Consider the following 115,343-nt stretch of genomic DNA (forward strand, 5'->3'; position numbering starts at 1 on the left):
CTTGTCGAAGGCGGGGCCGTGCGGATTGACGACAAGCAAATCACAGACCCGGAACATCACATCCTTAATTACGCGTTTGATGATTGGGCGTTATTGCAGCTTTCCGTTGGCAAGAAACGCCATGCCGCGATCAAGCGCGTTGGATAACGGGGATGCGATGAACGTGCGATATATCACGGGCAGGTGTCAGAACAGCGACATCTGCCCGTCTGCGCTGGGGCGTTTGAACCCACTGCAATCAAGGTCCAGTGACCGGCCGGTAAGTCCATATTTCTTGCGGGCCAGGGCAAATCGATGGGCAATCAGATCCGCGACCGGGCCGGTGCCGCGCATGCGATTGCCAAATTCCGACTGATATCGTTCGCCGCCGCGCATCTGGCGGATCAGTGACATAACCTTGTCCTTGCGGTTCGGGTAATGGGCACTCAGCCATTCTTCAAACAGATCGGCGATTTCAAGCGGCAGGCGCAGGACGATATGGCTGATTGATGATGCCCCGGCATCGGCACAGGCCGCGGCGATTTTTTCGATTTCCATGTCATTAAGCCCGGGAATGATCGGGGCGGCCAGCACGGTGACGGGGATGCCAGCATCCGAAAGCTTTCGAATGGCTTCAAGCCGGCGATGCGGCGCCGATGCGCGCGGTTCCAGCAAATTGGACAGGCGGTGATCAAGGCTTGTGACCGATACCGCGACCGACGCACGGTTCAGGGCCGCCATCGGTGCAATCAGATCAATGTCGCGCGTCACCAGTGCGCTTTTGGTGATCAGCGAAAAAGGATGCTGGCAATCGGCCAATACGCGGATGATATCGCGGGTCAGTTTCTTGTCGCGATCAACCGGCTGATAGGGATCGGTACTGGTGCCGATCACAATCGGTTCGGGGTGATAGCTTTTTGAAGACAGTTGCTTTCGGAGCAAGCTGGCGGCTTCTGGCTTCCAGAACAGCTTGGTTTCAAAGTCCAGCCCCGGCGACAGGCCAAGATAGGCGTGTGTTGGTCGGGCAAAGCAATAGATACAGCCATGTTCACAGCCGCGATAAGGGTTGATCGACCGATCAAATGGCACATCCGGGCTTTGGTTCTTTGTAATGACAGACCGCGCACCATCGATACCAAGGGTGGTTTTGGTACGTGGGGCGTCCTGATCTTCCATCAATGTGCCCAGCCATCCATCATCAATGGCCTGATGGGTATGGCGTTCAAATCGCCCGTCAATATTGGAAACCGCACCGCGTCCCTTTTGTCCGCGGGCAGGCAAGATGTTCAGATCACATTGCGCGTTTGACCATCCATCATCAAAAATGACAGCGGGGCTGTGAGCATGGGGTTGGCTGATGTTGTTCTTCATATATCTACAATAAAGAACAAAAGAAGAACATTCAAGCCAAAGCCTATATGTCCAGGGTTATACAGTCTCAAGTTATGGACAGGCGCTGCCGTTTACCGCGGTGCCGTCTACCGTGACTGAGCCCTGAACGGTGGGAAGGGTTCCGCCGCCGTCACCACATGGGTTGATATTGTTGGTGGTGTTACCTGTCCCTGACAGGTTGTTTATGGTTGATGAGTTGGCGAAGAACACAAATCGCTTGTTGAAGCCTGATCCTGTTACGGAAAGCTCGTTGTCATCAATGCTGATGTTGGAATTGTTGCCGATAATCGCCAGGAACCGGGCACCATTTCCATCGGAGGTAACGGATGAAACATTATTCTTGATGGTTACATCCTGGCTGTCTCTGATTATGATAGCGCCTGCGGTTGAGTTGTCGTTCTGCGCTGTCAGGTTGTTGTTCCGAATAGTAACATTCTGCTTTCCTTCGATGTGGACGATGTATGCTGACCCGGTTGTGTTAACGTTCGCGGTTACACCAATCAGGCTGCTGTTATCGGCCATGTTAAAGAAACGTGCTCCACCACCGGCGCCGCCATTGCTGCCGCTGCCTGAGATTGATGCATCCGGAATGGTGACCGTAACCGATCGTCCTGTCGGGGTTTTGATGTCGAGTGCGCCACCCCCGACAATTGTTTGTCCACTCTGAACCGTTGTGACGGAATTGATTGCGGTGTAATTGCCGCTCAGGATCACGGTTGAATTGGCACCTGCATTGGCAATGTCAGTGGCAAAGTTCGCCGCCGATGTCGAGTTGCTGTTCAGAACTGTGATCGTTTCTCCGTCCGCAGTCTCGGTGATTTCACTTGCTTCTGAAAACTGTCCGGCCTGACTGACCACATCAATATCGCGAATGATGGGATCGCTCATGCGCCGTTCCATCGCGGTCAGGCGGGGTTTCGGCGTATCGCCGAAGCCATGCAACGGGATACGAAGGCGGAAGCTGGCAAAGCCCTGCGTACCCCGCGGGCTATCATGCTGAATTTCCGCCCCGAACGAGAAGCGCGAGCCTTCCCACAAAAAGGGGACTTCATCAAAGGTCAGGTCCAGTCGCCCACGCGGACCCTGCACCGTATCAACACCGTCTTCCGTAAAACGATAACCACCGGCATAGGCCCGGAGTTGCTGTCCGGCATTAGCCTTAAATAACGGAATGCGCCAGCCAATTTCCCCGTCAAAGCCACGTAATGCACGTTCTTCACCTTGGTTGTACATCAAGGTGGTGCCACTCACATCAACAGTGCTCAGACTGTCTTCCATATATTGCTTGGTGCCGATCGGGATATAAGCATTGGCGCGAAAATCCCAATCAAGTGACAGGGCCTCAGCGCCGAAGGTCAATTGGTTGAATTTGTTGCCATATGGGCTGTGGCGGCGGTCAAAATAGCCATAACCGCCAATGTTCCAGCCAGTATCAAGCATCTGACGGATGCCAAGACCAAAGTTTCCTTCGTGACTGTTATTGTCATCCATGCGGGCACGAATGCTGGTGAAGGTCAGGGTGTCATCGTCCTGCCAAAGCGGAATGAACAGGTCTGTTTCACCAAGATTGCGGTCGGTGCCTGCCTTGCCTTCAAGGTCGATGTGACCACCCCACTTGTCGGCCGTTTGTAACGCATCGGCATGGGCAACGGAGGATGCAATGAAGGTTGCAGCGAACAGGAATGCGGGGCGAATGATGTGGCTGGTGTGCATGTTCAATCTGGTCAGCAGGGCTCAGTGTGCTACAGCGGTTTGCTGATGCACTGATGAGGCGTTGGGGTCTGTCAGCTCGTGGGGAAATTTGTGCCCCAGCGTGTATGGCTTTCTGCCAAATCACTTTTTGTTCGGAAAACCGTAATGCTGCCAGCAGGGCGGAGCCAGTTTTATTCTTTATCATTTTTCCAAAAGTTATCATCTTCCCTGAACGGCAATGGGGCTGGTGTCAGGGAAAATGTCATGGTCACAATCATTTTCTTGCCGGAACACGGGGCGGAGCTATAGTCGAGATGCGCAAGCCACCCCGCGCAACCGCGACGCAAGGAGCCATCCCATGGATTGGACGCATATTTTAAGTTTTGCACTTGTTACATCTTTGCTTGTGATGTCACCCGGGCCCAACGGGGTGCTGGTCGCCAAAACGGTTCCGACATCGGGGCGTGCTGCCGGATTTGCCAATGTCGCCGGATTTGTCACGGCGTTTTACATTCACGGTACCTTATCGATATTGGGGATTTCGGTCATTCTGGTGCAATCGGCACAGGCTTTCATGATCGTCAAACTGCTTGGGGCGGCCTATCTGTGCTGGGTCGGGTTCAAGGCGCTGCGCGAAGCCTGGCGCGGGGTGAAAACGGTGCGGCCTGTCACGCCGGCAAAACGCAAGCGGACCCTGATCATGGCGTTTGGTGAAGGGTTCCTGACCAATGCGCTGAACCCGAAAGTGTCGATTTTCTATCTTGCGGCATTTCCGCAATTCATTCCGACCGGTGAAGGGGCGGTTTCAGCAGCCTTCATGCTGGTCTGTGTCCATGCGGCGATCAATGCCGTCTGGTTCGGGGCGATTATTCTTCTTCTGGCCAAACTGACCCGTTTTGCCGGCAGTGGCCGTTTTCAGCGGGTACTCAAGGCAACCACGGGGGCGGTATTCATCGCGTTTGGGGTGAAGCTGGCGACATTCCGCCCATAAGAACGGATGCCGTTGTCATTCTGACCCGCCGGTTTTCAATCGGCGGGTTTGTTATTTGCGCACAATGATCAGGGCCATGACCGCGCAGAACAGGGCAAACAGGATATCGCTGGCAGCGATGCTGCCAATAACCATTGCCTCGAAGCTGGCAACCGGAAGAATGATTGATGCCAGAACCAGAAAGACCGGGTTAAACAGTTTCTGTTTCATGTCACGCGCCCCCGTTCATGGTGGTAATCAGCAATATTCCAAGCGCCATAAACCCGCAAAGCGCGGTCAGGATTACCCCGGTTTTAAGGACAACCGACAACACCGGGCCTTCCTTGCCAGATAGGCCGACGGTTGAGCAGCCGACAAGAATTTTGGAAGGTGCCAGCATACTGCCAAGCGACGCCCCGGTGGCCTGGGCGGCAAGGATCAGGGCCGTGGAAAGCCCCGAAAGTTCGGCAGTGTGACGCTGGAACATGCCAAACACCACGTTGGAATTGTTGGTGCTGCCGGTCATGAAGGCACCAAGCGCGCCGATTGCCGGTGAAATCACCGGATAGGCGACGGCAAAGGCACCGGAAAAGATTGCGGCACCACCTTCGGCCAGGGCATAGGTCATGCCCGCATGATCCATGATGATGGCAAGTCCGATGACCGGCACCATGCCAATACTGGTTGGAAGGCCGCTTTTGAGCGTGCGTTGCCAGATCCGCTTGCCAATCCCGTCATCATAGCGACCGCGCAATTTGAAAAAGGCAAAGCTGATGGCCGCGGTATAAAGCAGAAGCGCACCCGGATGGCCGAAAATGGCAATCGCCTTGGCACTTTCCGCACCAATGACCCAGCCAAGCGAAGTCGATGTTTCCGGGAAATCAAGGGTGAAGCGGACTTTGCCCAGGAAGTCTTCAACCCCCGGCGCAAAGGTCGCCACGGTCACCAGCACGATAAAGACCAGATAAGGTGTCAATGCCTCGATCAATGGCATGTGGGCATGATCATCATGGACCTGTTCGGCGACATCATCGGGATGGGATTTCCAGAACCGGGTGACGATGATCGATGTGACAAGCCCCGCAATTCCGCCGGTCAATCCACCAAGCGTCCAGACACCGTAATTGGCCATGCAATATTGCACGACGCCCATCACGCCCGAAATCAGTACCAGCGGGACAATCCGCCGGCGAATGGTGCGAAAACCGCCATCAAGCCACAAGACGGCCGCCCCACAAGTAAAGCCGGACAGGCCAAGCAGAATGGCCGAATAGTGCGTCAGTTCGGTGCCCGGAATACCGGTCACACCAATCAATGCTTCAAACGATGTTGCCATATTGCCAAACAGCACCGACCAGCTATGACCGATCATGGGGGCAGCAACCGCCAGTACCGGCGAAAAGCCCATGCCCAAAAGCAGTGGGGCAACCACGGCAATCGGAACGCCGAACCCGGCCACCCCTTGCAGGAAGCTTGCAAAAACATAGCCGAGAATAAGCAGTTGAAGCGGTCGATCATCGGTCAGTGACCGGATGGCACGCCCGATGGTTTTGATCGCACCGGCTTCTTCGGCCGCGAAGTAAAGGATCAGGGCCGCCCAGACGATATAAAGGATATAAAGTGCCAGCATCACGCCCTTGGCCTGGGCGATGACAAGCATGTCGGTTGGTGCGCCAAAGAAAAACACGGCGATGACGGCGGTGACAAACCACGCAGCCGCGCCGGCACGCGCAGCCCCCCAGTTCATCTTGATCATCAGAAACAGGATGGTTGCGATCGGCAACGCGGCCAACAAAAAGTCGCTCATGGGTGGCGCACCATAACCTTTTGAAAAAATGGGGCTGCCGTCGATGACGTCGACGGGATGCGCATATTGTCCGAGCTATGATGCAAGCGCAAGTAGTGGAAATCTGGTATTTCGTATGATGAAATCAAAACGCCGGGTTCGGAAGGAGCCCGGCGTTTTGATGTGCTCGATCGCATTGCGTAAATTCGTGATCAGGCGCAGTCTTTGTTGTCGCCCTGTGCGTTCATTTCACCAAACAGTTCGGCGGCAATGGCAAAGGATTTCTGACGCGCGGCCTGATCATAGATGTTGGCGGTAACCATGATTTCATCGGCCTTGGTCATGTAGGCAAATTCGCGCAATTTCTTGCGAACCGTGTCACGCCCGCCAATTGCGGCATAACGCATGGCGTGATCAACACCTGCCTTTTCAATCCGGTTCCAGATTTCGCTCATATCCTTGACCGGTTTGGGTAACTGGCCCGGCGTGCCACGCCGCAGGTTCAGGAACTGCTGCTGCATCGAGGTCGCCAGATATTCGCCTTCCTCGTCGGTGTCAGCTGCAAAGAATCCCATGGCGGCAATCGCATAGGGCTTATCAAGCTGTTCGCTTGGCTCGAACCGGTGGCGATAAAGCGACAGCGCATCCATCAGCATGTCAGGCGCAAAATGCGATGCAAAGGCAAAGGGCAGGCCAAGGCGCGCAGCAAGATCAGCCGAAAACAGGCTGCTTCCCAAAAGCCACATCGGGACTTGCGATCCATAACCCGGTACGGCGCGGATTGGCGGATTGCCTTCGAGCGGGGCCAGGAATGCCTGAACCTGCAATACATCCTGGATAAAGCGTTCTTCGGACCCGTGCATGTCACGGCGAAGGGCGGCGGCGGTACGCTGGTCGGTACCCGGTGCGCGACCGATGCCCAGATCAATCCGCCCGGGATGCAGCGCATCAAGGGTTCCGAACTGTTCGGCAATCACCAGCGGCGCATGGTTGGGCAACATCACGCCCCCCGAACCGACACGGATGGTTTTGGTGCCCGCCGCCACATGGGCCATCACGACCGATGTCGCGGCACTGGCAATGCCGGGCATGTTATGATGTTCGGCCAGCCAATAGCGATGATAGCCAAGCTTTTCGGCATTTTGGGCAAGATCAAGTGTATTGCGAAGCGCATCAGAGGGATGTTCGCCCGCATTCACCGGGCAAAGATCAAGAAGGGAATATCGTAGCATCAGCCAGACTTTCGGTTTGGCGCCGACATCGCATTTGCGGGGCGCCTGATTTCACAGTTGGCATTAATCTAGCCCGAAATCATCGTCTTGCCAGTCCTGTTATGGCTCAATCCTCGTCGGGTTCGGAAAATGACCGGTGGGCGGCCAGGGTGCGGCTGACGAAATTGCGAAGGGCAATGGAAATGTCGTTGCTGCGATAGGCCAGCGACAATTCGGCAATCGGGACTTCACCATCAATTTCGCGATAGACAACACCATTGGCCTGAAGCTGTGTCATGGGTTTGGGCACCAGTGAAAAACCAAGTTCTGCCGCCACAAAGTTGATGACTGATCCGAGCTGCGGGGCGATCTGGCCCATTTGGGGTTCGAACCCGGCATTGCGGCATGCACTGACCACCTTGTCATAATGTGTCGGGCCGACATCGCGCGGGGTGAGGATCAGGGCATCATCGCGCAATTGAGAAAGTGAGACTTTATCATGTTTTGCCGCCGGATGCCCGGCAGGCAACACCACAACCATCGGACCGGACGAAATCACATGCAGACGAATGCCGTCATCGGCAATCGCGTCCTGACGCAGGAAGACGGCATCAAGCTGTTCTTCCTTAAGCCGGGTGACAAGCTGGGCCGAATTGCTTTCTTCCAGCGTCATCTCAACAGCCGGAAAGGCACGCCTGAAATCGCGAAAGACACCGGGAACCGACGGGCTGAAGGCCGCCGATGCGGTAAAGCCAACCCGGATGGTTCCGGTTTCACCGCGCCCGGCGCGACGGGCAGCACGAATGGCCCGTTCTGCCAGATCGGGGAATTGCGCGACCACGTCATGGAATGCTGCCCCGGCCTCGGTCAGTTCGGCACCATGGGGCACACGATGAAAAAGGGCGGTGCCGATTTCGGTTTCAAGATCGCGGATCTGTTGACTAAGCGGGGGCTGACCGATGCCGATCCGCGCAGCCGCACGGGTAAAATTGCCTTCACGGGCAACAGCCAGAAAGTAACGGATATGGCGCAGTTCCATCGGTGGTATATCCAAAATATATCAAAAATGACTGTTTCATATATTGGACGGATGGCGCGTGGAATGCAATCATAAGCACACCCCACGAACCCTTCCAAAAGAGGTCGCAAATGTCTGTTTCTCGGGATCAAAAACCTGAGCCACATTCAAACGTCGCTGCTGATACGGCGGATAATGACAGCACGTCCCCCCAATGTGCTGAAAGCCCGCTCGCGTCCACCAATGCGCAAATGTCATCCGAACCGGTCTGGATCAGTCCGGGGTCGGCGGCATTCCGCCGTATCAGTGTTGCCCTTTTCCTTGCAGGCTATGCGACCTTTTCCCTGATTTATTGCGTGCAGCCGCTTTTGCCGGAACTGGCCAATCATTTTGGTGTCGGACCTGCGGAAAGTTCATTGGCATTGTCACTGACGACCGGTTTTCTGGCCTTTGCCATTTTGCTGGCCGGTGCGGTATCAGAAGCCGCCGGGCGCAAACAATTGATGCTGGTGTCAATGTGTGTGGCATCGATCCTGAACCTGATTGCGCCGTTTTTGTCAGACTGGCATGCCTTTCTGGTATTGCGCGCGCTTGAGGGGCTTATTCTTGGTGGTGTGCCCGCGGTTGCCATGGCCTATCTGGCCGAAGAAATTGACCCCAAGGGGCTGGGCATGGCGATGGGCATCTATATCAGCGGGACCGCGATCGGGGGCTTGAGTGGCCGCGTTGTGATCGGTTTTCTGACTGACATGTTTGGCTGGCATACGGCCCTTGGTGCGATGGGGGCGTTCGGTTTGCTTGCGGCCCTTGGTTTTGCTGTTTTGTTGCCGGCATCGCGCAACTTTGTCCGGCGCCCGGGATTTCAGGTGCGCTATCACCTGCGGGCCTGGGGCGGGCATCTTAAACATGCGGGCCTGCCTTATGTGTTTCTGATTGGCGCTTTTGCCATGGGGTGTTTTGTCACGGTATTTAACTATGTCGGGTTCCGGCTTTCTGATGAACCCTATAGCCTGAGCCAAAGTCAGATCGGCCTGATCTTTGTTGTCTATCTGTGCGGGTCGGTGATGTCGTCTATTGCCGGGGCACTTTCCGACCGGCTGGGCCGCGGGCCGGTGCTGGTGGTTGGTGTGCTGCTGGCCGGGCTTGGTGTTGTTCTGACCATGCTTGACAGTCTGGGCGGGATCATTGGCGGCATTGTGGTTTTGACCAGCGGCTTTTTCGTTGCCCATTCGATTGCCAGTGGCTGGGTCGGTCGTCTTGCCGAAACGTCAAAGGGCCATGCATCGTCGCTGTATCTTCTGGCCTATTATCTGGGGTCAAGCATCATGGGATCGGTTGGCGGATGGTTCTGGGATCACGGAGGATGGAACGCGGTGGCGGGATTTGCCGTGGCGTTGCTGTTCTGTGCATTACTATGCGGTATTCATCTGTGGCGGCTGGCCGCCAAGGCATCGGGTGATCGCGGTCAGGGTGCCGGTGGAAATGCCGTAAAGGGTGAACTGGTCGATGCGACCTGATGGCGGAAAAATTCGCGCACTTATAACAAAACCCCGCCAGATATTCTGGTGGGGTTTTGCGTTTCAGACATCAAATGGTCCTAGAGCCAGTCGGGGCTCGGCAAACCTTTTTCCTTAAGGAAGGTCGGGTTCCAGAGTTTGCTCTGATACCGGGTGCCAAGATCACACAGAACAGTGACGATGGTTTTGCCCGGGCCGAGTTCGCGGGCAAGGCGCACCGCACCGGCAATGTTGATCCCGGTCGAACCGCCCATGCACAGGCCTTCTTCCTTAAGCAGGTCAAAGACGATCGGCAGCATTTCCTCGTCGGAAATCTGGAACGGGTGGTCAATCTCGATGCCTTCAAGGTTCGCAGTGATGCGGCCCTGGCCGATCCCTTCGGAGATTGAGCTGCCTTCGGATTTCAGTTCGCCAAATTTATAGTGGCTGTAAAGAGCTGCACCCATCGGATCAGCAAGGCCGATCTGGATGTTCTTGTTGCGCTCTTTCAGGCCCATCGACACACCGGCAAGCGTGCCGCCCGTACCTACCGCACAGATAAAGCCATCAATCTTGCCGTCGGTCTGTTCCCAGATTTCGGGGGCCGTGGTGTCGATATGACCCTGACGGTTGGCGACGTTGTCAAACTGGTTGGCCCAGATTGCGCCATTGGGTTCGGTTTTTGCCAGTTCTTCGGCCAGACGGCGCGATACGTGAACATAGTTGTTCTGATCGCGATAGGGGACAGCCGGAACTTCGCGCAGATCCGCACCCAGAAGACGCAGAAGATCTTTCTTTTCCTGGCTCTGGGTTTCTGGAATGACGATAACGGTGCGATAGCCAAGGGCGTTGCCGACAACAGCAAGGCCGATACCGGTATTGCCGGCCGTACCTTCGACGATAACGCCGCCCGGTTTCAAAAGGCCGCGGGCCTCTGCGTCGCGGATGATGGCAAGAGCCGCACGGTCTTTGACAGAGCCGCCCGGGTTTGCGTATTCCGCCTTGCCAAGAATGGTGCAACCCGTCAGCTCGGAAACCTTTTTCAGTTTCACAAGCGGGGTGCGGCCAATGGCTTCGATGGTGCCATTGCGAATGTCCATGACAGACTCCAAACGTGGTGAGTTCAAAATTTGATTAGTTGTTGATTGGGGCTTTATTACACAAAAGTCAAGATGGTTTGAAAATTACAACGCAAAGTTTGTGTGAAATATATCATATCTCCGAATATCCGGAAAATCCCCTAGACGCCAGCTTCTCTGCGGATGCGGTCGCGATGAAGCATAAGCCATTGTACTGCAATCGTCGCTGTTGCATTGCAGAGTTGTCCATTCTGCAACATGGCAAAGCATTCATCGGCACTGACGGTAAAGACGCGAATGTCTTCGCCTTCTTCTGCAAGACCGTGAATGCCACCGGCTTTGGATGTATCGACCCGCCCGTAATACATGGTCACTGTCTCGCTTGAGCAGCCCGGCGTGACATAATATCGCGAAATCAGTTCAAGCGGGCCGATGATTTCACAACCGGCTTCTTCGATCGTTTCGCGGCGCGCGACATCTTCTGCGCTTTCGCCGTCTTCGATAATGCCGGCAACAATTTCAGTCAGCCAGACCGGCATGTCCCGATAATGGTTTTGGACTGACAGGGTGCCGGGGCGAAACTGTTCAATCAGGACTACCTCGTCGCGCACCGGGTCATAGGGCAGAAGTGCGACGGCATGACCGCGTTCAAGAACTTCGCGTTCAAGGACCGCGCTTTTGCCGCCATCGAATTTGTCATGTTGCAGCCGATAGACATCAAGTTTGAAATATCCATCCCAGCCGCGTTTTTGGTCAAGAATGTGAAATTGTCGTGGGCGTGCGTGTTTTTGTTCGGTCATTGTCCGTATATCAGGCTAAAGGGTTTACAATGCAAAAGGAGAGTGATCTAAGACAATCTAAACTCATGGTAATATTTTTTTATTCTTATGTATGTATTTGGTGAATCTCAAGGTGGTGGGCGGCCTGAACCTGCTGTTTGCGGGGTGTTCGTAGGGATAGGTAGGGCATCCCTCGGTTTTAATTATACCTGAACTGTTGTAGTATTTAAGGCACCAATCAAGCTGCATGGTGGCATATCGTGTGGTTTTGGATTTCAGGGTTTCGGGGGAAACAAGACGTTGATGCGGTTCGAGCCAACAGAAATCGCACGTCTGTATGGACGATCACGCGTAGGAGTTGTCGTACACAAGGACTTGCAGGCTGTGTATGTCAATGATGCCTATGCGAAGATGTTGGGGCGCCGTGATGTCCAGGATTTCATGAGCGAACCTGACATGCGTCAGTATATCCCGCCGAGTTTCCACCACGAAGCTGAAAAGCTGGCCGAAGGGTTCCAGGAAAGCAACGGATTTCACGGCTGGAAGAAGGTCTATAACATCCGTACCGACGGCACCCCGGTCTGGATGGAAATCAGCGACGAAACCGTGGAATGGGATCAGGGCAATGCAGTCCTGACCACAGCGCAAATGATCGACAATGGCACAACCGCCATGCAGGTTGATCACATGCTGGGGCGGTCCTTTATCGGGGTCATGGTTCATCGCAACATGACGGCATTATACGTCAATGATGCGTTCGCCCATCTGATGGGGGCGGAAAATGCCAGCAAATTCATGGAAAATCCCAATGTTTTGCGGTTTATCCCCGAACAAAACCGCCCGCGCGCCCTTAAACATGTTGCCGGTATCCTGAGCGGGGAGCGTCACGGCGATCGCCACCGGGTGCGCGACATTCTAGATGATGGCAGTTCCGTCTGGCGGGATCTGACGGACGAGCGCATTCTGTGGCACGATGGCAAGCCTGCTGTTTTGACCACCGCACATGATGTGCGCGACGAAGTCGAAATGAATGACGAACTTGTGCGTGCAAAGGCAAGTCTTGAACATGCCGTGACCGAGGTGATCCGGCTTGTGCCATCGGCGGTGGCGATGCTTGACGAAGATTTGCATGTCATCAATCACAACTATGAATTTGCCAGGATGTTCGGTGTGCCCAATACCGATGGCGATGCACCGGCATTTGATATATCGGCACTTTATGAATGCTGTGCGCGGATGAAGCTGAACGGGCATGGTCATTCGACACTTGATGAAATGCAAACCCCGTCCGGGCGTTTGGCCGACATTCGCATGAATATGATGGATGGTGGCGGGATCATGGTGTCGGCGACCGATATCACCGATCACAAGCGCAAGGAGCAGATGCTTGATACTCTTGCATCAACCGATCCGCTGACACGTGCGCTTAACCGGCGCGGCTTTGAAATTGCGGTCAGCCGCCTGCGCGAAATTCGCCACCTTAAGGATAAAAGCTGGGTCTTTGGTTTGATCATTCTTGATCTGGATTATTTCAAGGACATCAACGACACATATGGACATGCGATTGGTGACCGGGTGCTTGAAAAGGTGGCCGAAACCCTGCGTCAGGCCCTGCGCGACGATGATCTTGTTGTGCGTCTCGGGGGTGAAGAATTTGCCGTTCTTCTGCCATCTGCAACAGCCGCGGTGACGAAACGGATCGGTGAACGTCTGTCAAATATGATCCGCGCGATTGAAGTCCCGGTATCCAAGGACAGCAAGGAACTCGTCAAGGTGACGGCAAGTTTCGGGGCCACCGTTGGCGGTGAAGGCCGGCATAAATCTGTTGATCTGGCCGATGCGATGGCACTGGCCGATGAAGCAATGTATGAGGCCAAGGATGCCGGCCGCGATCGTATGATTTTCAAAACCTTTGAACGTGATCCTGAAAACTAGGGGCTGTTTCGCGCAACCACCTTTGACGGCGGACTTGATTACATGCGCGATTGATGCTTTTTCTTTTCCAGCGACAGGTTGTTGCGATTTGCCCCGTCCTTTGGTGCCACACCATTGACGATCAGGAGAGCGAAGCATGATTGTCCGTGCCATGACCCCGCAAGACGGGGCATCTGTGATCGAGATTTATGGGCGCGGGATCCGCACCGGAAACGCAACGTTTCAGGATCATCCCGGGACGTGGGATGATTGGGATAGCGGACATTTGAATGAATGCCGTCTGGTTGCCTGCGATCAAACGGACCGGGTTGTTGGCTGGGCCGGATTGTCCGGGGTTTCAAGTCGCTGTGTTTATCGCGGTGTTGCCGAAATATCGGTCTATGTCGATCCCGACGCCCAGGGAAAGGGGATCGGAACCGCATTGCTTGGTGCCCTGATTGCAGCAAGCGAGGCCCAAGGTATCTGGTCGCTTGAGGCCGGTATTTTTCCGGAAAATATCGCAAGTATCGCACTTCATAAACGGCACGGATTTTCCGAAGTCGGTTTGCGTCGCGGACTCGGCCGTATGGGATACGGTCCGATGGCCGGGCAGTGGCGCGATGTCATGCTGTTGCAACGGCGCAGCACGACCGTTGGTGTCGATTAGCACAGCAGCAATTTGCGCCAAACGCCGGGTTTGAGCCGTTTTCTGCGATGGGCCAAGGTCTTTTGCCGGTTTGCTTGCGCGTTGCGTAAAAACACGTAGATGCCCTTTAAATTCGGCCGGTGATAGGGTAATCAACAGTCAGAACCCGCGAAACCGCATAACCGACAATATTCAGTTCAAACACACTGAACAGATCAAACAGGAGAGCGCCACCGTGAACGAGATCAGCAAACTTGCGCCGGTCGCAATCTGGGAAAATTTCCAGAAACTTTGTGATACGCCACGCCCGTCAACCAAGGAAGAAGCAGTGCTTCAGCTGCTTGAAAAAATGGCGGATGACAAGGGGCTTTCGCATTTTCGTGACAGTGGCCAGAACCTTGTGATCAGTGTTCCGGCAACACCGGGTTACGAAGATCGCAAAATGACGATCCTTCAGGCGCATGTGGATATGGTCACCCAGGCCAATTCCGGTTCGACTCATAATTTTGACACCGACCCGATCCGGATGCAGATGGACGGGGAATGGATCACGGCCGACAACACCACGCTTGGTGCCGATAACGGTATTGGTGCTGCTGCCATGATGGGCTTCATGACCGAAGACGGGCTTGAGCACGGACCGCTTGAATTGCTGTTTACGGTCGACGAGGAGCGCGGCCTGACCGGTGCGATGAATCTGGAGCCGGGGCGTCTTAAGGGTGAAATCCTTCTGAACCTTGATACCGAAGATGAATATGAACTGTGTGTCGGGTGTGCCGGTGGGGGTGATCTTGTTGCGACCTTCAATTACAGCCCCGAAGCAATCGGTGCCGGATATGTGGCCCGCGACATTGCGCTGACCGGGCTTAAGGGTGGTCATTCAGGCATCGATATCATTCTTGGTCTGGGCAATGCCAACAAGCTGATGGCACGTTTCCTGCGCACGGCCATTCGCGATTTTGATGCCCGGATCGTTGCGATCAATGCGGGTACGGCGCGAAATGCCATCCCGCGTGAATCCTTTGCCACCATTGTTCTGCCCGAAAGCAAGATTGGCGGATTTGATACCGCGCTTAAGGCATTTGCCGGCGATGTCCGTGATGAAATTGGCACGATCGAACCGAATTTCGCGATTGCATCGAAAGATGCCGATTTGCCGGAAACGGCAATGAGCGCAGCCGATTCAAAGAAATTCAACAATGCCTGTGTCGGTGCGCCCAATGGTGTCCAGGCCATGAGCACATCGGTTGAAGGGGTGGTTGAGACCTCGATCAACCTGGCGATTGTCAAGCTGGCGGACGGCACGGCCAAGGTGACCTTGTCTGCGCGCAGTTCGATCAATTCGGCCCGTGATGCCATTCGCGAAGCGGCAACTGCGGTGTTTGAGCTGATCGGGGCGAGTGTTGCGTGGGGGGATGCCTATCCGGGCTGGAAACCCAATGCCAATAGCGAAGTTGTCGAAATGATGAAGTCGGTACATCGCGACATGTTTGGCAAGGATCCGGAAATTCGCGTGATCCATGCCGGTCTTGAATGCGGTGTTCTTGGTGCGAAATACCCGCATTGGGACATGGTTTCGTTTGGCCCGACCATCAAGCGCGCACACAGCCCGGATGAATGCGTCCATGTGCCCAGTGTCGCACGTTTCTGGGATTATCTGCTTGCAGCCTTGAAAGCGATCCCGACCAAGGGATAAATGCCCGTCCGGGCGCAAACGGGACCTACAGATTAGAAGTCTGTTGTGCGACTGACCGGAATGTTTCGGTCAGTCGCATTTGTTTGTAGCACACCAGTTATCGCGCGCAGTCGATCCGTTGCCCGGAACCAGCGCATCAAGGTTCACAAAGCCGTTTTCGCCAATCGTGGTTTCAACCTCAATCCAGAAACCCTGACTGTCACCGGCAATATAAACCGTTTCAAAACGCGTCAGGCGGCGGATGATTTTGTTATTCACACTTGGCCCGTCACGCATATTGAGAAGTTCGCGATCAACATAATAGGGATCGCGATCCTCACCGATCAGTTGTTTGACCTGCTTGGTGATCTGGCTGCCCTGTTTTGCCACCAGTTCGGGGATCTCGCGGGTGACAAATCCCTGACCCGGGCCAAATGCCAGAAGGCCTGCAAAAATCAGAACAAATAACGGGCTCAGATGCAAAAGTGCATCAAGCATCCCTGCGCGTTTCCATTCATCGCGGACACGCCGGGTTGGGCTGCCATCTTCAAGACGTCGCAAGCTGGCACGGATTTGTTCGGCAAGAACCGATCTGTTGGTGCCGATGAAATCAAGCGCCTGCATCAATACTGCGCGGGCAAGCGGCTTGTTGCCGGCGCGTTCAAAGGCATTGGCATGGGCAAACAGCATTTTGGCATTGCCTTCGGGCGGGAAGGTGCCGCCGCGCATGTTGCCAAGAATGGCTTTCCATGCCGGGACGATGCTGCGCCATCCCCAGAATCCGCGAAGCCATGTAATGAAACTTGCCTTAAGCGCCATTCGCTTTGCCCCCTTGGGGGCCAGATTGGCGGTAAGCGTTTCGGTTTTGCAGGAATTCAGGAAACCGCGAACGATCTTGAATTCGACCTGCCTTGGCTGGGCCGAAACCACACCGGTTGCCGCACAGGCAATGAAACCCTGGGCGTTGCTATCGGCTTTTTTGCGGTTATGGCGCCGGGCGCCGGGATGGATGTTGCTTTTGCGCGTGCCGGTTTTGGCCTGCTGTTCGCGATAGGCCTGATTGGCGCGGGCGGTTTTTTCGTCCGTACCGGTCTTGGCCTTTTCCTGTTTCCGTCCGGTTCCGGCAAAGCCTTGTCTGGTGCGGTTCGCATTTTGCGCACCGGCTGCATTCGGGCCATAGCCGGATGCGGTTGGCTTTTCAGACGCGGCTGTTTTGCCCTTTGTGCCGTCATTTGGCCGACTGGTGTTGTTGCCCGATGGCTGTGCAGGGGGCTTGCGTTCACCAATCAGGATTTCATAGGCTTCGGTGATGTCTTTGAATTTTTCTTCGGCATCAAGATCGGTATTGCGGTCCGGATGATATTCAAATGCCAGTTTGCGATAGGCGAGCTTGATTTCCTTTGCGCTCGCGCCTGGCGCAATGTTCAGCATGCTGTAATAGATGCCAAGACGATCCTTGTTCATGTCTTATGTAGATTCCTGTCCTGACAAACGTTCCGGTGCGCGCGATCAGCCAGCATGGATTTTACTGCCGACGGTGACGGGTGCAATCATATGATTGAAATCTTAACACGTTGTCACTTTTGCCTATTTGTCATATTTTGCAAGAATCACGTAAGCACGCATTTCGAATAAGCAGGTAGCCGTCTTGAAACTCAAATTTTGGCAACGCAAAGCCGACGATGACGGCGAACTGTCCGAAGATGGCGGGCAGGGGACTGCGTCCGAGTTCGAGATGCCACCCGGGCATCATCTTGGCCTTGGGACCCGTTTGCGTGCCAAGTGGGAAGGCTATGACGACCCGATTGAATATTATCTGCTTCAGCTTGAAATAGACGCCTATGCCGACTGGTTGCGCAAAATGCGTGTTTGGCTGGCGCGTCCGGTTGAACCGGAACTGGGCGAACTTGACCTTGATGATGAAATCGGGCGGTGGCCGCCCGAGCGAATCAGGCTGTATGACAAGCTGTTTGATCACGGGATCATGATCCCGGGCGGGCATGATTACGCCCTTGAACTCGCAAAGCCGCTTGCGCTGGATGAAACGCTCAGCTGTCTTGAAATCGGGGCAAAGCTTGGCGGGGTTGCGCGTGTTCTGGCGGACCGGCTTGGCGTTTGGGTAACCGCCTATGAGCAGGATGGGGAACTGGCACTGTTGGGGATGGAGCGATCCGTTCATGCCGGTGTCCAGAAAAAGGTCCCCGTTCAGAAATTCGATCCCGAAAAGCCCGAACTGCGCAAAGGCTATTTCAACGTCGTCTATTCGTTCGGGGAACTTTACAAGGTGCCGGGCAAAGAGACGTTTCTGGGCGAACTGGCCGGGACGTTGCGCGAACAGGGCCAGATTCTTTTGACCGACTATGTCCTGACCCGCGATCTTGACGAGGACGGGCTTGCGCAATGGGCCAAGCTCGAAGGGGATGATCTTTTCCCCTGGACCGCACAGGAATACAAATCCCGTCTTGGGCAGCTCAAATTTGATATCCGCATCGCCAAGGATGAGTCGGAAACCCATCTTGTGCATATCAAACAGGCCTGGATGACCATGCTGTCGGATATTCAGAAAAGCGGTTTGGACCCCGATGTGATGGATTATCTGCTTCCAGAGATGGAAATGTGGATGAATCGCGTAAAAATGCTTGAAAATGGCTCGCTGGCCTTTTATCGGTTCTACGCAACGATCAACTGATCGCTCAGGTTTCAGACTGCTGCAGGCGACTTTGACGGGATTTGTTCCAATTTCTGTCGCCGCAACCTGTTTTTAGTGTTGACAGGGGCATGTCGTACTTCTATTTTCCGGCTTCCTCGAAGGGGCCAAGTTTCTAAGGTTTAAGATTATGAAGATCCGGAACTCATTGAAATCCGCGAAGCTGCGGGAAAAAGGCTGCCGTATCGTGCGCCGCCGTGGCCGCGTATACGTGATCAATAAAAAGAACCCGCGTTTCAAGGCACGCCAGGGTTAATTCCCGGTACCTTGTTCTCAAAGGTTTTACAAAACGCCGCATCGGTTCATCCAATGCGGCGTTTTGTTTTTCATGTTTGTCACGATGGCAAAATCAAAGGCGACCGCAGTTTCAATATTGCGGTCGCCTTTTTTATCGATGGTGTGTGGGGGCTGCTTACCCGTTTGTGGTGAACAGTTCGGTTTTGCTGTGACGGCCCCGCAACAGAACATCACCGGCCTTGATGACGCGGTTCGGATCGGTCAGCAGGTTGCGTGTGCTGTCTGAAATCAGAATGCGCGTGCCCAGCACCTTGTTTTCCTGTTCAAGACGCGATGCGGTATTGACCGCATCCCCATGCACGGTAAAGGACAGGCGTGCCTTGGCCCCGACATTCCCGGCCACCATTGTTCCGGTATTCACCCCGCAGCGCACCTGAATGTTCAATCCTTCAAAGGTGCGGTTCGAGACTTCGTTTTGCAGGGCGATTGCGCTGTCGAGCGCGGCATCGGCGTGATGTTCAAGATCATCAAACACGTTATAGACCGCAAGGATCGCATCCCCCTGAAACTGGGTGATGATGCCGCCATGTGATTCGATAATCTGCGTTGCGCAATCAAAGTAATCATTGAGCATTGCAATGATCTGGTTCGGATGCAGGCTTTCACACATGGATGTGAAATGGGCAATGTCGATGAACAGAACCGTTGCTTCGGATTGTTGCGGCGGCAGGACCCCGGAATCATTTCCCGATGCCAGAAGCTTTTTGGCAATCGATTGGGGCACGAATTTACCAAACAGGCTTGTGATGCGTTCGCGGTCGTGAACCGCCATCATCATGTGATTGAACGATCGTGCCGCATCGTCATATTCACGGATACGGCTGCCCGACAGTTGCGGCACATCGATTGATGCGATGTCGTCATCTTCAAATGCGCGCGCGGCGGCTGCAAACCGGCGGATCGGTTTGGTGAATTGTTTGGACAGTATGATCGCAACAATAACAGCCAGAATAAACACCCCGCCACCAAGGATCGAGGCCAGAACAAGCCTGTCCCATTCATCATCAAACAATTCTTCGGTGAAATGCATGCCGATGATGACCGGCGAGATCGGCGCATTGAGAACCTGACGGGTGACGATCAGATGGTATCTGCCATCAACTTCAAGCCCCGCCAGACGCAGCCCGGTATTCTGGCGGGCATCCTTTTCGTCGGTCCTGATGCGTTCGGACTTGCCGATATTTGCCAGAACCGGGTCGCCGATATCATGAATGGTCGGCAATGGAATCGGGCTTCGGGCAATATCGGCCCCGTTGATCAGCTTGTTGGCGGTATTTTCACCCCAGTCGCGCAAATCGGGATGGGCCATCACGCGATTGCCACCGATCAGGATAAAAGGCGTTCCGGGTAAATCTTCACGGCCGCGAATCAGGCTTTCCGACAGATTGGACAGCGAAAGATACTGTATGAAGGTACCAAGATAGTGCCCGTCATAAAAAAGCGGCACCCAGCTGGTCAGGACCGTGCGATTGAAATACGGATCCCAGCGCGGGAAACCGGTGCGGTTGGCGACCGGGCCACGAATTTGTGCCAGTTCCGAAAACAGCATGTCATCCTGGGGCAGGGTGCGGCGTATTTCGCTCATATCATCGGGATTAAAACCGATAAATTGCCGATCACCGGTTACCAGACCATAGGCCATCACATCCATATCCGCCGCCGCCAGCGCCCGCATGGCGTTGGTCCAGCCGTACTGGAAGCTTGGATCAAGATTGCCATCGGCAACCTGTCGGGCGACCCAGTTGGACCGTTCGTCGACTTCGCTCATGCGTTCATGCATGGTGCGCTGAACCGATGTCAGATCGATATCGGCCAGCATAACCCAAAGATTGCGGGTGTTTTCATAGGCCGTGCCAAGGCCGACATAAAGGGCAAGGCCAACGCCAAAGACACTGGTGCCGATAAAACTGGCAAGAAGAACAGAAAGGACAGAATATCTGCGTTTGGATGTCACTCGGTTTTCTTTCTGACAAGAGGTTCCCCAACCTCAACTGGCATCTTAGCGGCGATCGAACTTGGTTGAAAGGATGATTGAACTTGAAGTGCGTTTTATCCCGCTAAGCCCGCCGATCCGGTCAAGCACACCGTCAAGTTCTTCCGGTGTGTCGGCGGCAACTTCGGCAATCAGATCATATTCCCCCGATATCGCCAGACACCGGATGCAATGCGGTATTTTCTGCAAGGCACCGACCACGCCCGCAGACTGTTTTTGTTCAAGCTGGATCATGACTTCGGCCAGAAGAACCGGGCGTGCCGCATCACCAAGCTGCACCGTATAGCCGGTAATGGTTTGTGATTTTTCCAGCCGTTCGAGGCGTTCCTGAACGGCGCTGCGCGACAGGCCGACTTCGCGCGCAAGGGCGGCAGTCGGAATGCGGGCATTTTCCTGCAATTTGGCGATCAGACGGCGGTCGGTTTCATCAAGGCGACGTTTCATCGGTGATACCCATAAAAATGACGGGTTATTCAATTGTTTTGACAGTATTGCCGGGTTGCAAGCGTTAGTCCAGCGGCGGAGCATCAAGGGGTAAACAACAAAACGTTATCAGGGCAGCAACGACATCCATCGCAAAGGTGTCAGTTCAGTCGGGAGTGAGAGAAAATGAAAAAGATTTTGATTCTTGGTGCGGGCAAAATCGGCCGTATGGCGGCAGTCATGCTCAATGAAAGTGGCGACTATGCGGTGACGCTTGCCGATGCCAATGGCGAAATGCTTGAATTTTGTGCCCAGGATCATGCGGCAACCCTGATCAAGGTCGATGTTACCGATGAGGCCGCCCTGACCGACGTGGCAACCGGGCATGACGCCATTTTGTCGACATGCCCGTTCTATCTTAATGTCGCGATTGCCCGGGTCGCACGCGCGGTTGGGGCATCCTATTTCGATGTGACCGAAGATGTCGAAACCACCCGTGCTATTCGTGAAATTTCCAAAGGTGCGGCTGGTGCGTTCGTACCGCAATGTGGTTTGGCACCGGGATTCATTTCAATCGCCGCCCATGATCTGTTCAAACGGTTTGATACGGTCAAAAAGCTGCGTCTGCGCGTCGGTGCATTGCCGCAAAACCCGACCAACCGGTTGAAATATAACCTGACCTGGTCAACCGATGGCCTAATCAATGAATACCTTAATCCGTGCGAGGCGATCCTGAATGGCAAGCGCGTCGAAGTCTTGCCGCTTGAAGGTTATGAACGCTTCACCATTGATGGCACGGAGTATGAGGCCTTCAACACATCGGGCGGGGTTGGGGCGCTTTGTGACATGCTCGAAGGCAAGGTGGACAACCTTGATTACAAGACTGTGCGGTATCCTGGGCATCAGGAAATCCTGAAAATCCTGATCGAAGATCTGCGTCTTGGCGAACGTCCCGACATGATGAAGGAAATCTTTGAAAATGCCCTGCCGGTAACCCAGCAGGATGTCATTGTGATCTTTGCTGATGCGGTCGGGACCCGTAATGGCGAGCTGTGCGAAGAAAACTTTATCCGCAAGGTGCATGGCACGGAAATCGGTGGCAAAAAATGGTCCGCGATCCAGATCACGACATCCGCGGGGCTTTGCGCGGTGATGGATATGGTGATGACGTCCAAATTGCCCGGCTCCGGTTATGTCCGGCAGGAAGAAGTCGGTCTGGATGATCTGCTTTCGAACCGGTTCGGGCGTTATTATGCCAACCGGGCATAGGGTCCGTTTCCGGTTTTGAGTGACGGCTTGAAGTGCCGTTTCAGGCGCAAAGATAACCGTGTGATGATTTTCCAGAAAAATCCCCCGACTGTAGTTCGGGGGATTTTTGTTTGTTTTCAGGTGTTTATTTTAATCTTGTTTGTTCCGACTTCAGAAAGGGGCGCATATTCCTGAAACGCGTTACAGATTTGATCGGCCGGGCATGGTCAGGGCCGATTATTTGTGGCAAAGACGTGGTTTGTTAACGCTTGGCCCTTATGGTGGCCGGTAATCGCACTCTTTATCGCAACAGGTATTCCTTGTCTGATTTTGACGCTCCTTACCGAACTGCGTGGGGCTTGTATGAAGCAGGCCAGCTGGCGGAGGCAGAAGTTGCCTGCCGCAAGCTGATCCATGCCTATCCACAAGCCGCAGAAGCCATGCATCTGGCTGGCCTGGTCGCAGCCCGACAGGGAAATCAAACTCTTGCGGCGGAACGGATGGGGCGGGCGGCAATTGCCGATGCCAACAGTGCGGAAATTCAACATGATCATGCGCAGGCCTTAAAGGCGATCGGCAAATTGCGCGAAGCGGTTGGCGCTTTCAAGCGGGCCATCCGGCTGTGTCCGGATGCACCGGCGCTATATTGCAATATCGCCAATACGTACCGGCAACTTGATGAGTTGCAGGATGCGCGCGAAAATTATGAATACGCGCTGGAACTTGCCCCGGATATTGCCGAAATTCACGCCAACTATGCCGCGTGTCTTTATGCGATGGGCGACATTCCCGGTGCCGAGACATCCTGTTTGGCCGCCCTTAAAATGCGCGATGATATTGTCAATGCGCTGGTGCTGATCGGCCAGATCCGGCTTGATCAGGGACGCACGGTATCGGCAAGCGAACCCTTGCGCCGCGCCCTGACACTGGAGCCGGGAAACCAGCGTGCCCTGACTGCATACGGTGATGCCTTGTTCCGGCTTGGCCAGTTTGCCGGTGCACAGCATTGCTTGCGTCAGGTTCTTGCCCTTGATCCCGATGATGCCAAAGCACGGCGCACATTGGCGCGTCTTAACTTGCGGGTCGGACAGGGGACCGAGGCAATCGGTGCGCTTGAACCGCTTGTTGCGGCCAATCCGAATGATCCCCAATTGCTGCTGATGATGGGCGAGGCGCTAAGTCTTGTTGGCCGTCATAGCGAAGCCGTCGAACGGTTCGGCGCAGCCATCGGGGCTGGTGGCGGTGATGACGCAGTTTTCAGACTGGCAGTCGAACTTGCCGAGGAAGGCGACACCGCGTCAGCCCAGTCTGTTTTGCAAAACGGTATCGACCGCAAAATCGCAGCCGGTGAAAACACCGCACTGTTTCGAACCGCACGTCGTTTGTTGTTTGCGCCGGTTCCAACCAATATTGCGGCCCAGAATGACGAAGTCATTCGTGATCTGCTTGATGACACACTTGATGACGATGCCATTGAACCTGATTTGGCCTTTGTCGCATCCGATCGCATTGACCCGGCAATCCTGACGCGGTTCCCGCCGGTCTGGCGTGCGGCCCTGCGTCCGGAAGGTGACAAGCAGTTGCGCGCCGTCGGGCATTATTGGGAACGGCTGGTTTCGGGCTATGATGTTCCCAATGTTGATCCCGGAAAACCCCGGCAAGGGGGCAAGATCCGCCTTGGGATCGTGTCGGCCAATATGTGTGATAACGGGATTGGTCGCTGGATTTTGGGGCTTGTTGATGCGATTGATCGTGACCGGTTTGATGTTACGGTCATCCGTCCGCCAACCGGCGAAGATGATATTACGTCGCGGATTGACGAACATGCCGATCTGGTCGTGCCGTTGCCGCTTGATCCGCTGCATTCGGCCCGGGTGATTTCCGGGCTTGATCTTGATGTGTTGCATTATGCCGATCCGCAGGCCGATGCCTATACCATGTTGCTGGCAAGCTGGCGTCTGGCACCGGTGCAAATTTCCGGTGGCGGGATTGCCGCGACCAGTGGTCTTTCAAATATTGACTATCACCTGATCGCCGAAGACTGGGAAACGGCCGGTGGCGAAAAACGGTTCAGTGAAAAACTGATCCGGTTGCCGGGACTGTTTGTTAATGCGACACCGCCCGAAAATGTCGACATGACGCCGACGGAACTGCAACGGCTTTGGCGGTTGGCACAGGACAGAAACACCTATCTGTGTCCGCAGCCGCTTGATGTTTTGACGGCCGATTTTGATCCGCTGATTGCGGAAATCCTGCGTCTTGATGAAACGGCTGAACTGTTGCTGATTGCACCCGAACGCGACAGCTGGGATGCGGCATGGGGACGGCGTTTTGCGGTGAACTATGCCGATGTCGCAGGACGCATGCGGTTTGTCAATGTGCGCAGCCGCGCCGATTTGCTGTCGCTGCTTTGCGCGGTGGATGTGGTTCTTGAAAGTCCGGCATGGAATGACGCGATGCTGGCCTTTGACTGTCTGGGGCTTGGTGTGCCGCTGGTGACATTGCCGGGCAGTGCCGCACGGTCGCGTCGCAGCCACACCTGTTACCGCCAGATATCGGTGTTTGATTGCGTCGCCTACCATTCCGCGGATTACGTCGATACCGCCCTAACACTCGCAACGGACAAGCGCCGCCGATCCGTCGTCTCCCACGCAATCAAAAGCCGGTCACATATCCTGTTTGGCCAAAAATCATCCTTTGATGCCTATATGCAGTTCCTTGAGGAATGCATTGCCGTTCCGGCTGAAAACGTCGGATGAATTTACCGATCCACGACAGGCGCTGATAAATCAGCTTAACGCGTCAATGTCGGCTTCGGACAGTGCGGCGGGGACGATTGTCAGGGGCAGGCGGAGCTGACCGACAGTGTCGCTTTTGGTCAGTGCCGTGATCAGTGGTCCTGGGCCTTCGGATGTGGTGCCGGCCGCAAGAACAAGAATGGAAATCTGTTCTTCTTCTTCCAGAAGGTTCAGCAACTCGTCCTTGAGACGACCTTCGCGAATGAACAGAAGCGGCATTGTGCCGGTTTGTTCATGCACATAGGCGGCAAGTTCATTGACCCGTGATTCGGCTTCTTCGCGGGCTTCTTCCTTCATCAGGTCACCAACCGCCATCCAGTGCTGGAATTCGGCCGGTTCAATGACGCTAAGCAGGGCAACGCGGCCGCCGGTATGTTGGGCGCGGCGGCATGCATAACGCAACGCCTTGGTCATTTCATCGCTGTCATCAATAACAACAAGAAATGTTCGGTTGGACGTGGCGCGGAGTTCCTGATCGGCATCGTATGACGTCATATGGGTTCTCTGAATAGTTTCCTGTGCCGGGTCTGATGCATGGTTGCGTGGGGCAATGGATCACCCGGATATTAGAGCATGTTGCATCAAGTGTGCCGTAAATCCGGCACGGTTTCCAAGTGGTTTTTATCGCAATCGGGAAAGTTTCATACTGTGCATGCGCACAATAAATCATGCTGCACATGCGTTGTTGGAGGCCGTGAAAGTGCGGAGATGAGAATGCCCAAATCGGCGTTGGAGCCGGTGGAGCCGGTGGAACCGGGAACTAGCGTTTGCGGAATGCCACACTGGCGATCCAGCCGGCAATGACGGCAATGATCACCGCAATAATGCCATAGAGCGCCGAATAGCGATGGGCGAATTCATAGACTTCGGCACTGACCCCGGTTTTGGAAACAACCAGCGGCGTGGTCTTTACACTGGCGATACGGCCATCACGGATCAGATAGACATTGATCGTATAGGTCCCGGTCGGGGTGTTGGCCGGGAAATGGATGTCGGTTCGAAACAGCTGGTTTGACAGGAAGCTGATTTTTGCCGGACGCTGGTTGAACAAACCGGCATTCTGCATGTTGCGAACCAGCGCATCGCGATAGACTTTCTGATCGGCATCAGGATTGTCGGACACGGCAATAAAACGCTGGTTGTCCAGGCCGATGCGGTAATCCTGAAGAATGTTTTGCGGGGCGATGATATCCATCGGGCGATTGGACGCGCTGGCATAATAGGCCGGAACATTTTTATAGCGCGCGCTTTCAGCATTCACCCAGATGCCGACTTTACGCTCCTTGCGACGGACAACCATGTCCTGATCGGGGCCGCGTACGGTCACGATGACATCGCCTTCGTTCTGGACTGCACCAAACAACAAGACGTCAGTACCGGTAAAGCCGGTGGTGATCGCCACCAGATGGTTTGACAAATCCACGACAAGCGGATCGGCCAAGGCGCGTTTCATTGGTGTGCTAGTCGCAATGACAGCGAATGCCGAAAGACAGATCGATGCGATAAACCGTGCCGATAGGGACATCACAGATCCCCCGGCATGATGGAATAAAGTTCGTCAGGCTCGATCACCAGATCAAACAGAAGTTTGAGGCATACCGACAGGACCAGCAGCCCCAGAAGCGCACGCAGGTGTTCCGCCTTGAGCCGCGCACCGAACTGGGCGCCGAACTGGGCGCCGATCACACCACCGATCAGAAGCAGGATGGCCAGTGCAACGTCAACCGTCTGGGTCTGAACCGATTGCAGGAAGGTAACGTTGGCCGTGACAAAGATGATCTGAAACAGCGAAGTTCCGATCACCACCCCGGTCGGCATGCCCAGCAGATAAATCATCGCCGGAACCATGACAAAGCCGCCACCAACCCCCATCAAGGCGGTCAGCATGCCGACAAAGAACCCGACAGCCAGTGGCAAAAGCGCACTGATATACAGGCCCGAGCGATAAAACCGCATCTTGAAGGGCAGGCCGTGGATAAAGCTGTGCTGGTGTTTTTTTGATCGACGGATCGGGCCTTTGCGCCGGGTTCTGAAAATTGCCCGGGTTGCTTCAAGCAACATCATCCCGCCGATAATGCCAAGGAAGATGACATAGCAAAGAGAAATCACAAGGTCGATCTGACCCAGCGAACGCAACCAGGCAAAGACCCAGACACCAACCGTCGACCCGACAATACCGCCCGCCAGCAGCACAAGGCCCATCTTGATGTCAACATTGCCACGGCGCCAATGCGCAAACACGCCAGACACCGACGATGCGACAATCTGGTTCGCAGCTGTCGCCACAGATACAGCGGGGGGAATGCCATAAAAAATCAAAAGAGGGGTAATCAGAAAACCGCCGCCAACGCCGAACAGGCCGGACAAAAAGCCAACTCCGCCGCCCAGTCCCAAAATCAGAAATATATTTACCGATATTTCGGCAATAGGGAGATAGATTTGCATTGCGGGCAGGCTAACAGCGTTTGATTGATTGTTGTTTTTCAGTCTAACATATTGTGCAAATGCAACAATCGCCAATTGGCGCTATATCAGACCGATTTCCGATTTTTTTATAAGGTCGTTCATGTCGTCATCTTCAAGTGATAAATTTGATCTAATTCTCGATGCACGAGGATTGATTTGTCCCATGCCAGTGCTTAAGGCGAAGAAATCCCTGCGTGATGTACCGGACGGGGGTGTTTTGAAAGTTCTGGCAACGGATCCCGGATCCGTTGCGGATATGAAGTCTTTTTGTGAAATGACCGGCAATCGCCTGATTTCTTCGGATCAGGAAGACGATGTCTTTATCTATTTCATTGAAAAAACGGTTTCCTGACAATGGGTTGATGGTATTGCCACCAAGCGCCACGTTCGCATGCCACACCTGATTTATCCTGCCTTTTGAAAGAAATATCGATGACCAGGACTTCCAGCGATCTGGAATGGATTGTTTGCCATTTTGACGCGATGACGCCCCACCAGGTTCACAGTCTGCTGCAATTGCGTCAGCAGATTTTTATCATCGAACAGGACTGTATTTTTCCTGAAATTGATGGCCTTGATCCGATCTGCACCCATCTTCTGGCTGTTGACAAGGCCAAAAACGGACGTGACGTTCTGGCCGCAGCACGCATTGTTGCGCCCGGTGTTGATCCGGGACATGCCGAACAGGGCGACCGTCCAGCCATCGGGCGTGTGGTCACAAGCGAAAAACTGCGTGGGCAGGGGATCGGGCGGAGCCTTATGGCCCGTGCGATCGATGTTTGCGCGCAGGAATTCGGGGGCAAGCCGATCTATCTGAATGCGCAGCTTTACCTGAAGGCATTCTATCAAAGTCTTGGATTTGTTCAGTTTGGCGACGTCTATGAAGAAGACGGCATTCCCCATATCTGTATGGAACGCCCGGTCATGGACCAGGCGTCCCGATAATCAGATTATATGGAAATCAGCACCCGCGACGGGGGGATGTTAACGCAGCCCGGTGGTCGCCATACCGGTAAAGAATTCAAGCTGCCAGTTCATGTCATCTTCGCTTAGCGGGTATTGGTTGCCGTTGCGTGGATTAAGGGTCTGGCTTGGCGGTACGTGACCAAGCTTGACCTGAATCTTCACTGCAAGATCAGCCGGCAGGCCGGCCTTCCATGCCAGTGAAACGACACCCTTTGCCGAATGTGTATTCAGAACCTTGGTTACGGCTTCTGGCGGAATACCGGCCAGAACTGCAAGCGATGCGCGGGCAAATTTGACGTCATTGGCCGCAAGGGCCTTGGCGACTTCCTTATCGGTCAGTTTTTTCTTTGCATGAAGGGCAAGGGCCTTTTCAAAGGCCGGTTCGCCGTCTTCTTCTGCTTCTTCGTTTGACGCGGCGTCGCCCGCAGAAGCCGGTTGGGCTTTTTCGCCCTTTTTGTTTTTGACCGATGGTGCGTTTTCGGCGGCGTCGTCGCGTTTTTCAAACTCGCCAGATGCGATACGGCGTTGAACCACTTCGCGAACGGCTTCAAGCTGATCTTTTTTTAGGTCCTTACGGCGTTCCAGTACGCTGATCAGGTTTTCGGCGACAAATCGCGCAAGTTTCCCGGCTGCGGTCGGCGGCAGTTTCGGACGGTTGACCAGCGGCTGGTGCCATTCCGGATAATCCGGTGCGCGGTCAATCAGCTGATCGAGCGTTTCTTCACGGATTTGTGCGGACTTGTTGCCAAGAAGGTGCGAAATCGCATCCTTGTCGCTGCTTGCTGCAATGGCATCGGCAAGTTTTTCGCCGACATTGCGCCGACGTGACACAAAGCTCAGTGCCCCGCGGCCAGAACTGCCTTCAATAATTTCCAGAAGATCTTCTTCGGTCAGGACCGGGGAATACTGAAGGACAGGTCCGCAAACGACGCTTTCGGCATCGCGGGCAAGCTGCTGAATGATTGGTTGCGGGGCTTCGGCAATATCCTTGAGCGTCTCGGAAATGACCTGACGGACATGCACGGCCTGGTCACGTGCGAGCTTGTCGAGCGCCTCATAGGTCATGCGGCGCAATTTGTCGGTTTCGTTGGGGGTCAGACCCGCCGAAAGATGGGCGATTTTTTCAGCAAGGCTGCCACGGACGCTGTCATCGACGTCATCGGTCAGAAGGACATCGGCCTGAATCGGCGTTGCTTCGTTGGCCGCAATGTGACGACGCACCGAGGAATCATTGTCAGATGCCAGGAAATACAGGATTTCGGGCCGGGTGTCATGGCGCTGGGCAAGTTTGCCGCGCACATTGGCATCCGGGCTGGCGGCCATTTCCTTGGCTTCGTCATAGGTGATCGGGGTTTCGCGCCGCTTGGTGAATACCCGCTGTAAAAATCCCTTCATTGGGCATTCCTCCTAATCTTCGATCTTTGCCGGCTCTTCCGAGCCGGGTGCGGCAGCGATGCCAAAGCGACCTTTTCCATGTTTCTTGACCTGATACATGGTTTGATCTGCGCGTTGTACAAGTTGCTGCAGGTTTTCTTTCGAACCTGGTTCATGAACAGCAATCCCGACCGATATTCCAAGCGGGTGGTCCTTGTCGCCCGAATACTGGCCAAGGATCGCGCTTTCCTTCATCAACAGCCGTGCGCGTCCCGAAGCCGCAGAAACATCGGCACCTTCGAGCCACAGCACGAATTCGTCCCCGCCAAGACGGGCAATCAGATCGGCCGGGCGGACATTGTCCTGAAGAACACGGGTCAGGGCGAGGATAGCCTCGTCACCGGTCTGGTGACCGTGAATGTCATTGACCATCTTGAAGTTGTCCATATCGACATACATCAAGGCAGCCGGGGCGCGTTCACGCTGAAGACGGCTGTGGCGTCGTTTGAGTTCCTCGAAGAATGCGCGACGGTTCAAAAGCCCGGTCATCCCGTCGGTCCGTGACAGGGTCAGGATGCGTTCATGCTGGATGGCCTGTTCAATGGCAATGCCGACCTGATCGGATACTTCGGTCATGATGGCACGTTCGCCGTCAGTCGGTTCGGGGTGATCGGCGGAAAACAGGAAAATCACAGCGCCATTGTTGCGCTGATGATAATGGCAGCGCAGGGCATGAATACGATACTGGCCCATATGGGCATCAAAGGTATCGGTCGAATTTTGCAACTGGCTTAAGGCCTGTTTTGCAATGTGGCTGGCTTCGGGGTTTTCGTCGCCCGCTGCAATTTCAAGTTCATCTGTTTCATCATTGCGTTTGAAAATGATGCAGTTTGAACAGGCAAGGGCCCGCGTGCTGGCCTCTGACGCGCCCTTAAGAACCAGAAGCGGATCGATTTCATCACGCATGGTCCGCACGATATAGGTCATCAGGCGGTCGCGGTTTCGGGCTGTTGCGACTTCGCTTTCGCGGCGGCGCTGTTCGGTAATGTCATGGGCAAGCCCGCGCGTCCCGGTCCAGCGTCCATCGCGCGAATAAACCGGGGTCGAGGATACCGAAAGACAGGCATCCTTGCCGTTGGACCGGCGGAACCAGACCGGAACATCGCGCACGGCCTTCTGACTGCGAAACACATGTTCGCTGTCCTGATCGGCGGTATCGAGAAGAAAGTTTTGCGGAAACCGTCCGACAATATCATCGGCACGGTATCCCAGCGCACCGCGCGGCGACACGAAAATGAATTTCCCCGTGTCGTCGGTTTCCCATGCAAAGGCCGATGATACTTCGACAATGTCGCGGTAACGCTGGCGCGAGTCAATCAATGCTTCGCGAAGGTTGCGATCCATACTGACATCACGCGGCAGGATCATCACCTGATTGTTGGTGGTCGGAAGGGCGGTCAGTTCGAGCGTCGCAGTGCCGCGCTGTACTTCAAATGTCATCATTTCGACGACCCCGCCCGGCGTGGTCAGGGTGCGGCGGATCAACTGATAGATTTCAGGGAACAGCCCGTCACGGATACCTTTGGCAAAGCCGACGGCATTCTTGTTGGCAAAAAGCGGCACACCATGTGAATCCATCACAATGACCGGTGCCTCGGCCTGTGCCATCACCTTGGGATCAAGGGTAAACACATCCGCATCATATCTGGTCAGATCATCTTGCGGGTCGGTTGCGGCGGTTTTGGCATCAACGGGGGCATCAACAGGATGGCGCGGCGTCATAGGCTTCCTCCTGTTGCAGTCGAAATGTTCAAATCATTTTCTCCGGCGTCGGTATCGCACTTGCCCGACTGCAGTTTTTCAAAACACGCTTTGCTGCTGATCGTAACGGGCGGGCCAAGGTGATAGCCTTGACCATAATCAATGCCCAGATCACGGACCATCTCATAACTGGCCTGATCATGGATCATTTCGGCAATGGTGTGGATGCCAAGATCATTGCAAAGAAGGGCCGTCGCCTTAAGGAAAGCACGTCCTTTGGGATTGGCAAGGGCGGTGCGCATGGCCCCGCCATCAAATTTGATGATATCGACGTCAAGCGCGCTCAAATATTCAAAGTTCGCAGCCCCGGCACCAAAATCATCAAGGCAGATTTCATGGCCGCGTTCGCGCAGCACCTGCAAGCCGTTATTGACGTCATCAAGAGCACGAATGCGCGATGTTTCGGTTACTTCAAACAGCACCCGGTGCGGCGCGATGTCATAACGATCCAGCAATTCCGCCAGAGCCGGAAGGAAGCCCGCCTGTTCAAGTGAATGGCCCGAAAGGTTGACGGCAACCGGATGGGGGATGTTTTGTGCATTGTCGCGCAAATGATCAAGAACCTTGCCGCACATCGCCAGATCAAATTCGGTAATCAGGCCGGTGCCCTCGGCAAAATGGATGATCTGATCAACCGCAAGCGGACTGTTTCCAATGTTGAAGCGTGCAAGGGCCTCAAAATGATGCATTTCCTGGCTGCGCAAATGGACAATCGGTTGCAGGGCGACGGCAAATGACCCGTTTTCGACAATTTCCCGAAAAGCGCGCACCGATTTCAGTGTTTCATTGATCAGGTGCGGCAGGCTGGCCGAAAGACGCGCGGCAGTGACATCGTTCTGTGCCTTGCGCTGCATGCGATTAAGCGCATAGGCAACCGCGCGGGTAAGGTTGGTGTCGCGATCATTTTCGTCATTATCGGTATCGAAATGATGAATGTTGCGCGCACTTTCATAATCGCTGCCAAACAGGTCATTGGCGTTCTTTTGCCGGGTCGTCTTTTCGCCAGAACCGGGATTGTTGGTCAGGGATGCCAGCCCGCCACCGGCCGGGGCAGATGTGTCATCCTGTGTCCCGCCGGTCACCGGTTCTTCAAGATCGGCACGAAGCGCACTGGCATAGGCAACAATCCGTCGTTCAAGTTCAATCATCGGCTCGTCAACCGGATGAATTTTTGCCGACCGGCCAGGGGCAACAAGATCGGATGCGCTTAGTGATGACAGCCGTTTGGCCCCGATGCCGATCAGGCGTGCCAGTTCATTGGTCGCCGCTGTTTCCGCCTGTGATCGCGATGCAGCCAGGTTTTCAAGAACCACCAGTGCTTCGCTGTGATACGACCCGGCATCCTTGTTGCTGAGAAGGGCGGTTTGCCGCGTTTCGGCCTGCTGATTCTGGCGGATGACCGCGTTTTGCAAAATGATGCGGTCAATCCCCGATCGTGCACGGGGACGAATGGCGCGATGACGGGCGGCGATGTAATAGCGGCTTGACGGATCGGCGATCATATAACCGCTTAGCGACAGCGGGACCGCTTCCTGAACGGGTTGATCGTCGGCTTCGCAAAGCTGGAAATCCAGATCGAGTTCTTCGAGGCGTTTGAGCCCGTTGCTTGTATGCAGATAGGCACGCAGAAGCGGGCGTTCCGATTTGACGACAATTTTTTCAAGTGCCTCGCCAATCAGTCGGTCCGGCGTACAGCCCAAAAGACTTTCGGTCGCACCGGCGACAAACAGGATATAGCCGTTTTCATCCACTTCCAGCAGCATGTCGGCCCAGCAAAACGCCATGGCGGCCAAAAGGTCCTGGTCATTTGTTTCCGCAGAATAGCTGGTGCTGTCTGTCATTTGTGAACCGTCATTCTCAAGCCGCCTGATCATTCTTGTTGCAGCATTCGCCGCCATTATCAGATAGCGATCTTACTAAGGATATGAAGGATTTGCACTTCATAAGCCAAAAAAAACGGGCAGCCACAAAAGATTGCCCCGATAGCGGGAAAAATCGGCCCCCGAGACAGCTGTAAAGTCGTGAAAAGACTGGAAAGAATGCAACAAGGCGCGGCTTAGGCCGCGTCGTTGTCTTTTTTGGCCGGAATGGCTTTTTCACGTGCGGCATGCTTCTGGACATACATCGCCTGATCAGCGGCGCGAATCAGGTCGGAAATGTCACTTTTGGCATTATAAACCGTGTAGCCAAAGCTTGCCTTGATCGCCAATGCCTTTCCCTGCCAGATCAGCGGGAATCGCACGGTTGCCTGTTGAAGCTGTGCAATGCGTTTCTGGGCAGCTTCCGGGCTGCTTCCGGTCATCAGAATGGCGAATTCATCCCCGCCAAACCGTGCGACAAAGTCATCGGAACGGGTATGGGTACGCAGATTCTGTCCGAAATGGCGCAAAACAGCATCACCGGCGGCATGACCATGTTCGTCATTGATTTCCTTGAACCCGTCAAGGTCGGCAATCACCATCAAGCCGCGTTCGGCAGTGCGTGCTGCACGTGCCAATGCCTCGCGGGTACGCCGCATGAAACCACGGCGGTTATAAAGGCCGGTCAACTCGTCGGTTTCGACCATCAGTTCAAGTTGACGAATGCGGTTCTGCTGCTGATCCAGGCGGTTTTGCATATCACGCGCCAGATCAACAAGAGTCGACAGAGCATTACTTTGCTCGGTAACCTCACTGGCGCGATTGTTAATCGCGGTCTGCTGCTGAAAATCAGCGGCAAGTTCCATGAGCAATTCTATCTGCGACTTTTCCATGTGCCGTCTTGTAATCAATGACATTGGATGGTGAAACCCTTAAAAGGATGTCTATCGTTGTATCGTTGATCGCGTTACAAGAACCTTAACGTGGCACGAAAGAATTTGTGTCCAAAGAGAATCGTTCACGCACAGGAGAACGACCGATGCAAAACCGGTTGATGGTTGGGTTTACTAAGAAAATTGCGGTAATTGGCATTGCGCTGGCGCTGTCTGCATGCTCATTCCTGCAAAAAGATAATTTTACCGTTGTTGGTGAAATTACGGATCACGGCAACGAATGTGTGACTTTCCGTGCCGAAGATGGAACGCTTTATGCGCTTGCCAACAAGGCAAGCCGATTCCGTCCGGGGGACAAGGTCCGTGTAACCGGACATATGGCATTGATGACGACCTGTACCGAAGCAACGACCCTGATCGTTGACAAGATCGTCATGCTGTCGCCAGGAAACTGAGCCGCAAAAAAAAAATCAGAATATTGTGCCAACCATTGGTGCCTGCGATCGCTTTTGATCGCTCAGCGATGGGATGCAAAGCAATCGGTGCCGTCAGCTTTCAGCTGGCGGCATTGTTGTTTGGCACCATCAAAGGTGGCAAAGCCGGTCAGTTGAAGCCGGTGATAAACCCCTTTAACGCCAAGATTGGCAGAGACGATCTGTTTGGTGTGCGATTTTGACAGGGTGGGGTAACGCACCAAGAAACTTGCCCAGTAACTTTCAGCCGAAATCGTGTCACGAAAAGCACCCAGCTGGATCAGATAGCGCCCGTTTGGATCATGCTTTGCCGTTTCGGGCGGCGTCACGGTCGGTTGCGCGGCGCGCGTTGCAACAACCGTATCTATAACCTGCTTTGCGGGAGCCGTCGTCGCTGTTTGGTGGCTGGTTGCCACGGGTGCGGGATTGGCGGTGTTGTTTGTCGCCGCCGGTGGTTTGGTTATGACGGTGGTGGCTGCTGGCGTCGGCTTGTCGGGTGTTTTGCGGACTGTCGCCGGGCGCGCTCTGCTTGGCGTTGTGCCGGTAAGTTCTTGATAATACTGATTGGCAAGTGACGGGATGTCCGCGTCATCAATGACGGTATCACTGGCCGGGATCGTTCCCGGAAGCAGGCTGAGCGGTTGATTGCGCAAGACCGGTTGTGATGCATGGGCGGGAAGATCATTCGGGATGATGTCCGCCCCGGTTGGGAATTCGGTCATTTCGCTGGTTTGTGCCGCTACGTCGGAAATGACCGTGACATTCAAGGCCAGCAACGCAACCAGACCAATCAAAGAAAAAAGACCACCCCGCCGATCAAAATTGCCAGAAGCATGCGGCATGGCTGCCGCATTGTCTGGCTGATCGTGGAGTGGTCCTTTCATTGTTACATCTCCGCGCGCGGGGGATAGGCATATCGGTCACGCAATATCTGGTCATTCCTGCGCAGACGTTCCATGGCTTTGCCATAGACGCTGTCTTCCGGATACTGGCTGTCCGGACGATCACCGGATGGCATGCCGGTCAGAAGTTCGACCGCGTCATTGATGTGCTCGACAGTCCAGATATTGAACTTGCCCTGGCGGATTGCCTGAACGACTTCTTCGCGCAGGACCACATTTTCAGCATTGGCCTGCGGAATGATCACGCCCTGATCCCCGGTGAAGCCCTGATCGGCACAAATCCGATAGAACCCTTCGATCTTGTGCGAAATACCGCCAACCGGCTGCGCTTCGCCGAACTGGTTCATCGATCCAGTGATGCCGATATTCTGGCGCATCGGTACGTGCGAGATCGCCGATATGATGGCACACAGCTCAGCCATTGATGCCGAATCGCCTTCGATGCCGCCATAGTTCTGTTCGAACGTGACATTACAGGCAAAGGAAAGCGGGAAGTCCTGGGCAAAGCGCGATTTCAGGAACCCTTCAATCGTCATGACCGACTTCTGTTGCAGCGGACCGGACATATCGACCATGCGTTCGATATTGAGAACCCCGAGACTGCCGACATAAGACCGTGCCGACACACGGGCCGGAAGACCAAAGGCATGATCGCCATAATCCAGGACGGTCAATGCATTGACCTGCCCGACAACCGCGCCATAGCTGTCAATCAGGATTTCGCGGCGCTGGACCCGTTCGTGCGATTTGTCTTCAAGACGGGAATTACGGTGACGACGTTCCTCAATAGCGCGTCTGACGTCGGCTGCACGGATGCTTTCGCGACCATCGGCCCTGGCAAGGGCGCCGGCCTCGATCGCGACATCTTCAACCCGTTCGATCTGGGCGGTCAGTTTGTCGCGTTCACCCGCCCAGCGCGCGGCCTGACCCAAAAGCTGGCGGATTGCACCGTTATCGACCGGAATGCCCGACCGGGCGAGGGCGGATTCGCGCAACAAGCCGGTATAGATCGATATGTTGCGGCCGGCGGCTGGCATATCCGCATCAATGTCGGCCTTGACCCGGAAATGGTTTCGAAAATCGACATCGAGCGAAAAGAACGTGTAATAGAATTTCGGCGCGCCAACGATCACGACCTTAAGGTCAAGCGGGATCGGACGCGGTTCGGGGGCGCCGGCCGTCGGGGCACCGCCCTTATGGGTTTCCTCGATGCGGATTTCACGGTCACGCAGGGCCGCCTTCAGAAACCCCCAGCATTCTTCATGTTCAAGCAGGCTTTCCGCACGCAGAACCAGAACCCCGCCATTGGCACGATGAAGCGCGCCCGGTTTGATCAGGCTGAAATGCGGATGCATGCCGCCGCCCATCGGGCGGTACTGAATTTGCCCGAAAAGATTGTCGTAGCTTGGGCTTGGTTCAAGAACGACATCGGGATGCGTATCGCGCGAATGATCAATCAGAAGATTGACCGCATAGCGATCATCGACGGTTTCCGGGATCTTGCCATCGCCGCTTTCGATGGCGGGCTGATCGCTGGCTTCTTCGAACGCGTCGATATTATCAAGGATGTCTTTTTCAAGCGCTTCGAACCACGCCTTAAGACCCGGGCTTGTGAACTTGTCGCGCAGCTTTTTGATGCGCGGTTTCAAAACGACTTTGGCGGCACTGCGACGCAGACTGTCGAGTGTATCGGCAATCTGTTCTTCAAGATCGCGGGTCGAAAGAAGGGTTTTACGGGCTTCTTCGGCAACCTCTTCAAAGGCGTCTTCGGCCTCGTTTCGGCGTTCCTTGGGGATTTCATCAAGGGATACCGGTTCGCCGTCTTCGTTCAGGGCGACGATCATCACGCCTTTTTCGTTTTCCTGAACATCCAGTCCCCGTTCACGGGCATATTCACGTAGCGCATCGAATTTTTCGCGCAGCTGGGTGCGGGCTTCTTCGGTCTGGGTCTGGGTTTCGGTCAGATGGGCCGGGGCGTTAAAGGCCGACGCAAATGCTTCGCGCAGATGGGAAATCAGGGTTTCCATCGCAGACAAAAGCTTGCGACCTTCGCCCGCGGGCAGGGCATAGGGGCGCGGACGGTTGGTGCGCGAAAAATTGTTCAGATAAACCCAGTCATCCGGGGCTGAACGTTCTTCCATGGCCTTGTTCAGATAATCAAGGGTCGCGGTCATACGGCCCGCGCGATCCAGACCAAGAACAAAGATGTTAAAGCCCGGCTCGGACATGGAAAGTCCGAATTTCAGGGCCTCTGCGGCACGGTAGTGCGAGGAAAAATCGAAGATTTTCGGATGCTGGTCTTTATGAGGGCTGCGAATACGGAAATGCGGAAAACCGCAATCTTCTGCGTCAAGGCGGGAAACTGGCATCTGCTGACTTTCTGCTGCCCAAGATAACAAATCATCGGGGCAATTTGCGCCCCGCAGCATATCTTGGAAGCAAGGCAATCACGTGGTCAAGCGTTGCGTGCGGAAATTGTTGAAATGGCGACAGGAAACCCGAAACCACCCGGCTGTTGCCGCGCGATAGTACCGCCTGCAAACGTCATCAAAGCCATGTTGATGGAACAAGATCCGGTGCCGAGGCTTTAGATCACGGCAGCATTGCCGAAGTCGCTGCTTTTGAGCAACCGGTCGACAATCTGTACACCGCGACGCAACCGTTCGGCGGATCGTTCAGCCCCGAAACACAAACGCAACCCGCGCGGCACATGGCCAACGGAAAACTGTTGGGCTGCGGTCAAAAGAACACCGCTATTGGCAGCATTCATGACCAGTTCGCCCGGATCAATATGATCGGGCAGTTCAAGCCAGATATGATAGTTGGTCGGGTGGAAGCGGACGTCATATCCCTTAAGGGTTCCAAGAATGACGGCCAGGCGCTGGGCGGCTTCATTGCGGTGCCAGGCTTCGTATTGGGCAAGGCTGCCATCCATGATCATTCGGGTGACCAGTTCCAGATTGATGGTCGATACCATCCAGCAGGTCGATCGAATGGCGCTGGCCAGTTTGCCGATCATTTCGCCGGGTGCATGGATATAACCAACCCGCAAACCGCCGCCGATGCTTTTGGATACGCCATCAAGATAGATGCTGCGTTCCGGGGCAAAGCACGACAGGGGCGGCGGTGCGTCCGGATCAAGGAAATGATAAATGCCGTCTTCAATCAGTGTCAGATCATATTTGCGCAGGATTTCGGCGATTTCGATCCGGCGTTGCTGATCCATGGTGCTGCACAGCGGATTATGCAGGGTCGGCATCAGGTAAATTGCGCGCGGACTTTGCGTGCGACAGATATTTTCAAGGGCTTCGGGAAGGATGCCCTGATCATCCATGGCGACACCGCGCAGACGGAATTGCAGCAAATTGGCCAAACTGCGCAGGTTCGGATAGGTCAGTTCTTCGCATAAAACAAGATCGCCGGGACGAACTGTTGCCAGAAGCGATACGGTCATGCCGTGCTGGACACCCGCGGTCGGCAGGACGCGTTCGGGATTGTCATCAAGTCCAACCCGACCGGCGGCGTGGGCCAATGCTTCGCGCTGGTGGGCAACCCCGTATTCCGACTTATAGGACACCATATCGTCAATCGGCATGGTGCCGGCAATTTCAAGCAATGTCTGACGAATGTGACCTTCCTGCGGGGGCAGGGGGCAATTCATTCGAAAATTGATCGGCCCGGTGTCTTCGCTGTCATCAGCGGCACCATGGGCAAAGGCCGGTTTGCGGCCCATCTGGGCAAGGTTGTTGGTAAAAGCCATCGGGATGGGCGCAGTTGCGGCCATGTCGAGTTCGGACTGAATGTTATCAAGAACATAAGTCCCGCGTCCGACTTCGCCGGCGACAAGTCCCAATCTTTCCGCTTCGCGGTAGGATCGCGTAATCGTGCCGACTGTCACGCCCAGATGATAGGCAAGGTCGCGGTGGGTTGGCAGTCGGTCACCCGGTTTAAGGGAGCCATCCTTGACTGCTTCGCGAATGGCCTGCGCGATCTGTCGGTAAACAGGACCGCCGGCTTCTGAAAGGTTGGGGAGCCACATTGTCATGGTGACAATGTTTAAATTGACACAATAACAATGTCAATGACAAAACAATATCGAGACAATTAACCGATAGGAGATGGAAATGGTAAATTGTAACGATACAATCCAGCTTCCCGATATTCATGTCACGGATCGCGCACTGACCAAGGGCAAGCAGGGCAACAAGCCTGTGACCTGGCGCGCGGCAATGGCTGGTATTGCAATCTCTGCTATCGAGTTTGTTGCGCGTCTGCAATCGCGTGCGCGCAACCGTCATGCGATACAATTGCTTGACGATCATATGCTTAAGGATGTCGGGCTGTCGCGTGCAGACATTGACACCGAACTGTCAAAGCCATTCTGGAACGGCTTGCCACCGCGCGGCTAGCCACCCCGCGCGTGACGGAGGCACGCGCTCCCATCGTGCCTCCGTCCGGTTCCGGGATCGATGTTCGGGTCAATTGTCTTTATCTGCCGAATTCAGGGATACAATGTGAATGTTCAGTCTGACCGAATTGCGTGATGCAGCCGCATTTGTTCTTAATTTTGTTGCGCCGACCCCGACAATCCATTGGCCGCTTCTTGATCGGGCGACGGGATTGTCCCTGTATGTCAAACATGAAAATCATACCCGGCTGGGCGCGTTCAAAATTCGCGGTGGTTTGACCTTTTGCCGGTATCTGGGGCGGCTGCCCGATACTGCGCGCGGTATTGTTTCGGCAACGCGGGGCAATCACGGACAAAGTCTTGCCCATGCGGCCAGTCGTTTCGGAATGGCGGCAACCATTATTGTTCCGCACGGCAATTCTGTTGAAAAGAATGCGGCCATGCGGGCCTGGGGTGCCGAGGTGATCGAGCATGGCGACGATTTTCAGGCCGCAGCAGAATTTGCACATAGCTATGCCGCAAGCGAAGGGGCGGTCATGGTTCCGCCTTTCCATCCGGAACTTGTGCGTGGTGTTGCTTCATATGGGCTGGAACTGTTTGACGATATCAAGGGGCTTGATCGCGTTTACGTTCCCGTTGGAATGGGGTCGGGGATCTGTTCGCTGATTGCGGTGCGCGATGCGTTGGGCCTTGATACGGAAATTGTCGGGGTGGTTGCCTGTGGCGCAGATGCCGTGCGTCAGTCTTTTCTGGCCGGAAAGGTGATCAATACACCCGTTGCTGATACATTTGCCGATGGTGTGGCATGTCGAAGCCCCGACCCCAGGGTGATTGAAATCATCACAAAGGGCGCAGCCGACATTGTTGCCGTCAGTGATGATCAGATCGCAGATGCCATGCGTCTTTATTTCAGTTGCTGTCACACTCTGGCCGAGGGGGCCGGTGCGGTGCCGCTGGCCGCGGCAATTGCCGAACGTGATCGCAATATTGGCAAAAAAGTCGCCCTTGTCCTGACCGGGGCCAATATCGACCGGGCCGACTTTGCCCGCATCCTTTCGGGAGACGAAAGATGACCTATCGTTCAAATCGTGCGCCACTCAGCCCCACTGAGGACGCGCGTCATCTCATGTTTGATGACCTTGAAAAGCTTGGTCGTATCCTGGTGGAAACCGGTGATGTCGCCCATGGCTTTATTCAGGGGGCGGATGACATGGATGTGACCTGTCGCGATTTCTCTGCTTTTGACCCCTCGCGCCCCTTATCAAGGCAGGGAAGCGGCACGCTTGATGCGTTGCGGGCAGCCAAGGAAGAAATTCTGCCGCTGCTCGCCGCATCAATCGGACCCCGTTATCTTGGATTTGTTACCGGCGGTACCACCCCGGCGGCCCTTGTCGGCGACTGGCTGGCATCCGCGGTCGATCAGAATGCGACCGGCCCGGAAGGATCGGTCAATGCCGCCGTCGAGGAACAGGTCATCAACTGGCTATGTGATATCGGCAATCTGCCCCGAGACCGGTTTGATGGTGTGCTGACCACCGGGGCTACGGTTTCCAATCTTTTGGGATTGGTCACGGCCCGGCAATGGTGCGGCGAGCAGGTCGGTGTCAATATTGATGCGGATGGTGCGTCGGTATTGCCCGATCTTGCGATCTTTGCGGCAAGTCCGCATGCCAGCATGATCAAGGACCTGTCGATAACCGGGATTGGTCGAAACAGTTTTATCAAGGTCGCCACACTCCCGGGGACCGAGGAAACGGATCTTTCTGACCTTAGGGCAAAGCTTGAAGCCAGCGACGCGCGCGCAAAGATTGTCATTGCCTCGGCAGGGACGGTCAATGCCACCGATTTTGATGACTTGAATGCGATTGCCGATTTGTGTGCGGCATTTGGGGCATGGTTGCATGTTGATGCCGCATTCGGTTTCTTTGCCGCACTTGATGATCGCAGGGCACATTTTCTGTCCGGTTTGGAGCGTGCGGATTCCATAACGTCTGACGGGCATAAATGGCTCAATGTGCCCTATGATTGCGGGATATTCCTGACCCGGCATATTTCGGTATTGGAAACCTGCTGCCGTGCCTTTGCCCCGTATCTTGAGACCAAGGCAATCGGCAACAGCTATATCAATCGGGGCGTCGAAAATTCCCGACGGTTTCGGGCCTTGCCGCTTTGGATGACGATGATGGCCTATGGCATTGACGGAATGGCGGCGGTCATCCGGGCCAATTGCGATCAGGCGGCCGATCTGGCCATGTGGGTGCGCACGCATGAAAAACTTGAATTGCTGCGCGAACCGAAACTCAATGTCACGATGTTCGCATCCGTTGGCAGCGATGATGACAATCGTGCCTTGCTTGATCGGATCAATGCGGGCGGGAAGACCTTTTTGACACCGACGATTTATGGCGGGCGGTTCGGTTTCCGCGCGGCCTTTTCAAACTGGCGGACGCAGGATCACGATCTTGCCATCGTCAAGCAAGCAATCGAGATGGCTCTTTGATCCGAATTTCTCTAGGTTCGGATAGCATGAGAAAAGCAGAACTTTCCGTCTTCAGGATACCAAGATATGACCACCCAGACTTTGCCGATCTATCAGATTGATGCCTTTACCGACATGCTGTTTGCCGGCAACCCGGCGGCGGTTGTGCCCTTGTCGGGTTGGCTTGCCGATGATGTTTTGCAGAAAATCGCCATGGAAAACAATCTGTCGGAAACCGCATTCTTTGTTCCGTGTGATGACAAGGATGACGCCGATTTTCACATCCGCTGGTTTACCCCGACGGTGGAGGTACCGCTTTGCGGGCATGCAACCCTTGCCAGCGCGTTTGTGATTTTCAACCATCTTGGTTTCAAGTCGGACTTGCTCAAGCTGCAAAGCAAAAGCGGCATTTTGACGGCCCGGCGCGATCATGATGCGATCGTCCTCGACTTTCCCAAACAACCGATCAAGGCCAACGAAATTCCGCAAGATGTGCTGACGGCACTTGGTGGTGCCAAACCGGTTGAGTCCTATGTCGTTGCCAGTCGTGATACCGACATTGTTGCCGTCTATGACAATGCAAAAACCGTGCGGGATATGGCGCCCGATATGTCGGTGCTTGGCCGCCTGACCGGACGCGGGGTGATCGTGACCGCACCGGGGGACAAGACCGGGCTTGATATGATTTCACGCTTTTTCGTGCCGGCGATCGGGATCAATGAGGACCCGGTGACGGGCTATATGCATTGTGTGGTGGCCCCTTATTGGTCGGACAAGCTTGGTCAGGAAGATGTCGTCGGATATCAGGCATCTGCACGCGGCGGGGTTGTTGCATGCAAGGTTGCGGGCGACCGGGTCGAGCTGAAGGGCGAGGCCGTCCTGTATCTTAAGGGCGAAATTGTCGTGCCGGCGTAAAATGCGGCATTCAGTTTCAAAGCACAGGGCGGGCAACAGGATTGTTGTCCGCTTTTTTGTTTGCGAAAACCATATGGAAAACAGCGGTTTTTCATTGGCCGGTTCGTACCGATTAATCCGCATTGAACCGCCGCGACGCTGTTTTTTTATTGACCGGCCCATAGGGCTTTCGTCTAAGTAAAGGCAAAATACGATGAATGCGGGCAGGGCGCAGGGATAAAATTCCGTGCCTGAAACCGCAAAGGGTGCTGGTTTTACAGGGGTAGATTTATCGTGATCGAAAGTGTTGTCGCCAGTTCTGCGACGCCAATGCAGATGTGGGTGGTCCTGGCACTTGTTGCCGGGTCGCTTGTCCTGTACGGGCTTGAGCGCATTTCGCTTGAACTGACCAGCATGGCGCTGATTGCGACCCTGTTGCTGTTTTTCGAATTCTTCCCGTTGCTTGACGGCAATGGTGAAAACCTGCTGGGTGCGGACACGATTATGTCCGGCTTTGCCAACCCGGCATTGTTGACGGTTCTGTCCCTGCTTGTTGTCGGGCAGGGGATGGTACTTACCGGTGGTGTCAGTTATATCGCCGGCCTGATCACCGAACATGGCGGCAAGAACGCAGCCGTTGCGATTTTTATCGGCCTGTTCGTGGTTATGCTGATGTCGGCATTCCTGAACAATACGCCGGTTGTTGTTATCTTTATCCCGATCATTCAGGCCCTGGCAGAGCGGATTGAACGTTCGCCAAGTGCCCTTATGATCCCGCTTTCCTATGCCGCCATTCTGGGCGGGATGACCACCCTGATCGGTTCGTCAACCAACCTTCTGGTTTCCAGTTCCCTGATCGAACTTGGCATGCCGGGGCTGGAATTCTTTGAATTCACGACGGTTGGCAGTGTCTTGGCGATTACCGGTTTTGTCTATGTTCTGTTCATTGCGCCGCGGCTTTTGCCGGCCCTGGCATCAATGCGCAGCAAGCTTGCCAATCCGGACAGCAGCGGCAAACAGTTCATTGCCCAGATCACGGTCGGCCCGGCATCGCAAATGATCGGAACCCGTCCGGTTGCAGGTTTTTTCAAAAACCTGCCCAACATCACCATTCAAATGATCGTGCGTCGCGAACATGCCGAATTGCCGCCATTTGAAAGTGATATGGAAATTCAGGCGGGCGATGTTCTGGTTGTTGCGGCGACCCGCAAGGCCCTGACCGAGGCCCTTCAGAAGGACCCGGGGCTTCTGCATGCCGATGCTGCTGCCGTCAGTGGCGATGGCGAGGAAACGCCACAAAAATCGACCCAGCTTCTGGCCGAAGTGATGTTGCCGCCCGGTTCGCGTCTGATCGGGTTTAACCTTGAACAGATCGGTTTCCGCTATCAGTACAAATGTCTTGTTCTGGGTATTCAGCGCCGTTCGCGCATGATCCGTACCCAAATGACGGAAATCCGCCTTGAGGCCGGGGACGTCTTGCTGGTGCAGGGGCGTTCCGAAGATGTCGAGGCACTTCGTACCATTCGTGATGTGGTGTTGCTGGAATGGTCGACGCGCACCTTGCCGCGTCCGTTCCATGCCCGCCGTGCAGCAACCATTTTCCTTGGTGTGATTGCGCTTGCTGCGACAGGCATTGTTCCGATCATGGTTTCAAGCTTCATCGGTGCGGGGCTTATGATTGCATCCGGGGCGCTCAATTTGCGGCAGGCATCGCGCGCGATTGATCGCAAGATCGTGCTGCTGGTTGCAGCCGCATTGGCGTTGGGCAATGCGTTGCAATTGACTGGTGGGGCGGAATTCGTTGCCGATCAGTTGTTGACGGTGACACGCGGGGCCCCGGCACCGGTCATCCTGTCATTGTTCTTCCTGATTGTTGCGGCCTTTACCAATGTATTGTCGAACAATGCCTGTGCGGTTCTGTTTACGCCGATTGGAATCGGCATGGCCCAGCAACTTGGCGTGCCACCGCATGTCTTTGCAATTGCGGTGGTGATGGCCGCGAACTGTTCGTTTGCGTCGCCCGTTGGCTATCAAACCAACCTGCTTGTCATGGGGCCGGGGCATTACCGGTTTATCGATTTCCTTAAGGCCGGAACGCCGTTGATTGTGTTGTTGTGGATTGCATTCAGCCTGTTTGCGCCGTGGTATTACGACATCCCGTTTTGATCGGGTTTTGATCCCGTATGGGCAATCAGCCCATGATGATTTTCAGATAATGGCCAGCCATGCAAAATTGGCTGGCTTGTCTGTGTCGAAGGCGTTTGACTTTTGCCTTTGTGTCAATAGGATCAGCCCCCTAATTTGATCGGGAATGATCCGGCCGGATCGTTCCAGCTGCTCAGGAATATGCCGATGGCCCAGACTGCCGAGAATACCGCTTTCGCAAAGCCCGCACTTCGCCCTGCAAGCCCGAACTTTTCGTCGGGTCCGTGCAAAAAGCGTCCTGGCTGGTCTGCATCTGCGCTTGAAACGGAAATTCTTGGTCGTTCCCATCGCTCCAAACTGGGCAAACAGCGTCTTGAAGAAGTCATTGACCGTTCGCGCGCCGTTCTGAACCTGCCTGATGACTATCTGTTGGGCGTTGTTCCGGCATCCGATACCGGTGCGGTCGAGATGGCGCTTTGGTCGCTTTTGGGCGCGCGTGGTGTCGATATGCTGGCGTGGGAAAGTTTCGGCGCGACTTGGGTCACGGATGTGGTCAAGCAGCTTAAACTTGATGATGTCCGCACCCTTGATGCCGATTATGGCAAGCTGCCCGATCTTGGTTCTGTCGATTTTGATCGTGATGTTGTCTTTACCTGGAATGGCACGACCGCCGGTGTGCGTGTTCCAAATGGGGACTGGATCGCCGATGACCGCAAGGGCCTGACCATTTGTGATGCGACGTCGGCGATTTTTGCCATGGAATTGCCGTGGGACAAGCTCGATGTCGTGACCTATAGCTGGCAGAAAGTTCTGGGCGGCGAGGGCGGTCATGGTGTGATCATCCTGAGCCCGCGGGCCGTTGCACGCCTTGAAAGCCATACGCCGTCATGGCCGATGCCCAAAATCTTCCGCATGACCAAGGGCGGCAAGCTGATTGACGGCATTTTCCGCGGTGAAACGATAAATACCCCGTCGATGCTGGTTGTCGAAGATGCGATCGACGCCCTGAAATGGGCAGAAGACATCGGTGGCCTTGATGGTCTGTTGGCGCGCACCCGCGAAAACCGCGCCCATCTTGACGCGTGGCTTGCGACCAGTGACTGGGCTGCCGATCTTGCCGAGGACCCGGCAACCGCATCAAACACATCGATGTGCATCAAGATTGTCGATCCCTGGGCACTGGCATTGCCCGCAGATCAGCAGGCAGCACTTCCGAAAAAGATTTCCCAGCTGCTTGAAGCGGAAAATGTCGCCCTTGATATCAATGGCTATCGCGACGCGCCGGCTGGCCTGCGGATTTGGGGTGGTGCGACCGTGGAACCAAGCGATATCAAGGCACTTTTGCCGTGGCTTGATTGGGCTTATGCGGTGGTAAAAGCGGAATTTTCCGCTGCCTGAGAAACATTTCGTACGTATTATTTGCGTTTTTGGGGTTTTCCCCGTTGCCCTGTCCGGCACAACGCGGTAGTAACCGCTACCGGATAGTGAGCCTTGAGTAATCCTTGGGGCATTATCGAGCCTGATTGAATTTGCGCGCCTCGTCCGGGAAAGCACACAAAATGACCGAACTCGCCAGGAAAGCACTTTTGCCCGCCGGCCTGCAGGATGTCCTGCCGGGAACCGCTGCGCGGGAAGCCGAAATCCGCGAAAAGCTGATGGCCAGTCTGGCACATGCAGGCTATGACCGTGTGAAAACGCCGCTGGTCGAGTTTGAAGAAAGCCTGCTCGAAGGGGCAGCACCGGAACTGGCAACCCAGACCTTCCGTCTTATGGATCCTGAATCGCGCCGCATGATGGGGCTGCGTTCGGACATGACCCCGCAGGTCGGTCGTATTGCCGCCACCCGTCTTGGCGATGCGCCGCGGCCGTTGCGTTTGTCCTATTCCGGAGATGTGTTGCGGATCAAGGGATCGCACCTGCGCCCGGAACGTCAGTTCGCACAGGTTGGTGCGGAACTTATTGGCGTTTCGAGTGCCGCAGCCGATACCGAGATTGTTCTGCTGGCGCTTGAAGCACTTGAAACCATTGGTCTTGCCGATGTCTCGGTTGACCTGAACCTGCCGACATTGCCCGTACGCCTGTTTGATGCATTTGGTGTGTCGCGTGATGATCGCGAAGCCCTGACCGAGGCGCTTGAACGTCGCGATGTTGCGGCCCTTCGGGTTATGGATGGCAAGGTTACCGATGTGCTTGTTGCCTTGCTTGAGGCGGCCGGTCCGGCGACAACGGCGTTGCCAAAGCTTAAAAAGCTCGAACTGCCGTTGGGCGCATCCGAGGAACTTTATCGTCTGATCGATGTTGCGGAACGCATTCTGGCATCCGATCTTGATGCGGCCCTGACCATTGATCCGGTTGAAATGGCCGGTTTCCGTTATCAGACCGGTGTCAGCTTTACCCTGTTTGCCCGCAATGTCCGTGGTGAGATCGGGCGTGGCGGCCGTTACCGGGCCGGCGGCGCATCGGGTGAAGCAGCGACCGGCATGTCGCTTTATATGGATAGTATTTTGCGTGGACTTCCGGATGCGAAACCGGTGGAACGGGTTTACCTTCCGCTTGGTACCCCGCAGCGAGAAGCCCGCAAATTGCGTGCCGAAGGCCATTACACGGTTGCTGCCCTTGAAGGTGCTGCCGAGGCCAAAACAGAAGACGGTGCGCGCGTCGAAGCGCGCCGCATGGGCTGTGATTACATTTATCTTGGCGGCCAGGTCGTGCCGCTGAACGCTTAGGGTCTGGACCCTAACTGAACGAACTTTTTATCGCGCAAGGAGTTTTGCGATGACCAATGTTGCCGTGATCGGTTCCCAGTGGGGGGACGAAGGTAAAGGCAAGATCGTCGACTGGCTGTCCGAACGGGCCGATGTCGTTGTGCGTTTCCAGGGTGGTCATAACGCCGGTCATACTTTGGTGATCGATGGCGTGACCTATAAACTCAGCCTGCTGCCGTCCGGCATTGTTCGCCAGAACAAGCTGTCTGTAATCGGCAACGGCGTTGTTGTTGATCCTTGGGCGTTGCTTGCCGAAATCGGCCGCCTGAAAGAGCAGGGCGTGGATATCACCCCGGAAAACCTGCGTCTGGCGGAAAACGCCTGCCTGATCCTGCCGCTGCATGGCAATCTGGATCGTGCACGCGAAGCAGCGGCATCGGGTGACAACAAGATCGGCACCACCGGTCGCGGTATCGGCCCGGCTTATGAAGACCGTGTTGGTCGTCGTGCGATCCGCGTTGGTGATCTGGCTGATGTTGATCTGCTTGAGGCAAAGGTTGAAAACCTTCTGACCCACCATAATGCGCTTCTGCGTGGTCTTGGTCAGCCGGAAGTCGACGGGGCAGAGCTTCTTGCCCAGCTTAAGGAAATCGCGCCGAAAATCCTGCCGTTCTCTGACACCGTCTGGAAATCGCTGAACCAGTTCAAGGAAGCTGGCAAGCGTATTCTGTTTGAAGGTGCCCAGGGCACGATGCTTGACATTGATCACGGTACTTATCCGTTCGTGACGTCTTCAAACACGGTATCGGGGCAGGCCGCTGCCGGTTCCGGTATGGGCCCGTCCGGTGTTGGTTATGTTCTTGGTATCACCAAGGCCTATACCACCCGTGTCGGCGAAGGACCGTTCCCGTCCGAACTGTTTGACGCAGATGGCGAACGTCTTGGCGAACGTGGCCGTGAATTCGGCGTTGTGACCGGCCGTAAACGTCGTTGTGGCTGGTTTGATGCCGCACTGGTGCGCCAGTCGGTCAAAGTCAACGGCATCACCGGCATCGCACTGACCAAGCTTGACGTGCTTGACGGTTTTGATGAAATCAAGATCTGCACCGGCTATGACATTGACGGAAAGATCTATGATCATCTTCCGGCCAACCAGCGACTTCAGGCCAAGGCAAAGCCGGTTTATGAAACCATCGAAGGCTGGTCGGAAACGACCATGGGTGCGCGCAGCTGGGCTGATCTTCCGGCAGCAGCCATCAAATATGTTCGCCGCATCGAAGAACTGATCGAAGCGCCGGTGGCATTGCTGTCAACCAGCCCGGAACGTGATGACACCATTCTGGTTCACGACCCGTTCAGCGCCTGATACAGGGTTTGTGCATCGCACAGCAAAAGCCACCAGTTCCGACTGGTGGCTTTTTTCGTTTTGTCTGAATGTGTTGTCGCATGCAGGCCCGGTGTGCCGGTCGCATAACAGCTTGCTCGTGTGGCGTATCAGAAGTATCGTTTTATCAACCTTTTGACGGTAGCGTACTGAATGTCGCGTCAGGATGACGGTTCATCAGATCATGCGCGTCACCAAATAACGATAACTCGTAAAGAAATATCGGGATCATGGCAGAGCAAGCAGAAGACCAGGAACAGGAAGTTTCGAGCGGTGCTGCGCGAGAACCAGTGATGGATGCGCCGGGCGGCGGTGCGCCTGCGCCCGAAGAACCCGATGAAGCCAACCCCGAAGCCGGTCCGGAAAATGTCGAGTTTTCAACCGGCGGCAAAAGCATCGAAATCGGCAATTTCCGGGTCTTTCTTGATCTGCGTATGCCGGAATTTGATATGGGCCCGTGCAAGGCCTATTCCGCTGATAATTTACGCCGCGATGAAGGCAGTGCGTTTGCGGTTGTTGCCGACCCGGCCTTGCCAACCCGTCAGGAACATATCAACTTTCTGACCGGTATGCATATGGCAGGTCAGATTGACCTGCTTGACAGCGAGATTGCCTATTGGCCGCCATTCGGGCGCAACACCATGGTGTTGTTCTATGAAAAGCCCGCTGGCGGTCGTGTCGTCACTGGTGAAAGCAAAAAGGCGACCATCGACGAACATGAAATCGGCACAGTGGTCATCGAACCGCTTATGGGTGTGTTGCAGTCCTTTGGCGAAAAAAATCTGGCACATCGCAATATTCGTGCTGGCAACCTGTTTTATGCTGACCCGTTGCGCCAGAAAGTCGTTCTGGGGGATTGTGCTGCGACACCGCCGGGCTATGCCCAGCCGCTTGTCTATGAAACAACCGCCAGAATGAGCGCCGATGCCGCAGGTCGCGGATCGGGTACCATCATGGACGATCTGTATGCCCTGGGCATGACATTGGCGGAACTCGGGATCGGTCACCGTCCGCTCAGCAAACTGGGCGATCAGGAGATCATGGATCTCAAACTGGCAAAGGGATCGTTTCAGGCAATTGCATCACAGGAAAGATTGCCACTGGTTCTGATCGAGCCGGTTCGCGGATTGCTTTGTGATGATCCCGAAGAACGCTGGGGCTTTGCCGAACTGAATGCATGGCTGGACGGTCGCCGGACCAAGCCGGTACAGGCCAATAGCGAAAAACGCGCCGCACGATCCCAGAACCTGTCGGGGCGTGACTACTATACCGTGCGTTCCCTTGCCCAAGGTATGGCAAAGAACTGGGTCAGTGCACTTGCGCCATTGCGCGACGGCACGATCGAGATTTGGCTGCGGCGCGGTCTTGGCGACAATGACCGGGCCAAGGCACTTGCAGATGCCATGCGGCAGTTGCAATGGGCAGGCGCGGACAAGCGTGCGGCCGAGGATGTTCTGGTCGCACGTGCTATCCTGATCATGGATCATCAGGGACCGGTCCGGTTCAAGGGCTTTTCGGCCATGGTCGATGGTCTTGGATATATGTTGTCCTATGACGTGCAGCATGGACGTGGCCCACAGCGATTTGCCGATGTGATCGTCCGCGATATTCCGGCCTACTGGTTTGGCCGCCAGGAAGGCTTCAGCCCGGAAATTCAAAAGCTTCAGCAGGTATATAAAAACCTGCGCTATTACGTTCAGCAACAAAGTGCCGGTTATGGCTATGAGCGTTGTCTTTACGCGCTTGTGCGCAACCAGCATTGCCTGAGCCCGATGATCGAACAGGAATATGTTGTTGAAATTTCGCAACTTCTTCCAGCACTCGAAAAGGCAGCGGAAAGTGCGTCTGAAGACAGCTGGCCGGTGGATCGCCATATTGCTGCATTCATCGCCACCCGTCTTGAAGATGATATCGAAGGCCAGTTGATGGCCATGCAAAACCCGTCTGACGAGGTCGAATACAGCCGCGCCATCATCAGTATGCTGGCGATTGTGCAATGGCGTCACGGACCGGACAATTTGCAAAATCTGTCGCACTGGGTGGCGCGGCTTATGGAACCGGCCATCAAGGTATTCCACAGCAAGGCGCGTCGGGAACGGGTTGAAACCGAAATCCCGAAACTGGCCAAGCGCGGCAATCTGGTGGAGCTTTACAACCTGATCAACGATGAACAGGAACGCCGCAAGGATCAGTCCGAATTTGTCGAGGCCGTGGCTGAATATTCCGAAGCCGAAAGCGAGGTTTTTGACCTTGAATCTTCGGGGCCGGCGCGATTGGAACTTGCGGAAAAAGTCGGTCAGCAGGCCGCAGCATTCGCATCAACCATGATCGCGCTGCTGACGGTATCGGCACTGTTCTTGATGCATATCTTTTAAGGGATCGACATGGCAAAAGGTAAAAGCACCAAAAAGGGCGGCCGCAGCGCATTTTCCGGTTTGTCCGTGGTTGCATCTGCTGTGCTGCTATTCATGGTCGCCCTGCCGACCTTTGTGACATTGGTGGTCGGCTTGTTGCCGTCGCTGGTCGCGTTCATTTTCGATCGCAGCCCGGGCCGGACCATGGCGCGTTGTGTGTTTGGTCTGAATTTTTCCGGTGTCGCACCCTATATCCTTGAACTGTGGCAAGTGCCGTCGCAAACGGTGGGCGGTGCGACCCAGCAGATCTTTCAGCCACTGGCATTATCAATCATGTACGGGGCGGCGGGCCTTGGCTGGTTGTTGTATCTTGCGATGCCGCCGATCGTTGCCAATGTGCTTAATCTTTCTGCCCAGCGCCGGGTAGGGGAGCTTCGCAAAAAACAGCGTGCCCTGATCAAAACCTGGGGCGACAGCCTGATCAAGGAAGTCGACCGGTCCGGGAACTGATCATGCCATGATGTTTTGATCCGACCCACATCATCGATGACATAAAAAACGGCGGACAATTTGTCCGCCGTAGTTCGTTGCAAGGGGGAAGAGGGCTGGTAAGCACCATTAGTGTGGCAGATCGCTGTGGATCGATTTACGGACTTTTTCAAAGGCCCGGACTTCGATCTGCCGGATGCGTTCGCGTGAAATACCATAGGCGACACTGAGGTTTTCCAGAGTAACCGGGCTTTCAAGCAGGCGACGCTGGGTCAGAATGTCACGTTCGCGATCGTTAAGATGCGACATGGCACTTTTAAGCATATTCATCCGTTGCAGGAATTCTTCACGTTTGCCGTAAAGGGTTTCCTGGTCTTCGTCGTCGCTTTCGATCCAGTCGACCCATTCACCATCGCCGTCAACACGGACAGGTGCATTGAGCGAATGATCAGGACCGGCAAGGCGACGGTTCATCATAATCACGTCATCTTCGGAAACATTCAGCTTGGTCGCGATGAGTTCGACCTGTTCTGGTAACAGATCCCCTTCATCAATCGCCTGCATCTGGCTTTTGAGTTTGCGAAGATTAAAGAACAATTTCTTCTGCGCGGCCGTGGTGCCCATTTTCACAAGCGACCAGGAATGTAGGATGTATTCCTGAATGGCTGCGCGGATCCACCACATGGCGTAGGTTGCAAGCCGGAAACCCTTGTCAGGGTCAAAACGTTTGACAGATTGCAGCAGGCCCACGTTGCCTTCGGAAATCAATTCATTCAAAGGCAGACCATAGCCGCGATAGCTCATGGCAATCTTGGCAACCAGTCGCAGATGGCTTGTAATCAGTTTTTCCGCCGACTTGTCACAATCGTTGTCGCGGAAATTGCATGCGTACGTCGTTTCCTGTTCGGGGGTAAGCATCGGGTAACGTCGGATACGCTGCAAATATACAGTCAGACCATCCTGAGAGATTACTGGCAGAGCATTTCCCTGTTTCATTGAAGCCTCCCGTTATGCTTCGATCAAGTGCTGTTATCCCCTAGCACTGACTAAACCTTATACGAGGGTATTAGATGGCGTCAATTATTTTTTGACCATAAAGTTTAATCTACACTATCCCTTGGGATAGGTTTAGGCTCTCAATCAATGCGTTCAAGTCGTCGGGAAGGGGTGCTGTTGTCGATATATATTCCCCGGTGCGAGGGTGAATAAATCCCAGAGTTCTGGCGTGTAGAGCCTGTTTGTTGAATGCGTTCAGAAGTTCTTGCGTCTCCAAGTTGCACTTCTGTGAATTTTTATTCCTGCCGTAAACTGGATCACACACAAGTGAGTGGCCGATATGGGTCATATGCACCCGAATTTGGTGGGTTCGGCCGGTCGCAAGACGGCATTCAACCAGAGATGCTAACGAGTCGTCTCTGAACTGAAGTGTTTTGTAGTGGGTTAGTGCATATTTTCCGCCGGTTCTAAGAACCGTCATTTTCTTGCGGTTGCGCGGACTTCTGCCGATATTGCCTTCGATATCACCGGCAAGCGGACGCGGAATCCCCCACACAACCGCAAGGTACGCTCGATCGATATTTTCCTTATCCTCGGAAAACAGGGTCGAAAGGGCGCGGTGGGCCGTATCGTTTTTGGCAACGACCATCGCGCCGCTGGTATCCTTGTCCAGTCGGTGGACGATGCCGGGTCGCTTGACCCCGCCAATCCCCGAAAGACTATCGCCGCAATGGGCCAGAAGCGCATTGACCAGCGTACCGCTTTCATTTCCGGCCGCCGGATGGACAACCATCCCCGCCGGTTTGTTGATCACCAGAAGGTCATCATCTTCATAGAGGACATCAAGTTTGATGTTTTCGGCAATCGGCTCGGCCGGTTCGGCCGGCGGAATGACAAGTTCAAACACGTCATCCTGTTTGACTTTGGCCGACATCTTGCGCGCGACATCGCCATTCACGCGCAGATGACCATCTTCGATCAATGCCTTGATGCGGGATCGGGACTGATCCGGCCAGGCCACAGCCAGCACCTTGTCAAGGCGCGCACCTTCGTCCTGGGCCGTTGCAATATAGCGGAGTTCTTCTGGCATCTGGTCGCTACTGGTCATCAATGTCTTGCAGTCTGATTTCGATATGCAGTGTAACAGGTTATGCTTTGTGCTGGCAGCTTGTAGCTGTTTTATGCCCGATTGCAATGAAATGCCGTCATGATCCCGGGGATGAGGCCGCTTCGTGTGCGCGCGGGAATACGGAAACCATCAAAAGGAGCGATCCAATACACAGGGCACGACAAAGGGCGCGGCCCGTTTATGTTGTGATCTTGCAATTGTCGGTGCTTGCAGCTATGGCCTTGGGATGTGTTTTGCGTGATCGGGGCAGTTGACCGGCCATGCTGATGTCAAACAGATGGGTTGGTTGGAAACAAGATGCGTTTAGTTAAGGCCTTGGTTGTGTTCATGGGGGTGCTGATCGTGATCGGCATCGGGCTTGTTGCCTATGGGCTGTCACTTGATAAAAACGCCAAGGAAGCAGATAGCACCGATACGGGGCAGGCGCCTTCGGTTCCGATCGCTGGCCTTGATAACGGCCCGCAGGTGGCGACCGGATTTTCCGGTGCACCCGTCATCCCGGATTTTGGTGACATCACTATCGATATTGCACCTGGCGAAGTGCTGGTCGCTTATTCCGTTCAGGGAACACAGGCAATCCTGCATATCGAAGGCCCGGATGGACTTGGTGCGCGTCTTGTTATTGTGTCGCTGACCGATAAAAAGGTCCTTGGTCGTATTGTTTTGAATGCTGACGGCCAATAGGGTTTGCGCAGGCGATCAGACAGGCCAAGAAGGGCAGGACAAACAGGATAGCGGCAGCATGACAAATCAGAAAGCCTGCGACACCGGCGATCATTCGGCTGTCATTCTGTCTGCTGACCTGCATCAGGAAATGTGCAATCTGGCCGCAATGCAATGGCCGGAAGAATGCTGTGGGCTTCTTGTTGCGTCAAAGCAGACACCAAACCGGATCCGTCGGGTGGTGGCAGCACGCAATGTTGCCGATGATCCGCTCAGAACCTTTGAAATTGATCCGCAAACCCTGATTGATACCTATCGTCTGGCCCGTCAAAGCGGTGACGAGGTGGTGGGCTGCTTTCATTCGCATCCAAATGGCAGTGTCTTGCCCTCAACAACGGATCGTGGTCGTGCCGATGTGGACGGTTTTTTGTGGCTGATAATTGCCACTGACAATTCCGGGGTTCTGGACAGCCGCATGTATCGCGCACATCATCAGAAGCCGACAAACGGGCAGGACGGCGATGTTATTCGCTATTTCCGGCGATGTGTTCTGACGGATGGCAACCCGTCGTGATTTATGCAACCGGCAAAGTCAGCCGGTTTGATTGATCAGATCGGCAACATTGTCGGGAATTGAGGTGTGCTTTTTCATCACGGTTTCGAGCGCCAGCACCAGTGCCAGTTCGACCTTGCCTTCCTTGCCCATCGATTTCAGGATCGAGAGTGATTTTTCGATACTAAATCGTGGCTTGTAGGCACGTTCTTCAAGCAACGCCCCCATGATATCGCAAATCGTAAGAATACGCGTCAGATCGGGAATGGCGTCCGCCGTCAACCCATCGGGGTAGCCGCTGCCATCAAGATATTCGTGATGGTGTCTGACACTATGAAGGACGGCAGGGTCAAGGTTGCCCTGTTCAGACAGCTTCTTGTACCCTTCGACAGGATGGCGTTTGATGATCTCGAACTCTTCGGGGGTAAGTTCCCCCGGCTTGTCGAGGATCGTGTCCGAAATCCAGATCTTGCCAATATCGTGCAGAAGCCCGGCCTCGGTCAGTTTGGCGACGTCGGTTTTGCTCATGCCCGTACTTTGTGCAAAGGCACAGGCAATACCGGTCACCAGCAAGATGTGCTGGAAGGTTGACTGATGATAGACGCGCACCGTGCTTAGCCATTCCGAAATGCCCAGATCGGCAATGGCAGTTGCGATATTCTGGCCGGCCTCGTTGATCTGTTTCAGATCGACGGGCTGATTGCTGGTGATTTTGTCAAAGCTGTTCTGGATGGCTTTTGCTGCCAGCTGTGTGGTCGCGGTTGCAGTCTTGCCCGTCATGCCATAGGCCGTGCGACGGTCTTCGATATAAGTCGCTAGCGACTTTTCCGATAACGGCTTGAGAATGGTTTTGCGCGCGCCAAGTGCTGTGGCCTGCAACTCGTCTTGAAGATTGCCCTTGCCGATTGCAATAATCTGGTCCGAGCCGCGCTCCGATACTTTGCGAAAGGCCCGAAGCCTGGCAATCATGTCCGGGTTCTGAAGATCGACATCTATGATCAGCGACATGATATCAGCCGGGATCGGCTTTGCCGGATCAAGCAGGCACAGATCAAACCCCATCAAGCTTTCCGGAAGCAAGTGACGGTGGTCCTGATCGCACAGGACGTGAATTATGTTTACGTTATCTTGCGGCACGGTCCCGACGCTTGCTCAATCTGTTCAAATCCCCTTCTTATCGAGTTAAAGTAGAAGAATGCGAAATTCAAGTGTTGGCTAGTCGTTGCTATGCACCGACAGGGCGTCAAGAATCTGTTTTTTGCCAATGGTTCCGATGGGGTGATTGTCGTGGCCCGTTACCGTGATTGCGGTATCCGAGCCAAGTGCCACAGGCAGGATATCCTCAAGCCGGGTGTCGTAGCGTACCACATGCGCGGTTGAAAACCCGTCCGTGCCGGATGCCGGTTTTATCGGTTCCATGATGCTTCTGGCACGCAGGACCTTGCCCCGGTTCACATCCCGGGTAAAGGCCTGCACATAGGCGTCAGCCGGGTTAAGAACGATTTCTTCGGGTCGGCCGACCTGGATGAGTTTCCCGTCCTTGAGAATGGCAATCCGGTCACCGATCTTGAGTGCCTCGTCAAGGTCATGGGTGATGAAGACAATGGTCTTGTGCAGTTCGGCCTGAAGCTTCATCAACTCGTCCTGCATGTCCGATCTGATCAGGGGGTCAAGGGCGGAAAAAGCCTCGTCCATCAAAAGGACTTCCGGGTCGGTGGCGAGTGCCCGGGCAAGGCCAACACGCTGTTGCATGCCACCTGAAAGCTGATCGGGGAACTTGGCTTCGTATCCGGCAAGCCCGACGCGATCAATCCATTTGCTTGCGGCTGCTTCGCGGGTTTTGCGATCAGTGCCCTGGATTTCGAGCCCATAGGCGACATTGTCCATCACATTGCGATGGGGGAGCAACCCGAACCGTTGAAACACCATGCCAAGCCGCTTGCGACGAAATGCATTCAGGGTCGGGATATCCATCGACAGAATATCTTCGCCGCCAAACGATACCTGGCCTGCGGTTGGATCAATCAGGCGATTAAGATGGCGGATCAATGTCGATTTTCCGGACCCCGAAAGGCCCATGACCACAAATGTTTCGCCCTGTTCAACTGACAGGGACACATCATGAAGGCCCACTGTGTTGCCGGTCTTTGCAAGGATTTCTTCCTTGTCCGAACCGGCCTTTGCCAGTTCAAGTGCAGCATTTGGATCGGGACCGAATATTTTGAAAATATTGCGTATTTCGATATAGCTCATTGCCCGTCCTCCGCACTTGATGTGCGCTGGGATCGCTTGCCATAGGCCTGGCCGATCCGGTCAAAGACGACCGCCAGAAGCACAATCGCAATGCCGGCTTCCATGCCTGCGCCGACATCAAGGCGCTGGATACCCATCAGGACCTGCTCGCCAAGGCCGCGTGCACCGATCATGGACGCAATCACCACCATTGAAATGGACATCATGGTTGTCTGGTTGATGCCGGCCATGATGTTGGGAAGGGCAAGCGGCAGCTGAACACCAAACAGGATCTGTTTGCGACTGGCGCCGAACGAACGTGATGCTTCAAGAACTTCGGGATCGACCAGACGAATACCAAGATCGGTCAGGCGAATGACCGGTGGCGCGGCATAGATCACGGTGGCCAGAATGGCCGGTACCTTACCCAGCCCGAACAACATCAGGGCCGGGATCAGATACACAAAGCTTGGCATGGTCTGCATGGTATCCAGGACAGGCAGCATAATGGCGCGCAACCGGTTGGACATTGCCATTGCGATACCGACCGGAACCCCGATAACGACTGAAAGCGAGGTCGCAACAATCATCAGGGCAAGGGTTTGCATCGCCTTGTCCCAAAGGCCCAGCGTGCCGATGACAAACATCGCGATCACAAGGCCGGCAACCAGCTTCCAGTTCTTGCTGGCATGCCAGGTGATGGCAGCAATCGCAATCAGGATCAGCCACCATGGCGCACCACGCAGAAGCTGTTCCAGCGCGACCAGAATGGTCAGCAAGCTGTCGGCAAAGGCCTCGAACGCTGTGCCATAATTGATGACCAGCCAATCAACGAACTGATTGACCCACTTGCCCAAAGGCACATTCAATTGTTCCGGAAACATGGCGACGGCAGGCCCGTGTTGCTCAAAAAATCAATGAGTTTGAAAGCCTAACAAGTTCGATCTTTACATGCGACTGTAAATCGAGCGATGCCTGACATCTCCTGACAGTTTTTGGTTGGTCCGCAAAAAAACACCCCGCAGAATTTGATCTGCGGGGTGTCTGGTCTTTCAAATCAGGCGGATGCCTGAATGAACGGCTTGCCGGATTTACTTCGCAGCAGCGCGAGCTTCTTCAAGCCAGCCATCAAAGATTTCACGATGTGCCTTGATCCAGGCATCAGCGTGACGGCCGATGTCTTCGGCGGACTTTTCACCATCGCGCATGCGCAGGTTCTGAGCCGAAATGTCATTGGCCGAAACTTCCATGACTTCAAACAGCTTGGCTGCTGCCGGGTTGGCTTCTGCCCATGCCTTGTTGGCGATGATCTGCTGGTTGTTGACCTGGAAACCGAAGTCCGAACCATCCGGAAGGGAGGTGTCGGCATCTTTACGTTCACCCGGAAGCGACGAGAACGGCACCTGCAACCAGGTTACGTCTTTGCCCGGAACCAGAACGCCCGAAACCCAGTACGGGGTCCAGGTGTAATACAGGATCGATTCACCGGCTTTGTAACGGGTGATGGTATCGGCGATGATGGCCGAATAGGAACCCTGATTGTGGGTTACGGTGTCACGAAGGCCGTATGCATCAAGGTGATGTTCGATCACGCCTTCACAGCCCCAGCCCGGGTTGCAACCCGAAAGGTCAGCTTTGCCGTCGCCATTATTGTCGAACAGTTTGGCAATTTCCGGATCAGCAAGCTGGCTGACATTGGTGATGTTGTATTTGTCGGCGGTTTTCTTGTCGATCAGGTAGCCCTGAAGTGCGCCCGGCGAATATACGCCCTTGCGATAGATTTTCTCGTCACCGCCAGCAGCCGTGTAGAAATCGGCATGAAGCGGGTTCCAGTGGTCAGCCAGGAAAGTTGCATCGCCGTTGCCGATGGCAACGTGACCGGCAGCATATTCGATTTCCTGGATCGGCTTGACGTCATAGCCCAGTTCTTCAAGCGCCTTCATGACCAGAAGGGTCTGGAAGGTTTCTTCGGCGATCGAGCTTTTGAGCGGCTGAACTTCGACGCCTTTGCCCGGCATATGATGATCGGCAAATGCAGCACCGGTCATCAGCATGGAGCCGGTAACGGCAATCGCAGCGCCGGTTGTCAGTTTTTTGAGGATCGTCATGAGCTTCTCCTGGTTTTAATGAGCCTCGGACAGTTTATCTGTCCCTGTTCTCCAAGCTGACGGAACCGTTCTGGTCCCGTCAGCTATCTCGTTGTTCGGTATTATTTCTTGCCAAGGATCGACCGTACGACAGCAGCAGGGCCGCTTTCATACCAGTGACGGGTTCCCTTGGATCGCTGGTCGCGGCCCAGCGCCTGGGTCATGCGGTCAAGGACAATCGCCAGAAGGACGATGCCGATGCCGCCAACCGTTGCCAAACCCATATCCAGTCGGCCGATGCCACGCAGGACCATCTGACCCAGGCCGCCAACTGCAATCATCGAGGCAATCACAACCATCGACAGCGCCAGCATCAGCGTCTGGTTAACACCGGCCATGATGGTCGGCATCGCGAGCGGAAGTTGAACCCGGAACAGAAGCTGTTTCGGGCTGGCACCAAATGACCGCGCAGCTTCAACCAGATCACCGGGGACCTGTCGGATGCCAAGAATGGTCAGGCGGATCAGCGGCGGCAGGGCAAAAATGATGGTAACCACCACGCCCGGCACGTTGCCGATGCCAAACAGCATGACAATCGGCACCAGATAAACGAAGGCCGGTGTTGTCTGCATGGCATCAAGGATCGGACGCACGGCATTGGATGCGCGTTCGTTACGCGCCAGCCAGATACCGGTCGGAAGGCCAATCACCACACAGAAAAAGACCGATGTGATGACAAGTGACAGCGTCACCATTGCTTCGGACCACGCACCGATCAGACCAACCGCGATCATTGATGCCAATGTTCCGATGGCCAGACGACGTCCGGCAAGCTGCCAGGCAATCAGCGCCATGATGATGATGACAAGGATCGCCGGGGTTGCTTGCAGCCCGGCTTCAACACCGCTCAGAACCGCATCAATCGGCCAGCGGATGGCCTGGAAGACGCTTCGGAAATTCTCGACAATCCATTCAAGACCGTCATTGACCCAGCCATCAAGCGGGATCAGCGCATCCTGGAACGGGTGGAAAATGTCAAAATGCTTTTCCGGGGCAGGGGCCGCGTTTGACAGCCAGTCAGACGATGCTGCGGCATCGCCACCGGTGCTGCCGCCCGGGCCGCTTGCCGTGGCATCCGGGCTTGCGCTTCCCCACGGGTTGCTGGTTGTGCTTGTCGCGGATGAACCCGCACTGTCAGCGGAGCCGGCCTCTGTGCTCTGGCCCCAAGGATTACTGGTATCAGCCATTGGTGCCGTCTCCTTCTCGGTCAAGGGTGGCCAACAGGTTGGCTTTCTTGATCACGCCCATGTATTTGCCGTCTTCTGCGATGACGGGAACGCCGCATGGTGCATGCGCAACCGTCCCGATCAGATCGGAAAGCGGTGTGTCATGGGAAACCGGTTCGACATTTGGCAGGAAGGCTGCCGACAGTTTGTCCGCACCTGATTTGATGGCTTCGTCAAGGCTGTCGACAGAAATGATTCCATGGAAATCAAGCTTGTCACCGACGATATAGCCATATTCGCGGTCTTCATTGCGCAGACGGTTAAGGGCGGTCTTAAGGCCAACGCCTTCGCGTTCGATAACCGTGACCTGACGTTTTGACGCAATGTCTTTGGCGCTCAGAATGGTGGAAACATCAACGCCGCGGAAGAACGATTTGACGTAGTCATTCGCCGGGTTATTTAGGATTTCTTCCGGGCTGCCGACCTGAACCACAATCCCGCCTTCCATAATGGCAATGCGGTCGCCAATGCGCATGGCTTCGTCAAGATCATGCGAAATGAAAATAATCGTGCGTTTGTGTTCACGCTGAAGCGTAAGCAGCTCGTCCTGCATTTCTGTCCGGATCAGTGGATCAAGTGCGGAAAATGCTTCGTCCATCAGCATGACTGCCGGGTCATTGGCCAGTGCGCGGGCAAGACCGACGCGCTGCTGCATGCCGCCGGAAAGTTCATCCGGATAGGAATTGGCATGGGCCTTGAGGCCAACCTGATCAAGAGCGGCAAGGGCGCGTTCATGACGCTCGGCCTCGTCAACGCCAGCCAGTTCAAGGCCAAAGGCAGCATTATCAATGACGGACAGATGCGGCATCAGGGCAAATGACTGGAAAACCATGGCCATGTCGCTGCGGCGCAGGGCGCGCAATTCTTCGTCCGACATGGCGGCAATATCGACGCCATCATACAAAACCTGACCCGATGTCGGTTCAATAAGGCGGTTCAAAAGCCGCACCAGGGTGGATTTTCCCGATCCCGACAGGCCCATCACCACAAAAATTTCACCTTCATGGACGGTAAAATTGGCGCCACAGACACCGACGGTCTGGCCGGTCTTGTCGAAAATTTCGTCCTTGTCGATACCGTCATTGATCATTTGCATGGCCTGATCAGGATGGTCGCCAAAGACTTTATAGAGGTCTTTTACAACGATTTTTTCGGTCATGAGCCCTTATCGAATTTTGGCGATGAACATCTTGAATCCCGCCAGGACAAAACGTTGGCGCGATCATGGTGCCCGTCGGATTTTTTTCATTGTGAAACCCGCATTGCGCCTTTGGACCGGATGGCCGCCAGGCGCAGGTTCCCCCAAGTCTCGTTATATTCGTTAAGGCGATAGTTACAGCTCAAAACATTTGATGTCAAATTATAATGGCGTTAAGTTGAGCGCAACGAAGAACGGAAGGAGCCGCATCAAGATGGGGTCGGAACAGCCAAAGCGTAAGGAATTTCTCGATGTTCTTGTCGCATTGCGACAGATTATCCGGGCAACGGATCTTCATTCAAAACATGTGATGAAGGTTTGTGGTCTTACGGTTCCGCAGCTGGTTGTGTTGCTTGCGATCGAAGAACTTGGTGCGGTTACTGTGCGTGAAATATCTCGCCACGTGTCGCTTAGTCAGGCGACGGTAACCACAATTCTGAACCGTCTTGAAGAACGCGGCTTTATCGTGCGCACGCGCAATGCCAGCGACAAACGTGTCGTCAATAGCAGCCTGACCGACAAGGGGCGGGAAGTTCTGATCAATACGCCACCTTTGATGGATGGCCATTTCATGTTGCGCTATGAAATGCTTGATCTGGATGAACGCAAGCAGATCCTTGACTCGTTGCAGCATGTTGCCCGTTTGATGGACGCGACCGAAGTCGATCCAAGGCCGCCGACCCGAACAGATGGTTCTTCGTCTTATGGTGATTGATGGCCATTCACCAATGGCATACGGGCAGGCAGGGCAGCAGATGGCCCAAGTATTTTATGTCCGCGTGCCGGGTTAATTCAGTTCATTTTTCGGTTTCATCCAAATTCTGTTTCAGACGATCAAAAATTGCCTGAATTTGTTTCGGGCTTGCGCCGGTGAGGGTGGAACACTCGTTCGCATCGCAACCGGCTGCCATATAGTTTAATGCATTTGACACCGCGATCGCTTCGTCGCGTGTAAGCAACAGTGATATTTTGCTGTCATGCTCTGACATTTCGGGTTCCTTGCAGTTTTGATCGGTTTCGGTTTGTCATGCCCGGCTGCGTGCCGGGCATGATTATTAAAATCCATTCCTGTCAGGTGTCATTTTTGCTGGTTGTAATAGGTAACACCATCCGTGGGGCGAAATGCCGTGCCGCAATCACCTGCATTCGCATTGGTGATGATGATTGTGCCGGTACGGCTGTCCCAGTATGCCGCGCGGCTATTGGCAAGCGACTTGTTTTCGCTGGGCGCGTCCAGAATGCCCTTCAGGAAAGTTGCAAACTCGCCGGCACTGGCGATGGTGGCGTCCGGAAAAGCCAGATTGTCAATGACTTTTCCCTTAACAAATTCGTCCTTGTGTTTGGTATAGGCATGCCCGTTTGCGATCGTCGTGGCAAAGGCGGAATTGGTGGTGGCCGTGCAAGAAGCTGCATGCGATGGGGAAGGTACAACGACCGCACCAAGCGCAATCATGATCCCGGCCATGATCACGTGGCGCGCAAGACCACGCAAGGCATCAAAACGGATTTTCATCTCTGTTTCCTTTGGTTGTTTTCACTTGGAAAATGAGCTGAGTTAGCCCGTCAGGATGACGCGATGCCGGAATGGATGTGATGGCAGGGAAAAAATGCGCAAAAAATATGGGGCGGAAAATGATCCGCCCCATACATCAAAATCAGTCGTTTACAGTGCCTTTTGCAAGGTTGCTTTACACAGCAGCTTACAAAGCGGCCTCAACCCGGGCGGCGACCTTTTCCGGCACCCAGGCTTTCCATACATCCGGTTTTTGTTTCAGGAAATAAAGTGCCGCGCCTTCGGGCTTTTCGTTGTTTTCCTGCATATAAGCCAGCATTTCCGAAACAAGTGCATTACTGGTCTCATAATGGGTCAGGAACTCGATCAGTTTCGGTGCGGATTTCATGAAGCCGGAATTGACACCGACCGTCACCGTGCTTTGCGGATATGCGGTTGCCTTCTTCGGGGAAGGATCGGTTTTCAGCGCATCAAAAATGGTCTGGTCATAGGCCGGTTCTTCGAGCCGATAGCTGTCATAAAGCCCCATGACCCAGGTCGGTCCCCAGTAATAATAAAGTGCCGGCTTGCCGCGTTTATGCGCAGATGCGATTGCCGCGGAAAGTGCCGCACCGGTGCCGGGGCGGAAATTGGTAAAGCTGTCATCAAGCTGATAGGCCGAAAGCTTTGCCGAGTTGACCTTTTCACATACCCAACCCGACGGGCAGTTATAAAAGCGCCCCTTGCCGGGTTCTTCGGGATCTTCAAACAAGGATGCATATTTCGGCAGATCATCAACCGATTTCAGATCCGGTGCCATCGGCTCGATCCCGCGTGCGGCATCGCCTTCGATCACATAGCGCGGAACAAACCATCCTTCGACAGCATCGTCAAAATTTACCCCGATCTGGCTGACGGTTCCGGCTGCCTCTGCCTTTTTCCAGGCATCAGCCACATTGTCGCGCCAGATTTCCATGACGACATCAACATCGCCTTTGCCGGCACCGGTCAAAAGCGGAATGACGTCACCGGGCAGGGCATCGGTTTTGCAGCCATACCCCTTTTCGATGATGAACCGTGCAACGGCATTGTGAAAAAGCGCACTGTCATAATTCAGGCCGGCAAACATGACGGGGCGATCAATTTCGCATGTCGCGTCCTGTGCCTGTGCGGTTGAAATGAATGTGGAAAATGCAAGGCCAGCGGCCATCAGCATTGCGGCTCCGGTAGGCAGGGTTTTCATCCTTCTGTCCCTTCGTGGTTGCGGTCCGGAATCGCATCAAATGCACTGCTTTTGCCCGATATTTGCGTGACTCATCCTGGTAGGTCCCCCGATGAAGCCGACAGTGCCCCTGATACAGGTGGTTAAAGTCCCATGCGCAAGTTTAACCGGGCGCGCAAAATGGATGCAACCCCCGGTGCGTCAGTTAACCATGATGTGATCCCGGTCAGTTGCAGCCATGATGACAGGTTGCTCCTGACAATGATGGCAGTAGATGTCAGCTATACTAGATAGAATTCATGCCGATATTCCCGTGAAATCCGGTCTGCTTGCCGTTATGGTGGGCAAAACAAACCTGTGGGGCCCGCGATGATGCATTCCAGTCTGTTCGTCTTTGATATTGAAACCGTTCCCGACATTGATGTTTTGCCGCAACTGACCGGTGAAACGGCACCTGATCCGGAAACCGGACGGAAGATGCTCGAAGATTATCATCTGGAAATCACCAGCGGTCGCAATGGGTTCCCCCGTCAACCGTTTCACAAGGTTGTTGCGATCAGTTTTCTGCGTGCAACCATCCAGCGCGATGGTGATCTTGAAATGTACGAGATCGAAGAATTGCGGTCCGGCGGGGATCTGACATCCGAGGAAAAGGATCTCGTGAACGGGTTCTTTGCCTATTGCGGAAAGCTTTATCCCAGACTGGTCAGCTTCAATGGCCGGGGGTTTGATTTGCCGGTTCTGAAATACCGCGCGATGAAGCATGGCGTTACGGCGCGCTGGCTGCATCAGACATCGAACAAATGGGAAAACTACACATCCCGTTACGCACCGAACTGGCATTGTGACCTTGCCGAAGTACTGTCTGATTACGGTGCATCAGCCCGCACCAAGATGAATGAAGTATGTGCCGCACTGGATTTGCCGGGCAAGACCGGTGTTGATGGCAGCAAGGTCTCGGACATGTTTGACAATGGCGAGATCGATGGCATTCGCCGTTATTGTGAAACAGATGTGCTCAATACCTATTTGCTGTATCTGCGCCATGCCCTGCATACCGGGCTGACCGATCATGACGGATATAATCACGCGATCAATCTGACAGTTGGCTGGCTTGAAGAACGGGCAGGGGACATTCCCGCCTATCAGGAATTTCTGGATGCATGGCGCGCCTCAAGCGGCGGGTCGTTCAACGTTCTCTAGGAGTTCAAGCATTCTTTCAATGCGGGATGCGATGGAGTGATGTGAATCACACTGCGGGCGGCCTTAGGATGAAACCTTATTGAAATGATGGCGGATTGCTCTTAATTGCAAGCGCGGTTGCAAATTAATTGCAACTTCATGGGAGTTGAGACGTAATCACGTTCAATAGGGATCGTTCAGATGGAAATCAGGAAATTGATCGGTGGTGCCGTATTCGGTGCGACCACCTTTGCAGCAGCCATTGCCAGCGCACAGGAAGTGAATGTTTATTCCCTTCGCCAGGAATTCCTGGTCGAGCCGCTGTTTGAAAAATTCACCGAACAGACGGGCGTTAAGGTCAATGTGATCTTTGCGGAAAAAGGTCTGGTCGAACGTATCAAGCAGGAAGGGGCGAACAGCCCGGCCGACATTCTGATGACGGTCGACATCAGCCGTATCCAGCAGGCTGTTGATGCCGGCGTAACCGAAGCCGTTTCCAATGATGTCATCAATGGCAACATCCCGGCGCATCTGCGTGATCCCGAGGGTCACTGGTTTGCGCTGACCCAGCGTGGTCGTGCGATCTATGCGTCCAAGGACCGCGTCGCCGAAGGTGAAATCACCTCTTACGAAGATCTGGCAGACCCGAAATGGGAAGGCAAAATCTGCACCCGTTCCGGCACGCATGTTTATAACGTTGCGCTGTTTGCATCGATGATTGCTGTTCATGGCGAAGAAAAAGCCAAAGAATGGCTCGAAGGTTTGAAAAACAACCTTGCCCGCAAGCCGCAGGGCAATGACCGCGCCCAGGTAAAGGCGATCAAGGAAGGCGTTTGTGACCTCGCGATCGGCAATACCTATTACTATGGCAAGATGCTCGACAACGACGAGCAGCGCCCGTGGGCAGAGTCGGTCAATATCGTCTTCCCGAACCAGGCAGATCGTGGCATGTCGATGAACATCTCGGGCATGAGCCTGATCAAGGATGGCCCGAACCGCGAAAACGCCGTGAAGCTGATGGAATTCCTGACCGGCGATGTTGCTCAGCAAATCTATGCAGAGGTCAATTACGAATACCCCGTCAAGCCGGGTGTCGAATGGGCCGAGAACGTCAAATCCTGGGGCACCTTCAAGGCTGACGAACTGCCGCTTTCCGATATTGCACGTCTTAGCCCGGATGCGATTAAGCTGGTCGATACGGTCGGCTACAACGAATAGATCGCTGCTTCTGAAAGCAGAATTTTCGAAGGGATGGCTCATTGCCATCCCTTTTTCATATTTGTGGTTAGGATGGCCAAAAAGCCGCATTTGTCCGCATGTCAGCCCTTTAACATCGAAAATCTGTGCTTTCGGGCTTGCAAGAACCGGGCTCTGGCCTTTAATTTCGCCGACGGCGAATACAAATCATTCCTAATTGCTGTTTGTTCGCACAGCACATCCACAAGAGGCATTCATGATTTTTCTGCGCAAAACGGTCTATGGTCTGGTCGCGGCGGCAATGGGACTTTCGATGGTTCAGGGCGCCAATGCAGCAGAAGAAGTGAATGTCTATTCGTTACGACAGCCATTCCTGATCGAACCGATGTTCAAGCGATTTACCGAAGAAACCGGCATTCGGGTCAATACGCTGTTTTCGCAAAGCGGACTGGTTGAACGGATCAAGCATGAAGGGCGCAACAGTCCTGCCGACCTGCTTTTGACGGTTGATATCGGTCGTATTCAGGATGCCGTTGATGCCGATATCGCCCAGCCGCTGACAAGTGACGTGCTCGAAGCAAACATCCCGGACCAGTTTCGCGATGAAAACGAATTGTGGGTCGGTCTGACGACCCGTGCGCGTGTGCTTTACACATCCCTTGACCGGGTCGCACCGGATGCGATTTCCACCTACGAGGAGCTGGCCGATCCGAAATGGAAAGGCCGGATATGTGTGCGGTCGGGCATGCATGTTTATAACATCGCGCTGATCGCATCGATGATTGCCCATCACGGCGAAGAATATACAAAAACCTGGCTGATATCGGTGAAGGAAAATCTGGCGCGTAAGCCCCAGGGTGCCGATATCGACCAGATCGAGGCCGTCTCGCAGGGCGTATGTGATCTGGCGATCGGCAATTCCTATTACTACGGCAAGATGCTGGATGACCCGAACAAGGCCCCGGCAGCAAAACAGGTGCGCATTGTCTTCCCGAACCAGGGTGACCGGGGTACGCATGTCAATATTTCGGGTGTTGCCCTGATGAAACATGCCCCGAACAAGGAAAACGCCATCAAGCTGGTCGAGTTCCTGGCAGGCGATGAAGCCCAGCACATGTATGCCGACGTCAATTTCGAATATCCGGTGAAGCCGGGTGTGGCATGGTCGGAAATGGTGCGGTCCTGGGGCACCTTTACCCATGATGAACTGTCTTTGAACAAGATCGCCGAAAATCGTGGTGCGGCCATTCGTCTGATCGATGAAGTCGGCTTTAACGAATAAATTCATCACGCCATAACGCCCCTATCTTCCGGATAGGGGCGGCGAGCTGGTTGGTATAATTGATTTGTCTGAATTGATTTCCCGGACATATTGGGCAACTATGTCCAGATTGATGTGGTTGGGGAACATGGCGCGGGTTGATGGCTGGCAGTTACGTTCAAAGGATGATTTTCGGATGTCTGCTGGCGTTGGGAATGGGCACATCCGCGCAGGCCGGCAATGAAGTCAATGTCTATACCGAACGCCAGCCGCAATTCATTCAGCCTGTCTTTGATCGCTTTACCAAAGCAACAGGAATTCGCGTTAACGTCCTGTATTCTCAAACAGATTTGGTCGACCGAATTCGACGCGAGCATGAATCAACCCCGGCCGATATCCTGATTGCTGTGAATGTCGGGCGCCTGGTCGAGGCGGCAAATGCCGATATCGCATCACCGATTACATCACCAATCGTCGATGAAAACATTCCCACGACATATCGCGATACCAACAATCTTTGGGTCGGGCTGACATCGCGGGCACGGGTATTGGTCACCCCGCGTCAGGCCGGAAACCAGATGCAAATCGAAAGTTACGAGGAACTGGCCAATCCGCAATGGCGAGGCAAGATCTGCATCCGGTCGGGATATCACGTCTATAATACCGGCCTTGTGGCATCGATGCTTGCGCATCACGGGCCGGAATATACCCGAAACTGGCTGCGCTATGTTAAGGGCAATCTGGCGCGCAAACCCCAGGGCGGCGATGCCGATCAGATTGCGGCGGTCGCACGCGGGGAATGCAGTGTCGCGATTGCAAATTCCTATTACTACGGAAAAATGCTGGATGATCCGGCCACGCGCAAGGATGCCAGCAGGGTCCAGATTGTCTTTCCCAACCAGAAATCCACTGGCACCCACGTCAATATCACCGGTGTGGTATTGATGAAGCGGGCCCCGAACCGTGAAAATGCGCTGAAACTGATCGAATTCATGTCGAGCAACGAAATCCAGCACGTATATGCCGCGGTCAATTTTGAATATCCGGTCGGGATCGTCTGGCCGGAAATGTTGCGTTCATGGGGTGAATTCACCTCTGAACATTTGCCTTTAACCGTCATTGCAGGCTATCAGGATTTGGCGAAACAGCTTCTTGATGAAGTGGCCTTTGACGACTGAGACGGAAACTGCCTTGAACAACGCATGCCACACGCCAAAGGACGAGGATATCCGTCCCGCCGCAGTTACTGAAACGTTTGATCCGATGCGCACGCCCAGCGGCAATCCTGCTATGCGCTGGTTGCCGCGCGGACAATCGGCTGTCTGGCTGATCGGGGCCTTTGTCATTGCGATGATGGTGGCAGCCCCGATTATCGCCGTGGCCTATCTGGCATTCTTCCCGACAGAGAATATCTGGCCGCATCTGGCATCGACCATGTTGCCGCGTTATGTCAAAAACACGGCCGTACTGATGCTTGGTGTCGGTGTTGGTGTGACATTGCTTGGCGTTTCATCGGCCTGGGTTGTTACGATGTGCAAACTTCCGGGCAAGCGGTTCTTTGAATGGGCCATGCTTCTGCCGATGGCGGTGCCGGCCTATATCGTTGCCTATGTCTATACGGATCTGTTGGAATATGCCGGACCGGTGCAACGGTTATTGCGTGATATTTTTGGCTGGTCATCAGCGGCAGATTACTGGTTCCCCGATATCCGTACCAAGGGCGGGGCTATCCTTGTTCTTAGTCTGACACTTTATCCCTATGTTTACATGCTAGCACGCGCAGCGTTTCTGGCGCAGTCAATCTGCGTGATCGAAGCAGCCCGCGTTCTTGGCCGCAGTGCATGGAGCTCGTTTGTCACCGTTGCATTGCCATTGGCTCGCCCGGCGATTGTTGTCGGTGTTGTCATTGCGCTGATGGAAACGCTGAACGATTTCGGCACCATTGATTTCTTTGCGGTGCATACCCTGACAGCCGGGGTGTTTAATGTATGGCTTGGCATGGGCAATGCCGGTGGTGCGGCACAGATTGCGCTGACGATGCTGGCGGTGGTTATTGCGCTTCTGGTGATTGAACGCTATTCGCGCCGTCGCCAGCGCTTCCACGATACAACCAACCGGTATCAGGAACTGCCGGGCTATGATCTTGGGCCGATGGCAAAAACCGGGGCGCTGGCAATCTGCATTTTGCCGATTGTGCTGGGCTTTGTTGTCCCGTCGATGGTGCTGATTTATTATTCGGTCGGCTATTTTGATCAAAGCTGGACGGCAGATTTCTTTGAATTTGCCGGTAACAGTCTGGTGGTGTCGGGGCTTGCCACGGCGTTGGCGGTTGGATGTGCATTGTTCATGGCCTATGCGTTGCGGTTATTCCCGCAACCATTCCTGAAATTCTTCGTGCGGTTGTCATCTGTGGGCTATGCCGTGCCTGGCGCAGTTCTGGCGATCGGGGTTCTGATCCCGTTTGCACGATTTGACAATGCGCTGGATGCTGTCATGCGCGATACGTTCGGGATTTCGACTGGTTTGTTGCTGAGCGGGACGGTGTTTGCGCTTGTTTTTGCCTATGCGGTGCGGTTCATGGCGGTGTCGTATGGTTCGATCGAAGCTGCCTTGGGCAAGGTGCGGCCAAGCATGGATGACGCAGCAAGGACCCTTGGCGAAAGTCCCTGGGGAACGCTGAAACGTATTCATTTTCCGATGGTGCGGGGCGGCATTCTGGCGGCATCCGTACTGGTGTTTGTCGATGGCATGAAAGAACTACCGGCAACATTGATTTTGCGCCCATTCAATTTCGATACATTGGCAACCCATGTCTATCAGTTTGCCAAGGACGAGATGATCGAACAGGCCGCCCTTGGTGCGCTGACCATCGTTCTTGTCGGTGTGGTGCCTGTGATCATGCTAAGCCGTGCCATTTCAAAATCCCGCCCGGGCCATGGTGGCGAGTCCTGAAATCCAAATCACGTCAACGCGGGCAGGTAACATAGATGCAAAATATCAAACCCGGACTGACACTGCTTTCCGATGCGCTTGAAATCGCATTTTCCGAGGTGCCGGTCGCGCAACATATCGAAGAACGCCCCCTGACGGACTGTTATGGTGCCGTCCTGCGCGAAGATGTGATGGCCGGTTTCTCTGTGCCATCGGTCGATAATTCGGCCATGGATGGATATGCCGTGCGCTTTGCCGACTTGGCGACGGTTGACGGAACGATGCCCGTTGTCGGGACATCATTGGCCGGACATCCATATTTGGGCACCGTACCAGAAGGAACAGCCATCCGGATTGCCACCGGGGCCGCCATTCCCGGTGGGGCAGACTGCGTCATTATCCAGGAAAATGTCATCGCCGATCAGGATGAAACCGGCATCGAAATTGCCGGTGACGTGGTTGCCCGGACCCGGCGTCATCAGAACATCCGCTGGGCGGGTGAAGATATCAAAAAAGGTGATGTTGTCCTGCGTGCCGGAATGGTCTTGCGCCCACAGGATATCGCGATTGCCGCCGGGCAGGGGCGTGCCGGTCTGAAAGTCGCCCGTCCGCTTCGTGTTGCGGTCTTTTCAACCGGGGATGAATTGGCAAAACCGGGGGATCCGCTTCCACCCGGGGGGATTTATGATTCCAACCGGTTTGCGATGATCGGCATGTTGCGCGACATCGGATGTCAGGTCACCGATCTTGGCCTGCTTGCGGATGATTTTGACGTGCTTGCCACCGCAATAGGAGACGCTGCCCAAAATCATGATGTGGTGATGACATCGGGCGGGGTGTCTGTGGGCAAGGCGGACTTGCTGAAACCGGTTGTCGACAAACTTGGTGAAATCACGGCCTGGAAGCTTGCCATCAAACCCGGAAAGCCGTTGATGCGTGGCCGGATTGGCCAATGCCTGGTCATCGGATTGCCGGGCAATCCTGTTTCGGTGCTGGTGTCCGGTCTGCTGTATGTTTTGCCACTGCTTCGTCATATGATGGGGGCGGAACGGTCGTGGAGTGAGCCTGTGCGCATTCCGGTTCGCGCCGGTTTTGATTTTCAGCGTGGGACCGGACGTCGTGAATGGCTGCGTGCGAGACTGATACAGACGGATGACGGTGAATTCGAAGCGGTCGCCTTTTCTTCGACCAGTTCGGGGATGCTATCATCCATGGTGTGGGCAGAAGGCCTGATTGAAATCCCTGAAAATTGCGGCAAGCTGTCCAAGGGCGATCAGGTTTTGTACCTGCCGCTGCGTGGTTTGCAATAAAGCGTCCAATAAGTGATCCATATCATTGCAATGACAGGTTTATTCCTGAATCCTTGCAGCCTTGTTGACGTGCAGGAGGAACGGGAATGACCGTATCAGTTACGTTTTGTGGTGCCGCTGGCGGTGTGACCGGCTCGTGTTATCTGTTGCAGACCGACCATGGTCAGTTTCTTGTCGATTGCGGCATGTTCCAGGGCAGCAAAACTGTCCGCGAACTGAACTATGGCCCGTTTCCGTTCAAGGCATCCGACATTTCAGCCGTTTTGTTGACCCACGCCCATATCGATCATTCCGGATTGTTGCCGAAACTGGTCAAGGCAGGCTTTGAAAATCACATTCTGGCGACCGAGCCGACCTGTGATCTTCTGACCTATATGTTGCCAGATTCCGGATATATTCAGGAAAGCGAGGTCGAACGTCTTAACCGCCGCAATGCGCGCCGTGGACGTCCGGAAGTAACCCCGATCTATACCCGCAAGGATGCCGAACAAACCTTGCAACGGCTCAAACCCGTCGAATATCACGAATGGATTGATGTCATCGACGGTGTGCGTGCCCGCTATTGGGATGCCGGGCATCTGCTGGGCTCGGCCTCGATCGAGGTTGAAGTCGCACCGGTCGGCAAGGAAACCAAACCGACCCGCATTCTGTTTTCGGGCGATATCGGTACTGGCGAAGCCGTGTTTAACGAGGCACCCGAAGGCCCGTCTGATCTTGACTATCTGTTTGTCGAGACGACCTATGGTGATCGCAATCGCCCGAATGTCAGTGATGATGAACGCCGCGCCATGTTGGGCAAGGAAGTTCGTGATGCACTGAATGCCGGTGGCAACCTTGTCATTCCAAGCTTTGCCGTCGCCAGAACCCAGGAATTGCTGGTTGATCTTGCGCATCTGTTCAATCGCGGGCACTTGCCCGAGGCAAATGTCTTTGTCGACAGCCCGCTTGCGCAACATGCGACAGACGTTTTTGCCCGTCATCTCAGTCATGAAGATGCGCGTGCCCTTGAACATCCGAAATTCCATATGGTTCCCGATGTCGAAGCCAGCAAACAACTGGCACGGGTGACCAGCGGTGCGATCATTTTGTCGGCAAGCGGCATGTGTGATGCGGGTCGCATTCGCTATCATCTGAAAAACAATCTGTGGCGGGCCAACTGCACCGTCTTGCTGGTCGGCTTCCAGGCCGCAGGATCATTCGGGCGTGTCTTGCAGAAGGGGGCAAAACATGTCCGCATTCATGGCGACGAGATCGAGGTCCATGCCCGTATTCGCACGCTTGATGTCTATTCCGGTCACGCAGATCAGGACATGCTCTTGCGCTGGACCAAAGACAGACTACCTGTGGCCAAGCGCATTTTCCTTACCCATGGTGAAGAGGGCGCGCGAACTGCCTTCCAACAAGCGCTGATTGCCCATGACATACCTGTCGAAAAGATATCCCTGCCCATGCTTGATGAAACAGTGACCTTGCAAAAGGGCACCTTGCATGTGGTTCAGCACAAGCCGAGACTTTCGGGTGAAGAACTGTCGCGTGATGATTGGCATAACATGTATGCCGGGACCATCACCGCGCTTTCCGAGAAGTTGCAGTCACTTGGCACACCAGCCGAAAGGCAGAAGCTGCTCGAAAAAGTCTTGCGCGATATCGGGTCAGTGTGAGAGCAATTAGCTGGGAAAACAAAATGGCAAACCGGATTTGTACAAACGGATTTGCTTGCCAATAAGAGATATCATGTCACCCTGTGAGGTGGGGAGACAGGATATTAAGGATCACTACGCAGACGGGCGGGTATATGTCTATCGTGGGGAACTCCGGGTATCGGGTTCTAATTTACAGTCATGATACGTTTGGGCTCGGCCATCTGCGCCGTTGCCGCACAATTGCGCATGCGCTTGTGTCACGTCGTGATGATGTTTCTGTTCTTATCCTGTCCGGATCACCGATCATTGGCAGTTTCGAATTCCGTTCGCGAGTCGACTTTGTCCGTATTCCCGGTGTGATCAAACTGTCGAATGGGGAATATACGTCCCTTAATCTGAATATCGACGTTGATCAGATCCTTGCGATGCGTGAATCGATCATTCAGCACACGGCCGATGTCTTCAATCCCGACATTTTCATCGTTGATAAGGAACCGCTTGGTCTTCGTGGTGAAGTGGAATCGACGCTTAAGATGTTGCGTCATCGACGGACCCGTCTGGTGATGGGCTTGCGTGATGTGATGGATGACCCGGCCAATCTGCGCGAAGAATGGGATCGCAAACAATGTGTTCCGGCGCTGGCCGATCTGTATGACGAAATCTGGGTCTATGGTTTGCAGGAAATCTGTAATCCGCTCGAAGGGATTGATTTGCCGCCGGGTGTTGAAAACAAGATGGCCTATACCGGATATCTGCCGCGTACTGCAACACGCCGCCCGACCCCGGAACATGGTGCGCTTGGTCTTGAAGAACCCTATTACCTGGTAACCACCGGTGGTGGCGGGGATGGTGTCAATCTGGTGGACTGGGTGATCAGTGCCTATGAAACCGACCCGACGATTGCTGTTCCATCGCTTGTTGTTCTGGGACCATTCATGGCGCCCGCAGAACAAAAGGCCTTCATGGAACGTGCCGAAAAGATTGAAAAGCTTTCGGTCATTACCTTTGATGCCAATGTCGAAATGCTGATGGATAAATCTGCCGGTGTCATTGCCATGGGCGGTTACAACACTTTCTGTGAAATCCTGTCGTTTGACAAGCCAGCAGTCATTGTACCGCGCACGGTGCCGCGTCTTGAGCAGTATGTGCGGGCATCGGCGGCCGAAAAGCTTGGCCTGATCAAGATGCTGACCGAAGATGGCGGGCGCGACCCACGCGAAATGGCCGATGCGCTTCGAGGACTGATCGATCAGCCCAAACCATCGCATGTGACGGTTCCGAACCTTATGGGCGGGCTGGATCGTGTCGGGGATCTTGTGGATCGCTGGCTTCCGCCACAAATGGCCGCAGAATAAATCATCGGGAACAAAGTTGATGGAACGCGATAATCTGGCAATCGTGGTAAAGGGATATCCGCGATTGTCGGAGACCTTTATAGCGCAGGAAATTCTTGGCATTCAGCAGGCAGGCATTCCATATCGGATCGTGTCCCTGCGTCATCCGACCGACAAGAAACGCCACCCGATCAATGAGCGCATCACGGGCGCGGTCGATTATTTGCCTGAATATGCCTATCAGGAACCGATGCGGGTTCTGCGAGGTTGGCTTAAGGCCCGCAAAATGCCGGGATATCGCCGCGCGGTGAATATCTGGTGGCAGGACTATCGCCGGGATCGCACGGCCAATCGGGCACGACGTTTTGCCCAGGCGATGGTGATGGCCGCTGAATTGCCGAGTGACATCACACGCATTTATGCCCACTTCCTGCATACCCCGGCTTCGGTGGCGCGCTATTGCGCGATCATGCGTGGTTTGCCATGGTCGTGTTCGGCACACGCCAAGGACATCTATACCAGTGAAGACTGGGACATGCGCGAAAAGCTGCGCGATATGGATTGGCTGGTGACCTGTACCAAGGCCAATGTTGATTATCTGCGTACGCTTGCCGAAGACCCGGACAAGGTGGACCTGCTTTATCATGGGCTTGATTTTTCGCGCTTTCCCGAAGAATTGCCAAACCGGCCGATGCGCGATGGCAGTGATCCGGAAAACCCGGTGACCATACTGTCGGTCGGTCGTCTGGTCGGCAAAAAGGGATATGACGATCTTTTGCGTGCGCTGGCAAAATTGCCAGACGGCTTGCATTGGCGGTTCATCCATATCGGCGGTGGCAGTGACAGCAAATATAAACAGCTGGCCTCAGAACTTGGCATTGCGGCGAAATGTGACTGGCGTGGCCCACGCGACCAGAAGGAAGTCATCGCGGCCTGTCAGTCATCGGACCTTTTCGTGCTGGCCAGCCGCATTGAACAGGATGGTGATCGGGACGGCTTGCCCAATGTCCTGATGGAAGCCCAGCTTTGTGGTCTTGCTGCGGTGTCGACGGCAATTTCGGCCATTCCGGAACTGCTTGTTGACGGGGTGAATGGAAAACTTGTTCCGCAACGCAATCCCGATGCCCTGGCCGATGCCCTGCAAGTCGTCATTACCGATCCCGCGATGCGTGATGCCATGGGGCGCAATGGCAATGAAATTGTACGCCGCGACTTTTCATTTTATCGCGGCATGAAAGATCTGGCGCATCGTTTCGGTGTTTCAGATCCGCTTGTCGGTGACGGTTCCCCGAATTCGGACACTCATCAACCCGCCGCCCAGTAGGAGGCACGCGTTTGCAGGTTGCCTTTTATGCACCGCTGAAGCCAGTTGACCATCCGGTCCCGTCGGGTGACCGGCTTTTGGCGCGCCTGTTATGTGATGCGCTGCGCCATGCGGACATGAATGTCGATATTGCGGCGCGACTGCGCAGCCGGGTGGCGGATGGCAGTGTTCTGAAACAGGCCCGGCTTGCCGAACTTGGTACGAAACTGGCCGGACGCCTGTTACGCCAATATCAATCAGGCTTTCGCCCGCGTCCCGATGTCTGGTTTACCTATCATCTGTATTACAAGGCCCCGGACTGGATCGGGCCGATTGTCGCCAGTGCTCTTGATATTCCCTATGTCGTGGCCGAGGCATCCTTTGCACCCAAACGTGCTGGGGGTCCCTGGGCGCAAAGTCATGCGGCTGTTGAAACCGCGTTGCGCCATAGTCGCGCGGTCTTTTCGCTTAACCGTTCAGACATGGTTTGTCTGCGCGATATTTGCCCTGACCAGGTCCTGCATTTCATTGCCCCGTTTACCCATGTTGAAAACTGGCAGATTTCCCACCGCCCACAGGTTGATCCCGCCTGTATTCGTCTTGTCACCACAGCGATGATGCGCGATGGCGACAAGCTTAGATCATTTGACCTCCTTGCGCGATCATTGGGGCGGTTGTTGCGTGATGGAATAGGGAACTGGCACCTGACCGTGATCGGGGATGGTCCGGCCCGCGACCGGGTCGAGGAGATGTTTGATCACGCCGGCATTACCCAAAACCATGTCACACTGGCGGGCCTGTGTGTGCCTGATCAGACACGCGACATTCTGGGGCAATCCGATCTTTTTGTTTGGCCGGCAATTAACGAGGCTTTCGGGATGGCGATGCTCGAAGCACAGGCCGCAGGGTTGCCTGTGCTGGCCGGGGATGCCGGGGGTGTTTCGGGGATCGTTTCCAATGGTGTGACCGGCTGGCTGGTTCCGGCGGGGGACGAGGATGCCTTTACCGATCGGCTTGCGCAATGTCTTGGCACGGACATATCGGCCCTGCGGTCCTTTGGGGCGGCCGGGGCATCAAAGGCAGTACAACATCACACAGTTTCAGCCGCATCGGACATTCTGGGCACCACATTGCGCGCGATCGTTGGTGATCATGCAGCGCAGGTCCCCGGGAAGGACGGCGCATGAAAACGGTTCGGTTCGCGTTGCTGCGTCACGGGGTTACGGACTGGAATGCCCAAAAACGAATTCAGGGCCATTCCGACATATCGCTTCGCCCTGAAACGGTCGCAGCCTATCACGACAAAGCTTTACCCGCGTTATGGCAAAATGTTCCATGGTATTGCACACCACTGAAACGCACGCGTGAAACGGCCGCTGCACTGGGCATCAAAACGGTCGATATCGCGCCGTCGCTGATCGAAATGAACTGGGGATCATGGGAAGGGCGCAAACTGGCCGATTTGCGGACCGAACTTGGTGATGCCATGCGGGACAATGAAGACCGTGGCTGGGACTTCCGGCCCGAAGGGGGCGAAAGTCCGCGGGACGTCGTCAGGCGTGTGGAAGACTTCCTGAAAGCCGGTTCAGATACGGTCTTTGGTGCCGTGACCCACAAGGGGGTTATTCGCGCGGTTTATGCCGCGGCCAAACCATGGAACATGATGGGAAAATGCCCGGACAAGCTTGATTGGGATTGCCTTCATGTTTTTGACTGGTCAGATCGTGATGGGTTTTCAATCTGCAATCTGAATGTGCCCCTGGTCGCGCGAACAAAGGAAACCTGATGGCGGACGTTTTTGTCTATGTGCAGCATCTTTTGGGAATTGGTCACGTTCGCCGGATGGCCCTGATCAACCGTGCGATCCGTGACCGCGGGCTTTCGGTTATGGTCGCAAGTGGCGGGGTCCCCGATGATGGACTTGATTTTGCAGCAGATCAGGTTACGCAGCTATCGCCATGCAAAACAGCCGACAGCAGCTTTTCAATCCTTGTCGATCCGAAGGGCAATCGTCTTGGCGATGACTGGAAAGAAACGCGCAAGGCCGAATTGCTGACGGCTTTTGTCGATGCCAGACCCAAGCTGCTATTGGTCGAGATGTTCCCGTTTGGACGCCGGGCATTTCGATTTGAACTGATCCCGTTATTCGAGGCCGCAAAGGCCGCAGGCATTCCGGTTGTCTGTTCTGTGCGTGATCTTCTGGTCCGCAAAAAGGACCCGGCAAAAACGCAGTGGATGGCAACCATCGCCAGAAAGTACCTGACAAGGGTGCTGGTACATGGTGATCCGAACGTGTTTGATTTCGCACGCAGCTTTGAATGTGCCGAACAGATTGCCGATTTGATCACGCATACCGGATACGTCGCCGCCGATCCCGGTATAAAAACAACTGCATCACGTTCGGGTGTTCTGGTATCTGCCGGCGGTGGTGCGGTTGGCGCGGAGCTGATCGAACTTGCCATTGCTGCGCGCCAGTATTCCGGGCCCTACGGGCAGGCGAAATGGGATATCGTTGCAGGACCGCATTTCCCGTCCGACCGGTTTAACAATATTGCATCAACGTTGCCTGACGGGATCGAACTTCATCGGTTCCTGCCTGATTTTCGCGAACGGATGGCAAAGGCCGCTGTATCGGTGTCACAAGCCGGATATAATACGCTGATGGATGTGCTGTCGACGGCGACACCGGCTGTTATGGTGCCGTTTGCAGATGGCGGTGAAAGCGAACAGACAGAGCGTGCGGAAATTCTTTCAAAAGAAGGGGTTATTTCCCTGCTTGATCTTGATGGCCTGTCTGCGCAATCATTGGCAAAATACATAGATCGCGCCAGCCAGCCGGCAAATGTCAGAATTGCCCTGGATGGCGCGCAAAAAACTGCGGCAATTATCGCAGGGATGATTAAGGGGCAGGTATGAGCAGTTGGGATCATTTGCGCACGGAGCTTGATCTGTGGCAGGCCGCAGGGCGTGTTGCCACGGCTTGGTGGCGCGATGATGATGCTGTGACCGTGACCCCGGAACTCGAAACCCTTCTTTCGTTTGAACAGAATTACAAGGTGCCCTTGGCACTGGCGGTTATCCCGGCCAACCTGCAGGATGATCTGGTTGAACGGCTGGCCGAAACGCTTGATACCCGCGTTTTGCAGCATGGCTGGTCCCATCAGAACCACATGCCCGAAGGTCGCAAGAAACAGGAGCTTGATGATGTTCGCGATATCTGTGCGGTGGTTGCGGACTTGCGACAGGGGTTTCATGTGCTGGAATCGCGGTTCGGAAACCGTTTCCTGCCGGTAATGGTGCCGCCATGGAACCGCATTGCAGATGATGTTGTAGCCGTGCTGCATTCACTTGGGTTTTGTGGGCTTAGCACCTTTAACCCGCGCAAAGTTGCCGAACCTGACAAGGGCCTGATACAGGTAAACACCCATGTCGATGTCATTGACTGGCGCGGGTCGCGCGGATTTGTCGGCGAAGACGCTGCCCTTGGCGCCATGGTGTCGCATCTGGCGGCCCGGCGAACAGGGCAGGTCGACAAGGCCGAGCCAACCGGCATTCTGACCCACCATCTTGTCCATGATCGCGCCACCACGAAGTTTCTCGATAATTTGTTTTCAATGGAACATTCAGCATTGAGCTGGCTTAGAATTCCTGGAGTATTTCCATGGCAATAAGGCCCAGAAATCATATCGAAGCGGAACCGGTGGACGCGCCAGAAGCGGCCCCGAATGCCGATCCTGTCAAACCGGCGGGTGTCGGTGACAGCGACGTTCAGATGATGTCCTATCCACCCAAACTGATGGCACCGGATCTGGCGAAATCGATTGTCGGTTTGCTGATTTGCGGTGTGATCGCGCTGATCCCTGACATGCTTGAAATCATTCAGTGGACGGCGGCCGGGCTGGCATTGTTGTTCGTGTTCTATTTTGCGCGAACATTGATCCGGTTCCAGTCGAAGCTGTTTGTTTCGGAATATGGCATTCGTCTTTCAAGCCTTCGGGGCGGGACCGCTTTTGCCTGGCCGGAACTTTCGAAATTCCGTCTGCGTTATTTCAGTACCAAGCGCGATGGCAACAAAGGCTGGTTTGAACTGACCCTTCATGCCGGTGAAACCAAAATTGTCGCAGAATCAACACTGGACGGTTTTGATGATCTGCTTGAAATTTCACGGGATTGGGCGAAAGATAACCAACTTCTGGTCGATGATGTGACAAGAACAAACCTGATGCGCATGGATGAGGCCGAAACATTGGTTCAGGCCGCCGCAGCCGAGCGTACAAATGGTGGTGCCAAACGAACATGACTGACATTCTGCGTATCAAGGATCTGAAAGTTGAGTTTGTCTTGCCGCATATGCGCGTCAAGGCCGTCGAAAACGTTAGCTTTCGCATCGGTGCGCAAGAAACTGTCGCGTTGGTCGGGGAATCCGGTTCGGGCAAAAGCACGATCTCCCAGGCCATTATGGGACTGCTGCCCAAAACAGCACAGATCACCAAAGGATCAATCATCTTTGCCGACCCGAAAAAGCCGGGGACGCGGGTTGATCTTGCCATGCTTGATCGTTCGGGTGCAGAAATGCGCGCGATCCGCGGTGGCCGTATTTCCATGATTTTTCAGGAACCGATGAGTTCGCTTTCACCATTGCATACCATTGGTGACCAGATCTGCGAGGCCGTGCGCCTGCATCGCAAGGTCGGCCGGGCAGAGGCCAAAGAACTTGCTGTTGAAATGCTGACCCTGATCGGCTTTCCCCATCCCAAGCGGGCCTTGAAAACATATCCGTTCGAACTGTCGGGTGGTTTGCGCCAACGCGCGATGATTGCCATGGCCATGGTGTGCCGTCCCGCACTTCTGGTTGCGGATGAACCGACAACCGCCCTTGATGTCACGATCCAGGCGCAAATTCTGCGGCTGATCAAGGATGTGCAAAAAGAACTGCAAATGTCGGTTTTGCTGATCACCCATGATCTTGGCGTGGTGGCAAACATGGCGGACCGCATGGTGGTGGTCTATGACGGCCGCGTTGTTGAATCCGGCAAAACCGATGATGTCTTTATCAATCCGGGGCATGCCTATACGCAATCGCTTCTGGCGGCTGTTCCGCATTTTGATATGGGGCCGGATGAGCGGTTGCGTCCGCTTCGTGAAATCAAACCGAAAACCGGTAGTCTTCTTGCCGAAAGCAGCCAGCAAGAAAGCGCGCGCGAAACATCCGATGTTCCGCCGTCACTGGCCCTGCATCCGGCGATGGCAAGTGAACCGGTTCTGTCGGTCCGCCATCTCAGCAAAAGCTTCACCACGCGCAAGGGCAACTGGATCAAATCCGAACAACACCTGATCCCGGCTGTTGCGGATGTGTCGCTGACGGTCAATCGCGGGGAATGTGTCGGGCTGGTCGGTGAAAGCGGCTGTGGGAAGACAACGCTTTCGAAGCTGATCATGCGGGCGATGGACCCGGACGAAGGATCCATTCTTTTCCGCGGTGAAAGCGGCCAGATGACCGAGTTGACCGGACTTGATGAAGATCAGCTCAACCCGTATCGCAAACGGATACAATTCGTGTTTCAGGATCCGTTCGGGTCCCTTAATCCACGCATGACGGTTCAGGATATCATTACCGAACCGATGTTGATCCACGGGGTGGGTGATGCGGAATATCGCAAGAATATGGTCCTTGAACTGATGGATCTGGTCGGGCTTGATCCACGCTTTCTAAGCCGGTATCCGCACAGTTTTTCCGGCGGACAGCGCCAGCGTATTGGCATTGCCCGCGCGCTGAGCCTTAAACCCGATCTGTTGATTTTTGATGAGCCGACATCTGCACTTGATGTATCGGTTCAGGCGCAAATCCTTAATCTTTTGAAAGATTTGCAGCGCGACCTTAATCTGACATATCTGTTTATTTCGCATAACCTTGCGGTTGTCGATTATATCGCGGACCGGATTGCGGTGATGTGTGCCGGGCGAATTGTTGAATCCGCACCACGCGAACAGTTGTTCCGTAATCCGTTGCATCCCTATACGCAGGCCTTGCTCAATGCTGTGCCGTTTGCCGATCTGGAACATTTGCTTGATTTCGACAAAATCGTTGATGGCAAGGCATCCGATCCGGCACGCTGGCCTGCACCCTTTACGATCAATGACACCAGTGCACCCAAAATGATGCAATTCGCCGAAGACCATTTTGTGCGTGCCGAACGTGCCGATTTCACGGAGATCGCAATATGATCAAGCTTTGTGCCAGTTCAGCTGTATCAGCCCGCCGTCTGTTCGGTGGTCTGATGATGGGGATGGGGCTTGTCGGGACCAGCTTGTTGCCAACCGGCGCACAGGCAGAAGTCCCGTATTTTGAAGACGCGGTTGCCAAGGGCACCTTGCCGCCAATGTTGCAGCGGCTTCCTGAACATCCCAATGTCATTGATTTCGGTGCCGAAGGCAAAACAGTCGGAAAATATGGCGGTGAATTTGTCACCATCATGGGCCGGTCCAAGGATATCCGCATGGCGGTTGTTTATGGCTATGCGCGCTTGGTGGGCTATGACCAGGATCTGAACCTGCAACCCGATATTCTTGAGGCACTTGACGTTAACGAGGAGGGCAATGTTTTCACCCTTCATCTGCGCAAGGGTCACAAATGGTCAGATGGTGCGCCCTTTACGGCCGAAGATTTCCGGTATTACTGGGAAGATATCGTCAATAATGATGAATTGTTCCCGGTCGGCCCGCCGCGCTTCCTGTTCGTGGGCGATGAACCGGCAAGTTTCGAAGTCATTGATGAATACACGGTGCGTTACAGCTGGTCGCGGCCCAACCCGTTCTTTCTGACCGAGTTGGCAGCGACCCGTCCGCCATTCATCTACCGTCCGGCCCATTATCTTAAGCAGTTTCACGAAAAATACCGGGATGCGGCAGAACTGGACGCATTGGTGCAGGAACGTGGCCTGCGCAGCTGGGCGGTGTTGCATACCGACATGGATCGCCCGTACAAACTTTCAAATATCGACCGTCCGTCCCTCGAACCGTGGTTGATCACGACCGAGGAACCGTCCGACCGGTTCGTTTTTGTGCGCAACCCGTATTATCATCGTGTCGATCCCGAAGGGAACCAGTTGCCCTATATCGACCGGATGATCTTCAATATTTCCAATTCCAAACTGGTGCCGGCAAAGGTCGGTGCCGGTGAAGTCGATTTGCAAAGCCGCATTCTGTCGCTAAAGGACTATACGTTCCTTAAACAGTCCGAAGCCAAACAGAACTATCAGGTGCGTTTGTGGGATGTCGGGGCGGGGGCCTATGCCGCGCTTTATCCCAACCTGACATGCAGCGACCCGGTGTGGCGCGATGTCATTCGCGATGTGCGGTTCCGCCGTGCGCTTTCGCTGGGCATCAACCGGACCGAAATCAACCGCGTTCTGTTCTTTGGTCTGGCGCAGCCGACGAATAATACGGTTCTGCCCAAAAGCCCGCTTTTCAAACCGGAATATCGCGAAAACTTTATAAAATTCGACGTCAAGGCGGCAAACGCCCTGCTGGACGAGATGGGGCTGGACAAGCGTGACGGTGATGGCATCCGTTTGCTGCCTGATGGTCGTCCGATGGAAATCATCGTCGAAACCACCGGCGAAAATCCCGAACATGACGACATGCTTGAACTGATCGGTGACAGCTGGCGCAAGATCGGCGTTAAAATGTATATCAAGGGACTTCAACGCGAAGTCCTGCGTAACCGCGCCTATAGCGGCGAGACGATCATGTCGATCTTTAACGGTGTTGATAATGGTCTTGCCACCGCGAACTCGGTGCCGTCCGAATTCGTACCGGTACAGCAAGACAGCCTGCAATGGCCGAAATGGGGCCAGTATTATCAAACCAACGGCGAGGCCGGCGAAGTACCCGACATGTCGGCTGCCCGTGAATTGTTGGATCTGTACAATAAATGGCAGTCCAGCAATGAAAAGGGCCGCAAGGAAGCCTGGCAGGGTATTTTGGATATCAATTCGGAAAACATGTTTTCAATCGGTCTGATCGGAAACGTGCCGCAGCCTGTCGTAGTCGACAAGGATCTGCGCAACGTACCGGAAAAAGGCATTCACAGTTGGGAACCGGGTGCATTCTTTGGCATGTATCGTCCAGACACATTCTGGTGGGACAGATAAGCCTGACATACTGATAACAAGACGTTTTGTTGCCAACGAGGGAAGGGCGCAAAACGACACGGGGGAGCGATTTCGCCGATGCTGACTTTTTTGGCAAGACGGCTTTTTGTAATGGTACCGACACTGATCCTGATCAGTGTGCTGGTATTCGTGATCATTCAGCTCCCGCCCGGGGATTTTCTGAGCACCTATCTCAATGAACTTCAGGCCCAGGGCGAGGCCGTCGATCCGGCAAAGATTGAATTTCTCAAACGGCAATACGGGCTCGATCAACCGATCTATGTGCAATATGCCGAATGGGCTTGGGGGCTGTTGCACGGTGATCTCGGCTTCTCGTTTGAATATAACCTTCCGGTAAGTGACGTGGTCGGCGACCGGTTGTGGTTGTCGATGGTGCTGAATTTCAGCACTGTCATTTTCATCTATATTGTAAGCTTCCCGATCGGGATCTATTCCGCGACACGGCAATATAGCTGGGGCGATTATGGCTTTACTCTTTTGGGCTTCCTCGGCCTCGCAATGCCGAACTTCCTGTTTGCCCTGATCCTGCTTTATTACGCCAATGTGGTCTTCGGGACGTCGATCGGTGGTCTGATGGATCCGGAATTCATCAATCAGGGCTGGTCATTTGCCAAAATCATGTCCGTTGCCGAACATCTTTGGGCGCCGGTTGTGGTGATCGGTACATCGGGAACCGCATCGATGATCCGGCGGTTGCGTGCCAATCTGCTTGATGAACTTGGCAAACAATATGTCGTTACCGCCCATGCCAAGGGCCTTTCGCCGACCAAGGTACTGTTCAAATATCCGCTGCGCATGGCGCTTAACCCGTTCATTGCCGATATTGGCAATATCCTTCCACAGGTGGTGTCGGGCTCGGTGCTGGTATCGGTGGTGATGTCCTTGCCAACCACCGGGCCGATGTTGCTTGCCGCGCTGCAAAGTCAGGACATGTATCTGGCCGGGTCGTTCCTGATGTTTCTGGCGCTGCTGACCGTTGTTGGCATGTTCATTTCTGACGTATTGCTTGCCTGGCTTGATCCCCGCATTCGCTTGCAGGGAGGTGTCTCCAAATGACGACGGATGACAACAAGCGCAACGAACATTTTGTTGATACCGCGCCCTTTGATCCATGGGACCGCGAAGCTCTGACGCCGGAACAGGAAAAATACTATCTGGCATCGCAATGGCAATTGATGTGGTGGCGTCTTAAACGTCACCGGCTGGCGTATTTTTCTCTGATCATTCTGGCGATCATGTATGCCTCGGTGTTCATCGTCGAGTTTATCGCCCCCTATGCGCAGGAAACGCGCAATTCGGAATTCATCCATCACCCGCCACAGGCAATCCACCTGTTCCATGACGGGGAGTTCGTCGGGCCATTTACCTATGGCACGGATTTCTCGGTGGATATGGAAACGCTGAAGCCGACCTATACGACCAATATGGGCCGTGTTGATCCTGTCAGGTTCTTCTGTTCGGGGGATGAATACGAATTCTGGGGCATGGTGGATATGGATTTCCATTTCGTCTGCCCTTCGGAAAACGGGACATTGTTCATCTTTGGAACGGACCGGCTTGGACGCGACATGTTTTCGCGCATGGTGTATGGCGCGCGCGTGTCGTTGACCATCGGACTGGTGGGGATTTCGGTCAGTTTCCTTCTGGGGATACTGATTGGCGGTGCGGCTGGCTATTACGGGGGATGGGTGGATGCCACGGCACAGCGTGCCATTGAAGTCATCCGATCATTGCCCGAAATCCCGCTTTGGATGGCGTTGTCAGCGGCCTTGCCCGTAACCTGGAGCCCGATCCTGATCTATTTCGGGATAACCATCATTCTCGGACTGATTGACTGGACCGGGCTTGCACGTGCGGTGCGTTCAAAACTTCTGGCCCTGCGTGAAGAAGACTATGCCCTTGCCGCACGCTTGATGGGGGCCAAACCCAAACGCATCATTGCCCGGCATCTGTTGCCGAATTTTGCAAGTCACCTGATTGCATCCGTGACGCTTTCAATTCCCAACATGATCCTTGGCGAAACCGCCCTCAGCTTCCTGGGGCTTGGCCTGCGTGCGCCGGTAACCAGTTGGGGCGTGCTTTTGAATGACGCCCAGAACATCAACGCCGTTGCCGTTTATCCGTGGCTGATGTTGCCTGTGGTGCCGGTGGTCATCGTTGTCCTGGCCTTCAACTTCCTTGGCGATGGCCTGCGCGATGCCGCGGATCCGTATAAGAACTAGCAAACCGCGACAACCGGTAACGACTTATAACATAAAGGGCAGCCTGATCAGGCTGCCCTTTGGCGTGTTTGGTGATATCTGTTTATCGTTTGCGCAGCCAAAGGCTGGTTTCATGTGCGCCGTCGGGCAGATGAATGCCATTGGCTATTGAATTTGTGACCAGATCATCAAGCCGGGTCGTGGCATAGGCGCTCGACCACATGATTTCAAATGCACCGCCCGCCAGCAACGCAGCAACGCCCTGTTGTTCGTTATAGCCGCGCCACTGCCAGATTTCCGGATAGTCATCGGGCAGGGTGATGTCATGGATGTGAATGATCGTTCCGCTGGGCAGGATCGGAATAACCGATGAAAACAGCAAATCAACATCGGTGCCGGGCATCAGGATATGGCTGGAATCAATCGACAGGAAATCCGATCCGACAAGATCGTTAAACACGGTCTGGTCGGCTTTCTGGACAATGCTGCGTTCGATCGTGATCGGCAATTTGGCGATGTCGGCGCGCGGGGCGGGGTCAATGGCGTGAAACTGTGTCGGAAGATCGCCATCCTTGATGGCCCGGTAATAAAATCGTGTCGAATGACCTGATCCGATTTCTATGATCCGGTTGGGACGAAACTCGCGGGTAAAGACATAGGCCATCATCCCGTCAAGGCGCGGAAACCAGCTTTGCTGCCAGCGTGGTTCAGGCGGTGACGCATTGCCAAAGGTGGCAAAGGCATCCTGATAAAGCGCAGCCTTGGTCAGCCAGGCTTTCATCGTCGGGGCGGCCTGTTCCATCATGGCTTCAATCGCCGGATATGTCGGCCGTCCGACCGCCTTTTGAGTTTCCGCGGCATAGCGATACGGGATGAAGTATCCCGCCGGTTCGGATCCGAAAAGCGTCTTCAAACCGAGTTTCCAACGGCGCATTCTGCGTGAGAACGGCATCGACGTCATATTGGCAGTCCTTATGGTCAAACGGTTTGAATAGGGATTGTGCTGTTATGTGGTGCGCAAGACATTAATCACAAAACGTTTTGTCTTCACCACGCCAGCTTCGCACAAGCCAGAAGGCGAATACCAGCGCAATCCCCGAAAGACCAGCCATGAAGTAATAGGCATGTGAACCAAATTGCTCATAAAGCGGCCCGGATGCCCAGATGCTGCTGCCCAGAAAAACACCCATCGACAATGTCGCCATCAGGCTTTGTGCGGATGTGGCAAGCTGTTGCGGGATGGCGCGCGCAATAAAGCTGACCGCTGCAAGATGGGTGATGCCAAATGTCATGGCATGAAGCGGCTGAACAAGCACGATCATCCAGACATTGTCGCTGGACCCCAAAACCGTCCAGCGCAGGATACCGGCCATCGCACCAAGCGAAAACAGAATGCCCGGATGGCGTCCGCGAACAAACCGGCCTGCAACCGCAAACAGGACAATCTCGGCAACCACGCCGATTGACCAGAAGATGCCGATCATTTCATGCGAATAACCGACCGATTCCCAATGGACAGAGGCAAAACTGTAATAGGTGCCATGTGCCCCCTGTGCAAAGCCGATGCAGCCCAGATAAACCAGAAATACCGGTTTGCGCAGCAAATAGATCAGGGACGACCCCGAACGCAACGGACGATCGGTCTGGGGATCGGGCATACGGGTGGTGATGACAAAATTGACAATGCCGGCAATGAACAGCATCCAGACAATCCATTGCGTCGATGTCCCGTCCAGAACCCAGCCGGCACCATATGACGCCACGATAAAGGCAAGCGACCCCCACAGGCGGACACGCCCGTAATCCAGTTCCCGTGCCTTGCATTCATGCACGGTAATGGTCGTGCCAAGCGGCAATAGCGGCGAAAAGGTAAAACCGATCACCACCGATAACGCCGCAAGCCACCAGAAATTACTCGAAACCGGAAAGGCCAGAATGGACAGCACATAAATGCCCGCCAGCCACAGCATCGGCGTTTTGCGATTGCCGGTGCGATCGGCACGCTGTGCGATCAGCGGGTCGGCAAATACCCGCACCCAGTTGGGCAGGGACAAAAGAATACCGATTTCACCGGCCGATAATCCCTGCGCCTTCAGCCATACCGGCCAATAGGGCAGGAACACCCCCTGAATCAAAAACAGGCCAGAAAAAAACAGGGCAAGAACGGTCGCTGTTTTCATGCGATCCGGGTCTTTTTGCGGGGCGGCGTTCATTGTGGTGGCTTGGTCATTCATGTTGTGATCTGGCGACGTTTCAGCCCGCGAATGACAAAGCGCGCCGGATGTATGGCATCCATCAGGGATTTTTCCAAAGGCAACGGCATGGCGCAAATCTCGCTGGCAAGAATTTCGGCGGCAAGCGGGGCACCAATCAGTCCACGCGCCCCGAACCCGGTACAGATATACACGTCTTTGTGGTAAGGCGCACGGATATATCGCGCGCCTTTTTTCCCTTTATCTATATCGTGATAGCACGAAAGATAGCGGTCAAAATCCGGTGCAGGCCCGATCAGCGGCAAGTGATCGGCTGTGGTGGTACGGACCGCTGCCCGACCGTCAAGTGCCTTGCCCGACAAATGTTCAGACAGTGCCGGAAGGATTTTCGATAACTGTCTGATATTAAATGCATGATCGCTTTCGCGGAGATCTGTTTTGGCATCATCGCGCCCAAACGTTGCTCCGATCACGTGCATGCCGTCACGTTGGGGGGTGATATATCCCTTATAGCTTAGAACACAACGCATGTTAGCGCTAACATACGTCTCGGCCAATGCGTCGGTCGGGCAATAGGTAATCTGCCCGCGAACCGGGTTAAGGTGATCGGAAAGCCAACTGGTTTGGGCAAGGTTTGCGGTTTCGAGGGCGCCGGCGATCACCACCGTATCAAACGGACCAAATTCGCGGCCATCGTTGCTGCGCAGTCGCTTGCCATCCGGGCTATCAATGATTTCCGAAATACAGGTCGCAAGCTGACATTCGATATCTTCTGTCAGGGCGCGGACAAAAGATGGCGGATGGACCCATCCGGCAGAAGGATAGAACACCCCGTCCATCGGAACCGGAATGCCCAGCATGTTGCTGGCTTCATCGCTGGTCATGGCCCGCACAAGGTCAGGTTTGTCATGCAAGCGGGCGATCAGGCCGTCAAGACGTTCACGTTTGCGCGGACTGGTCGCAAGGTCCAGCACCCCGCAAAAATCGGCTTCGACCTTGCCCTGGTCAGCCAGGCGTTTGACCATGCGATGGCTGAACCGATATCCGGCCTCATAGAAACGGCCCATGATCGCATGATCAACCGTCAGATATGGTTCGAGCATCCCGATCGGATTGCCCGATGCGGCTTGGGCAAGGTCGCGATGCTGTTCGAACAGCACCACCTTGCAGTCTCGCTGATGCAGGGCACTTGCGCAGGCGGCACCGGCCATGCCGCCGCCAATAACGGCAACGGTTTTTGCTTTGGTTTTGGTCGCACCGGGCAGGTGAAACCATGGATCATCGGCAATTTCATAGCGGGCCTCATCATCGGAAAGTTCCGGTTGGCGGGCCAGAAGGTTTGCCGTGATCATGTCGCGCTTATAGGCAAAGCCTTTGCGTTTGCTGACCTCGAAACCGGCACTTTCCAACCCGTCACGTGCAATGCGGGCGGCCGTAAAGGTCGCAAGTGTCGCACCGGCCGGGTTAGATGCCGCTGCCAGCGCCGAGAACAGGGATGGTTGCCACATATCGGGATTGCGCGACGGCGCAAAGCCGTCAAGAAACCAGCAATCAATTGCCCCGGAATATCCCGACCAGCAGTCGATCGCATCCCCGATCAAAAGCGTCAGGGAGATGGCGCCATCAGCAAGGATAAATCGGTGAATACCGGGCAGCATCGTTTCATGGGGCCAGACATCGCCAAGTTGTTCTGACAAGTCTGCCAATTCCGGCCAGCTTCTATGCGCGCGGATCATGTCATCGCGCGATAACGGGTATTTTTCGACCGAAACAAAGTGCAGGCGTTTGGACCGATCCGGATCCTGTGCCCAGCATTGCCAGGCCGCCAGAAAATTCAGCCCGGTGCCAAATCCCGTTTCACCAATGGTAAAATTGTCTTTGCCTTGCCAGGCCGTCGGCAAATTGTTGCCATCGACGAACACATAATGTGTTTCAGCAAGCCCGTCTTTGGGATTGTAATAAACATCGCCAAAATGCGGGGAAAACGGGACATCGCCATCGCGCCAGGTTATCGCGCCGGCTTTGGCAGGGGCGTCATTTTCCCCGATGACGTCATGGTCCCGTGCTGTCATGCAGACAGGGCCTCGTCATCACGTTCGGGCACCAGTGCCAGTGCTTCGCGCACGACTTCGGTTCCGGCACCTTTGCGATGGGCATTTTCGCTGAGATAACGACGCCATTGCTTGGCACCACGCATTTGCTGGAACAGGCCAAGCATGTGACGGGTGACATGACCAATGGTGGCATTTTCTTCGGTAAGATGTTGCTCGATATAGGGCAACATGGCTTCGACCACCTGATGACGGGTCAGCGGTTTGGCATCATCGCCATAAAAGCGACGGTCGACATCGGCCAGAATATAGGGGTTCTGATAGGCTTCGCGTCCGATCATCACACCATCAACATGTTTAAGGTGCTCTTCGGTTTCATCAAGCGTCTTGATGCCGCCATTGATCAGAATTTCGAGTTCGGGGAATTCCTGTTTAAGCTGATAAACCAGCTCGTATTTCAGGGGCGGGACTTCGCGGTTTTCTTTGGGTGACAGACCTTTGAGCCAGGCCTTGCGGGCATGGACGATGAATGTTTTGCACCCGGCATTGGCAACGGTTTCGGTGAACCGTTTAAGGGATGGATAGTCTTCCTGATCATCAATGCCGATCCGGTTTTTGACGGTAACCGGCGCGTCACTGGCAGCGATCATTGATTTGACGCAGTCGGCCACAATATCGGGTGTCCCCATCAGGCAAGCCCCGAACGCACCATTTTGCACCCGATCAGATGGGCAGCCGCAATTCAGATTAATCTCGTCATAGGCATATTGATTGGCGATGTCACAGGCACGTGCCAGATCATCCGGATCGCTGCCGCCAAGCTGAAGCGCAACCGGGTGTTCCGCCGTGTTGTAGCGCAGATGCCGGTCAACGTCGCCATGAATGATCGCGCCTGTTGTGACCATTTCGGTATAAAGCAACGTATGACGACTGATCTGGCGCAAGAAATAGCGATCATGCCGATCCGTCCAGTCCATCATCGGGGCGACGGAAATACGTCGATTAACAGTCATATGCCTACCGTTTGTGTTCAAAGCGGGTGAATGGGGTTGCCGTATTCCAAGCGCCGTCTTTATATAGGTTCAGGGATTAAGGGTCAAAACCGATTGAGCGATGCATGGCTGCATCCCGAGTTTGAAAATTAACAGGAATAGATATGGTCACGATTTACGGCATCAAGAATTGCGATACTGTCCGCAAAACCCTGAAATGGTTCGATGCACAAGGTGTTGAAAACAAATTGCATGATTTCCGTGTGGACGGCATTGATGCCAAAACCATCGAAGGATGGCTTGATGAAGTCGGTGGCGCGGTGCTGATCAATAAACGCGGGCCAAGCTATCGCAATCTGTCTGATGCCGATAAGGCAACGCTGGAGCAGGGCGGGGCAAAGGCCGCAGAAATTCTTGCGGCCAACCCGACTGTGATCAAACGACCGGTCGTTGATTTCGGTGCGACCCGTTCGGTCGCCTATGATGAAAAACGCTGGACGGAACTGGCGGGCCTTTAAGGGTATCTGACATGACAAAGCCGGTTATTCGTGGCGTGATCTTTGATTGCGACGGTGTTCTTGTGGACACGGAAACACTTGCCTGTCGTGTTCTGACCGAACAGCTGTGTGAATATGGCTGCGATATGGACATGACAAAGACCCATGATCTTTTCATCGGCGGGACACTTGCGATGGTGCCCCCGAAAATGAAGGAACTGTTTGACATCACCTTGCCCGAAGACTGGCTTGCGGAATGTTATGAACGGACCTTTGTGGCGTTTCGCAATGATCTGGAACCGTTTGCCGATCTGGGGCCGATCCTTGATCTTCTTGATCACCACGGCATTCCGATGGCGGTTGGCAGCAACGGCCCCCATAACAAGATGGATGTTTCACTGGGCAAGGTCGGGATCAAGGATCGCTTCGGGGATCGGATCTGTTCGGCCCATGACGTCAAAAATGCCAAACCGCATCCGGATGTCTATTTGCTGGCAGCGGAAAGAATGGGACTGCCGATCACGGACTGCGTGGTCGTTGATGACAGCCAGAACGGGGTCCGGGCAGGCGTGGCATCGGGGGCAACAACCGTCGGGTTGGTTGACATCACACCGGCACAGTATCTGCTTGATGCCGGTGCGCATTTCATTGCCAATGATCACAAGGATTTGCACAGCCTGTTTGAAAGCTGGATCACAGCAGCCTGAATAACCGCTGATGACGGTAAAGATAAAAGGGCGGAACAGCGTCACGGCTGTTCCGCCCTTGTTGTTGCATGGTGTTTTGCTACGCTTGTTTGGCCTAATTTCCGATAACCAGTCCCTCGCGGCGCGGATCGGCGCCACCGATCAATGTATCTTCGGTGATCATGATGGCGTGAATGCCGGAATTAAGGTCCTGGATACTGGTTTTAAAACCCATTGCCTCCAATTCGGGGGCAAGTGATGTGGCGGGTGTGCCCGCCTCGACATCAAATGTACCAAACCGGTTGACCAGATGGGGCATGTTGATGGCTTCTTGCGGGGACATGTTCCAATCAATCATTGCGATGAGTGACTGGGCGACATACCCGATAATGCGCGACCCGCCCGGGGAGCCGACGGCAAGGAACGGTTTGTCATCTTTCATCACGATGGTCGGGGCCATTGACGATCGCGGGCGTTTACCCGGTTCTAGCCGGTTGGCGATGGGAACGCCGTCCTTGTGCGTGCGGAATGAAAAATCGGTCAACTCGTTATTAAGCATGAAGCCGTTCACCATAAGCCGCGAACCAAAGCCGTTTTCGATGGTTGTTGTCATCGACACGACATTGCCATAGCTGTCGACAATTGAAAAATGGCTGGTACTCGGGAGTTCGATGGCCTCATCATCGGCAAGCTTCATCGCATGACTAAAGGATGGCAAGCCGGCTTCGACGTTATCAAGCGCGCGCTTGCTGGTAAGCAATTTGGACCGTTCACCAAGATAATCCTTATCAAGCAATCCGCTTAACGGCATCGGGACAAAATCGATATCGGCCATATACCGGCCGCGATCGGCAAAGGCCAGCCGCGATGCATCCCCGATCAGGTGCCAGCTTTCAGCCGCATTCGGCCCAAGCGTTGCGATGTCATATGGCTCGATCAGGCCAAGGATTTGTCCGACCGTAAGTGCGCCTGACGATGGCGGGCCCATGCCACAAACGTCATAGCCGCGATATTCGGCGCAGACCGGTTGACGTTCCTTGACCTGATAATTGGCAAAGTCACGCATGGATAAAACGCCGGGGTTCCAGGTCGCACCTTTGATTTTGGCAACAATGTCCCGTGCGATGGACCCGTAATAGAAGTTTTCAGTGCCATGTTGGGCAAGATCGCGCAATGTGGCCGCATAATCCGGATTGCGCAGGGTCGTCCCGGCGGCAATCGGGGTGCCATTGCTGTTAAAGAAATAATTCCGTGCCGTCGGGTCGCGCGACAATTTTTCCTGATCTGCCGCGATCAATGACGCCAGGCGTTCGGAAACCGCAAATCCGGCATCCGCACGTGTGATGGCTGGCGACAGGACGACCGGCCAGTCAAGTTGCCCCCATTTTTCATGGGCCGTTTTCAGTAATGCCGGGGTGCCCGGTGTCCCAACGGACCGGCCACCGACAACCGCGTCATAGAATTTAAGCGGTTCGCCATTGTCATCCTGAAACAGGGTGGGGGTCGCGTCAAGCGGGGCGGTCTCACGGCCATCAAGGGTGGTGAGGGTGCCGTTTTGTGCGTCGTAATAAACAAGAAACGCCCCGCCACCAAGGCCGGACGACTGTGGTTCAACAAGGCCCAGCATCGTCTGGACTGCAACCATGGCATCAATGGCATTGCCGCCCTGTTGCAGAATATCTGCACCAGCCTTTGCGGCATGCGGATTGGCTGCCGAAACCATCCAGTGTCGAGCGTGAATGTCTGTGCGCGGGGCGGATGTGGCGGTGCCGTTTTCCGGGGCAACGGCATCGGTGGCCTGTTGGGCTGTTGCCGATGTGCTGATCGTGCCTGCGATCCCCGCCATGGCTATGACGGGAAGGACCCGGATCAATGGGAAAAGACTGTTCATGTGGGGCATGTCACCAACCTTTGTTCTGGCTAAGGTGAACATGCTCCCAGAAAATGTCTGTGATTTAAAGCCATCGTTTTGCAGCAGATCAAAAGTTCAACCACAAATGATCGATGATCATGCCGCGCTTTTGTTGCCCTTGGTGCGCTGCTGGGTCACCAGCTTGACCTGAAGCCATTCAAGCATGGTCTCGGCCACCTTTTCCCAGTTTTTATCAAGCATCATGGCGTGGTGAATATCATCAACCAGCGCATAGTCGGCGTGATATTTCCTGGCAGTGTGGTGGATCAGTTCGCTTTGAATGATTTCATCATCATGGGCCCCGATCACCAGCATTGCCGGTGTGTCGTCCGCGGTCAGGAAAATCGGATTGGCGCCCATCATATCAAGAAGTGCGCGCTGACTTTCCGTTTCCAGACGCCCGAAATAGATCATGCCTTCGTCTTCGGCGATGTCGGGCGACAGCATGGCGCGACCCAGTCGTTCGCGCAAAAATGTGTGCGGGCCGATTGCCTGAAGCCAGGCCATCTGAAAATAAAGATCGGGCTGGGCCATCGCCATCATGGTATTGCTGGCCAGAAGGCCTTCGGGCGGGACCGATGCCATCAGAATGGCAGCTTCGGCAGTGTGCTGTTCCAGATATTTCTGAATGATATAGCCACCCATTGAATGGCCGATCAGAACCGGCGTCTGCCCAAGTGTGTCGACAACTTCTTCCAGATCCTCGACATAATCATCAATCGAGGCAAGGCTGCGCAATTGTCGTCCGCCACTGCCACCGTGCCCTCTGAGTGAAAAGGATACGGTTTCAAATCCCTTGTCGGCAAACCAGTTCAGGAAATGCTCGTTCCAGCACCAGGCACCAGTAAAGGCCCCGTGCACGAAGACAAGCGGGTGTTTGCTTTTGGGTTTGCCCGTCGGACTGCGGCGGAAAATTTCCAGTTCTGGACTCATGCTGGGTCTCCTAAAGGAAACAGGACCAATATGTGATGAAGTCGTATGGGAAATTCTGCAAACATGTTCGCACATGCAGCATGGTCATGTCTATCGGGATGTGCTGATTTACATCTTGTTGCAATAGATTGTCAGTGCCTGGTTGTTTGCTTATGATTGTGTACGGGACAGTGGAAGTATCAAGAGGGGCAGCGTCACAGTTGCCAATTCGAATAACAACAACAGCGCAACATAAAGCATGGGTTCATGACCAAATTATCTGTCGTTGGCATTTTTGCTAACCTCGACGAAGACGCACTTGGGGACGTTGAACGTCACATCAATCGCAAAACATATGCAGCCGGTGCCCAGATCATCGAGCCCGAAGCAGACAGTTCAGACGTCTATCTGATTTTGTCGGGCCGTGTACGGATCGTGAATTATTCCCTGTCGGGGCGCGAAATCACGCTTGAAGAAATCGGTGCTGGCGGTTGTGTCGGTCAATTGTCCGCGATTGACGGGGAACCCAGATCGGCCTGTGTTTTTGCTGTGGATGATACGGATGTCGGGATTTTGAGCCCCGCGAACTTTGAAAAAGTTGTCAAAAGTCATCCGTCTGTGGCCTGGAATGTGATCAGCGAACTGGCGCGGATTGTGCGCACATCAACGCGCCGGATTGTCGATGTCAGCACGCTTGGTGCAAACGAACGGGTCATTGCCGAAATCCTGCGTCGGGCGCAACAGGTTTGCGATGACAAGGGGGCGGCAACCTTGTCGCCAGTACCGGTGCATTCCGAGGTAGCCGGCCGTGTAAGCACGTCGCGCGAAACCGTTGCGCGCGTGATGGGAAGTCTTGGCCGCAAGGGGCTGGTCAACAAGATTGACAGCGGATTGCATGTTCCAGATGTCCGTCGCCTTGAAGAATTCCTGAGCGAGTCCATTCACTGATCGTCTTACGGATGGTCGGTAAAATTGCCAAAAACGATGTTTCTGCTCGGAAATGTCACAAAATGAACGATTTTTCGATCAGTTGTGATGGCTGTCACAGAAATAGCGAGTATGCGCAGGTAGTAATAATCTTGTGACGGGCATTTCGATGGTCCGGCACATCTCCCCCAAGAGAGTTTACTGGCCGTACTTTTTAGTACGGCCATTTTTTTTGCGTTTTCGCATGGCGATGGTGCGGATGCCTTTGTAATCTGACGCGATTATTCAGCATCATTAACGCAAAAGGATGGCAGGAATGCGGTTATCGGTTGTGATGGCGGGGCTTAACGGGGCGATGGCGGTTGCCCTTGGTGCCTTTGCTGCCCACGGGATGGCAGGGACGGATATGGAATATGCGCGAAGTCTGGTTGAGAAGGGCGCGCATTATCAGCTTGTTCACGGGGTTGCACTGGCCGCGATTGCAGGCCTTGTGCATCATATCCCTGACGAAAAGCTTTTGCGGATTGCGGCTTATGCGATGCTGGCTGGCATCCTTTTTTTCTGCGGATCGCTTTATGTCATCGCCTTTAGCGGTATTTCCGCGTTTGGGGCAATTGCACCGGTTGGCGGTGTATCGTTCATTGCAGGCTGGCTTGCGCTTGCGGCGGCGGGGTATCGCCGGTTTGCATAGTTAGGATAGGGAATGCCATGCCCGATCCGTCGGGCTGGCGTTTTGGTCTGAAGCCTGGAGATAAAAAAAAGACGTGACCCGAAGGGCACGTCTTTTTTTAAATCGTCCAGTAGTCCGGTTCCGAAGAACCTGATTACTTCATTTTCGCTTCTTTGAACACGACGTGCTTACGCACGACCGGGTCGTACTTGCGAAACTGGAATTTCTCGGTGGTATTCCGCGGGTTCTTCTTAACAACATAGAAGTAACCGGTGTCTGCGGTGCTTACCAACTTTACGAGGATCGAAGCGGGCTTCGCCATGTCTCTGCATCCTGTGTTCAGGTGTATCTCAGGCGGCGGAACATAAAGGTTATCGCCAGAGTGTCAAGCCATTTTGGCAAAAAAGAATGCATTTTTAATGCGCGTCGAAAGTATCGGCGATTTCCTGTTGTCCGACAAAGGCGAGATTCTTGTAATCAGGGCTGTTTTTCAGCAATTCCAATGCAACTTTAATGTCAAATTCGTCATTGTTGCTGTGGGCCGGGCAGACGCTTCGAAGTTCCCGGCGGCTTTTTTCATCCCGGTAATCAAGGGTGCGCCATTTGGTCAGCATGCTGGCCGTCTGATCACGCTGTGACAGGGCGGTTGAAACCCGGTGAACCGGGGTATCATTATCATTTGATTGCGTGCAGATCGCCGGGAACAGTCCGATTCTGTCAAATGTATAGCCCGACGGGGCCGTCATCCGCGACCAGGTAAAGGTCAAGGTGCCATGGTTTGGCAAATCATTGATTGCCTGAACCGATCCTTTGCCAAAGCTGGTGGATCCGACAAGCACAGCACGATTGCGATCCTGAAGGGCCGCAGCAACCAATTCGGCCGATGATGCGGTGCGCCCGTCGATCAGGACAATCAGCGGTGCCCCCCTGGTCAGGTCGCTATTGCCGGCCCGGAACGTATGGCGGGCGGCCATGACGCGCGAAAATGTGTTGCCGATCGGGCCGTTTTCAAGGAACAGGTCGGCCACAGCGACCCCCTGTTGCAGCAAACCGCCGCGATTGCCCCGCAAATCAAGGATAACCCCCTTAAGTCCGCCATCATAAAGTTGCACCTTAAGGATGTTGTCGCCCAATGTGCTTGCGGTTGCACTGTTGAAGCTGGTGATGCGGGCAATCAGGATATTGTCGCGGGTTTCGGCAAAAACGGTCCGGTCAATGACACGTTCACGCATGATTTCAACCGGGACAATTGCCCGATTGTCGGCCTTGTTGATGTCGATGGTCACCCGTGTGCCTTCTTCACCATGAAGAAGGTCGGCAGTATAGGTGCTGGTCTTGCCATACATGTCTTCGCCATTGACCGCGACGATCTGATCCCCGGGATGCAGTCCGGCCTTGGCCGCCGGGCTTTCGGGATGCACCAGTTTCACCACCGGATAGCCGTCACCGCCGATAACGCGAATGCCGATGCCGATATATCCGTCACGCCGGTTGCGCGCCGTTTCGGCCTGTTTAGGGCCTTCATAGCGGCTGTAACGGTCTAGGTTGCGAATGGCGCCACTGACCAGGGCGGCCTGAACATCAAGGGTGTCGCTATTGCGCAGCACCGGTGAATAGGCCCGATAGGTGCCAAGCCCGCGCAGGGTGATTTCAGACCAGATTTGGTTGCCTTCAACACTTGTCTGATCATAGTTGGTCTGCGGAAGGGCGATGGTTTGTACCGTCTTGCCGTCATATTGCAAGACGAGGTCATCCGGGGTGATATCGACCCGGATGTTGTCATCGATTTCAGACAGGCCATCAAGGGTGTTGACCAGAATCTGATCGCGGCTGATCGGATCAATATACCGGGTAGCGACAAGATCGATTGTCTGGGTAACCAGTTCGCGGGTTTGCGGATCATCCGGGGCTGTAATCCCGGCAACCTGCGGGGTGCCACAAGCCGCCTGTAAAAGGCAAAGCCCAAGCGTAGCCCCGATACGCCGCCAATGGCGCAAGCTGGTCTTAAGACAAAGGTCTTCAATGCGGGGCCGGCCAATCGTGACCAAGGGAAACATCCGACTAATTTTGGAAATCCAAGTTACTTATTCTAAAGGAAAATGTGCCCGATAGCCAATGACTATCCTTTGATGCGCATGGCCCACTGGGTGCCAAGTACCGCGCCTTTGATAAAGGGCAGGAAACCAAGGCACAGCAACACGGTCGCCGGCAGCCAGATCGACATTTGCATCCAAAGCGACGGCTTGATTGTTTGCTCCATCATCAGAACGCCGGGCACAACGATATGTCCGACCAGAAAGATGGTGAAATAGGGCGGTGCATCGTCGCAGCGATATTCACCAATCGGGTGACTGCAAACATCACATGCCGGGCGCAGCTTAAGATACCCGCCAAATGCAAGCCCGTGGCCGCAATTGGGGCACTTGCGCCGGAACCCGCGCCGCAGACCAAGCAGCAACCGCTTGCCGCTATCGGTCGGGCCGGAAAGGCCATCTTCGGTATGGGACGGGGGCGTCATATCGCGAAGGGGATCGTTCTGATCGTTGTGGGGCATCGTCATGGGGCGCTTAACTCCTGTTTCTTTTCTGCCCGCACTTGATCCAAAGGGCAAAAAGGGGCATTGAAACGGTATGCCATCATCATGATGTTCAATAGCGCAAGCAAGTAAAATCGACCCGTTCTAATCACCCTATGGGCGACTTTGCGATTGTAAAGCATAATTGAATACCTGCTAAAGGAGTGCCCAATGGGAAATGCGGACGATATCGTTGCCAGTCTGAAACAGGACTTCATTGAGGACACAATTGAACGTGTTGACCGGATTGAAACAACGATTGATCGTATCGCCGGCGGGATGGATGAAGCGGGGCCGGGGATTGCGGAAATTCGCCGCGAAGCCCACACCGTCAAGGGTTTGGCCGGATCATTCGGGTTTCCCCTTGTTGGCGCAATTGCCCATCGCATGGAAGATTACATCGCCGAGCTGACCAAAATCGATGATCTGGAAGCCGCATCCCTGGTCGATTTCACCAGCTGGATTCGCGAAATCATCGAAAGCGGCACCAATCCGCAGGCCGAGGAAGAAACCCGCATCCTGCGTTCTTTGCCGACCCGCACGGTAAAAAGTGATGAAAAGGCCGAAAAATCCCACAACGGATCGGCGCAGGACAAGGAAATCCTGCTTGTGACCGCAACGGCTGTTCAGGCCCATTTTCTGCAGCGCGAATTGCGCGAACAGGGGTTCCGCACCATCACCGCGCGCACCGCTGTCGAGGCCTTTGAAACAGTTGTTCAGTCCCATCCCGATGCGATCATTACCGCAGCTGTTCTTGACGGGCTGAGCGGCATTGAACTGATCCGGGCCTTGGCGGCGATGAAGACGCTGGCGGATAAAAAACTGGGCCTTCTGACAAGTTTTGATGCATCGCATCCTGATCTGGACGGGTTGCCGGGCAATGTCGCGATCATCAATAATCGTGGCAAACAGACATCCGAGCATCTGGCGAAATTCATCGCGACCATGATGTAACTGGCATAATTTATTGTTTTGATTGCACAAAGGGCGGCCAGATGGCCGCCCTTTGTTTGTTTGCGTGTTTGTTCACGGGGGGGGTATTACGACTTGTCGTCGCGTTTGGCAGTGTTGCGGGTGACGCGGTTTGACGCGACCAGCTTGCGTTGCTTTTTGGGCGTCGTTTTCTTTTTGCCCTTTGACTTGGTCGCAGACGTGCCACCAGGGCCCTTGCCATCGCGCGGGCCGGAACGGAAGCCGGGTTTGCTGCCATGACGGTGGCTGCGGTCCCCGGGGCTGCTGCCCCTACGTTTTCCCTGGCCTTTGCGCCCACGTGGCCGTTCGACCAGATCGCGGGCGGTGATGTCGGCATGTTCAGCCAGTCGCAATGCCAGTGACCCGGTTGCGGCATCGGCATCGGCGATGCGGACCACAACGCTATCACCCAACTGGAACTTCTTGCCGCGATTTTGCCCGACCAGTGCGTGGCTTGCGGCATCATGGATGTAATAGTCATCGGGCAGGGTGGAAATCGGCACCAAGCCGTCTGCCCCGGTTTCATTGAGCGAAATGAACAGACCAAAATGCGTGACCCCGGAAATCTTGCCCGGGAATTCGGCGCCAACCTTGTCAGACATATAGGCCGCGACATACCGGTCGACCGCATCGCGTTCGGCCATTGCCGCCCGTCGTTCGGTGCCGGAAATGTCTTCGCCGATCTGCTCGAACCGTTCACCATCTTCAGGCGGAAGGCCGCCTTCACCCAGCTTCAAACCGGCAATCAGCGCACGGTGGACCAGAAGGTCGGCATAACGGCGGATCGGTGATGTGAAATGGGCATATTTCTTCAATGCCAGGCCAAAGTGCCCGATATTATCGGGGCTATACATAGCCTGTGACTGGCTGCGCAGAACGACCGTGTTGATCAGCTCTGCCTCGGGCCTGTCCTTGGCCAGTTCCAGAATGCGGTTAAAGTCCCGCGGACGCAGAACCGATGCCTTGTTCAGCTGATACCCGGCCCCTTCAAGGAATTCGCGCAGGGCTTCAAGCTTTTCCTCGCTCGGGGCATCGTGGATACGATACATGCAGGGCTGCTTGATGCGTTCAAGTTCCTCGGCTGCACACACGTTGGCAGCAATCATGAATTCTTCGATCAGCTTGTGGCTGTCAAAGCGCGCACGCGGGGCAATTGCGACGATCTGGCCCTGATCATTCAGCTCAATCTTGCGTTCGGGAACATCAAGTTCCAGAACACCACGTTTTTTACGCGCTTCGAGGAAGGCGTGGAAAGCGCCATAAAGCGGCTTGATGATCGTGTCGACCAGTGGCCCTGTGGTGTCATCGGGCTGACCATCCATGGCGCGCTGCACCTGATCATAGGTCAGGCGCGCCGCAGAACGCATCATGCCGCGACAGAACTTGTGACGCAGCTTGTGCCCGTGCTTGTCGAGCCACATCTCGACCGCCATACAGCCGCGATCTTCATGGGGAACCAGCGAACACCAGCCGTTTGACAGTTCAAACGGCAACATCGGAACAACGCGGTCCGGGAAATAGCAACTGTTGCCGCGTTTCACCGCTTCGCGGTCAAGGGCGTCGCCCGGGCGCACATACCAGGACACGTCGGCAATCGCGACCATGATGTGCCAGCCGCCTTCATTGGCAGGATCGGGGTCGGCTTCGGCCCAGACGGCATCATCGAAATCACGTGCGTCCGCACCATCAATGGTCACCAGCGGGATATCGCGAAGGTCGGTGCGTTTGCCAAGCGGCGTGGCCTTTGATTCCCGTGCCTGAAGTTCGACTTCCGGCGGGAATTCAAACGGAATGCCACGCGCATGGATCGACACAAGGCTGATCGATTTGGGTTCGTTGATATTGCCAAGAACCTCGGTGATCCGGCCCTTGCGCAATCCGAAATGCTTGCCCGGCAGGATTTCCGTCAAAACCAGCGATCCGGCCTCAAGATCGGGATGATCATCAAGCGGCACTGCGATTTCGCCGCTATCCTTGCGATCCGTGGGCACAACACGGCCTTCGCGTTCATTGGGGCGGTAAAGTCCCAAAACGCGCTGTGGGCCGCTTCCAAGGACCCGCATGATGCTGGCTTCGTAGGTTTGCTTGCCGGTATAGCGCAGCTTGGCCAGAATCTTGTCACCGATGCCAGGCGCGCTTGGCCCGCCGCGGCGGATCGATTTGACGACAATCTGGGGCGGTTCGTAGTCGTGTTTCCAGACATTCGGCTTGGCCAGAACCTCGCCATCATCGTCGATGCCGGTAATTTCAAGCACCTCGACCGGGGGCAGACGGTCGGGTTTGTCAAACCGTCTGCGTCCCTTGACGACATCGCCGCCGATTTTCAGTTCCTTTAGGATCTTTTTAAGCTCGATCTTCGCTGCACCCTTGATGTTAAAGGCGCGCGCAATTTCGCGCTTGCCCACCGGGGTGGGGCTCATATCGATGAATTCGATGATTTCTTCCCGGGTCGGGAAGTGTTTTTTGTATTCTGTATCGTTCGCCAACTTCGCGGCGTCCTTTCACTTAATTTCCACTGAAAAGGAAAGCGGCAGATTAATCTGCCGCCGCCTTTTTCGTGGTTGTCTTCTTTGCTGCGGTTTTCTTTGCAGCCGTTTTCTTTTTCGCGGGGGCTTTTTTCTTTGCCGTCGCGGTTTTGGTTGCCGTTTTCTTGGTCGCGGCTTTTGATGTTTTGCCCGACTTGGCTTCCTTTTCCTTGATGGCCTTTATCGCCATCTCAAGGGTGATGTCATCGCGTTCAACATCGCGGATATTGGCGATGGTCTTTTTGTGTTTCACAAACGGACCCCAACGACCAACTGCGACAAAGATCGGTTCGTTGTCATCGGGATGTTTGCCGATTTCCTTGCCGGCTTTTTCGCGCTTGTCCGCGATCAGGGCGATGGCCCGGTTTTCACCAATGGTCAGCACGTCATCATCGGCCTTAAGAGACGCAAAGATGCTGCCGGCCTGAACATAGGGACCAAAACGTCCGATATTGGCTTTCATTTCCTCGCCGGTATCGGGGTAAATCCCAACCACGCGCGGAAGTGTCAGAAGCTCTTCGGCCTTGGTCAGGTCGACGACCGATGGTTCCAGCCCCTTGGGAAGGGAGGTACGTTTCGGTTTGACCTTTTTGGGTTTGCCGTTCTTGCCTTCGACTTCTTCTTCTTCACCAAGCTGAACATAAACCCCGTACGGGCCTTTGCGCAGGGTGATTTCCTTGCCGGTTTCCTTGTCGATGCCCAGAACCTTGGGTCCGGCATCAAGTTCGGAATCATTGCCATTTTCATTGGCAACCAGTGGCCGGGTGAAGTTGCAGTCCGGATAGTTCGAGCATCCCAGGAATGCACCGAACTTGCCCAGCTTCAAGCTTAGGGTGCCATCAGAACATTTCGGGCATTTATGCGGATCGGTGCCGTCTTCACGCGGCGGGAACAGATAATTTTCAAGCATCACCTGAAGCGCATCAAGCACATCGGTGATTTTCAGTTCCTTGGCCTCGTCGACATTGCCTTTGAATGATTTCCAGAAGTCACGAAGCACTTCTTTCCAGGCAAGGTTGCCGGTCGAGATTTCATCAAGCTGGTTTTCAAGATCGGCGGTGAAGTTGTACTGAACATAGCGTTCAAAGAACTTCGACAGAAACGCAGTGACAAGGCGACCACGGTCCTGTGCGACAAAGCGGCGCCGTTCAAGCAACACATAGTTGCGATCCTGAAGAACCGAAATGATCGATGCATAGGTCGACGGACGGCCGATGCCAAGTTCTTCCATCTTCTTGACCAGGCTCGCCTCGGTATAGCGGGGCGGGGGCTGGGTGAAGTGCTGGTCGATGCTGACTTTGCCAAGGTTGGGTTTCTGACCTTCCTTGAGCGGCGGCAGACGACGATCATTTTCGTCCTCGGCCTCGTCATCCTTGCCTTCCTGATACAGTTTCAGGAAGCCGTCAAATTTCACAACCGAGCCGTTGGCACGCAGAACAACGTGATTATCATTCGATGACAGGTCAACAGCAACCTGATCAAAGCGGGCATCTTCCATCTGGCAGGCAACGGTACGTTTCCAGATCAGGGTGTAAAGTGCCAGCTGGTCCTTATCAAGGTGGCGCGCCACCTGATCGGGGCGGCGGAACAGATCGGTCGGACGTACTGCTTCGTGGGCTTCCTGTGCGTTCTTTGCCTTGTTGGCAAAGCTGCGCGCACTGGCCGGAAGGTAGGCATCCCCGTAATCCTTGCCAATAAGGCGGCGTGCAGCAGCCAGTGCTTCCTGCGAAAGAACCACGGCATCGGTACGCATATAGGTGATCAGACCAACAGTTTCACCGCCGATATCAACCCCTTCATACAGGCGCTGGGCAAGCTGCATGGTGCGTTTTGCCCCAAAGCCAAGCTTACGCGATGCTTCCTGTTGCAGGGTCGATGTGGTGAAAGGCGGCTGCGGACGACGTTTGACGTCCTTGCGCTCAACCTTGGAGACCGCGTAGCTTCTGCTTTCGACCTTTTCCTTGGCGATCTTGGCGGCGTCTTCGTTGCCAAGCGCCAGTTTATCAAGCTTTTCGCCGTTCAGATGCGTCAGCCGTGCGGTAAAGTTGCCTTCCGGAACGGCAAATCCGGCCTCAAGCGACCAGTATTCGTCGGGTTTGAAGGCCTCGATCTCGATTTCACGTTCGCAAATCAGACGCAGGGCAACCGACTGCACACGGCCAGCCGAACGCGAACCCGGAAGTTTGCGCCACAGAACCGGCGACAGGTTGAAGCCCACAAGATAATCAAGTGCACGACGCGCCAGATAGGCATCAACCAGTTCCTGATTGAGTTCACGCGGATTGGCGATGGCGTCCGTGACGGCCTTCTTGGTGATCTCGTGAAACACGACGCGGTGCACATCACGCCCGCGGAGCAATTTTTTCTGCTCGAGAACTTCAAGAATATGCCACGAAATCGCTTCCCCTTCGCGATCCGGGTCAGTCGCGAGATAGATGGTGTCGGAGTCACGGGCCGCTGCGGCAATCTCGCGGATCTGTTTTTCCGATCGTCCATCCGTTTCCCAGACCATCGAAAAATCATTGTCGGTATCGACTGATCCGTCCTTGGACGGCAGATCGCGGATGTGACCGAAAGAGGCCAGCACCTTATAATCATCACCGAGATATTTGTTGATCGTCTTGGCTTTGGCCGGGGATTCGACGATGACAAGATTCATTACGTTTTTCGTGTCCGGTTCTTGCGCCCGAAGGCGATATTTATGTTGTGCTTCAATTAACCCGAATGCGAGACGCACATATATATAGTGTGTCTGTATTTCAAATCAGATTGCGCAAATTGCGGCAAATCACAACAATATTTGTCACGCCGAAATCCGACGCGACTCTCATTTGGCGATACGCGATACCCTATTTCCGGGGTGACGTTCAACCCTTCCTGCAAGTTCGAGTTCAATCAAAATTGTTGAAACCCGGTTTGCCGACAGCTTTGACGTGCGGATAAGTTCGTCAATCAGAAGGGGCGAAGTCGACAGCAAATCAATCACTTTGTCATTGTCATCAATATCGGTTCCGCCATTGGTATGCGTCGCGGTTTCCTGCGTGTTTGCAATGTCCTGATGCCCCTGTTTTGCGCCGGAAAATTCGGCGTCATGTTCAAGGGATCTGATAATGTCATCATACGTGCCCTGTATGTGATCGGGCTCACTGTTGCGACCGTCTGTGTTGAATTGATGAAAACTTTCAAAAAGCTGTGTGTTTTTTTCTGCCGACCTCACGGCATCAAGAATCACATCCGCAGAGTCGCATAAAATTGCACCATCCCGGATCAGACTGTTTGGTCCGGCCGCCCGCGGGTCGGTCGGTGAACCGGGAACCGCAAAAACATCGCGCCCCTGATCGGCGGCAAAGCGCGCGGTAATCAGCGATCCGGAATTGCGCCCGGCCTCTATGACAACGGTTCCGTGTGCGAGGCCCGATATGATCCGGTTGCGCCGCGGGAAATGGCGTGCTTGCGGTTTAAGGCCCGGCGGCATTTCCGATATCACCAGACCATCCTGACAAAGCTGTTCATAAAGCGCGCGATGTTCGCGCGGATAAATGACATCAACACCCCCGCCAAGGACCGCAATTGTACCGCCGCCCGTTTTGCCACCCGTGGTTCGGGCAGCATTGAGTGCGGCCTCGTGCGCCGCCCCGTCAATGCCGCGTGCCATTCCCGATGCCACGACATAGCCGGCCGATACCAGTTCGTGACTTATTTTACGCGCAAAACCGCACCCATTGGCAGATGCATTGCGCGCACCAACAATCCCGATTGCAGATTGCGCCAAAAGTTCCAGGCGACCGATGGCATAAAAATAGGGCGGGGCATCTTCAATGCGGGCCAAAAGGGCGGGATATTCCGGGTCGCCAAAAATCACCGGTTTTGCGTGACTTTGTTTTGCCAGTTCGATTTCGGCAACCGTGTCATCACGACTGGCAAGGGTTATTTTGCGAACAGTTCCGGAATGACGGCCAATGTCTGGCAGTGCATCGATGGCATTGCGTGCAGACCCGAACCGTTCAAGCAATTTGCGAAATGTCACCGGGCCAATATTGGTGCTGCGCGCAAGCCGCATACGGGCAAGGCGTTCGGATTGTGCCAATCGTGCCGGTTGTTGATCGCTAAAATGCATAACGCCCGGATTGTGATCATCCGGGCGTTGTTTCGTCAAGTTATTCAAAAGAAAGGAACGGGATCAGACCGTCTGGCTATCTTGTTCTGCTTCTTTCTTTTTCTGTCCAATCTTGGGTTCTTCACCCCGAAGCAGACGACCGATATTGGCGTGATGTGCTGCCCAGACAATCACAGCCAGAAATACCCCAAGCCATCCGGCACCCTGATCATTGGCGATGAAGAAGGCGGCAAGCGGGGCGGCGATCATTGCAATCAATGCCGACAGGGACGAAATGCGGAAAATCAGCGCCATGACAAGCCACGTCAAAGCAGCACACAGACCCATTATCCAGTTAACAGCCGCAAGGGTGCCAAGCGTCGTTGCAACGCCTTTACCGCCCTTGAAGCGCAGCCAGATCGGGAACATGTGGCCGATAACCGCAGCACCACCGGCAAAGATACCCTGTTCAACGCCCGAAAGATGGGTAAAGAGCAGGGCTGCAAACGCGCCTTTGCCCGCATCCCCGATCAGGGTCAGGAACGCCAGTCCCTTGCGCCCGGTGCGAAGCACGTTGGTTGCACCGATATTGCCCGAACCGATCTTGCGGATATCACCAAGGCCGGCCATCCGGGTCAAAACCAGACCGAACGGGATCGAGCCAAGCAAATAGCCGCAAACCGTCGCAATTTGCAGGGACATCAACATGGCTTTGTAGCCTTCATCGAGTGCCTGTTCCATATCAGGAGCCTTCCGTGAAAACTTCGCGGCCATCAATCAGGGTCCGCAAAACGCGGCCCTGTGTCAGGCGACCGTCAAAAGGTGAGTTCTTTGATTTCGAATGGAACTGATACGGATCGATTTTCCACGGACGATCCGGATCAAACACCACCAGATCCGCCGCCGTTCCCTCGGCCAGGGTTCCGGCACCCTTGATGCGGACAAGATCCGCCGGAACGCGCGTCAGTTTGGTGATGACATCAAGCAACGACATATGGCCATTGTGATAAAGTTCAAGCGAAATGGGCAGAAGCGTTTCAAAACCAACTGCACCCGCCGCCGCCTGTGCGAAAGGCAGGCGCTTTGAGTCAGCATCTTGCGGATTGTGATCGGATGCAATGGCGTCAATGGTGCCATCTGCCAGACCGGCCACGATCGCCTGACGGTCATCTTCTGATCGCAGGGGCGGGGACAATTTGGCAAATGTCCGGTAATCGGACACCGAATTCTCGTTCAAGGCGAAATAGGGCGGTGCCGTATCGCAGGTTACTTTCAGGCCGCGTTTCTTGGCCTTGCGAATGACCTCAACCGACTCCCCGGTCGAGATATGGGCAAAATGAAGCCGCCCGCCGGTCATTTCCGCCAAACGCAAATCACGTTCGATCTGCATGACTTCGGCCAGCGGCGATACCCCCGAAAGACCCAGACGGGTGGCAAGTTCGCCACTGTTCATTGATGCGCCCTTGGACAATTCCGGCTCTTCCGGATGCTGGACGATCATGCCGTCAAAGAAGGTGGAATATGAAAGTGCCTGGCGCAGCAGGCGGGCACTGGCGATTGTTTTGACACCATCACAGAACGCGACTGCACCTGCCTGATGCAGAAGGCCCATCTCGGTGATTTCCTTGCCTTCGATGCCCTTGGAAACCGCACCATAGACAAACACCTTGGCCAGGCCGACCTTGCGCGCGCGTCGTGCAATGAATTCGACACCTGCAACATCATCAATGACCGGATCGGTATTGGGCAGGGCGATGATTGTGGTCACCCCGCCAATGGCCGCAGATTTGCCAGCGGTTTCGATGGTTTCCTGATGCTCGAAACCCGGTTCACGCAGCTGGGCACGCATGTCCACCAGACCCGGGGCAAGGCAAGCACCGCCAAGGTCAATGATTTCAAATCCTTCAGGCACGGTGTCCTTGGTGACTTCCGCGCCGGCTTTGGCAATCGTGTCATCCTGGATTAGAAGGCCGCCCATGCCATCGGTCTGTGCGACCGGGTCGATCAGACGGGCATTGATAAAGGCCTTTTTACCTGCGCCTTTGGCGCGAATGGCGGGGCTCATGCCTGACCTCCCATCTTTCTGTGGTTCTGGACAAGCAATTCCAGTGCTGCCATGCGAACGGCAACACCCATTTCGACCTGTTCACGAATGACCGATCGTTCGACGTCATCGGCGACTTCGCTGTCGATTTCCACTCCACGGTTCATCGGGCCGGGATGCATGATCAGGGCGTCGGGTTTGGCATTGGCAAGCTTGGCGCGATCAAGGCCATGGAAATGGAAATATTCGCGGACGGACGGGATAAAGCTTCCTTCCATGCGTTCAAGCTGAAGACGCAGCATCATGACGATGTCGCAGTCTTTCAAACCTTCTTCCATGTCGTGGAAAATCTCGACACCCATGCGATCGATCTTTGACGGGATCAGGGTCGGCGGGGCTACAAGCCGTACCCGCGATCCCATGGTATTGAGAAGCAGGATGTTTGAACGGGCCACGCGCGAATGGGCGATATCACCGCAGATCGCGACATTCAGACGGTGCAAGCGCCCCTTGTGACGGCGGATGGTCAGGGCATCAAGCAGGGCCTGTGTCGGGTGTTCATGGCGACCATCCCCGGCATTGAGAACTGCACAATTGACCTTTTCACTCAGCAACTTGACCGCGCCACTATCGGCATGGCGAACCACAAGGGCATCCGGGTTCATCGCATTGAGCGTCATGGCGGTGTCAATCAGGGTTTCACCCTTTTTGACCGAACTGGTGCCCACCGTCATGTTGATTACATCCGCACCAAGCCGTTTGGCGGCAAGTTCGAATGACGTCAATGTACGGGTGGAGTTTTCGTAAAACAGATTTACAACCGTGGCACCGGCCAGAATATTGCTGGTCTTGTCAGCAGAACGGTTCTTTTCCGCGTAATGCTGTGCCCGATCAAGAATAAGGGTGATTTCCCCGGGGGTGAGACCCTCGATACCGAGGAGGTGTGGGTGCGGATAGTGATCCGCCGCTGGTCCCATGACGCTCATGGCGTTGCACATTTCCCTTGGATGGTCTGGAAAAAATTTCGCGCGGAGCATAACGAATTGCCCGTGTGACGAAAAGGTAAATATTCCAAAGAATGGTGTGATTTCATGCGGAAAACCTGACCGTCCGGTCAGGTTTTCCGGGGGATTTTCATGATCGCCGGATCAAACCACATGCATGAGAACGGCAATGATCGGCATGGTGATGATCGCGGCAAGGGTGTGGACCGTGATGATACTGGCCATCATCTGTGCATCACCGCCCATCAGGCGCGCCAGGACATAGGCACTGGCTGAACAGGGAAGGGCGGCATAAAACACCACAGCCGCGCTTTCGATCCCCGGCAACCCGAGCGCCAGACAAAGTCCGGCTGCAATGGCCGGGCTGGCAACCAGTTTGCCAATGGTCGAAATGCCGACCGGAAAACCGGCATTGCGCGCAGCCTTGAGATCAAGTCCGGCCCCGACAGCAAGCAACCCGATGGGCAGGGCCGAGCGGCCAAGAACTTCAAGAAACGGGCCAATCACCGGGGGCAGGCCAATTCCGGCAACATTAAACAGGCTGCCCAGAACGCAGGCGACCAGAAGCGGGTTCTTTGCAACATCACGAAGCAGCGACAGCAAACCCGGTTTGCGGTCATTTTCCCCCCAATGCGCACAGGCCAGAACCGATATGACATTGACCGTCGGAACAACCAGCGCGACACAAAGTGCGGTTACCGTCAGTCCAGCCGTTCCCAAAAGGGCGGCCGCAACAGCAAGCCCGATATAGGTGTTGGGGCGGATCGCCCCCTGAACCAGTGATGAAAATGCCGCGGGACTGACCTTCAGAACCGGTTTCAGAACCATGATCAGGATGGTGCAAATCGCAACAGTTCCCAGCATCGCACTGGCAATTCCCAGTAACGGCAAGCTGCCGAGATCGGCCTTGGCAGTGTTGGAAAACAGCAGGGCCGGGAACGTCACGAAATAGGTCAGCTTTTCCGCACCGGGCCAGAATGCGTCAGGCAGGAACTGACGTTGACGCAGGCCATAGCCCAGAACAATCAGGGCGAATGTCGGCAGCAGGGCGGAAAGAATGGCGATCATGAACGGACCTTTTGAACGAAAAGCACAGGCCATGCTTTGGCGCGACGCGCCGGGTGACCCCGTATGTTGTCGGACAAAAATGTAATCACTGCAAGCGATTGAATTGTGCCGCGCGCCAGCTGACTTTAATTCAGCTAAATGGGAGTTGTTCTTTGTTGCCAAAGCATAATGTGATAGTCAGCACATCTATAAGAGTGCGGCAGCGATAAACTGAATTCAATCTAAAGCTGTCCGGACCGCCACCAATGCCACGAGGGGACGCCATGTCGCGCGCGATTGATCATCTTGTTCTGTGTGTGAATGATCTTGAAGCGGCAATTGCTGCTTATTCCCAGCTTGGATTTAAAGTAACGCCGCGTGCAACCCATCCGTTTGGAACGGGCAATGCGCTGATCCAGCTTGACGGCATGTATATCGAACTGCTTGCTGTTGTTGATCCGGACAAGATTACCGAAACCGATCTGTCTGTGCCGTTTTCATTTCCGATCTATAACCGTGATTATCTGCGCCATCGCCAGGGCATGTCAATGCTTGCCCTTCAGTCGCGCGATGCCGAAAAGGATCGTGAGGAATTCATTGCGGCCGGGGCAGCTGTGCCGTCGGTCTTTCATTTTGAACGCGATGCGTTAACCCCGTCGGGCGATACGGTGGGCGTTGCCTTTTCACTGGCCTTTGCCAACCATCCGTTGCTCCGCCATGCGGTGTCATTTGTTTGCCAGCATCGCCATCCGCCACAGAATTTCTATTTCCCGGAATATCAATCCCATCCCAACGGTGCCAAGGCGATCGGCAAGGTCGTGCTTAGTCACTGGGCGGCGGACGCCGTGCGCGATTTTTACGAGGCCATCGGGATCGATCATTTGGTCGACGCCCTTCACAGTGACGAGCTGATTGCCAAATACGGTTTTGATGATACCGATTTTCCGACGGACGGTTTCGCCGGGTTCGAATTGATTGTCGATGATCTGTCCCGGATTTCCGAAGCCGCACTGTCACTTGGCGCGGTTCAGAAAAAAGGCCAGATTATCCTGCCGCCATCGAAGTTCTTTGGCGTGATGGTCGTCATCAAGTCGAAATGACGTACAAAAAAAGCTGCCGGGCGAACCTGGCAGCTTTTTGATCTTGTTGTGTGACCGATCTTAAATCAGTCTTCGTCTTCATCGAACGCGTCTTCATCGGGTTCGGCATTTTCGCCGGGATCGGTGTGACGGTTAAGATGGTCCAGCGCGCCCTGAAGAATATAGGCTGCCGCCGTTTTATCGACGACTTCCGCACGACGTTTACGGGTCATGTCGACTTCTTCGATCAGGATACGTTCAACCGCATTGGTCGAAAGACGTTCGTCCCACATCAGAACCGGAAGGTCGATGTATTTTTCCATCTCGTCGACAAAGGCATAGACACGGTGGCATGCCTTGCCGATCGAACCGTCAAGTTCACGCGGGAAGCCGATGATGATGCCGCCGACATTCTGCTTGTCGATGATCGATGACAGCTGTGCGATATCGCGGGTGAATTTCTTCCGCGAGATCAGCTCATAAGGTGAAGCGATCTGCAGCCCGACATCTGAAAGGGCCACGCCAATGGTTTTGGTGCCAAGGTCCAGGCCCAAAACGCGCGCTGCTGGTGGTAAGAACCGCAGCAATTCCTGAGTATCATTGCAAATCATGGCGACCTTATAGGCGTGTTGATTGGAAAACACCAGCCGAATTGCCGCGATGGCAATGCAATTCAGACATGCCTGATTGTAACGTCATTTGGCACTGCTTGCGGGCATTTTTATCGCCAGATCGCGCCCGGATGAACAATGATCGCCGATGTCGCGCATTTAGGCCGTTTGCGGCCCTTGCGATAGGGGCGGCGGGGTGCTAGTTTCCGCGCTGTAATTCAAGTTCTGGCGGATTTCGTATCTGCCGGGTTTTTTGTCATTCCTTAAGAGAGACTTTCATCCATGTCGTCTTTGGATAAGGAAACAGTTCGCCGTATTGCCTATCTGTCACGTATCAACGTGTCCGAAGAAGGCCTGTCCGAACTGGCGGGAGATTTGACCCGTATCCTCGATTTCGTCGAGGAACTGCAAGAAGTTGATG

100 protein-coding genes (2 of these 100 running past the window's edge) are annotated in these 115,343 nt (G+C 54.6%); 51 read left to right on the forward strand and 49 right to left on the reverse strand.

Features of this window, described 5'->3' with window-relative positions:
* A protein-coding gene (gene tyrS, locus CU041_RS05365) for a tyrosine--tRNA ligase (RefSeq protein WP_101246058.1) crosses the window boundary here: on the forward strand, positions 1-147 show its 3' end. 1,173 nt of this gene lie to the left of the window's left edge; the window shows 147 of its 1,320 coding nt (coding positions 1,174-1,320); the start codon falls outside the window, past its left edge; the stop codon is at positions 145-147.
* Between the two features lie 39 nt (positions 148-186).
* Here the strand turns inward: tyrS and CU041_RS05370 are convergent, their stop codons facing one another.
* Complete coding sequence (locus tag CU041_RS05370) at positions 187-1,350, reverse strand: PA0069 family radical SAM protein (protein ID WP_101246059.1); 1,164 nt, start codon at positions 1,348-1,350, stop codon at positions 187-189.
* Between the two features lie 72 nt (positions 1,351-1,422).
* Entirely contained in the window at positions 1,423-3,084 is a 1,662-nt protein-coding gene (locus CU041_RS05375) for an inverse autotransporter beta domain-containing protein (protein WP_101246060.1), read from the reverse strand.
* Positions 3,085-3,421: 337 nt separating this feature from the next.
* Between CU041_RS05375 and CU041_RS05380 the strand changes: the two genes are divergently transcribed.
* Positions 3,422-4,054: a LysE family translocator gene (locus CU041_RS05380; RefSeq protein ID WP_068519306.1), complete on the forward strand. Its 633-nt coding sequence runs from the start codon at positions 3,422-3,424 to the stop codon at positions 4,052-4,054.
* A 51-nt stretch (positions 4,055-4,105) separates the two neighbouring features.
* Here the strand turns inward: CU041_RS05380 and CU041_RS20575 are convergent, their stop codons facing one another.
* The 4 genes from CU041_RS20575 to CU041_RS05395 all read right to left on the reverse strand — a co-directional run bounded on the left by CU041_RS20575 (position 4,106) and on the right by CU041_RS05395 (position 8,069).
* Complete coding sequence (locus CU041_RS20575) at positions 4,106-4,264, reverse strand: hypothetical protein (protein WP_170310148.1); 159 nt, start codon at positions 4,262-4,264, stop codon at positions 4,106-4,108.
* A gap of 1 nt (position 4,265) precedes the next feature.
* Complete coding sequence (locus CU041_RS05385; RefSeq protein ID WP_101246061.1) at positions 4,266-5,840, reverse strand: L-lactate permease; 1,575 nt, start codon at positions 5,838-5,840, stop codon at positions 4,266-4,268.
* Between the two features lie 191 nt (positions 5,841-6,031).
* A complete protein-coding gene (locus CU041_RS05390; RefSeq protein WP_101246062.1) occupies positions 6,032-7,051 on the reverse strand; it encodes an LLM class flavin-dependent oxidoreductase in 1,020 nt (339 codons plus the stop codon).
* A 106-nt stretch (positions 7,052-7,157) separates the two neighbouring features.
* Positions 7,158-8,069: a LysR family transcriptional regulator gene (locus CU041_RS05395; RefSeq protein WP_101246063.1), complete on the reverse strand. Its 912-nt coding sequence runs from the start codon at positions 8,067-8,069 to the stop codon at positions 7,158-7,160.
* Positions 8,070-8,299: 230 nt separating this feature from the next.
* On the opposite strand from CU041_RS05395, the gene CU041_RS05400 reads away from it, so the two are divergent.
* Positions 8,300-9,565: an MFS transporter gene (locus CU041_RS05400; RefSeq protein ID WP_233433014.1), complete on the forward strand. Its 1,266-nt coding sequence runs from the start codon at positions 8,300-8,302 to the stop codon at positions 9,563-9,565.
* A gap of 80 nt (positions 9,566-9,645) precedes the next feature.
* On the opposite strand, the gene CU041_RS05405 is transcribed toward CU041_RS05400, so the two are convergent.
* Both CU041_RS05405 and CU041_RS05410 read right to left on the reverse strand, forming a co-directional pair.
* Positions 9,646-10,644, reverse strand: a complete 999-nt coding sequence (locus tag CU041_RS05405; protein WP_101246065.1) for a cysteine synthase A — start codon at positions 10,642-10,644, stop codon at positions 9,646-9,648.
* Between the two features lie 140 nt (positions 10,645-10,784).
* Positions 10,785-11,423, reverse strand: a complete 639-nt coding sequence (locus tag CU041_RS05410; RefSeq protein ID WP_101246066.1) for an NUDIX domain-containing protein — start codon at positions 11,421-11,423, stop codon at positions 10,785-10,787.
* Positions 11,424-11,705: 282 nt separating this feature from the next.
* On the opposite strand from CU041_RS05410, the gene CU041_RS05415 reads away from it, so the two are divergent.
* The 3 genes from CU041_RS05415 to CU041_RS05425 all read left to right on the forward strand — a co-directional run bounded on the left by CU041_RS05415 (position 11,706) and on the right by CU041_RS05425 (position 15,658).
* Positions 11,706-13,337 (forward strand): diguanylate cyclase, encoded by a 1,632-nt coding sequence (locus tag CU041_RS05415; RefSeq protein WP_101246067.1) that lies wholly within the window; start codon positions 11,706-11,708, stop codon positions 13,335-13,337.
* A 136-nt stretch (positions 13,338-13,473) separates the two neighbouring features.
* Positions 13,474-13,983, forward strand: a complete 510-nt coding sequence (locus CU041_RS05420; protein WP_101246068.1) for a GNAT family N-acetyltransferase — start codon at positions 13,474-13,476, stop codon at positions 13,981-13,983.
* A gap of 214 nt (positions 13,984-14,197) precedes the next feature.
* On the forward strand, positions 14,198-15,658 hold the full coding sequence (locus CU041_RS05425) for an aminoacyl-histidine dipeptidase (protein WP_101246069.1): 1,461 nt from the start codon (positions 14,198-14,200) through the stop codon (positions 15,656-15,658).
* A 69-nt stretch (positions 15,659-15,727) separates the two neighbouring features.
* Here CU041_RS05425 and CU041_RS05430 read toward each other — a convergent pair whose 3' ends face one another.
* Positions 15,728-17,101, reverse strand: coding sequence for a DnaJ domain-containing protein (locus CU041_RS05430; protein WP_101246070.1), 1,374 nt, complete (start codon positions 17,099-17,101; stop codon positions 15,728-15,730).
* A 184-nt stretch (positions 17,102-17,285) separates the two neighbouring features.
* On the opposite strand from CU041_RS05430, the gene CU041_RS05435 reads away from it, so the two are divergent.
* Together CU041_RS05435 and ykgO are read left to right on the forward strand one after the other, a co-directional pair.
* A complete protein-coding gene (locus tag CU041_RS05435; protein ID WP_101246071.1) occupies positions 17,286-18,326 on the forward strand; it encodes a methyltransferase domain-containing protein in 1,041 nt (346 codons plus the stop codon).
* Between the two features lie 148 nt (positions 18,327-18,474).
* The gene (gene ykgO / locus CU041_RS05440; RefSeq protein WP_007090004.1) at positions 18,475-18,600 is read left to right on the forward strand and encodes a type B 50S ribosomal protein L36; all 126 of its coding nucleotides are present in this window, start codon (positions 18,475-18,477) and stop codon (positions 18,598-18,600) included.
* Between the two features lie 156 nt (positions 18,601-18,756).
* Here ykgO and CU041_RS05445 read toward each other — a convergent pair whose 3' ends face one another.
* Both CU041_RS05445 and CU041_RS05450 read right to left on the reverse strand, forming a co-directional pair.
* Positions 18,757-20,595 carry an adenylate/guanylate cyclase domain-containing protein gene (locus CU041_RS05445; protein WP_068519318.1) on the reverse strand — a complete coding sequence of 613 codons (1,839 nt, stop codon included), beginning with the start codon at positions 20,593-20,595 and terminating at the stop codon, positions 18,757-18,759.
* A gap of 45 nt (positions 20,596-20,640) precedes the next feature.
* Complete coding sequence (locus CU041_RS05450) at positions 20,641-21,078, reverse strand: Lrp/AsnC family transcriptional regulator (protein ID WP_068519319.1); 438 nt, start codon at positions 21,076-21,078, stop codon at positions 20,641-20,643.
* Positions 21,079-21,243: 165 nt separating this feature from the next.
* On the opposite strand from CU041_RS05450, the gene CU041_RS05455 reads away from it, so the two are divergent.
* Both CU041_RS05455 and CU041_RS05460 read left to right on the forward strand, forming a co-directional pair.
* Complete coding sequence (locus tag CU041_RS05455; RefSeq protein ID WP_068519320.1) at positions 21,244-22,326, forward strand: saccharopine dehydrogenase family protein; 1,083 nt, start codon at positions 21,244-21,246, stop codon at positions 22,324-22,326.
* 299 nt (positions 22,327-22,625) lie between these two features.
* Positions 22,626-25,064 carry a tetratricopeptide repeat protein gene (locus CU041_RS05460; protein WP_407702974.1) on the forward strand — a complete coding sequence of 813 codons (2,439 nt, stop codon included), beginning with the start codon at positions 22,626-22,628 and terminating at the stop codon, positions 25,062-25,064.
* Positions 25,065-25,094: 30 nt separating this feature from the next.
* Here CU041_RS05460 and CU041_RS05465 read toward each other — a convergent pair whose 3' ends face one another.
* From CU041_RS05465 to CU041_RS05475, 3 genes are all read right to left on the reverse strand, one after another.
* Positions 25,095-25,598, reverse strand: coding sequence for a universal stress protein (locus tag CU041_RS05465; RefSeq protein WP_068519321.1), 504 nt, complete (start codon positions 25,596-25,598; stop codon positions 25,095-25,097).
* A 265-nt stretch (positions 25,599-25,863) separates the two neighbouring features.
* The gene (locus CU041_RS05470; RefSeq protein WP_068519322.1) at positions 25,864-26,628 is read right to left on the reverse strand and encodes a TIGR02186 family protein; all 765 of its coding nucleotides are present in this window, start codon (positions 26,626-26,628) and stop codon (positions 25,864-25,866) included.
* The gene (locus CU041_RS05475; RefSeq protein WP_068519413.1) at positions 26,628-27,548 is read right to left on the reverse strand and encodes a sulfite exporter TauE/SafE family protein; all 921 of its coding nucleotides are present in this window, start codon (positions 27,546-27,548) and stop codon (positions 26,628-26,630) included. Before CU041_RS05475 ends, CU041_RS05470 begins: the two co-directional genes overlap by 1 nt.
* 121 nt (positions 27,549-27,669) lie before the next feature.
* Between CU041_RS05475 and CU041_RS05480 the strand changes: the two genes are divergently transcribed.
* Positions 27,670-27,921: a sulfurtransferase TusA family protein gene (locus tag CU041_RS05480; RefSeq protein ID WP_068519323.1), complete on the forward strand. Its 252-nt coding sequence runs from the start codon at positions 27,670-27,672 to the stop codon at positions 27,919-27,921.
* 80 nt (positions 27,922-28,001) lie between these two features.
* Positions 28,002-28,514 carry a GNAT family N-acetyltransferase gene (locus CU041_RS05485; protein ID WP_101246072.1) on the forward strand — a complete coding sequence of 171 codons (513 nt, stop codon included), beginning with the start codon at positions 28,002-28,004 and terminating at the stop codon, positions 28,512-28,514.
* A 39-nt stretch (positions 28,515-28,553) separates the two neighbouring features.
* Here CU041_RS05485 and CU041_RS05490 read toward each other — a convergent pair whose 3' ends face one another.
* From CU041_RS05490 to CU041_RS05505, 4 genes are all read right to left on the reverse strand, one after another.
* A complete protein-coding gene (locus CU041_RS05490) occupies positions 28,554-29,930 on the reverse strand; it encodes a DUF2336 domain-containing protein (protein WP_101246073.1) in 1,377 nt (458 codons plus the stop codon).
* A gap of 12 nt (positions 29,931-29,942) precedes the next feature.
* Positions 29,943-31,691, reverse strand: a complete 1,749-nt coding sequence (locus CU041_RS05495) for a bifunctional diguanylate cyclase/phosphodiesterase (RefSeq protein ID WP_068519326.1) — start codon at positions 31,689-31,691, stop codon at positions 29,943-29,945.
* A complete protein-coding gene (locus CU041_RS05500; RefSeq protein WP_101246432.1) occupies positions 31,688-33,571 on the reverse strand; it encodes an EAL domain-containing protein in 1,884 nt (627 codons plus the stop codon). The genes CU041_RS05495 and CU041_RS05500 overlap by 4 nt, the downstream gene beginning before the upstream one ends.
* Positions 33,572-33,786: 215 nt before the next feature.
* Entirely contained in the window at positions 33,787-34,455 is a 669-nt protein-coding gene (locus CU041_RS05505; RefSeq protein WP_233433016.1) for a GGDEF domain-containing protein, read from the reverse strand.
* 188 nt (positions 34,456-34,643) lie between these two features.
* On the opposite strand from CU041_RS05505, the gene CU041_RS05510 reads away from it, so the two are divergent.
* A complete protein-coding gene (locus CU041_RS05510) occupies positions 34,644-34,937 on the forward strand; it encodes a DUF5818 domain-containing protein (RefSeq protein WP_228195335.1) in 294 nt (97 codons plus the stop codon).
* 62 nt (positions 34,938-34,999) lie between these two features.
* On the opposite strand, the gene CU041_RS05515 is transcribed toward CU041_RS05510, so the two are convergent.
* From CU041_RS05515 to CU041_RS05525, 3 genes are all read right to left on the reverse strand, one after another.
* Positions 35,000-35,839: an SPOR domain-containing protein gene (locus CU041_RS05515; protein WP_101246075.1), complete on the reverse strand. Its 840-nt coding sequence runs from the start codon at positions 35,837-35,839 to the stop codon at positions 35,000-35,002.
* Positions 35,840-35,841: 2 nt separating this feature from the next.
* Positions 35,842-38,226 carry a Lon protease family protein gene (locus CU041_RS05520; RefSeq protein ID WP_101246433.1) on the reverse strand — a complete coding sequence of 795 codons (2,385 nt, stop codon included), beginning with the start codon at positions 38,224-38,226 and terminating at the stop codon, positions 35,842-35,844.
* A gap of 218 nt (positions 38,227-38,444) precedes the next feature.
* The gene (locus tag CU041_RS05525; RefSeq protein WP_101246076.1) at positions 38,445-39,902 is read right to left on the reverse strand and encodes an aminotransferase-like domain-containing protein; all 1,458 of its coding nucleotides are present in this window, start codon (positions 39,900-39,902) and stop codon (positions 38,445-38,447) included.
* A 79-nt stretch (positions 39,903-39,981) separates the two neighbouring features.
* Here CU041_RS05525 and CU041_RS05530 point away from each other — a divergent pair, with 79 nt between their 5' ends.
* The 10 genes from CU041_RS05530 to CU041_RS05575 all read left to right on the forward strand — a co-directional run bounded on the left by CU041_RS05530 (position 39,982) and on the right by CU041_RS05575 (position 52,736).
* On the forward strand, positions 39,982-40,266 hold the full coding sequence (locus CU041_RS05530; RefSeq protein ID WP_101246434.1) for a DUF1127 domain-containing protein: 285 nt from the start codon (positions 39,982-39,984) through the stop codon (positions 40,264-40,266).
* Between the two features lie 109 nt (positions 40,267-40,375).
* Positions 40,376-41,338 (forward strand): threonine dehydratase, encoded by a 963-nt coding sequence (locus tag CU041_RS05535; protein ID WP_101246077.1) that lies wholly within the window; start codon positions 40,376-40,378, stop codon positions 41,336-41,338.
* On the forward strand, positions 41,335-42,765 hold the full coding sequence (locus tag CU041_RS05540; protein WP_101246078.1) for a pyridoxal phosphate-dependent decarboxylase family protein: 1,431 nt from the start codon (positions 41,335-41,337) through the stop codon (positions 42,763-42,765). The genes CU041_RS05535 and CU041_RS05540 overlap by 4 nt, the downstream gene beginning before the upstream one ends.
* Positions 42,766-42,831: 66 nt before the next feature.
* The gene (locus tag CU041_RS05545; protein ID WP_101246079.1) at positions 42,832-43,659 is read left to right on the forward strand and encodes a PhzF family phenazine biosynthesis protein; all 828 of its coding nucleotides are present in this window, start codon (positions 42,832-42,834) and stop codon (positions 43,657-43,659) included.
* Positions 43,660-43,932: 273 nt separating this feature from the next.
* A complete protein-coding gene (locus CU041_RS05550; protein WP_101246080.1) occupies positions 43,933-45,804 on the forward strand; it encodes an SLC13 family permease in 1,872 nt (623 codons plus the stop codon).
* A 186-nt stretch (positions 45,805-45,990) separates the two neighbouring features.
* Positions 45,991-47,181 (forward strand): phosphoserine transaminase, encoded by a 1,191-nt coding sequence (locus CU041_RS05555; RefSeq protein WP_101246435.1) that lies wholly within the window; start codon positions 45,991-45,993, stop codon positions 47,179-47,181.
* Positions 47,182-47,342: 161 nt separating this feature from the next.
* Entirely contained in the window at positions 47,343-48,509 is a 1,167-nt protein-coding gene (locus CU041_RS05560; RefSeq protein WP_068519338.1) for an ATP phosphoribosyltransferase regulatory subunit, read from the forward strand.
* A 49-nt stretch (positions 48,510-48,558) separates the two neighbouring features.
* The gene (locus tag CU041_RS05565) at positions 48,559-49,854 is read left to right on the forward strand and encodes an adenylosuccinate synthase (RefSeq protein ID WP_068519339.1); all 1,296 of its coding nucleotides are present in this window, start codon (positions 48,559-48,561) and stop codon (positions 49,852-49,854) included.
* Between the two features lie 248 nt (positions 49,855-50,102).
* On the forward strand, positions 50,103-52,247 hold the full coding sequence (locus tag CU041_RS05570) for a serine/threonine-protein kinase (protein WP_101246081.1): 2,145 nt from the start codon (positions 50,103-50,105) through the stop codon (positions 52,245-52,247).
* A gap of 9 nt (positions 52,248-52,256) precedes the next feature.
* Entirely contained in the window at positions 52,257-52,736 is a 480-nt protein-coding gene (locus CU041_RS05575; protein WP_101246082.1) for a hypothetical protein, read from the forward strand.
* A gap of 108 nt (positions 52,737-52,844) precedes the next feature.
* Here the strand turns inward: CU041_RS05575 and rpoH are convergent, their stop codons facing one another.
* Both rpoH and CU041_RS05585 read right to left on the reverse strand, forming a co-directional pair.
* Positions 52,845-53,711, reverse strand: a complete 867-nt coding sequence (gene rpoH / locus CU041_RS05580) for an RNA polymerase sigma factor RpoH (RefSeq protein WP_068519342.1) — start codon at positions 53,709-53,711, stop codon at positions 52,845-52,847.
* 109 nt (positions 53,712-53,820) lie between these two features.
* Entirely contained in the window at positions 53,821-54,819 is a 999-nt protein-coding gene (locus CU041_RS05585; protein WP_233433017.1) for an RluA family pseudouridine synthase, read from the reverse strand.
* A 318-nt stretch (positions 54,820-55,137) separates the two neighbouring features.
* On the opposite strand from CU041_RS05585, the gene CU041_RS05590 reads away from it, so the two are divergent.
* Together CU041_RS05590 and CU041_RS05595 are read left to right on the forward strand one after the other, a co-directional pair.
* Positions 55,138-55,524, forward strand: a complete 387-nt coding sequence (locus CU041_RS05590; RefSeq protein WP_170310149.1) for a hypothetical protein — start codon at positions 55,138-55,140, stop codon at positions 55,522-55,524.
* A gap of 58 nt (positions 55,525-55,582) precedes the next feature.
* Positions 55,583-56,077, forward strand: a complete 495-nt coding sequence (locus CU041_RS05595) for a Mov34/MPN/PAD-1 family protein (RefSeq protein WP_170310150.1) — start codon at positions 55,583-55,585, stop codon at positions 56,075-56,077.
* 18 nt (positions 56,078-56,095) lie between these two features.
* Here CU041_RS05595 and CU041_RS05600 read toward each other — a convergent pair whose 3' ends face one another.
* The 6 genes from CU041_RS05600 to proV form a co-directional block, all read right to left on the reverse strand.
* Positions 56,096-57,118, reverse strand: coding sequence for an HD-GYP domain-containing protein (locus tag CU041_RS05600; protein ID WP_170310151.1), 1,023 nt, complete (start codon positions 57,116-57,118; stop codon positions 56,096-56,098).
* Between the two features lie 153 nt (positions 57,119-57,271).
* Entirely contained in the window at positions 57,272-58,309 is a 1,038-nt protein-coding gene (locus CU041_RS05605; RefSeq protein WP_101246086.1) for a quaternary amine ABC transporter ATP-binding protein, read from the reverse strand.
* The gene (locus CU041_RS05610; protein WP_101246087.1) at positions 58,306-59,172 is read right to left on the reverse strand and encodes an ABC transporter permease; all 867 of its coding nucleotides are present in this window, start codon (positions 59,170-59,172) and stop codon (positions 58,306-58,308) included. The genes CU041_RS05605 and CU041_RS05610 overlap by 4 nt, the downstream gene beginning before the upstream one ends.
* A 207-nt stretch (positions 59,173-59,379) precedes the next feature.
* Positions 59,380-60,396: a glycine betaine/L-proline ABC transporter substrate-binding protein ProX gene (proX, locus tag CU041_RS05615; RefSeq protein WP_068519348.1), complete on the reverse strand. Its 1,017-nt coding sequence runs from the start codon at positions 60,394-60,396 to the stop codon at positions 59,380-59,382.
* Between the two features lie 101 nt (positions 60,397-60,497).
* On the reverse strand, positions 60,498-61,622 hold the full coding sequence (gene proW / locus CU041_RS05620) for a glycine betaine/L-proline ABC transporter permease ProW (protein WP_101246088.1): 1,125 nt from the start codon (positions 61,620-61,622) through the stop codon (positions 60,498-60,500).
* Positions 61,615-62,820: a glycine betaine/L-proline ABC transporter ATP-binding protein ProV gene (proV, locus tag CU041_RS05625; RefSeq protein ID WP_068519350.1), complete on the reverse strand. Its 1,206-nt coding sequence runs from the start codon at positions 62,818-62,820 to the stop codon at positions 61,615-61,617. Before proV ends, proW begins: the two co-directional genes overlap by 8 nt.
* A gap of 253 nt (positions 62,821-63,073) precedes the next feature.
* On the opposite strand from proV, the gene CU041_RS05630 reads away from it, so the two are divergent.
* Positions 63,074-63,574, forward strand: a complete 501-nt coding sequence (locus CU041_RS05630; protein ID WP_101246089.1) for a MarR family winged helix-turn-helix transcriptional regulator — start codon at positions 63,074-63,076, stop codon at positions 63,572-63,574.
* Between the two features lie 82 nt (positions 63,575-63,656).
* Here the strand turns inward: CU041_RS05630 and CU041_RS05635 are convergent, their stop codons facing one another.
* The 3 genes from CU041_RS05635 to CU041_RS05645 form a co-directional block, all read right to left on the reverse strand.
* Positions 63,657-63,848, reverse strand: coding sequence for a hypothetical protein (locus tag CU041_RS05635; RefSeq protein ID WP_068519352.1), 192 nt, complete (start codon positions 63,846-63,848; stop codon positions 63,657-63,659).
* 89 nt (positions 63,849-63,937) lie between these two features.
* On the reverse strand, positions 63,938-64,372 hold the full coding sequence (locus CU041_RS05640; RefSeq protein ID WP_101246090.1) for a hypothetical protein: 435 nt from the start codon (positions 64,370-64,372) through the stop codon (positions 63,938-63,940).
* Positions 64,373-64,559: 187 nt separating this feature from the next.
* Entirely contained in the window at positions 64,560-65,594 is a 1,035-nt protein-coding gene (locus CU041_RS05645) for an ABC transporter substrate-binding protein (protein ID WP_101246091.1), read from the reverse strand.
* Positions 65,595-65,942: 348 nt separating this feature from the next.
* On the opposite strand from CU041_RS05645, the gene CU041_RS05650 reads away from it, so the two are divergent.
* The 18 genes from CU041_RS05650 to CU041_RS05735 all read left to right on the forward strand — a co-directional run bounded on the left by CU041_RS05650 (position 65,943) and on the right by CU041_RS05735 (position 88,130).
* Positions 65,943-66,776: a 3'-5' exonuclease gene (locus tag CU041_RS05650; protein WP_212733769.1), complete on the forward strand. Its 834-nt coding sequence runs from the start codon at positions 65,943-65,945 to the stop codon at positions 66,774-66,776.
* Between the two features lie 180 nt (positions 66,777-66,956).
* Positions 66,957-67,973 (forward strand): Fe(3+) ABC transporter substrate-binding protein, encoded by a 1,017-nt coding sequence (locus tag CU041_RS05655; RefSeq protein WP_101246092.1) that lies wholly within the window; start codon positions 66,957-66,959, stop codon positions 67,971-67,973.
* Positions 67,974-68,208: 235 nt separating this feature from the next.
* Positions 68,209-69,234: a Fe(3+) ABC transporter substrate-binding protein gene (locus CU041_RS05660; protein WP_101246093.1), complete on the forward strand. Its 1,026-nt coding sequence runs from the start codon at positions 68,209-68,211 to the stop codon at positions 69,232-69,234.
* A 194-nt stretch (positions 69,235-69,428) separates the two neighbouring features.
* Positions 69,429-70,391 (forward strand): extracellular solute-binding protein, encoded by a 963-nt coding sequence (locus tag CU041_RS05665; protein ID WP_228195353.1) that lies wholly within the window; start codon positions 69,429-69,431, stop codon positions 70,389-70,391.
* Positions 70,392-70,404: 13 nt separating this feature from the next.
* Positions 70,405-72,165 carry an ABC transporter permease gene (locus CU041_RS05670; RefSeq protein WP_101246438.1) on the forward strand — a complete coding sequence of 587 codons (1,761 nt, stop codon included), beginning with the start codon at positions 70,405-70,407 and terminating at the stop codon, positions 72,163-72,165.
* 35 nt (positions 72,166-72,200) lie between these two features.
* Positions 72,201-73,454: a molybdopterin molybdotransferase MoeA gene (locus tag CU041_RS05675; protein ID WP_101246095.1), complete on the forward strand. Its 1,254-nt coding sequence runs from the start codon at positions 72,201-72,203 to the stop codon at positions 73,452-73,454.
* A gap of 86 nt (positions 73,455-73,540) precedes the next feature.
* Positions 73,541-75,115, forward strand: a complete 1,575-nt coding sequence (locus tag CU041_RS05680; protein ID WP_068519359.1) for an MBL fold metallo-hydrolase — start codon at positions 73,541-73,543, stop codon at positions 75,113-75,115.
* Between the two features lie 236 nt (positions 75,116-75,351).
* On the forward strand, positions 75,352-76,452 hold the full coding sequence (locus CU041_RS05685) for a glycosyltransferase family protein (RefSeq protein WP_233433018.1): 1,101 nt from the start codon (positions 75,352-75,354) through the stop codon (positions 76,450-76,452).
* Between the two features lie 19 nt (positions 76,453-76,471).
* Positions 76,472-77,755 carry a glycosyltransferase family 4 protein gene (locus CU041_RS05690; RefSeq protein ID WP_101246097.1) on the forward strand — a complete coding sequence of 428 codons (1,284 nt, stop codon included), beginning with the start codon at positions 76,472-76,474 and terminating at the stop codon, positions 77,753-77,755.
* Between the two features lie 11 nt (positions 77,756-77,766).
* On the forward strand, positions 77,767-78,921 hold the full coding sequence (locus CU041_RS05695; protein WP_101246098.1) for a glycosyltransferase family 4 protein: 1,155 nt from the start codon (positions 77,767-77,769) through the stop codon (positions 78,919-78,921).
* Entirely contained in the window at positions 78,918-79,520 is a 603-nt protein-coding gene (locus CU041_RS05700; protein ID WP_101246099.1) for a histidine phosphatase family protein, read from the forward strand. The genes CU041_RS05695 and CU041_RS05700 overlap by 4 nt, the downstream gene beginning before the upstream one ends.
* Positions 79,520-80,650 carry a glycosyltransferase family protein gene (locus CU041_RS05705; RefSeq protein ID WP_101246100.1) on the forward strand — a complete coding sequence of 377 codons (1,131 nt, stop codon included), beginning with the start codon at positions 79,520-79,522 and terminating at the stop codon, positions 80,648-80,650. Before CU041_RS05700 ends, CU041_RS05705 begins: the two co-directional genes overlap by 1 nt.
* On the forward strand, positions 80,647-81,405 hold the full coding sequence (locus tag CU041_RS05710) for a polysaccharide deacetylase family protein (protein WP_101246101.1): 759 nt from the start codon (positions 80,647-80,649) through the stop codon (positions 81,403-81,405). The genes CU041_RS05705 and CU041_RS05710 overlap by 4 nt, the downstream gene beginning before the upstream one ends.
* Positions 81,396-82,034, forward strand: coding sequence for a hypothetical protein (locus tag CU041_RS05715; RefSeq protein WP_101246102.1), 639 nt, complete (start codon positions 81,396-81,398; stop codon positions 82,032-82,034). The genes CU041_RS05710 and CU041_RS05715 overlap by 10 nt, the downstream gene beginning before the upstream one ends.
* Positions 82,031-83,959 (forward strand): ABC transporter ATP-binding protein, encoded by a 1,929-nt coding sequence (locus tag CU041_RS05720; protein ID WP_101246103.1) that lies wholly within the window; start codon positions 82,031-82,033, stop codon positions 83,957-83,959. Before CU041_RS05715 ends, CU041_RS05720 begins: the two co-directional genes overlap by 4 nt.
* Positions 83,956-85,887, forward strand: a complete 1,932-nt coding sequence (locus CU041_RS05725) for an ABC transporter substrate-binding protein (protein WP_101246104.1) — start codon at positions 83,956-83,958, stop codon at positions 85,885-85,887. Before CU041_RS05720 ends, CU041_RS05725 begins: the two co-directional genes overlap by 4 nt.
* A gap of 78 nt (positions 85,888-85,965) precedes the next feature.
* Positions 85,966-86,964 carry an ABC transporter permease gene (locus CU041_RS05730; RefSeq protein WP_068519369.1) on the forward strand — a complete coding sequence of 333 codons (999 nt, stop codon included), beginning with the start codon at positions 85,966-85,968 and terminating at the stop codon, positions 86,962-86,964.
* A complete protein-coding gene (locus CU041_RS05735; RefSeq protein WP_101246105.1) occupies positions 86,961-88,130 on the forward strand; it encodes an ABC transporter permease in 1,170 nt (389 codons plus the stop codon). Before CU041_RS05730 ends, CU041_RS05735 begins: the two co-directional genes overlap by 4 nt.
* 82 nt (positions 88,131-88,212) lie before the next feature.
* On the opposite strand, the gene CU041_RS05740 is transcribed toward CU041_RS05735, so the two are convergent.
* From CU041_RS05740 to dusA, 4 genes are all read right to left on the reverse strand, one after another.
* Positions 88,213-89,022, reverse strand: coding sequence for a class I SAM-dependent methyltransferase (locus CU041_RS05740; protein WP_233433019.1), 810 nt, complete (start codon positions 89,020-89,022; stop codon positions 88,213-88,215).
* 112 nt (positions 89,023-89,134) lie between these two features.
* On the reverse strand, positions 89,135-90,343 hold the full coding sequence (locus CU041_RS05745) for a 3-phenylpropionate MFS transporter (RefSeq protein WP_101246107.1): 1,209 nt from the start codon (positions 90,341-90,343) through the stop codon (positions 89,135-89,137).
* Positions 90,340-92,394 (reverse strand): bifunctional tRNA (5-methylaminomethyl-2-thiouridine)(34)-methyltransferase MnmD/FAD-dependent 5-carboxymethylaminomethyl-2-thiouridine(34) oxidoreductase MnmC, encoded by a 2,055-nt coding sequence (gene mnmC, locus CU041_RS05750; RefSeq protein WP_101246108.1) that lies wholly within the window; start codon positions 92,392-92,394, stop codon positions 90,340-90,342. The genes CU041_RS05745 and mnmC overlap by 4 nt, the downstream gene beginning before the upstream one ends.
* Positions 92,391-93,386 (reverse strand): tRNA dihydrouridine(20/20a) synthase DusA, encoded by a 996-nt coding sequence (gene dusA / locus CU041_RS05755; RefSeq protein WP_101246109.1) that lies wholly within the window; start codon positions 93,384-93,386, stop codon positions 92,391-92,393. The genes mnmC and dusA overlap by 4 nt, the downstream gene beginning before the upstream one ends.
* Before the next feature lie 143 nt (positions 93,387-93,529).
* Between dusA and CU041_RS05760 the strand changes: the two genes are divergently transcribed.
* A complete protein-coding gene (locus CU041_RS05760) occupies positions 93,530-93,883 on the forward strand; it encodes an ArsC/Spx/MgsR family protein (RefSeq protein ID WP_101246110.1) in 354 nt (117 codons plus the stop codon).
* Positions 93,884-93,894: 11 nt separating this feature from the next.
* A complete protein-coding gene (locus CU041_RS05765) occupies positions 93,895-94,569 on the forward strand; it encodes an HAD family hydrolase (protein WP_101246111.1) in 675 nt (224 codons plus the stop codon).
* Between the two features lie 94 nt (positions 94,570-94,663).
* Here the strand turns inward: CU041_RS05765 and ggt are convergent, their stop codons facing one another.
* Together ggt and CU041_RS05775 are read right to left on the reverse strand one after the other, a co-directional pair.
* A complete protein-coding gene (gene ggt, locus CU041_RS05770) occupies positions 94,664-96,439 on the reverse strand; it encodes a gamma-glutamyltransferase (RefSeq protein ID WP_233433020.1) in 1,776 nt (591 codons plus the stop codon).
* A gap of 117 nt (positions 96,440-96,556) precedes the next feature.
* Positions 96,557-97,393 carry an alpha/beta hydrolase gene (locus tag CU041_RS05775; RefSeq protein ID WP_101246113.1) on the reverse strand — a complete coding sequence of 279 codons (837 nt, stop codon included), beginning with the start codon at positions 97,391-97,393 and terminating at the stop codon, positions 96,557-96,559.
* A gap of 246 nt (positions 97,394-97,639) precedes the next feature.
* Between CU041_RS05775 and CU041_RS05780 the strand changes: the two genes are divergently transcribed.
* Positions 97,640-98,320, forward strand: a complete 681-nt coding sequence (locus CU041_RS05780; RefSeq protein WP_068519378.1) for a Crp/Fnr family transcriptional regulator — start codon at positions 97,640-97,642, stop codon at positions 98,318-98,320.
* A gap of 295 nt (positions 98,321-98,615) precedes the next feature.
* Positions 98,616-98,990, forward strand: coding sequence for a DUF423 domain-containing protein (locus CU041_RS05785; protein ID WP_101246114.1), 375 nt, complete (start codon positions 98,616-98,618; stop codon positions 98,988-98,990).
* Positions 98,991-99,123: 133 nt separating this feature from the next.
* On the opposite strand, the gene rpmG is transcribed toward CU041_RS05785, so the two are convergent.
* The 3 genes from rpmG to CU041_RS05800 all read right to left on the reverse strand — a co-directional run bounded on the left by rpmG (position 99,124) and on the right by CU041_RS05800 (position 101,529).
* Positions 99,124-99,291 carry a 50S ribosomal protein L33 gene (gene rpmG, locus CU041_RS05790; RefSeq protein ID WP_008890790.1) on the reverse strand — a complete coding sequence of 56 codons (168 nt, stop codon included), beginning with the start codon at positions 99,289-99,291 and terminating at the stop codon, positions 99,124-99,126.
* A 94-nt stretch (positions 99,292-99,385) separates the two neighbouring features.
* Positions 99,386-101,017 carry a S41 family peptidase gene (locus CU041_RS05795; RefSeq protein WP_233433021.1) on the reverse strand — a complete coding sequence of 544 codons (1,632 nt, stop codon included), beginning with the start codon at positions 101,015-101,017 and terminating at the stop codon, positions 99,386-99,388.
* Positions 101,018-101,088: 71 nt separating this feature from the next.
* Positions 101,089-101,529 (reverse strand): DUF983 domain-containing protein, encoded by a 441-nt coding sequence (locus tag CU041_RS05800; protein ID WP_233433022.1) that lies wholly within the window; start codon positions 101,527-101,529, stop codon positions 101,089-101,091.
* A 186-nt stretch (positions 101,530-101,715) separates the two neighbouring features.
* Between CU041_RS05800 and CU041_RS05805 the strand changes: the two genes are divergently transcribed.
* Positions 101,716-102,498 carry an Hpt domain-containing protein gene (locus tag CU041_RS05805; protein ID WP_068519380.1) on the forward strand — a complete coding sequence of 261 codons (783 nt, stop codon included), beginning with the start codon at positions 101,716-101,718 and terminating at the stop codon, positions 102,496-102,498.
* An 86-nt stretch (positions 102,499-102,584) separates the two neighbouring features.
* Here CU041_RS05805 and rnr read toward each other — a convergent pair whose 3' ends face one another.
* The 7 genes from rnr to CU041_RS05840 form a co-directional block, all read right to left on the reverse strand.
* The gene (rnr, locus tag CU041_RS05810; RefSeq protein WP_101246116.1) at positions 102,585-105,002 is read right to left on the reverse strand and encodes a ribonuclease R; all 2,418 of its coding nucleotides are present in this window, start codon (positions 105,000-105,002) and stop codon (positions 102,585-102,587) included.
* 49 nt (positions 105,003-105,051) lie between these two features.
* Complete coding sequence (gene topA, locus CU041_RS05815) at positions 105,052-107,700, reverse strand: type I DNA topoisomerase (RefSeq protein WP_068519382.1); 2,649 nt, start codon at positions 107,698-107,700, stop codon at positions 105,052-105,054.
* 168 nt (positions 107,701-107,868) lie between these two features.
* Positions 107,869-109,158: a DNA-processing protein DprA gene (dprA, locus tag CU041_RS05820; protein ID WP_233433023.1), complete on the reverse strand. Its 1,290-nt coding sequence runs from the start codon at positions 109,156-109,158 to the stop codon at positions 107,869-107,871.
* Between the two features lie 63 nt (positions 109,159-109,221).
* The gene (gene plsY / locus CU041_RS05825) at positions 109,222-109,878 is read right to left on the reverse strand and encodes a glycerol-3-phosphate 1-O-acyltransferase PlsY (RefSeq protein WP_369813523.1); all 657 of its coding nucleotides are present in this window, start codon (positions 109,876-109,878) and stop codon (positions 109,222-109,224) included.
* A gap of 1 nt (position 109,879) precedes the next feature.
* Positions 109,880-111,202: a dihydroorotase gene (locus CU041_RS05830; protein WP_101246117.1), complete on the reverse strand. Its 1,323-nt coding sequence runs from the start codon at positions 111,200-111,202 to the stop codon at positions 109,880-109,882.
* Positions 111,199-112,158, reverse strand: coding sequence for an aspartate carbamoyltransferase catalytic subunit (locus tag CU041_RS05835; RefSeq protein ID WP_101246441.1), 960 nt, complete (start codon positions 112,156-112,158; stop codon positions 111,199-111,201). Before CU041_RS05835 ends, CU041_RS05830 begins: the two co-directional genes overlap by 4 nt.
* A 171-nt stretch (positions 112,159-112,329) precedes the next feature.
* On the reverse strand, positions 112,330-113,253 hold the full coding sequence (locus CU041_RS05840) for an AEC family transporter (protein WP_101246118.1): 924 nt from the start codon (positions 113,251-113,253) through the stop codon (positions 112,330-112,332).
* Positions 113,254-113,498: 245 nt separating this feature from the next.
* Between CU041_RS05840 and CU041_RS05845 the strand changes: the two genes are divergently transcribed.
* Entirely contained in the window at positions 113,499-114,332 is an 834-nt protein-coding gene (locus CU041_RS05845) for a VOC family protein (protein ID WP_233433024.1), read from the forward strand.
* 65 nt (positions 114,333-114,397) lie between these two features.
* On the opposite strand, the gene ruvX is transcribed toward CU041_RS05845, so the two are convergent.
* On the reverse strand, positions 114,398-114,922 hold the full coding sequence (ruvX, locus tag CU041_RS05850) for a Holliday junction resolvase RuvX (RefSeq protein ID WP_068519423.1): 525 nt from the start codon (positions 114,920-114,922) through the stop codon (positions 114,398-114,400).
* A gap of 282 nt (positions 114,923-115,204) precedes the next feature.
* On the opposite strand from ruvX, the gene gatC reads away from it, so the two are divergent.
* Positions 115,205-115,343: the beginning of an Asp-tRNA(Asn)/Glu-tRNA(Gln) amidotransferase subunit GatC gene (gene gatC / locus CU041_RS05855; protein WP_008890773.1), read on the forward strand. The gene runs 152 nt beyond the window's last position; the window shows 139 of its 291 coding nt (coding positions 1-139); its start codon is at positions 115,205-115,207; the stop codon falls past the right edge of the window.

Source organism: Thalassospira povalilytica (assembly GCF_002844235.1).
Taxonomy (GTDB): Bacteria; Pseudomonadota; Alphaproteobacteria; order Rhodospirillales; family Thalassospiraceae; genus Thalassospira; species Thalassospira povalilytica.

Bases quoted from the DNA above. Each gene is read 5' to 3' on its own strand.
- CU041_RS05370 (WP_101246059.1), bottom strand. From the start codon at position 1,350: ATGAAGAACAACATCAGCCAACCCCATGCTCACAGCCCCGCTGTCATT.
- CU041_RS05375 (WP_101246060.1), bottom strand. From the start codon at position 3,084: ATGCACACCAGCCACATCATTCGCCCCGCATTCCTGTTCGCTGCAACC.
- CU041_RS05380 (WP_068519306.1), top strand. From the start codon at position 3,422: ATGGATTGGACGCATATTTTAAGTTTTGCACTTGTTACATCTTTGCTT.
- CU041_RS20575 (WP_170310148.1), bottom strand. From the start codon at position 4,264: ATGAAACAGAAACTGTTTAACCCGGTCTTTCTGGTTCTGGCATCAATC.
- CU041_RS05385 (WP_101246061.1), bottom strand. From the start codon at position 5,840: ATGAGCGACTTTTTGTTGGCCGCGTTGCCGATCGCAACCATCCTGTTT.
- CU041_RS05390 (WP_101246062.1), bottom strand. From the start codon at position 7,051: ATGCTACGATATTCCCTTCTTGATCTTTGCCCGGTGAATGCGGGCGAA.
- CU041_RS05395 (WP_101246063.1), bottom strand. From the start codon at position 8,069: ATGGAACTGCGCCATATCCGTTACTTTCTGGCTGTTGCCCGTGAAGGC.
- CU041_RS05400 (WP_233433014.1), top strand. From the start codon at position 8,300: ATGTCATCCGAACCGGTCTGGATCAGTCCGGGGTCGGCGGCATTCCGC.
- CU041_RS05405 (WP_101246065.1), bottom strand. From the start codon at position 10,644: ATGGACATTCGCAATGGCACCATCGAAGCCATTGGCCGCACCCCGCTT.
- CU041_RS05410 (WP_101246066.1), bottom strand. From the start codon at position 11,423: ATGACCGAACAAAAACACGCACGCCCACGACAATTTCACATTCTTGAC.
- CU041_RS05415 (WP_101246067.1), top strand. From the start codon at position 11,706: ATGCGGTTCGAGCCAACAGAAATCGCACGTCTGTATGGACGATCACGC.
- CU041_RS05420 (WP_101246068.1), top strand. From the start codon at position 13,474: ATGATTGTCCGTGCCATGACCCCGCAAGACGGGGCATCTGTGATCGAG.
- CU041_RS05430 (WP_101246070.1), bottom strand. From the start codon at position 17,101: ATGAACAAGGATCGTCTTGGCATCTATTACAGCATGCTGAACATTGCG.
- ykgO (WP_007090004.1), top strand. From the start codon at position 18,475: ATGAAGATCCGGAACTCATTGAAATCCGCGAAGCTGCGGGAAAAAGGC.
- CU041_RS05450 (WP_068519319.1), bottom strand. From the start codon at position 21,078: ATGAAACGTCGCCTTGATGAAACCGACCGCCGTCTGATCGCCAAATTG.
- CU041_RS05455 (WP_068519320.1), top strand. From the start codon at position 21,244: ATGAAAAAGATTTTGATTCTTGGTGCGGGCAAAATCGGCCGTATGGCG.
- CU041_RS05465 (WP_068519321.1), bottom strand. From the start codon at position 25,598: ATGACGTCATACGATGCCGATCAGGAACTCCGCGCCACGTCCAACCGA.
- CU041_RS05470 (WP_068519322.1), bottom strand. From the start codon at position 26,628: ATGTCCCTATCGGCACGGTTTATCGCATCGATCTGTCTTTCGGCATTC.
- CU041_RS05475 (WP_068519413.1), bottom strand. From the start codon at position 27,548: ATGCAAATCTATCTCCCTATTGCCGAAATATCGGTAAATATATTTCTG.
- CU041_RS05480 (WP_068519323.1), top strand. From the start codon at position 27,670: ATGTCGTCATCTTCAAGTGATAAATTTGATCTAATTCTCGATGCACGA.
- CU041_RS05485 (WP_101246072.1), top strand. From the start codon at position 28,002: ATGACCAGGACTTCCAGCGATCTGGAATGGATTGTTTGCCATTTTGAC.
- CU041_RS05490 (WP_101246073.1), bottom strand. From the start codon at position 29,930: ATGAAGGGATTTTTACAGCGGGTATTCACCAAGCGGCGCGAAACCCCG.
- CU041_RS05495 (WP_068519326.1), bottom strand. From the start codon at position 31,691: ATGACGCCGCGCCATCCTGTTGATGCCCCCGTTGATGCCAAAACCGCC.
- CU041_RS05500 (WP_101246432.1), bottom strand. From the start codon at position 33,571: ATGACAGACAGCACCAGCTATTCTGCGGAAACAAATGACCAGGACCTT.
- CU041_RS05505 (WP_233433016.1), bottom strand. From the start codon at position 34,455: ATGGAACTTGCCGCTGATTTTCAGCAGCAGACCGCGATTAACAATCGC.
- CU041_RS05510 (WP_228195335.1), top strand. From the start codon at position 34,644: ATGGTTGGGTTTACTAAGAAAATTGCGGTAATTGGCATTGCGCTGGCG.
- CU041_RS05515 (WP_101246075.1), bottom strand. From the start codon at position 35,839: ATGAAAGGACCACTCCACGATCAGCCAGACAATGCGGCAGCCATGCCG.
- CU041_RS05520 (WP_101246433.1), bottom strand. From the start codon at position 38,226: ATGCCAGTTTCCCGCCTTGACGCAGAAGATTGCGGTTTTCCGCATTTC.
- CU041_RS05525 (WP_101246076.1), bottom strand. From the start codon at position 39,902: ATGACAATGTGGCTCCCCAACCTTTCAGAAGCCGGCGGTCCTGTTTAC.
- CU041_RS05530 (WP_101246434.1), top strand. From the start codon at position 39,982: ATGGTAAATTGTAACGATACAATCCAGCTTCCCGATATTCATGTCACG.
- CU041_RS05535 (WP_101246077.1), top strand. From the start codon at position 40,376: ATGTTCAGTCTGACCGAATTGCGTGATGCAGCCGCATTTGTTCTTAAT.
- CU041_RS05540 (WP_101246078.1), top strand. From the start codon at position 41,335: ATGACCTATCGTTCAAATCGTGCGCCACTCAGCCCCACTGAGGACGCG.
- CU041_RS05545 (WP_101246079.1), top strand. From the start codon at position 42,832: ATGACCACCCAGACTTTGCCGATCTATCAGATTGATGCCTTTACCGAC.
- CU041_RS05555 (WP_101246435.1), top strand. From the start codon at position 45,991: ATGGCCCAGACTGCCGAGAATACCGCTTTCGCAAAGCCCGCACTTCGC.
- CU041_RS05560 (WP_068519338.1), top strand. From the start codon at position 47,343: ATGACCGAACTCGCCAGGAAAGCACTTTTGCCCGCCGGCCTGCAGGAT.
- CU041_RS05565 (WP_068519339.1), top strand. From the start codon at position 48,559: ATGACCAATGTTGCCGTGATCGGTTCCCAGTGGGGGGACGAAGGTAAA.
- CU041_RS05570 (WP_101246081.1), top strand. From the start codon at position 50,103: ATGGCAGAGCAAGCAGAAGACCAGGAACAGGAAGTTTCGAGCGGTGCT.
- CU041_RS05575 (WP_101246082.1), top strand. From the start codon at position 52,257: ATGGCAAAAGGTAAAAGCACCAAAAAGGGCGGCCGCAGCGCATTTTCC.
- rpoH (WP_068519342.1), bottom strand. From the start codon at position 53,711: ATGAAACAGGGAAATGCTCTGCCAGTAATCTCTCAGGATGGTCTGACT.
- CU041_RS05585 (WP_233433017.1), bottom strand. From the start codon at position 54,819: ATGACCAGTAGCGACCAGATGCCAGAAGAACTCCGCTATATTGCAACG.
- CU041_RS05590 (WP_170310149.1), top strand. From the start codon at position 55,138: ATGCGTTTAGTTAAGGCCTTGGTTGTGTTCATGGGGGTGCTGATCGTG.
- CU041_RS05595 (WP_170310150.1), top strand. From the start codon at position 55,583: ATGACAAATCAGAAAGCCTGCGACACCGGCGATCATTCGGCTGTCATT.
- CU041_RS05600 (WP_170310151.1), bottom strand. From the start codon at position 57,118: ATGGGGTTTGATCTGTGCCTGCTTGATCCGGCAAAGCCGATCCCGGCT.
- CU041_RS05605 (WP_101246086.1), bottom strand. From the start codon at position 58,309: ATGAGCTATATCGAAATACGCAATATTTTCAAAATATTCGGTCCCGAT.
- CU041_RS05610 (WP_101246087.1), bottom strand. From the start codon at position 59,172: ATGTTTCCGGAACAATTGAATGTGCCTTTGGGCAAGTGGGTCAATCAG.
- proX (WP_068519348.1), bottom strand. From the start codon at position 60,396: ATGACGATCCTCAAAAAACTGACAACCGGCGCTGCGATTGCCGTTACC.
- proW (WP_101246088.1), bottom strand. From the start codon at position 61,622: ATGGCTGATACCAGTAATCCTTGGGGCCAGAGCACAGAGGCCGGCTCC.
- proV (WP_068519350.1), bottom strand. From the start codon at position 62,820: ATGACCGAAAAAATCGTTGTAAAAGACCTCTATAAAGTCTTTGGCGAC.
- CU041_RS05630 (WP_101246089.1), top strand. From the start codon at position 63,074: ATGGGGTCGGAACAGCCAAAGCGTAAGGAATTTCTCGATGTTCTTGTC.
- CU041_RS05635 (WP_068519352.1), bottom strand. From the start codon at position 63,848: ATGTCAGAGCATGACAGCAAAATATCACTGTTGCTTACACGCGACGAA.
- CU041_RS05640 (WP_101246090.1), bottom strand. From the start codon at position 64,372: ATGAAAATCCGTTTTGATGCCTTGCGTGGTCTTGCGCGCCACGTGATC.
- CU041_RS05645 (WP_101246091.1), bottom strand. From the start codon at position 65,594: ATGAAAACCCTGCCTACCGGAGCCGCAATGCTGATGGCCGCTGGCCTT.
- CU041_RS05650 (WP_212733769.1), top strand. From the start codon at position 65,943: ATGATGCATTCCAGTCTGTTCGTCTTTGATATTGAAACCGTTCCCGAC.
- CU041_RS05655 (WP_101246092.1), top strand. From the start codon at position 66,957: ATGGAAATCAGGAAATTGATCGGTGGTGCCGTATTCGGTGCGACCACC.
- CU041_RS05660 (WP_101246093.1), top strand. From the start codon at position 68,209: ATGATTTTTCTGCGCAAAACGGTCTATGGTCTGGTCGCGGCGGCAATG.
- CU041_RS05665 (WP_228195353.1), top strand. From the start codon at position 69,429: ATGGGCACATCCGCGCAGGCCGGCAATGAAGTCAATGTCTATACCGAA.
- CU041_RS05675 (WP_101246095.1), top strand. From the start codon at position 72,201: ATGCAAAATATCAAACCCGGACTGACACTGCTTTCCGATGCGCTTGAA.
- CU041_RS05680 (WP_068519359.1), top strand. From the start codon at position 73,541: ATGACCGTATCAGTTACGTTTTGTGGTGCCGCTGGCGGTGTGACCGGC.
- CU041_RS05690 (WP_101246097.1), top strand. From the start codon at position 76,472: ATGGAACGCGATAATCTGGCAATCGTGGTAAAGGGATATCCGCGATTG.
- CU041_RS05700 (WP_101246099.1), top strand. From the start codon at position 78,918: ATGAAAACGGTTCGGTTCGCGTTGCTGCGTCACGGGGTTACGGACTGG.
- CU041_RS05705 (WP_101246100.1), top strand. From the start codon at position 79,520: ATGGCGGACGTTTTTGTCTATGTGCAGCATCTTTTGGGAATTGGTCAC.
- CU041_RS05710 (WP_101246101.1), top strand. From the start codon at position 80,647: ATGAGCAGTTGGGATCATTTGCGCACGGAGCTTGATCTGTGGCAGGCC.
- CU041_RS05715 (WP_101246102.1), top strand. From the start codon at position 81,396: ATGGCAATAAGGCCCAGAAATCATATCGAAGCGGAACCGGTGGACGCG.
- CU041_RS05720 (WP_101246103.1), top strand. From the start codon at position 82,031: ATGACTGACATTCTGCGTATCAAGGATCTGAAAGTTGAGTTTGTCTTG.
- CU041_RS05725 (WP_101246104.1), top strand. From the start codon at position 83,956: ATGATCAAGCTTTGTGCCAGTTCAGCTGTATCAGCCCGCCGTCTGTTC.
- CU041_RS05730 (WP_068519369.1), top strand. From the start codon at position 85,966: ATGCTGACTTTTTTGGCAAGACGGCTTTTTGTAATGGTACCGACACTG.
- CU041_RS05735 (WP_101246105.1), top strand. From the start codon at position 86,961: ATGACGACGGATGACAACAAGCGCAACGAACATTTTGTTGATACCGCG.
- CU041_RS05745 (WP_101246107.1), bottom strand. From the start codon at position 90,343: ATGAATGACCAAGCCACCACAATGAACGCCGCCCCGCAAAAAGACCCG.
- mnmC (WP_101246108.1), bottom strand. From the start codon at position 92,394: ATGACAGCACGGGACCATGACGTCATCGGGGAAAATGACGCCCCTGCC.
- dusA (WP_101246109.1), bottom strand. From the start codon at position 93,386: ATGACTGTTAATCGACGTATTTCCGTCGCCCCGATGATGGACTGGACG.
- CU041_RS05760 (WP_101246110.1), top strand. From the start codon at position 93,530: ATGGTCACGATTTACGGCATCAAGAATTGCGATACTGTCCGCAAAACC.
- CU041_RS05765 (WP_101246111.1), top strand. From the start codon at position 93,895: ATGACAAAGCCGGTTATTCGTGGCGTGATCTTTGATTGCGACGGTGTT.
- ggt (WP_233433020.1), bottom strand. From the start codon at position 96,439: ATGAACAGTCTTTTCCCATTGATCCGGGTCCTTCCCGTCATAGCCATG.
- CU041_RS05775 (WP_101246113.1), bottom strand. From the start codon at position 97,393: ATGAGTCCAGAACTGGAAATTTTCCGCCGCAGTCCGACGGGCAAACCC.
- CU041_RS05780 (WP_068519378.1), top strand. From the start codon at position 97,640: ATGACCAAATTATCTGTCGTTGGCATTTTTGCTAACCTCGACGAAGAC.
- CU041_RS05785 (WP_101246114.1), top strand. From the start codon at position 98,616: ATGCGGTTATCGGTTGTGATGGCGGGGCTTAACGGGGCGATGGCGGTT.
- rpmG (WP_008890790.1), bottom strand. From the start codon at position 99,291: ATGGCGAAGCCCGCTTCGATCCTCGTAAAGTTGGTAAGCACCGCAGAC.
- CU041_RS05800 (WP_233433022.1), bottom strand. From the start codon at position 101,529: ATGACGATGCCCCACAACGATCAGAACGATCCCCTTCGCGATATGACG.
- CU041_RS05805 (WP_068519380.1), top strand. From the start codon at position 101,716: ATGGGAAATGCGGACGATATCGTTGCCAGTCTGAAACAGGACTTCATT.
- topA (WP_068519382.1), bottom strand. From the start codon at position 107,700: ATGAATCTTGTCATCGTCGAATCCCCGGCCAAAGCCAAGACGATCAAC.
- dprA (WP_233433023.1), bottom strand. From the start codon at position 109,158: ATGCATTTTAGCGATCAACAACCGGCACGATTGGCACAATCCGAACGC.
- plsY (WP_369813523.1), bottom strand. From the start codon at position 109,878: ATGGAACAGGCACTCGATGAAGGCTACAAAGCCATGTTGATGTCCCTG.
- CU041_RS05830 (WP_101246117.1), bottom strand. From the start codon at position 111,202: ATGAGCCCCGCCATTCGCGCCAAAGGCGCAGGTAAAAAGGCCTTTATC.
- CU041_RS05835 (WP_101246441.1), bottom strand. From the start codon at position 112,158: ATGGGACCAGCGGCGGATCACTATCCGCACCCACACCTCCTCGGTATC.
- CU041_RS05840 (WP_101246118.1), bottom strand. From the start codon at position 113,253: ATGATCGCCATTCTTTCCGCCCTGCTGCCGACATTCGCCCTGATTGTT.
- CU041_RS05845 (WP_233433024.1), top strand. From the start codon at position 113,499: ATGCCACGAGGGGACGCCATGTCGCGCGCGATTGATCATCTTGTTCTG.
- ruvX (WP_068519423.1), bottom strand. From the start codon at position 114,922: ATGATTTGCAATGATACTCAGGAATTGCTGCGGTTCTTACCACCAGCA.